Origin of the sequence: Bradyrhizobium sp. SZCCHNS30572 (assembly GCF_032484415.1) — a bacterium.
Taxonomy (GTDB): Bacteria; Pseudomonadota; Alphaproteobacteria; order Rhizobiales; family Xanthobacteraceae; genus Bradyrhizobium.
In genome coordinates, this window is sequence record NZ_JAUESY010000005.1 from 282,614 (window position 1) to 397,956 (window position 115,343).

Sequence of the window (115,343 nt, forward strand, 5' to 3'; positions counted from 1 at the left end):
GCGCGTTCGTCACCTCGCGCGTCATCCGGGCCTGCTCGTCGGCCGAGAGATCGGTGTGCTCGGCCCAGGTGTCGGGAATCGGAAATCCGAGGGAGTGGCACCCCACGTCGACCGATATGTCGTAGGGCCATTCCTTCATCGGGAGCAGCCCAGCGAGCTCGTTCAGGTCATAGCTGCCGGCCTCGATCCGGTAGCCTCCGACCGGCGACCACAAGGTCAGCGGCTCCGGCGTCGTCAGCGAGGTGGATGCGGTCGGCGCATTCGCCGCCGTCCAGATCGCCACCTGCAGATCACGCTGCGGGCTCTTGTCATGCCCCTCATAGGTGATGGAGTTCAAGCAGGGATGGCGAAGCCAGTCCGCTTCACGCGCGTTGGCTTCGATGAGCGACGCCTTGAGCGGCTCGCAGTCGAGGCCGAGGCGATCCTCCGGCTGCCATCTCAGGATCCTGTCGTTGAATTTTTCATGCCAGGCAGATTTCGACGGTCGCCAGGTCCACGCGTCACTCATGATCGAGCATGCCTCCGGAAATACGCCAACGAAGCCGGCCGCAAGCTGTCCCGCCGTCAGGCAGGACCGCAACCGATGCCGGATTCAAGAGCAGCTATCAGGAAAGGTCACGCTGATGACGGCGACCATTGCCCGTCATCCGCACCAGCGAGTCGCGGGCGGGCCCACGACACGTCACGTCGGAAAGATCCGACATCGCAGGCCCGCTTCGCTCCGTCTGAGCCGAACGATCGATCCGTTCACCTGACCGATTTCGGCGCGCCCCCCGCCTGCGGCACGCTAAATTGACCCTTGAGGTCCTTCACCGCCCGTACCTGCGTGAGACGCTCCGCAAGAGCCCCCAACACCGCAGGATCGTTGGCGATTTCACGCTCCATCTCATCCGGACGCTCCATCGCCGCAAGGCGGCTGAAGACGATGCCACGCGAGAATGGATTGGTCTTGCTGAAGATCGCTCCACGCGAGAATGGAACGCCTTCTGCCATGATGTCGATCTTCAGAGACGCGCGTGCGATCTCTGAGTCGACTACGGATTTCAGCGCCAGATCGACCTTCTTGCGCATTTCCGCCGGATCGCGATCAGCCATTCCTATACTCCCAGTCGGTTGAGAACCGCCATCATTCAGAAAGGAAATAGCAACGTCCCGGTTCAAGCTCTGTGATCTCGCGCCCTGAACTCACAGAACCTGAAACAATGTAGCTGTGCTAAGCACCTCGCTCAGGCTGTCACACTCGCCAGTCGCCGAAGCCGGAAAAAACTAACATGAAGCTAGTTCTTTAACAATAGAGTAGTTTGTTAGATACACCTGTTGATTGCTCGAATGAACGACGCACTACAGTCATCCCAGGCCGGTAGTGGCCACGCGTGATGACGTCTTGCGCTCTCGGATGTTACCCGCAAGGCATATTGTCGCACCTCTCTCCGCGGCAGCGCACATTCTCGCGTAGCTCATGAAGCTCGACGTGCATATGGAAAGCAAAAGGCCCGCGCTCATCGCACGGGCCCTGCCAGTCCACTTTCGTGCCTGATCGCGGCGGTGCCGCCGCACGCGGCCGCGAGCCTCACGCCGCCAGCGTATTCTCCACCACCTTGATGAAGAACGAGGTGCCGTAGACGATCGCCTCGTCATTGAAGTTGTAGGCGGGGTGATGCAGGCCGGCGCTGTCGCCATTGCCGACGAAGATGAAGGCGCCGGGGCGCGCCTCGAGCATGTAGGCGAAGTCCTCGCCGCCCATCATCGGCGGCATCTCGTGCACGTTGGCGTCGCCCGCGACCTCCTTTGCGGCGCGGATCGCGATCTCGGTCTGCTCGGCGTGATTGATGACGACAGGATAGCCGCGTGCATAGTTCAGGTCGATCTTGGCGCCGGTCATCTGGGCGACGCCGGTCACGACCTCGCGCACGCGCTTCTCCATCAGCTCACGTACCTTCGGCGTCAGCGTCCGCACGGTGCCGCGCAGCACCGCGCTCTGCGGAATCACATTACGGGCATTGCCGGCGTGGAACTCGCAGATCGACAACACCGCGGCCTCCAGCGGGTCGACGCTGCGCGACACGATCTGCTGCAGCGCGGTGACAAGCTGGGCGCCGACCAGCAGGGAGTCGATGCAATTGTGCGGCTTGGCGGCATGACCGCCATGGCCCTCGATCGCGATGTCGACCGCATCGGTCGATGCCATCAGCGGCCCCTGGCGAATGGCAAACGCGCCGACCGGCAGGCCGGGCCCGTTGTGCATTCCGTAAACCTGGTCGATCTTGAAACGGTCGATCAGCCCGTCCTTGATCATCGCGTCCGCACCGCCACCGCCCTCCTCGGCGGGCTGGAAGATCACCGCGACCTCGCCGGCGAAGTTGCGGGTCTCGGCGAGATAGCGCGCGGCGCCGAGCAGCATCGCGGTGTGACCGTCGTGGCCGCAGGCATGCATCATGCCCGGGGTCTTCGAGGCATAGGGCAGCCCGGTCGCCTCCTCGATCGGCAGCGCGTCCATGTCGGCGCGCAACCCGAGCACCTTCACCTCGCCGTGGCCGGGCTTGCGGCCCTTGATGACGCCGACCACGCCGGTCTTGCCGAGGCCCGTCACGACCTCATCGCAGCCGAACTCGCGCAGCCGCTCGGTGACGAAGGCCGCCGTCCGGTGCACGTCGTAGAGCAGCTCCGGATGCGAATGGATATCCCGCCTCCAGGCCTGGATATCGGGCTGCAGATCGGCGACGCGGTTGACGATGGGCATGGGGAATCTCGTAACTCCGATGGGACTTTGCGCCTGTTTAGCATGCAAAAGCCGCACCGCCCAAGATAAGGGCTGCGCCCGTCTCATGGCTCGGTCAACCAGCCATGAACGTGGCGCTTGTCCGGCCCCGTCTGAGCTGACTAAAAGCTGGCAACGATGGGAAGGGAATACCGATGCCGAGACAGCTCGAGGGGGATTACGACTATATCGTGGTGGGCGCCGGCACCGCCGGCTGCATCCTCGCCAACCGGCTGTCGGCCGATCCGAAGCGCCGCGTCCTGATTCTCGAGGCCGGCGGCAATGACAATTGGATCTGGTTCCATATTCCGGTCGGCTACCTCTTCGCGATCGGCAATCCGCGCTCGGACTGGATGTTTCGCACCGAGGCCGAGCCGGGGCTGAACGGCCGCTCGCTGGCCTACCCCCGCGGCAAGGTGATCGGCGGCTGCTCGGCGATCAACGCCATGATCTCGATGCGCGGCCAGGCCGCTGACTACGACCATTGGCGCCAGCTCGGTCTCGCCGGTTGGAGCTATGCCGACGTGCTCCCGGTGTTCAAAAGGCTGGAGGATCATTTTCTCGGCGAGAGCGAGCATCACGGCACCGGCGGCGGCTGGCGCATCGAGGCCCCCCGGCTGTCCTGGGCGGTGCTTGACGCGGTCGGCGATGCCGCCGAGCAGATGGGCCTCCGCCGCATCCCCGACTTCAATACCGGCGACAATGAAGGCATCAGCTATTTCCACGTCAACCAGAAGCGCGGCCGGCGCTGGTCGTCGGCGCGCGGCTTCCTCAAGCCGGCGCTGAACCGCGCCAATCTGCGGCTGGAAACCAACGTCCTCGTCGACCGCCTGATCGTCAAGAACGGCCGCGCCGTCGGCGTGCGCTTCCAGCAGAATGGCGAGACCATCGAGGCGCGCACCAGGGGCGAGGTGATCCTGAGCGCCGGCTCGATCGGCTCGGTGCAGGTGCTGCAGCGCTCGGGCATCGGCCCTGCGGATTGGCTCGGCGAGCTCGGCATCGATGTCGTCCTCGACAGACCGGGCGTGGGACGCAACCTGCAGGACCATCTGCAGCAGCGCGCGATCTACAAGGTCACGGGCGTGAAGACGCTGAACGAGACGTACTACTCGCTGGCGCGGCGCGGCCTGATGGGGCTCGACTACGCGTTCCGGCGCCGCGGGCCGCTGACCATGGCGCCGTCGCAGCTCGGCATCTTTACGCGCTCGGATGCGACGCGCGACCGCGCCAACATCCAGTTCCACGTGCAGCCGCTGTCGCTCGACAAGTTCGGCGATCCCCTGCATCGCTTTCCCGCGATCACGGTCAGCGCCTGCAACCTGCGTCCGACCTCGCGCGGCACGGTCCGGATCAGGTCGGCGGGGATAGACGAGGCGCCATCGATCGCGCCGAACTACCTGGCGACCGAGGACGACCGCCAGGTGGCGGCCGACGCCATCCGCGTCACCCGCCGGTTGATGAAGCAGAATGCGCTCGCCGCCTACAGGCCGGAGGAATATCTGCCCGGCCCATCCGTCGGCGATGACGACGCGGCGCTGGCCAAGGCCGCCGGTGACATCGGCACGACGATCTTTCATCCGGTCGGCACGGCGAAGATGGGCTCCGCTGATGATCCGATGGCCGTGGTCGACGAGCGGCTGCGCTTTCGCGGCATCGAACGGCTGCGCGTCGCCGATGCCTCGATCATGCCGACCATCACGTCAGGCAACACCAACACGCCGACGGCGATGATCGCAGAGAAGGCGGCGTCGATGATCTTGGAGGATGGGCGCTAGGCGCTCACGTCCAACAACCACCGCTGCCGTCATTGGAAGCGAAGCGGCGAAGCGAAGCAATTCAGAGCCTCCTCCCGACTCTGGATTGCTTCGTCGGCTTCGCGCGCAAGGACGCCGCTCGCAATGACACCATCAATGAACGGTGGCCTTTGACGTCAGAGAGGTTCAGCTTCAAATGATCCGCGCCACCAGCGGAACCCGGCGCAACAGTGCTGCGGCGAGCCAGCTCACCGACAGCGTGCCGATCAGCACGATCGCGAACTTCACTCCCGCCGGCCAAGCCGGGTCGTAGACCAGATATTGCAGCCACAGCAGCGGCAGGAAGTGCAGCAGGTAGATGCCGTAGGCCGACGGCTGCAGGCGATCCATCAGCGCCAGCGGTGCCTTCGCCCAGCGCAGGAAGAAGGTCGGCACGCCGAACGCCATCGCGGCGCAGACGCTCGCCACCGCCATGCCATAGGCCGCGCGCCACCACAGTGGCGGGGAATCGAAATCGGCGATCCAGTTGTGATGCGCGTAGGCCAGCAACAGGATCGCGCCATAGCAGCCGTAGGAAAGACCGAACCAGATCGACCAGCGCCGCACCAGCGCGCCGTCGGCTGCGAACGGCCCCGTCCGCAGCCCGGCTGCGCCGATCGCGACGCCGCCGACGAAGAAGGCCGGATAGAGCAGCACCCGGCTCGCCTGCAGCGGCAGCGGAAAATGTCCGGGCATGAACCAGAATCCGTCACCGAAGCCGAGATGCGGCGGCAGATAGACCAGGTTGGCGATCACGAGGAAGATCAGGAAGCCAGTGAGCGGATAGTGCAGCACCATTCCCGCCCAACGCCCGAGTGCGCCGACCGCCTGCGGTGCCAGGACCCAGACGAGCGCAGCCAGCATATCAAACCCCAGCAGCACGCCGAGAAACCAGGCCGAGCCGGACGGCCACGGCCCCTCGCTGATCATCCGCCACCACACCGCGCTGAACTGATCCTCCGCCACGTAGTAGCGGTAGTAGGCGATCGGCATGATCACGAAGATCGACACGATATAGGGCACGCCGAGCCGCAGCGCACGGCGCCCGACATAGTCCGACGCGCCCCTGCCCGCCAGGCTTGCCGGCACGAACAGGCCGGAGATGAAGAACATGCACGACATGAAGTAGCTGTCGTTGAACAGCGCGACGAGATCGAAGCCGAGCCAGTGCATGCGGTCGCCGCCCTGGCCGAAATCGGTGTAGTTGATGGCGGAGTGATAGAGCACGACCGAGAGCGTGATGAAGGTCCTGGCGCGGTCGAGCGGCACGATCCGATCGCGCGACGTCTCGGTTCGTTGCAGGGTCGGGGTCACGCGCTCATGCATCGACGTCGCATCCAGTCCATCAGCCGCCCCTCGGCGGCGCGCGCCGCTCATGTCATTCGCGCGGCCCTGCGCCACATCCTGCGTGACCAGGTGAGCCGCCGGCCATGGCCGGCATGATCACGAACACGTCATCGCGTTTCGATCGCGAGAAGCCGGGAATAAAACCGGGCCGCGACCGCTCTTCTCACCCGCAAGCCCGATGACGGACAACGGGAGATGACGATGAGCCTTGGTGATCATGACGAGAACGGCGTCAGCCGCCGCAAGGTGCTGGAGTGCATGACATGGGCGGGCACGGGCGTGCTCTGGACGCTGTCGGGCGGCGTGCCACGTTCGCTCGGCCTGGTCGACGCGGCGCGGGCGGCCGAGCAGCCCGCGCCCGGCCTGACCTTCCTGCAGATCAGCGACAGCCATGTCGGCTTCGACAAGCCAGCCAATCCCAACGCGACCGGCACGCTCGAGGAGGCCGTCAACCGCATCAAGGCGATGCCGGTGAAGCCCGCCTTCATGATCCATACCGGCGACATCTCGCATCTGTCGAAGGCAGCTGAGTTCGACGATGCCGACCGCATCATCTCGCAGTCCAGGCTCGACGTGCACTACGTGCCGGGCGAGCACGACTTCCTCGACGAGGACGTCAAGCTCTACAAGGAGCGCTACGGCAAGGGCACGCGCGGTGCCGGCTGGTATTCGTTCGATGCCAATGGCGTGCACTTCGTCGGGCTCGTCAACGTGGTCGATCTCAAGGCCGGCGGGCTCGGCAATCTCGGCGCCGAGCAGCTTGCCTGGCTCGAGCAGGATCTCAAGGGCCGCTCGAAATCGACGCCGATCGTGGTGTTCGCGCACATCCCGCTGTGGACGGTGTATCCACAATGGGGCTGGGGGACCGAGGATGGCGGGCGCGCGCTCGACAGCCTGAAGGGCTTCGGCTCGGTGACGGTGCTGAACGGCCATATCCATCAGGTGATGCAGAAGGTCGAAGGCAACGTCACCTTCCATACCGCGCGCTCGACCGCCTTTCCGCAGCCGGCGCCGGGCACGGCGCCCTCGCCCGGCCCGATGAAGGTCGAGGACGCCAGGCTGCGCAGCCTGCTCGGCATTGCCAGCATCGACTTCAAGGTCGGGGCCGAGCGGCTCGCGATCATCGACACGCCGCTTGCGGGCTGAGGGACGAAAACGCGATGATCCAGCCTGTTCTTCGCGGTGCCGGCTTGGCCGCCGTACTGCTTGTTTGCGCCACGCCGCTGCGCGCCGAGACCATCAAGGTCACGATCGACAATTTCACCTTCACCCCGACCGAAGTGACGGTGAAGGTCGGCGACACCGTCACCTGGACCAACCACGACGACATTCCGCACACGGTGGTGTCGGCCGGGAAATACCGATCGAAAACGCTCGACACCGACGACAGCTTCTCCTTCACGTTCGCAGCCGCCGGCGACTACAAATATTTCTGTTCGCTGCATCCGCACATGACGGGGCTGATCAAGGTTGAGTAGCATCGCGAACCAGGGCATGAGCATCGTCGGATGGGCCGGTCGGCGGCGTACCGCCGGCCGCGCCGTGCGACCGCGAACCGGGCCGGAGACCTCGCCGGTGACGACAGCCAGTGACGATCCCGAGAAGGCGCGACGCTTCCGCGAGGCGGCGCTGCCCTATCTCGACGATGCCTACACGCTGGCGCGCTATCTGCTGCGCAACGCCGCCGACGCCGAGGACGCGGTGCAGGAATGCTACCTGCGCGCGCTGAAGCATTTCGACACCTATCGCGGCCCGGCGATGAAACCGTGGCTGTTCGCGATCCTGCGCAATGTCTGCCACGCCGAATTCGCGCGCCGGGCCGGCGCGCCGGTCAAGGCGCTCGATGACGCGCCGGAAGCGGCCGAGCAGCCCCCGCTGTGGCAGGAGAGCGCCGAGACGCCGGAAGGCGCCGTGTTGCGGGAACGTGATGCCTCGGCGATCCGCCGGCTGATCGACACGCTGGCCGAGCCGTTTCGCGAGACGTTCGTCATGCGCGAGGTCAACAATCTGTCCTATCGCGAGATCGCGGAGGCCGCCGGCGTGCCGGTCGGCACCGTGATGTCGCGTCTTGCCCGCGCCCGCGCGATGCTGCGCGCCGCCTGGCTCGCGCAAGAGGAGCCTTAAGCCATGACCTGCGATGAAGCCGAGATCCTGATCCACGCGCTGGCCGATGGCGAGCTCGATGCCGGCCACGCTCGTGAGGTCGAAGCCCATGTTGCGACCTGCCCGCGCTGCGCCGCGGAGCTTGCTGCGATCAGGCAGATGAAGCAGATGCTCGCCGGCACCGACCTCGGCTACAGGGCGTCCCCTGCCTTGCGCCAGCGCATCGAAGCCGCCCTGCCGCCGGCCGATGCGGCCTCCATCATCCCGCTCGCTGCAGTGCCGCCGAGCCGCCGCACGCTGCTGCGAGGCTTCGCCCTGGGCTCGGCGGTGTCGGCGCTGGCCGCCACCGGCCTCGTCGCCATCGTGCTGCGCAATGACGACCAGCAGCGGATCGAGGCCGAGATCGTCTCGGCGCATCTGCGCTCGCTACAGGCCGGCCACCTCACCGACGTCATCTCGACCGACCAGCACACCGTCAAGCCCTGGTTCAACGGCAAGCTCGACGTCGCGCCGCCGGTGATCGATCTGACCGCGCAGGGCTTCACCCTCATCGGCGGGCGGCTCGATTACGTCGACGCACGCGCGATCGGCGCGGTGGTCTATCGCCGCCGCCAGCACGTGATCAATCTGTTCGTGGCGCAGACCTCGTCCACCGAGCGCCGCGCCGCACGGATGGACACGATCCAGGGCTTCAACATCCGCTCTTGGCGCGACCGCGGTCTGAGCTATTGGGCGGTCAGCGATATCGGTGCCGACGAACTCAACGAGTTCGGCGAGCGGTTCGAGCGCGCGATGGGTGCGAACAAGGAGGGGTGACGCGCTCTTGCGCTTCAGTCGTTGCGAGCGAAGCGTGCCCACGGTCTGTCCGGAGACGAACTGAAACGGTGGGCACGGCGCCACGCGCCTTTGCCCACCCGATGCGAACATCACGCCGACTTGCGGATCGCGTTGTCGACCAGGGTTTTGCCGAGCGACCAGATCGCGCCGGGGACCTTGTGGCTCTGCGCGATGACGTCGTCGAAGGCGCGCTCGATCCAGGCGCAGTCCTCTTCGGTGATGGTCAGCGGCGGCAGCAGCTTGATCGTATGCAAGCCGTGGCCGGCGACCTGGGTCAGGATCTTGTGATCCTTGAACAGCGGCACCGTGATGAGCTGGCAGAACAGGCCCTTGTTGGCGCTCTCCAGCATGGTCCACGACGCCTTGAGGCGCAGCGATTTCGGCGGACCGAACTCGACGCCGATCATCAGTCCCTTGCCGCGCACTTCCTTGAGCAGCTCGTAGCCCGGCACCATCCGCGTCAGCGCCAGCCGAAGCTCGGCGCCGCGCTTGGCTGCGGCCTCCACCAGCTTCTCGGCCTTCATCACCTCGAGCGTGGCAATGCCGGCGGCCATCGCGAGGTCGTTCTTGGCGAAGGTCGAGCCGTGCACCACGGCGCGGTCCATGCGGTTGAAGATCTTGTCGAAGATCTGCTTGCGCGTCAGCAGCGCGCCGACCGGAACATGGCCCCCGGACAGCGCCTTCGACAGCAGCACCATGTCGGGTTCGACGTTCCAATGTTCCACCGCAAGGAACCGCCCGGTGCGGCCCATGCCGGTCTGGATCTCGTCGGCGATGAAGATGGTGCCGTATTTCTTGCAGAGCGCCGCGGCGCCGGGCAGGAACTCGTCGGAGGGCATGTTGACGCCCTTGCCCTGGATCGGCTCGACGATGAACGCTGCGATCTCGCGCGACGACAGCGCCTGCTCGAGCGCGGCGAGATCGTTGAAGGGGATCGCCGTGCAGCCCGGCAGCAGCGGCTCGAAGCCGTTGCGGAAGTTCGAATCATCGGTCAGCGACAGCGCGCCGTAGGTGAGACCGTGATAGGAGTGCCCGCAATAGACGATGCCGGGCCGGCCGGTCGCGCCACGCGCGAATTTGATCGCGGCTTCCACCGTCTCGGCGCCGGAATTGGCGAAGAACACCTTGTCCAGATACGGGACATATTCCAGCAGCCGCTCGGCAAGAACGCCCGCCAAGGTCGAGACGTCGAGCTGAACGAGATTCGGCAGATCGGTGTCGAGGACGCTTTTCAGCGCGGCACGCAGCGTCGGATGATTGCGGCCGATTGCAAAGACGCCAAAACCGCTGAGCAGATCAAGATAACGGGCGCCATCACGATCGTAGAGATATTGCCCTTGTCCCTTCTGGAACCCAACATCATATCCAATCGTCTTTAGAACGCGGACAAGCTGCTCGTTCAGATGCCGAGAGTGCATCGTGCTGCGCTGCGCTTGGCGCTCCACAAACATCTCGGAAACGTCTAGATTGGGTTTTAGCATCGGCTACATACTTCGGTTGATGGACGTGACGTCAACTGAAAACGCGCAATGCGGCGTTTTGCCCTCATTCGCACCATCAAAGCAAGCACGGGTTTCTGCCAATGTTGCATCGCCTTAGATATCTCATGTCGACGACACTAGCATACTCCGCAGTCGTGTTCGCAGCAGGAATTTCTTCCGCGCTCGCGGCCGACCCCACCGGCGACTGGCGGGTCGCCGACGGCGTCGCTAACATCCGAGTCGCACAATGTAATGGCAGCATGTGGGGCGTCGTGGCCTGGGAGAAGACCCCGGGCGGACGCGACAGCAACAACCCCGATCCGGCCCGCCAGAGCCGGCCGACGCTCGGCATGCCGATCCTGATCGACATGAAGAAGAAGCCCGGCGCAGACGCGTGGGAAGGCCAAGTCTACAACGCCAAGGATGGGCAGCTCTACAGCTCCACCATCACGCCGGTCGACCCCGATCACCTGGAGATCAAGGGCTGCGTGCTCGGCTTCCTGTGCGGCGGCGAGACCTGGACGCGGGTTGCTCCGCCGATCCCGTCGAGCCCCGTAAACAGCATGGCCAAAGGTACACAGAAACCAATCGCGCCGGCCCCTGCCCCGGCGGCCAAGACCACGACCGGCGTCGGCAGTGGCGCAACCGCATCGGCCAAGCCGGGACACAAGCCCGCGGACCAGGTCGGCGATATCTGCCTGCTGCCCGATATTGCGCGCGCCCGCTAGTTGGCGTCCGTCACCCGAACAAAAAAGCGGCCGAGAGATCGGCCGCTTTTTCTATTCGGTGATCAAGAGCCCTCTTGCTCCTTGACCTCGCGAGGCTTGCCCATCAGGGCCGGCTGGAACAGCAGCACGGCGGCGAGCGTGGTGACCAGCGACAGCGCCAGCAGCTTGCCCATGCTGGACGTGCCGGGATGGCTCGACAGCCACAGGCTGCCGAATGCGGTCGCCGTCGTCAGCGCGCTGAAGAAGATCGCCCGGGTCAGGCTGGTCTGGAGCAAATTGGTGCGGCCGCCGCGCCACGCCACCACGTAGTAGATCTTGAACGCGACGCCAATGCCAAGCAGGAGCGGCAGAGCGACGATGTTGGCGAAGTTCAGCGGCAGCTTGATCAGCACGCAGATCTCCAACGTCACGGCGCCTGCGACCAGCAGCGGCACGATCGTCATCAGCACGTCGGTGAAGCGCTTCAAGGTCACCCACAGCAGCAGGCTGATCACGACCAGCGAGTAGATGCCGGCGTGGATGAATGCCTTCACGATCGTGTCACCGGACTTCAGGATCGAGACCGGCCCGCCGATCGCGTTGGGCTCGGCCGTCAGGACGGCGTTGGCGAATCGCCTGAGATTGTCGTTGTCGTTCGGATCGCCCTTGGGCTGGGCCTCGACCCGAATCAGTCCGTCCTTGCTCTTCCACTGCGACACCAGTTCCGGCGGCAGGTTCGCGAGGCTGACCGGCTGCGCCTGCAGGGTGGCGCTGAGCTGCGTCAGCGTGATCTTCCACGGCTCGACGAACACCGCCTGTGCCTTGTTGCGAACCGCCTCGCTCGCGCCCGCGAGCCTGGCAAGCGCATCTGCGAGCCGCCGCGACGCGACCGCGCCCGGCCCATTGCTCTCGCCCGCGGTGCGCCGGAGATTGTCGACGGTCGAGTTCAGGGCGTCGACATTCTCCTTGTCGCTCGGCGCCGCATCGACCTGATCCGGACTGAGCGCAGGCCCCAGCACCTTCGCGCCCTGCGCGATCAGCTTCAGCTTGGCCGGCTGGTCCTGGGGGACGAAGCTGTCGAGCGACATCACGCGCGCCACTTCGGGGAGCTTCTCGAGCTTGGCCTCGATCGCCTTGGCCTCGGTCTCGGAGCGCGTCAGCACGTCGATCGCGTTGGCGCCCGTGTTCGGATCCTTTCGCAGGTCGAGATAGGTCGCGATCGACTCGGCGCGCGGATTGCGCAGGTTCATCGGGTTGAAGTCGAACTTCATGTAGTAGAGCAGCGGCAGGCCGGCGACGACCAGGCCGAGCGTGCCGACGATGATCGGCACGCGGTGCTTCTCGAGGAAATGATCGACCGGCGCCAGGAAGGCATAGCCGACCGGCTCCTTCTCGCCGGGCGGATTGAGAATCCTCAGCAGCGCCGGCAGCACCGTGATCGACGACAGGAACGCGATGATCATGCCGGCGCCGGCGATGGCGCCGAGCTCGGAGATGCCCTTGTAGTCGGTCGGCAGGAAGCACAGGAAGCCGGCAGCCGTTGCCATCGCCGCGAGCGACAGCGGCACCGCGGAGCGGCGCGCGGCTTCCGCCAGCGCCTCCGGCAGATTGTCGTTCTTGAATCGCTCGGAGCGGTAGCGCACGCTGAACTGGATGCCGAAATCGACGCCCAGGCCGATGAACAGCACGGCGAACGCAACCGACAGCAGATTGAGCGAGCCGACCATCATCAGGCCGACGGCCGTGGTGAGGGCGAGGCCGATGAACAGGTTGATGAACACGGCCGAGATGATCTTGGCCGAATGCAGCGCCAGCCACAGGATGATCAGCACGACGACCACGGTGCCGATGCCGTTGACGACGGCGCCCTCCTGCACGGTGGCGTATTCCTCGTTGGCGATCGGCACCGGACCGGTCAGCCGCACGCGCGCGTGAAAGCGGTTGGGGAAATCGAGCTCGGCCGCGGCCTGCCGGATCGCATCGGTGGCGGCCTTGCCGGGCTCCAGGGCCTGGTAGTCGAGGATCGGCTTGAAATGGATGAAGGCGCGCTTGTCGCTGTCTTCGAGCGGCTTGTCGGAGATCAGCTGGCGCCAGGAAAAGGTCGCATCGCCCTTGTCGAGCACGGTCTCCACCGTCTGGGAGATGTAGTCGAACGGCCGTGCGGCATTGTCCAGCTTGACCTGGCCGCGCTTGACGCCGGCAAGGCCGGTCTCCAGCGCACCGGTCAGGCCGCGGATCGAGGGGTCCCCGGCCATGATCTCGACGAGCGGCGCTGCCGCCGCGAACTGGTCCGTGAGCTGCTTGACCTCCTCGGTCGGCAGGAACAGCAGGCCGTTCCTGGCGAAGAACTCGCCGCCGCCGAGCAGCTCGACCGATGAGAAGTTCGCGGTGTCGCCCTTGAGCTTCTTGGCGAGCGCATCGGCCGCCACACCTGTCATCTCGGGCGTCGCCGCTTCGACCACCGCCAGGATCATCCGATCGCGATCGAAGGCCTGCTCGTACTGCTGGTCGCGCTTGCGCCAGTCGAGCTCGGGCGAAATCAGCTTGTTGATGTCGGTATTGATGGAGAAATGACGCGCCGTATAGAAGCCCGCGCCTACGGAGAGCAGCAGGGCCGCAATCAATGTCGGCCAGGCAAACCGGGTGCAGGCCTTGACGATCGAGACGACAAACGTGGTCAGCACTTCGTGACTTTCTAATGTTTAGAGAGCTGGGCGGAAACGTCCGCTTCATGGCGGAGTTCCCCGATCAGGGCGAGCCCCGGACGCACACATCCTGAGCGGCGCCCCGACCCGGCCTGGCCCAACCTTGAAGACGAGGGTGGTCCGTCGACGGCGGATCAGGTCGAACGATGCACGGAACCGTCGGGGCGGCTGATATAGCGGCTGTTCTCGGCGGTAAAGTGACGAACGAGTGAGAGCATAACCAACTCAATTAATTGATCTAATTTATAATTACTAAATTACCGGCGACCTGTCGCGAGCTGTGTGCGACGTGTCACATGCGAGCCACTTGCAGACCGGCTTTCTTCTTCGCTCGATTTTTGACACAAAGTCCTGCGTTTCCATCCGTGTGGCGGGCCATTGGGCATTCGCTGGTGCGATTATTGCAACCCTGTCGCACGCACGGAGGTGCCAGGTCGAAAGTGAGGCAACGTGGCTGGACGTCCAATGCAGGTGTATCTCGCGCAGCCGCGCGGTTTTTGTGCTGGAGTCGTGCGTGCGATCGAGATCGTGGAGCGCGCGCTGGAGAAGTATGGCCCGCCGGTCTATGTGCGTCATGAGATCGTCCACAACAAGCACGTGGTCGAGAGCCTGAAGGCCAAGGGCGCCATCTTCGTCGAGGACCTCTCCGAGGTCCCCCCGCGCGCCGTCACCGTGTTCAGCGCCCACGGCGTCGCCCGGACGGTGGAGGAGGAAGCGGCCGCCCGCGGGCTGCCGGTGCTCAATGCCACCTGCCCGCTGGTGACCAAGGTCCACAACCAGGGCAAGCGCTACATGTCCAAAGGCCGTACCCTGGTACTTATCGGCCATGCCGGCCACCCGGAAGTCGAGGGAACCATGGGCCAGGTTCCCGGCCCGGTCCATCTGGTGCAGAACGTGGCCGATGTGGCCACCCTGCCCCTGCCGGTCGATACCCCGCTGGCCTATATTACCCAGACCACGCTCAGCGTGGACGACACCAAGGACATCATTTTAGCCCTTCAAGCCCGCTTTACAGACCTTCAAGGTCCCGATATCCGGGATATCTGCTATGCGACACAGAACCGGCAATCTGCGGTAAGGGACTTAAGCAAGCTGGTGGACGTCATCCTGGTGGTGGGCGCCGCCAACAGCTCCAACTCGAACAGACTGCGCGAGATCGGCACCGAGGCCGGGGTCGCAAGCTATCTGATCGCTGATGGCAGCGAGCTCGATCCGGTTTGGCTGAAGGATGCCAAAGCCGTCGGCATCACCGCCGGCGCCTCGGCTCCCGAAGTTCTCGTCGACGACGTCATCGAAGCCCTGCGGCGCATCGGACCGGTCGAGGTCGCGGTGGTCCCGGGGCGGGAAGAAAACATCGAATTCCGCCTGCCGGCCGAATTGGTCGCGGGCTGATCGGTCCTCGTTTGGTCCAGAAAGAAGAGACGTAATGGCAATCCCCTTCCATAAGGAACTGCGTATCGGGGCCTATCTGATGAAGCAGAAGCTTCTCGGCCGGAAACGCTATCCGCTCGTGCTGATGCTGGAGCCGCTGTTCCGCTGCAACCTGGCGTGCGCCGGCTGCGGCAAGATCGACTATCCCGACGCGATCCTCAACCGCCGCATGAGCGCGCAGGAGTGCTGGGACGCGGCCGACGAGTGCGGCGCGCCGATGGTCGCCATCCCCGGCGGCGAGCCGCTGATCCACAAGGAGATCGGCGAGATCGTGCGCGGCCTGGTCGCCCGCAAGAAGTTCGTCTCGCTCTGCACCAACGCGCTGCTGCTGGAGAAGAAGCTCGACCTGTTCGAGCCGTCGCCGTATTTGTTCTTCTCGGTGCACCTCGACGGCCTGCGCGAGCATCACGACAAGGCGGTGTCGCAGAAGGGCGTGTTCGACCGCGCCGTCTCCGCGATCAAGGCCGCCAAGGCGCGCGGGTTCACGGTGAACGTCAACGCCACGGTGTTCGACGGCCACCCCGCCGAGGAGATCGCCAAGTTCCTGGACTTCACCACCGAGCTCGGCGTCGGCGTCACCATGTCGCCCGGCTACGCCTACGAGCGCGCGCCGGACCAGGAGCACTTCCTCAACCGCACCAAGACCAAGCAGCTGTTCCGCGACGTCTTCAAGCTCGGCAAGGGCAAGAAGTGGAATTTCATGCATTCCGGTCTGTTCCTCGACTTCCTGGCCGGCAACCAGGAGTTCGAGTGCACCCCCTGGGGCATGCCTGCGCGCAACATCTTCGGCTGGCAGAAGCCCTGCTATCTGCTCGGCGAAGGCTACACCAAGACCTTCAAGGAGCTGATGGAGACCACCGACTGGGACTCCTACGGCACCGGCAAGTACGAGAAGTGTGCCGACTGCATGGCGCATTGCGGCTACGAGGCGACCGCCGCCAATGCGGCGCTGACCAACCCGATCAAGGCGATGTTCGTGTCGCTGCGTGGCATCAAGACCGAGGGTCCGATGGCGCCGGAGATCGATCTCTCCAAGCAGCGCCCGGCGCAGTACGTGTTCTCGTCGGAGGTGCAGAAGCGCCTCTCCGAGATCCGTCACGACGAGGCGATCGAGGCGCAGCAGAAGGCCTCGACGGCCGCCTGATCTTCACGGCTCTGATCAATCAAAAGGCCGCCGAGTGATCGGCGGCCTTTTTCATTGAACTGATCTGTGGATCGGGATGGACGCTACGCTCGGCGATGAGCAAACGGCTCACGCCTCGGCAGCGGCCAGCGTCTCGGTCTCGAGGAAATGCTCAGCCGCCAGCATGCCGCTCAGCAGCAGGTCGCGCGCGCCGCGCAGCGAGCGCAGGGCGCGATTGAACTCGATGCCCGTCGACACCAGGCCGCGCAGCACGGCCGGATTGCGGGCGACGCCGCGCAGGATCATCGGAAGGTCGATGTCGCCGTTGGGCTTGATGGCGTCCTTGGCAAGCGACGGGAGGGTGCGATGGGCGGGATCGGAGATCACCCGCAGCGCCGCGAACGGCAGCCCGTACTCGGCGGCATAGGCAGCGGCGATGTGGCTCTCCATGTCGACCGCGGCCGCGCCGGTCTTCATGCGCAGCGCCGCCTTGCGGGCCTGGGCCACCACCACCTCTTCGGCCCCGGCGAGCACGCCGCGCACAACGCGGCGCTTCTTCAGGGCGGCGCGGGCGATGTGCTCCTCGCGCAGCGACAGGCCCGACAGCCAGCGGGCATCGCCGGCGGTCACTTCGGTGGCGACGACGATGTCACCGGCCTTGAGGCTCGGATCGAGACCGCCGGCCACGCCGAAGCTGACGACGCCGCGGATCGAGGTCGGATCGAACACGGTGAGCAGCGAGCGCAACTGCCTGGGGTCGCTCGAGCTGCAGATCACCATCATGCCGGGCCCGGCAGCAATCCGGGCCTCCTGCACCAAGCCCGTCACGACCAAGACCGGCCGCGAATCAATCGGGCGATCCGCGGACGTGTCGTCCCCCATCCCCAACTTCACAATCCGACCCCTGACACCTTCTCGGACGTCGCGTGATCCGACGTCTCCGTCTCTTGTTCCAAAGCCTCAGCCACGGCGGCGCCAGAGCGGAAAGGCCTTAACAAACCGAGGATTACGCAGAAAAAATCCGCGAGGAAACCCCGTTTGCGCCGCACTGCACCGGCACCTGATGCGTTTTTTGCCCGGTGTTGCCATTTGGCCCCGCCGATCCCTGTTCCGTCCTGGAACAGATTGCGCCGGTGCCACCGGGCGTGGAACCTTAAGCAAGAACTACGCCACGAAAATGTGAGACTCACGGCAAGCGGCATGACGGCGCGGGCAGATTCGGCCGCCCCTGCGCCGGTCAGCCGTGCCCGAGCAGGAGATTCGCAGCGCGGTCGCCGGAGCGCACCGAGCCTTCGATGGTTGCCGGCAGGCCGGTATCGGTCCAGTCCCCCGCCAGAGCGAGATTGCCGAACGCCGTCTTCGCTCCCGGTCGGAGCGCGTTCTGCTCGGGCGTCGCCTCGAAGGTGGCGCGACGCTCGCGCACGATCTGCCACGGCGGCAGCTCCGCCGTGATCCCGGCGGCCTTGCAGACGTCGGCCCAGATCGCGGCGGCGAGCTCCTCGCGCGGCACGTCGACGAGGCGATCGCCATTGCTGATGGTGACCGAGAGCCGCTGCGGGAAGGCGAACAGCCACTCGACCAGGCCGCCGACAACCCCGAGAAGAGCTGGTGCATCGCGCGGCGGCGTGATGCGGAAATGGGCATTGACGATGGCACGATATTTCGTCGGCCCCGTGAGCCCCGGCAGCAGGGCCATCGCCGGCCGCGGCGGCACGGCGAGCACCATGACATCGGACGGACCGAGCGCGACGGTTTCATCGCCGCCGAACCTGAGCCCGGTGACGCGACCACCCGCATCGTCGAGGCCGCGCAGCTCGCGGCCGATCCGCACGCTGCCGCCCTTGCCTTCCAGGAATTTCACGGCCGGATCGATCAGCACGCCCGACAGGCCGTCGCGCGCGATCAGCGGCCGGCAGGCCTGGCCGCCGGCGAGCAAGGTCTCGCGGACGATGGCGCCGGCCAGCCCCGCCGACCCTTCCGGCGGATCGCAGTTCAGCGCCGCAAGCAGCAGCGGCTGCACCAGACGGTCATACAGCGTACCCTTGCAGGGAATCGTGCTGCCGATCGTCCTGGACGTACCGGCCCAGATCAGCGGCGACAGCGCGAGGTAGTCGCCGAGCTTGGTATCCGGCACGCGGCGACCCTCGTCGAACACCCACAGCGGCAGGCGGCCGTTGCCGAGATCGAGCAGCCAGCGCTGGCCGCTCCGGATGTCGACGAAGGCGAACTGCGCCTTCTCCGGCCCGACCAGCCCCGCTTCCGAGCCGATCGCGCGGGCATAGGACAGCACGTGATGATTGGCCGACAGCAGCAAATGGTTGCCGTTGTCGATCACCAGGTCGGTCGCGGCGTCGTAATAGGACCGGCAGCGGCCGCCGAGCTGCTGCGTCGCCTCGTGGACATGGACGATGTAGCCCGCATTGGCGAGCCGCACGCCGGCGGAAAGGCCGGACACGCCGGCGCCGATGATGTGAGCTGTCTTCTGCATCAGATGATTGCGTAACGAAGGATGATGCCGATCTTCGTGAGCTTGCTCACGCGGACGGGCTCGCGCGGCAGCGCGAAACCTCGCTCGAGCAAGAGGTCGAACACGGCACGATAGTATTTTGACATGATCCGCGGCGCCCGCACGGCGCGCCGGCGATTTCGCCGCATGATCTCGTCGGCCTTCTCGAAATGCGTCTTGGCCCTGACCGCAACCGAGCTGCAGACCTTGGGCAGCGCGCGCTCCTGCGTGACCTTGACCGGATCGTCGCCGGTGATGCCGGCGAACAGCAGCGCCTCGCGCGGCAGATAGAGCCGGCCGATGCCGGCATCCTCGTCGATGTCGCGCAGGATGTTGGTGAGCTGCAGCGCGCGGCCGAGATGGTGCGCGAGCAGGATGCCGTCCTCCTCGGGCATGCCGAAGATGCGCACCGAGAGGCGGCCGACCGCGCTCGCCACGCGGTCGCAATAAAGGTCGAGCGTCGCGAGATCCGGCGCGCGGATCTCCTGCGGCACGTCCATCTCCATGCCGTCGATGATGGCGAGGAAGTCCTCGCGCTTCAGCCCGAAGGTCTTCACCGAGCTGACATAGTCGCGCAGCCGCGGCGGCGGGTTGCCCTGGTACAGAGCGTCGATGTCGTCGCGCCATTTCTGCAGCGCCGCCAGCCGCTCGGGCCGCGGGCCGTCGGAATCGGCGATGTCGTCGACCTCGCGGCAGAAGCTGTAGACCTGGAACATCGCGTCGCGCTGGGCGCGCGGCAGGATGCGCATGGCGGCATAGAACGAGCTGCCGGAGGCCGCCGTGCCGTGATCGATATTGTCTGCGGTTGCCTCGAGGGTCATGCGCCGGCTGCCGATTTGGTGACGGGATGACGCCCGGCCACGCGGCGGCCGATCTCGCCCATGACCGACGTGAAGGTGAGGCCGAGCATGCCGACGGGCGACAGGTGCACGCGCTCGCTCAGCGGATCGCGCACCTTCAGCAACGCCACGATGCGGTCGGCGAAAGCCTGGATCACGGCGATCTCCAGTCCGAAGCGGAAATCCTTGACGCCGCTGTTGAGGTCCCTGCCCTCATCGAGCAGCGCCGCGTTGCGCACCGCGAGCTTCTGCAGGCAGGCCAGCAGAGGCGGCGGCGACTTGGCCTCGCCGAGCATCTCGACGGTCGCGCCGGCTTCCGCCAGCGCATCGCGCGGCAGATACACGCGGTTGAGCGCCTTGTAGTCCTTGCCGCAGTCCTGCAGGTGGTTGTTGATCTGCAGGCCCGCACAGATCGCGTCCGAGGCCGGCCAGGTCGCGGTGGACTCGCCGTGCACGTCGAGCATGAAGCGGCCGACCGGCATCGCCGAGTAGCGGCAGTAGTGGATGACCTCGTCCCAGTTTTCGTAGCGCAGCTTGGTCACGTCCATCCGGAAGGCGACCAGCAGATCGAGCGCGTGCCGAGGCGGCATGCCGCGCTCGGCGAGCGCCCGGCGCAGGCTGACGGCGACGTCCTGGGTTTCGCCAGTCCCGGTCAGCTCGGCTTCGAGCAGATCGAGCAGCCGCAGCTTCTCGTCGCCCGGCAGGCTCGGATGGTCGGCGATGTCGTCGGCGGTGCGCACGAAATTGTAGAAGGCGAGGATCAGCCCCCGGTGCTCGGGACGGATGATCCACGACGCCACCGGAAAGTTCTCGTCCCGGTGTGTCTTGCCGGATCGCAAATCGCTCGCGGTGGTCATGGACGAAACAGCTATCAGGTTGAAAGGGCGCTACCGAAAACAATGCCCGCCGCTTCGCTCATGCGAACGGATTGCTCGCCCCATATAGGCGAAGATCCCGCCAAAACCAATGCAATCGATGTCGGGCAGCCCATAGGACCGAACCGCCGGCCTCCCCCGAGGGGCGGGCCGGCGGTCGTTAACCAAGGGAGTTCGGAAACAACCGTTCCGAACGGCAACCGCTTACTGGTTGTGGGTCTTCAGCACCTGGTCGCAGGCCGGGCTGATCTTGGGCCGGTTCTCCTTGAGGCACGCCAGAATGGTGAAGTCACCCTGATCGATGACGGCACGGCAGAACTTCTGAACGTCACGCGTGCAGGCCGCCTGCTCTTCGGGCGTGCCGCCGCGGCCTTGCGCAAACGCACCGGTGGAAACGGACACCGACGACAGCAGGGAAAGTGCCAGGAAAATCTTACGCATCGTGTTCCTTCATTTTGACAGCAGAGGAGACCTCCCGGATCGCCGATGCTGCCCGGGAAACACCTGTTTGGTTTGGCAAGGACCGCAAGCCCCCCAGCGCCGGAGGTACGCTGCCAAATGCGGCCAAATTTGCGCCCTATGATCCCGAGCGGATCAAGCTCGGAGATCACAGCTTTGGCACAAACAAGGCGTTGATACTAGGGCGTTATTCTCGGAACACGTTTTTCGCATTTGGCTGTTGCAAGCATGCCGCGCGGACCGTTAGATGCAGCGCCGTCGAGGCGGCTTGCGTGCAGCCGTCTTGCGAGGACGACCATTCGGCGCCGACCGGTCGCACGGCGTCGGCGGGCATCATGGCATCCGGTCGCAGCGCCCGACCGGCCGTCATTTGAACCTAACCTTCGGCGAGAACACCAAGTGTTCGAAGCGGCGGCATACGCCGACACAGCGGTGTCATTTTGGATGGGAAACTCGATATGAAACTGTTCGGCTCATCTTTCTCGGGGCACGTCATCAAGGCCGCCGGTCTCGGAGCGGCACTGTTCGTGGCGGCGACCGCAGTTCAGGCTCAGTCGGGCCCGTTCGCCGGCTTCGACGGCTCGTGGTCGGGCAACGGCACGGTCGCGCTGTCGGACGGCACCACCGAGCGCATCCGCTGCAAGGCCAGCTACAAGGTGGCCGGCGCCAATCTGAAGCAGAGCCTGCAATGCGCCAGCGACAGCTACAAGTTCCTCCTGACCAGTGACGTCACCAGCCAGGGCGATCGCATCTCCGGCAACTGGAGCGAATCCAGCCGCAACGTGAACGGCGAGCTGCAGGGCACCGCCGGCAACGGCCAGATCGACGTGTTCGTGCAGGCCGCCGGCTTCGCCGCCAGCATCACCCTGAGGACCAGCGGCAACAAGCAGGTCGTGCAGATCTCCTCCAAGGGCGAGATCCGCGGCGTCAACATCACGATGTCGAAGACCTGATCCTTGGACCGGAGCGCGTCGCGCGCTCACGGGCAGTCGAATGCGCAAACGGCCCTGACAATGTCAGGGCCGTTTTGTTTTGCGGTGCTTCCGCAGCCGTCGGATACGAATGAGACCCGCCGCTGTCGTCGCCCGGCTTGCCGCCTTCGCTAAAGCTCCGGCGCGCCCTTGAACTCATAGCCGCGTCGAAGCCGAAGGCGCAGACGGGACCGGGCGCTCCAGTATTCCAGAGGCTGTCCTGATTGAACCGATAGGCCGCGGCGTGCTGGATCACACGCTTTCGCCGGTGATGACGGCCCTGGTTTACGCAACAGCCTGGGCTAAAGCGGCTTGCGCTTCAGCTTCTGCGACAGGTTGATCAGGAACATCGCGGTCGGGCGGAGGATGAAGAGGTCGGCAAACAGCGCCGCCACCATCGAGAACGCGCTGAGCCAACCGAACAGCCGCAGCGACGGCAGATCCGAGAACACGGTGACGACCAGGCCGCAGGCCAGCACCACGGTGGTGAGGATCAGCGCCGGTCCGACCAGCACGGTGGCGCGCTCCACTGCGACGGCGGCACTGACGCCGGGCGCGCTTTCCATCCGCAGCCGGTTCAGGAAGTGGATAGTCGCCGACAGGCCAAGGCCGAAAGAGACCGTGAGCGCCACCACGCTGGCAAATTGCAGCCCCTCCCCCATTGCCCACAGCACGGTACCCGACATCACGACAGGGAAAATGCCGGGCAGGATGCAGGCGAGCATGACGACCCAGGACCGGAAGGCCAGCCCGATGAACATCGCCACCAGCGCGAACTCGATCGTCAGCCCATGGTTGAGCTTTTCGATCATGCCGGCGGAGTTGCGCGCGGCGATGGCGGCGAGACCGGTAACGGCAATTTCATAGCCGGGATGCCTCTTTCTCACCGCATCGAGCTCGCGGTCGAGCTTGTCCACCACCGGCAGCAGCTGGCTGGAATCGACATCCGGCACACGGCCGGCGACCACCACGGCATCCTGTTCCTTGTCGATGAAGCGGCGCACGAGGTGCTCGGGGATCAGATTGACGTATTCCTGCAACGTCGCCGTATCCGACGAGCCGGCCTTCTCGGCCAGCCAGCGCCGGAGCGTCTCGACCGACCAGACGTTGCCGACACCAGCGGTCTTTTCGACGGTGGCATGGACGTCGGCGATCGCCTGCAACGTCTCCAGCGCATAGAGCGAGGCGCCCTTCGGAAACTGGATGAGCACGTTGACCGGATTGGCGCCGGTCAGCTTGGCATCGAGCCGGTTGCTCGCTGCAACCGCCTGCTGCTTGTCAGGCACCTGGTCGGCGAGGCGATAGCGCGGCTCCAGGGTCGAATACACCACCGCGAGCGAGCCGACGAACAGCACCGCGATCAGGCTGAACAGGCCGGGACGGCCGACCATGCGCACCGCGATCCAGTAGCAGAAATTGCGCAGCGCCTGGACGCCGGCGTCGGCGCCCTGGAATTTGACCGCGAATGTCTTCTCGTTGCGCACCAGCAGCACGCCGAACACCGGCACCAGCGACAGCACCGCGACCAGCGCGATGATGGTGGCTGCGAGCCCCGCCTCGCCGAACTTGCGGATCAGGTCGCTGTCGGAAAACTGCAGGGCGATGAAGGAAATGCCGGCGGTGGCGTGGGTCAGCACGCAAGCCGGGCCGACGACCAGCACGGCGTTCTTGAACGCCGTCACCTTGTCCTGACCCGCGATCAGGCGGTCGCGGGCGGCGAAGGTAAGCTGCATCGAATCGGAGAAGCTGATGACCATGATGAGCGGCGTCATCACGTTCAGGAACATGTTGAGATTGAAATTGGCCCAGCCGAGCGCGCCGAGCGCGAGCATGATCGCGATCAGCGGCGGAAACGCCGCTGCGATCATGAAGGAGACCTTGCGGAAGAAGATGATGGCGATGATGCAGCCGGCGAGAATGCCGAGAATGTTGTAGGTCAGCCCGTCGCGTTCCACCGCGTTGCGGATCTCGAGCTGCATGACCGGCACGCCGGAAAGCTGGACATTCAGGCCGGTGTCGGCGAGGTCCTCCGCCATCAGCTTCCGGATGTCGCCCACCACCTTCCCGAGATCGTTCGAGGCGACCACCTTGGGCTCGAGCGACAGCACGATCAGGGCGAGCGTGCCGTCCTCCGACAACAGCTTGCCGCGGATGATCTCGTTCGACTTCACCGTTTCGATGAACTTGTCGTAGGCCTCGCCCTCCGGCAGATCCGACGGAAACAGCGCTGCCGGCAGCTTGCCGGGCGCCGGCGCCTGACGGGCCGAGAACAGCGACACCAGGCCACGGGTACCCTCGACCAGTTGCAGGTCGGTCACGAAGTCACGAAGCTTCTCGAGGTTCTGGCGGGCCAGCAAGGTCTGGCCCTCGACCACGACGAGGACGTCGAATTCCTCGGCCGGGAACTTCTTCGTCACCTCCTCGTACTGGTGGAATTCCTTGCTGTCGGAGCGAAACAGCTGGCTGAGCGAATCGTCGATCTGGATGCGCTTGATGCCGAACACCGCCGCCACGATGAGGACGAGCAGGACGACGCAGGAGAAGATCGGCGCCTTGACCGCGAGGAGGCCGAGTCGTTCGATGCCAAAAGCGATGCTGTCGGCCGGCCGGTGCTCGACCTTCTCGACATGGACTTCGTTGTCGTGCCTGACTTCCAGCATGCGGTGTCCAGTGGTTGGGGTGCGGCCCAATTCTGAGGGCCTGAGCGCATAGGGCAGAAATAAGGCCGCTCAGCGAAGCAGAGATGACCGCATTGTGGCCCGCAGCCCAAGCTAATCCTTGAAAACACGTGAAAATTCGTCGAGGCGATCTAGCAGGGTTCACTCCCCGGCCGCAACCATGCGCGGCCACACAATACGGCGAGCCGCCACGGCTTCCGATCACGCCACGATTCTGCCGTGCTTGAAAAGAGCGTGGATGGCCCCGACGGACGCGGGGCCTCGAAACCTGAACGACTCAAGGACCGGTATCCGACCGAGCCGTCCCTTGCTCTGGGCAGGCCGCGAGCCGGTGCTGGCGAGCACCACCCGCCGCCCCCAGTTCCACATAGGACCATCACCCTGCGGGAAGGGCGGCCTCGCGCAGCCGGATCGAGTAGTTCGACGCGTTCTGATGCCCGCGCGAGGCGGCGCGCGCAAACATGATGAGGTGATGCGCGATCAACGCCACGGCGATGAAATTCTCGATCTCGCCTCGCTTGAGCTGGCTCCAGGCAAAGCGCCAGAACGGCCGCTTGTAGTCGCCGAGCACGCCCACCTTCCAGAAGATCTTGCCCATCATGACCAGGCCGCGCCTGATGTTCGGCCAACTCTTCATCTCGTCGCTGACCGGCACCTCGATGCGGTTGGCATAGGTGGTGTCGCATTGGTGCTTGTAGCGCGCGAACAGCCGCTCCGGCTCGTAGGCAACCTCCATGCAGCGCCGCCACGCCGTGACCACCTCGTCATAGGGCATCAGGAATTTCACGTTGGAGTCGCGACTGTCATCGTGGACCAGCCTGCCCTCGCGCTCGAGGCGATCCCACAGGGGCGTCTTCGGCAGCGCCTGCAGCAGATTGATCGTGAGCAGCGGGATCCGGCTCTCCTCGACGAACTGCAGCAGCGCGTCCGCGGTCTGCGGCGTGTCGGTGTCCAGCCCCATGATGATACCGGAGACGACCTCCATGCCGTAGCTGTTGATGGTCCTGATCCCCTCCAGGATCGGCACCATCATGTTGTGATCTTTCTGCATCGCCGTCAGCGCATCCGGATCGGGCGTCTCGATGCCGCAGAAGATGGTGATGAAATAGGCCTCACGCATCTTCTCCAGGATCTCGGGCCGCTTGGCGATGTTGAGCGTGGCCTCGCAGGCGAGCCGCATCACATAGCCGGTGCGCTTCTGCCATTCGATCAGATGCGGCAGCAGCTCCGTCGCGGCTTTGCGGTTGCCGATGAAGTTGTCGTCGACGAAATAGACCGAGCCGGTGACGCCGCATTCCCTGAGCTTGTCGAGCTCGGCGATGATCTGCTGCGGCGACTTGATGCGCGGGTTGCGCCCATAGAGGCCGGGGATGTCGCAGAACTCGCACTGATAGGGGCAGCCGCTGGAATACTGGATACTGCCGAGAAAGTACTTCTTCACCTCGGCGAGCTCGTAGGCCGGCACCGGGAAATCGGTCATCGCCACCCGCTCGTTGGTCCGCAGCACGACCTGCTGCGCAGGCCGTGACGGATCCCGCGCCAGCCGCGCGATCAGCTCGTCGGTCGCATCACCGAGCTCGCCGACATGCAGATAGTCGAAGCTCGGGTAGTAGTCCGGACAGGCGCTGACCGAGGGGCCGCCGAGCGCGACCGGCAGGTCGAACGCGTGCGCCCGCTGGCAGATGTCGTTCATCTGCTGACGCTGGATGTGCATGCCGCTGACGAACACCGCTTCGGCCCATGAGAAATCCTCGTCCTGCGCCGGGCGGATGTTCTCATCGATGAAGCGCACCTGCCAGGAACCTGGAAGATAGGCCGCGATCAGCAGCAGCCCCTGCGGCGGCATGAAGGCCTGGATGCCGTCGGTGAGCGGATAGGCATGCTCGAAGGTTCCGAACGACGAGGTGTAGCGCGGAAACACACAGAGAATGCGACGTACCGTTTCGATGCCCTCGAATCTCATCGACTGCCCCTCGCGACAACCCGCTAACCGGTTACCTTACGGCCGAAGATAAGGCTTCGCTACCCCTTCCGGAAAAGTTGAGTGCGATCGCGCCTTCCGCTCCTGTCGCAAGGCGCGAGGTCCCGCCGCGTGCCAGATGCTCACGCTGCCCGGCATGATCCGACGCGACCTGACGAGGCGACCTGATCCGATGCATCGCAATACGGATGGCGGAATGCGAAGGGCGATCCAAAGTTCCAATCGGATGGATAATTGATCGGTCGAGCGCGACGACTGCTCCCGCCTGTCTCCGACCGGCGAACCAATTGCGGAGCGCGCGTGCGCGCGGCCACTGGTTTGCAATGCATTTGCAGGGGAACGAGGGGCCTCGAAATGGCGCATGCCCTCCGTAGTCGACCGGATGCCCCGACGCCCGCCCCTGCTGCGGAGCACCAACTAATCGATTGAAACGCCAAGCAAAGTGCGCTGTGGTTGCATAATACTGACGGTGTCCACTTAACGCTTTCTCCATGAAGGTTTTGCATAACTATTAACGATCAAGCGCCTCCTCCGTCGTAGCAAAAACTCGCGGTATCTCACCTCATGACCTCAAGCCCGACGTCAACGAAGACGGCCACGCGCCAATCCATCGCAGTCAAGCTCTACGCAATCTTTGCGTTGTTTGCGCTATTGACCGCCGCAATCACCTGGCTGTCCGACTACAACTCGCGGCGAGCCACGGAGCTCATCAAAGCCATCGAGACAGCCAATCTCGCCGCTCACAACGTTCAGCTGGTCAACGGCCTTGTCTATGCCGTCGTCATGGAGTCGCGCGGCGTCTATATGTCGACAGACCCCGCCGTCGTGAAGCAATACGGCAACGGCTTGCTCAAGTTCAATGCCGACATCCTGAAGGTCGTCGACAAGTGGCAGGCGATCGTCCAGGCCGACGACGCCCAGCAATTCGCAACGTTCAAGAAGCGGATCGAGCAATTCGTCGAATTCCGCGCCGAACTGGTCCGCCGCGCCAATGAAATCAGCCCGGCTGCGGGACGCGAGTGGGGCGACAACGATGCCAATCGCTCCGTGCGCAAGGCGCTCAACACGGATCTCGAGGCGCTGTCCAAAGTCTATGTCGAGCGCGCAGGAAAGATCGCCGAGGAAACGGCGCTGAACAACAAGCTCTCGCTCGTGCTGACCGGTCTTGGCGGCCTGATGCTGGTTCTGGTCGCAGCCGGCGTGGTGATCATCGCCCGCTCGATCGCTCGGCCGCTGTCGCAGATCACCGATACGATACGCCAGGTCGCGACCGGCGCCGAGAACGTCGAGGTGCCGCATGCCGGACGGGCCGACGAGATCGGCGAGCTCGCCCGCGCCATCGGCGTGTTCCAGCAGGCGATGGCCCATAACCGCGACCTCAATGTCCAGGTCTCGCAGGACTCGGAAATCCGCGAAGCCCGGGCCCGCCACATCGAGACCGCGGTCGAGCAATTCCGCACCGCGATCGGCAGCGTGATGCGGACCGTCACCGAGAACGCCGCCGCGATGCGCCAAACCGCCGAGATGATCACGCGGCTGACGGCCGATGCCAACGAGCGCGCGGTCACCGCGGCCGGCGCCACGTCGCAGGCCTCGACCAACGTCTCCGCCGTCGCCAGCGCCGCCGAGGAGCTGTCGACGTCGGTCGAGGAGATCGGCCGGCAGATCCGGCAGTCGGCCGGCGCCGTCGAGCAGACCGGCCAGCGCACCGAGAAGTCGGTCACGGAGATCGAGGGCCTTGCCGCCGCCACCCAGCGCATCGACGGCGTACTGACCCTGATCCAGACCATCGCCGAGCAGACCAATCTCCTCGCGCTGAATGCGACCATCGAGGCCGCCCGCGCCGGCGAGGCCGGCCGTGGTTTTGCCGTGGTCGCTCACGAGGTCAAGGCGCTGGCCGGGCAGACGGCCAAGGCGACCGAGGAGATCAGCCAGAACGTCGGCCTGATCCAGGCCTCGACCAAGACCGCGGTCGACGCCGTCCGCGAGATTGGCCAGGCGGTCCGCGGCATCAACGAGATCACCTCGAACATCTCCAATGCCATCCAGCAACAGGACCAGGCGACGCGGGAGATCTCGACCAACGCGCAGTCGACCGCCCAGGGCAACCAGACGCTGGTCATGAACATCGACTCGCTCCGCGACGCCATCAGCGAGACCTCGACAGCCGCCGCCTCCGTCCTGTCGGCGTCCGGCGACCTCAACGCGACCGCGCAGACGCTTGCCAACGAGGTCGAGAAGTTCTTCCAGAACCTCCGCTCGGGTCCGTCTGCGGAGATGCGGCTGCGCAAGGCGAGCTGACGGCGGCGAGCCATCGGTTGCGGAAATCGCCCCCACAAGACGTGATCCGTTCCGACACCGGAACCGTTTCTTGGTTTTTGGAGAGCCATCGTGCGCCAGACAGCCAAGAAACTTCCGTTCGCCTGCGACCCGGTTGCGGTCACCCAGGATGACGTCGAGGACGCCATCCGCACCATCCTGACCTGGATCGGCGAGGACCCGTCACGCGAGGGTCTCTCCGAGACCCCGGCCCGCGTCGCGCGGGCCTACAAGAGCTATTTTTCCGGCTATGAGCAGAACCCCGAGGAGTATCTGCGCAAGACGTTCGAGGAGACCGCCGGCTACGACGAGATGGTGCTGTTGCGGAACATCCCGTTCCAGAGCCATTGCGAGCACCACATGGCGCCCATCATCGGCCGCGCCTGGGTCGGCTACGTGCCGCGCAACCGCGTGGTCGGGATTTCCAAGCTCGCCCGGGTCGTCGAGGCCTATGCCAGCCGGCTGCAGATCCAGGAGCGCATGACCGCCGAGATCGCCAACATCATCGACGAGGTGCTGCAGCCGCAGGGCGTGGCGGTCGTGATCAAGGCAGCCCATCACTGCATCAGCTCGCGCGGCGTCAAGAAGCACGGCGTCGATCTCACCACCAGCCGCATGCTCGGCTGCTTCCGCACCGACCCGATGAGCCGCCAGGAGTTCCTGGCGATGGTCAATTCCGATCTGAAGGATTGAGGGGCACGGAAAATCGTCCGCCCGCTGTGATCCAGCCGTCCATGAGCCACGTTATCCGGGATCAAGCATGCGTGCCGGGGACCATGACCACGCGATGAGAGCGGCTGGATTAGCGCAATGGAACGTGGCATCGTCCCGGCATCGATTTGCACGGGCCTTGGGCGCCCGTACCAAGGTGAATGTGAGCAGAGGGCCGAAGGCGACTGTGGATTGGGCTGAATTGATCGGACGCGTCGCCGCGCGCGGCGACCGCGAGGCGTTCAAGGCCCTGTTCGCGCATTTTGCGCCCCGCATCAAAGGTTTCCTCATCAAGACCGGCTGCAACGCCGACGACGCCGAGGAAATCGCCCAATCCACCATGGTGGCGGTGTGGACGAAGGCGGGGCAATTCGATCCGTCGACGGCCGGCGCGGCCGCCTGGATCTTCACGATCGCGCGCAACCAGCGGATCGACGCCGTGCGCAAGGCCGCCCGCGACAGCCGGCTGAGCAGAGAAGTGGGGCGCGACGAGGAAGCCGATCCGACGCTCGCAGCCGACCAGATCGTCTCGCGTGTCGAAGATGCCACACGGGTAGCGGCCGCGATCGAAAGATTATCGGCGGAGCAATCCACCGTGATCCGCCTGTCGTTCGTTGAGGAACGACCGCATTCGGAAATCGCGGCGGTGCTCGGCCTGCCGCTGGGTACGGTAAAGTCACGAATCAGACTGGCGATGAATCGCCTGAGAGACCTGTTGGACGACGCGACATGACGATCAGCCACCACCCGCCGGAAGACCTGCTGGCCGACTTCGCCACTGGTGCGCTCGACGAGGCCGAGCGGCTGGTCGTCGGTGTCCATGTCGCCGATTGCGGCCGATGCCAGCGCTTCGTCCGCGCCATCGAGCAGCTCGCCGGCGCCTCGCTGGACGCGGCCGAGCCGATCGCGACGGGCGCGGATGCTTTCGATGCCGTGATGGCCCGCATCGATCGACGCCCGCAGGCGGCGCCGCAGGTGAGCGAGGTCGCCGAGCACGATCCCGAGCTCGCGGACCTGCCCGAGATGGTCAAGCGCTGCAAGATCGGCAAGCGCCGGCGCGTGGCACCCGGCATCAGCATGCGCCCGATCCTGCTGCCTGGCACCGGCAAATCGCGCGCCTTCTTGCTGCGCTCGGAGCCAGGGGCGCGGATGCTGGAGCATACGCATTCCGGCAATGAGCTGACCTGCGTGCTGAAGGGCAGCTTCAGCCATCTCGGCGGCTATTACGGACCCGGCGACTTCGACTATGGCGACGACGAGGTCGACCATCGTCCGGTGGTCGGTGACGAGGGCCCCTGCCTCTGCCTCGTCGCCATGACCGGCGACCTGCGCATGCACGGCCTGCTCGGCCGCCTCATCAGCCCCTTCGTCCGGCTCTGATCGCATCGTGGCGTGCCGCCGCGGAGCAATCAAGACGAGCTAGATCGGCTGGACGATTCGCCACTTCCCTCCGCGCGATACCGACAGCACGCTGGCGGTGATCCGCATCTGACTCTGCCCCGTTTCCGTTCAGAGAGAGCGCATGGAGGAGAATGATGCGATCAGCAAGCGCGGATCAGAAGGGTTGCGTCGCGCATCTTGGCAGCCTGCTGGCCCGTGCCGGACGCAACGATGAGCAAGCCTTTGCCGAGCTCCATGCTGCAACGATCTTGAAGATGCGGAAGACCGTGCGCGCCTTGCTGCCGTCCGCGGCTGACCTCGACGACATCCTGCAGGATGGCTACCTGAAGATCTGGCGGCATGCCGCGAGCTTCGACCCGACGCGCGCCTCGCCCATCACCTGGATGTGCAGGATCATGCGCAACACCGCGATCGACGCGCTGCGCGCCACCGGCGTGCCGACCTCGGAGCTCGATGAGGCCCTCGCGATCCCCGATTCCGCCGACAGCGCCGCCGACGAATTCGACTACGCGCTGGCGGAACCGATCGCCCGCGAGGCGCTTGGGCGGCTGCCGGAGGAGCGCCGACGGCTGCTGGCGCTCGCCTATCTCGAGGGCGAAAGCCGGACGCGTCTGTCGGAACGGTTTGGCGTGCCGGTCGGCACCATCAAGACCTGGCTGCATCGCAGCCTGGTCACGGTGCGCAAGGACTGTCTTGGCCAGGCCCACGCGGTTACCGCGGCGGCCGCCTGATCGGCTGCATGGCGTGATGACCAAGGTCCCATGACCAGGACACGTGCCGTAAGACACCTTGTCATCGTGCTGGGCGACCAGCTCGATGCGGACTCGGCGGCCTTCGACGGTTTCGACCCGGAGCAGGACGCCGTGCTGCAGATGGAGGTCAGCGACGAGGCCAGCTACGTTCCGCAGCACAAGATGCGCATCGCGTATTTCTTCGCGGCGATGCGCCACTTCCGCGCCGATCTCGAGAGCCGCGGCCGCACCGTCCATTACGTCCGGCTCGATGATCCCGCCAACACCGGCGCACTCGACAGCGAGATCGCGCGGCATCAGGCGGCGCTGCGGCCTGCGGCGACCATCGTGCTGGAGCCCGGCGATTTTCGCGTGCGCGAGGGCTTGCGCAAGCTGCCGCAGCGGCCCGACATCCGCGCCGACCGCCACTTCCTGTGCACGGCGGAGGAGTTCGACGCCTTCACCGAGCGCCATCCGCGCCCGATCATGGAGACGTTCTACCGCGCGATGCGGCGCAAGACCGGCATCCTGATCGACGAGAGCGGCCGCCCGGTCGGCGGCAGCTGGAATTTCGACGCCGAGAACCGCAAGGGATTCGGCAAGTCGCGCCCGCCGATCCCCGTCGCCAGATCCTATGCGCCCGACGCGATCACGCGCGACGTGCTCAAGCTGGTCGCGGCGCGCTTCTCCAACAGTCCCGGCAAGCTCGACCGCTTCGACCTGCCGGTGTCGCGCGTCGACGCGCTGACCGAGCTTTCCGATTTCGTCGCCTGGCGCCTCTCCTTGTTCGGCACCTATCAGGACGCGATGCTGAGCGACGAGCCGTTCCTGTATCACTCGCGGCTGTCGGGCGCGCTGAACCTGCACATGCTGAATCCGCGCGAAGTGGTCGCGGCCGCGCTTCAGAGCCGCAACGCGCCGCTGAACGCGCTCGAGGGCTTCGTCCGCCAGATCATCGGCTGGCGGGAATTCGTGCGCGGCATCTATTGGCAGCGCATGCCTCACTACGCCGATGAGAACGCGCTCGACGCCGGCCTGCCGATGCCGCGCTTCTACTGGACCGGCGAGACCGACATGCGCTGCCTGGCGCAGGCGATCGGCCACACCATCGACCATGCCTATGCGCATCACATCGAGCGGCTGATGGTGCTCGGCCTGTTCGCGATGCTGCTCGGCGTCCGGCCCTACGATGTGCACCTCTGGCACATGTCGATGTTTCACGACGCCATCGACTGGGTGTCGCTGCCCAACACGCTCGGCATGAGCCAGCATGGCGACGGCGGCGTGGTCGGCACCAAGCCCTATGCGGCGTCGGGCCACTACATCGACCGCATGAGCGACCATTGCCGCAACTGCCGCTACGATCCGAAGCAGGCGACCGGCGACAGGGCCTGCCCGCTCACGACGCTGTATTGGAGCTTCCTTGCCAAGCACCGCCGGCGCTTCGCCAATAATGGCCGCATGCGCAACCAGTACGTCAATCTCGAGCGCCGCAGCGCGGCGGAGATCCGCGCCATCCGGAGCCACGCCGACGCGATCGCGTCGGCCCTGGTGTAATCCGGCGTTCGCCGGTCTGAACAGCGCTCACGGCTTGCTGGCCGGACGCCGATCGGTCATATCTTGGGCAGTTCCATCCGTCTCCCGCCGATCCAGCCCGGAATGCCCTGCCCATGACCGCCGCCATCGTCGCCGTCTTCACACTCGCCTATGCCGTGGTGGCGCTGGAGCATCCATTCCGGATCAACAAGGCAGCCACCGCCCTGGTCGGTGCCGGCCTGATGTGGACCATCTACGCCGTCATGGGCGGGACCGCGCCGGCCGTTGCGGCTGAGCTCAACGAGTCCGTGGCCTCGACCGCGCAGATCATCTTCTTCCTGATCGGGGCGATGACCATCGTCGAGGTCATCGACGCGCACAACGGCTTCGAGGTCGTGACCTCGCTGATCAGCACCAGGAATCAGGTCACGCTGGTCTGGCTGGTCGGCTTCGTGACCTTCTTCCTCAGCGCCATGCTCGACAACCTCACCACCGCGATCGTGATGGTGTCGCTGATGAAGAAGCTGTCGGGGCGTGACGAAGATCGTCTCGTGTTCGCCGCCATCATCGTGATTGCCGCCAATGCCGGCGGCGCGTGGTCGGCGATCGGCGACGTCACCACCACCATGCTGTGGATCGGCGGCCAGATCACGCCGCTCGCGATCATGAAGTCGGTCTTCATCCCCTCGCTCCTGAACCTGCTGGTGCCGCTCGCGGTCGTCAGCGTCACGCTGCGCGGCAAGCAGCTCGCGCCTCCGGCGAGCGCAGGGCTCGCCTCGATCAGCCCGATCCTGCCGTTCGAGCGCAATCTGATGTTCTTCATGGGCCTTGGCATCCTGGTCGCCGTGCCGGTGTTCAAGGCGCTGACGCACCTGCCGCCGTTCATGGGCATCCTGTTCGGCCTCGGCCTGCTCTGGATGGTCGGCGAGATCATCCATCGCGAGAAGGCCTCGGAGCAGAAGCAGCGCCTGACGCTCGTGCATGCGCTGACCCGCATCGACATGCCCTCGATCGTGTTCTTCATCGGCATCCTGCTGGCCGTCGCAGCGCTGGAGCACACCCACATCCTGCAGGCGCTGGCGCAATGGCTCGATCGCACCGTCGGCCGGCTCGACCTGATCGTGATCGTGCTCGGCCTCGCCAGCGCGGTCATCGACAACGTGCCGCTGGTCGCAGCATCCATGGGCATGTACAGCCTGAGCCAGTTTCCGCCCGACAGTTTCCTGTGGGAGTTCGTCGCCTACTGCGCCGGCACCGGCGGCTCGATCCTGATCATCGGCTCGGCGGCCGGCGTCGCCGCGATGGGGCTCGAGAACATCCACTTCTTCTGGTACGTCCGCCGCATCAGCGGCATCGCCCTGCTCGGCTATTTTGCCGGCGCCGCCGCCTACATCATCCAATACAATCTGCTTCACTGAGCGGGACCGACGCATGGAATGGTCGTGGCACAGTCTTGCAGCCGTCGCGACCGCCATGCTCATCGGCATCGGAGCTGGCCACGCCGACGACGCGACGATCCGCAGCGGCTACGCGCTCGGCCCGGCCAGTTGCGGCGACGGCGCCCTCACCTTTCCGCGCCTCCAGATCGACATGAAGCCCGGCTTCTGCGCCGGCCTCGTCGCCAGTCGCGACGACGGCCTGCGATTTCCCCGCAGCATCGTGCAGATTCCCGGCCATCAACTGTTCGTGGTCGCGGACATGGGCGGCTGGGGCCATGACGACGGCCGCCTCCTCATCCTCGATCCCGTAGCGCCCGCGGGCCAGCGCATCCGCGAGGCGGTCACGCGACTGTCCTATCCATTCGGCCTCGCCGCGGGCCTCGACGGCAGGATCTACGCCTCGACCGACACCGCGATCTTCCGCTTCGATCCGCTCGCCGCGAACCCGAGAGCGACCATCGAGACCATCATCCGCGATCTGCCTGGGCGCCGCCTGACCTTGCCGGACGGCACCCGGATCGCGGAGAGTGCGCATCCGCTGAAGGCCTTCGCTTTCGACCGCAACGGGCGGCTGTTCGTCAACATCGGCTCGCACAGCGACAATTGCCTGTCGCCGGCGCCGATCACGCGACCCTGCGCGGCGGGCGACGGCACCTCGCCGCTGGCTTCCATCTGGTTGTTCACGCCGCCCGCCGGCGGCCTCTTTCCAGCGCTGAAACCCGGCGATTCCGCTCCGCCTCATGAGGTGTTCGCGCGCGGCTTGCGCAACTCGATGGCGCTGGCGCTGCATCCGCGCTTTCCCGATCCCGGCACCGCGTTCCTGCAGGGCGAGAACGCGCGCGACCTGCAGGACATCTTCGCGCCCAACGAGGAGATCAACGCGATCGAGCAAGGCCGCCACTATGGCTGGCCCTATTGCTACGACCTGACGACGCCGAGCCCGGAATTCAAGCGTGTGCTGCAGTCCGGCGCGCTCAAGAACCTCTGCAACACCACCACGCTCTACAAGCAGCCCTGGTCGCTGCTGCCGCCGCATGGCGCGCCGCTCGGCATGCTCTACTACACCGGCGATCGCTTCGACGACCTGAAGGGCAAGCTGCTGGTCGGCCTGCATGGCTATCGGCCGACCGGCAGCCGGCTACTCGCCTTCGAGGTCGACGACCACGGCTTCCCCAAGCTGAGCCCGGCGCCGGTGCGCTACCATGTGAGCTGCGCCGCCGAGCCAACCCGCGCTTTCCAGACCGCAGCCGGTCCCGCGCCGGCCGCGGCGTTCGATGAGATCATCACGGGGTGGCATCGCGTCAACGGCATCCGGCCGCAGGGCGCGCCGGTCGGCATGACCATCGCCGACGACGGCGCGATCTGGCTGGTCGAGGACAAGAACCAGACCGTGATCCGCATCGACCGCTCTGGCGAGGCTGCCCCCGAACCCCTGCCCTGCGACATCAGGAGCGAGGCGCTGATCGACCGGCTTGCGGCTTTCGCGATGCAGGACGCGGCGAGTCGCGCGCGGCTCACGACCGTGCGCAGGAGCCTGATCGAAAAACATTGCAGCGGCTGCCATTCGGATTTCGGCCTCAAGGCCGGGCAATCCGATGACGACAAGGACCGCGCCGTGCTGCGCTTCATGCTGGCGCAAGACGGCTGGATCTATCCGGGCGATCCCGAAGCCGGCCGGCTGCGTCAACGATTGCGCGGATTGGGTGCCGAGCGGCAGATGCCGCCGGGCGCCAACCTCATCAAGACGGAACCAGGCTACGCCAGGGTGCTTGATGTGGCGGACGATCTGGTCGCGCGGATGATTCCAGGAACCAGGATGCGGGTGAAACCGGGCGGCCCTCCGCATCGCAAGTTCTTCGCCGGCGACGGCCGCGAATGCGGCGAGATCCCGTTCGGCAAGGTCGTCGTGATGACCGAGAGGTCTGCCGTCAATAAGCCCGGCTTCAGCCGTTTCTTCCGGCCCGCCGATACCTACCTCAACGGCACCTGTACGGACGACAATGGCTATTACATCCAACAGCAGTTTCTGGTGCCGCTCTGACCGGCTTGCAATGGCCCGTAGGGCGGGCAAAGCGACCGCCGCAGGCGGCGCGTGCCCACCGGCCGCGCGCACCGGTGCAGATGCTGGTGGGCACGGCGCGCACGAGCGTGCGTTCGGGCGCAAGCGGCGTCGTCCTGCGCCTTTGTCCACCCTACGCATCTCGGGTTTGGCGACTGTTCTCATGCTCTTGCTTGCGAGCGCGCCCACCCTCGCCGCACCAAAACTGTTCGAGAGCACCCAGCTCACTCCATCCGGCGAATACACCTTCGGCATCGAGGGGCCCGCCGTCGACCGCGACGGCAATCTGTTCGTCGTCAATCTCGGCAAGGCCGGCACGATCGGCAAGCTCGCGCCGGAGGCGACGGCCTCCGAAAAATTCACCGAGCTGCCCGACAACAGCATTGGCAACGCCATCCGCATCGACGCCACAGGCACGATGTTCGTCGCCGACTACAAGCGCCACAACATCTTCGCCATCGCCCCCGGCACGACCGAGCCCCGCCTCGTCTTCCATGCCGATGACATGAGCCAGCCCAACGACATCACGCTGGCGCGCGACGGCACGATCTATGCGAGCGATCCCAACTGGAAGGCGCGCAGCGGCCGCATCTGGCGGATCGCGAAAGGACCCGACGGATCCTTGCAAGGCGCAGCCATGTCGGCGCCGCGTGCCATGGGCACCGCCAACGGCATCGATCTCAGCCCCGACGGCCGCACGCTCTATGTCGGCGAATCCAACAGCGGCGAGCTCTGGTCCTATGCGATCGACGGCGACGCGCTTACACGGCCAAAGCTGATCAAGACCTTCGAGCCGAACACGATCGACGGACTGCGCACCGACGCCAACGGCCGGCTGCTGGTCGCGCACATCCTCAAGGGCAGCATCGCCATGCTGGCGCCGGATGGGCGCATGATCCGGGAGATCGCGCTGAAAGCCAGGGAGCCGACCAACCTCGCCTTCGGCGGCAGCGACGGCAAGACCGTGTATGTGACCCAGCGCCAGGGCGGCTTCATCGAGTCGTTTCGGACTGATGTCGAGGGGCGAGAGCATTGTTTGCAGATGCGGAAGTGCTGAGCTTCTCTGCTGGTGCCGGATTCAGCATGGCGCTCGCTGTCTGAACGACAACTAATAGATCGCGCATATCCGCCATGCCCGAATTGCCCGTCGTGCCAGTTTGTCGCACGCTTGCCCACTTGTGTCGTCGGGCAAATCAGACCGATGTTTCCGGCCATCCCGGGCTCGTGAGAGGGGCGTATCGCGATCGTCACGAACGTGGAGCCTGGGGAGCGGTGGGCGTGTGGTGCTGCAGCGTGATCAGTCGCGCGGACGAACGGCATGATGCGCACGGTGAAGTCGTGATGTCCCGACACCCCGATGCTGGTGTCAACCTGGCGCAATACGATCGCGCTGGGGATGGTGGCCAGAAAGCCCGGCGCACCAGGGAGACCACGTATAAGCCGTAAAGCCATCGCGCAGGGAATGCCGGGTTGATCCGGCTGCACCTGTGGTACCTGCCGCCTGCATTCTTTTCGCAGGCGGGCCATGGGTGAGGCCATCACCCGGCATTCCCTGCGCCCTCTTGTTCTCAGAGGGTTCGAGCTATCCTTCATGACTCGGACAGATCGTGTCGCGAGAACGCCGCCCCGTACCCCGTGTCATGTCCGCGCAGGCGGGCATCCGGTACGCCGCGGCGTCTCGATTCATCACCCCTTCCGGCGAGTACTGGATCGTGAGGCCGGCACCTTTCATCTCACCCGCAAATCAAGGCCCCCGCGTGCGCGAGAGCCTCGATAGCAATGGCGATCGCTTATCGCCCGTACACCACCGGCGCGCGGCGGACGATGAGCGGCGGCGGCAGGTCGCGCTCCCAGACACGGCCGTCGTCGAACTGGATGCGCATGCCGTCGGGCGAATACACTGCACTTTCGTCACGTGCGTCGATCCAAAGCCGGCTATTGGGAGCATTCCAGTCCGGCCAGGCCTGGAGGGACTCGCCGGTTTCGGTGGTCAGGTTCACGGCATCGCCGTTCTGCGTCACGAAGGCCGGCGCGCCGATCATTCCGTCGCGGCACATCTGGATGCAGCGGTAGGTGCCGGTGAGGTTCGCACTCGGCTGGGCCGAGGCGCTGCCGGCGACGCAGGCGCCGACCAGGCCAATGACGATTGCAACACGTTTCATGTCGATCACTCCATCGCTCGAAAGGGTCAGCCAGCCCCCATTCGGGCCCCTCGGGCGGATCAAGTGCGATGCGGGAAAAATGTTCCGACCGTTCCCGGTCAGGGAACCCTACTCGACCATCACGACATCGACGGCGACGCCGAGCTTCTGCTTGCGCGAGCCGACGATGATGCCATCGACCGGCGAGACATCGGAGAAGTCGCGGCCCATGCCGAGGATGATGTGATCATTGCCGACCAGGAGATCATTGGTCGGATCGAAGCCGATCCAGCCCAGTTCCTCGCCGCACCACAGCGACACCCAGGCATGGGTGGCGTCGGCGCCCTGCAGCGGCGGCTGGCCCTCGGGCGGGATGGTGCGCAGATAGCCGCTGACATAGGCTGCGGGCAGGCCGAGGCCGCGCAGGCCGGCGATCATGACGTGAGCAAAGTCCTGGCAGACGCCGTGGCGATTGTCGAACACCTCGCGCAGCGGGGTCGAGATCACGGTCGCCTTCGGATCGTATCTGAACTCCTTGCGGATGCGCCGCATCAGATCGGCGGCGCCGGCTACGATCCCCGTCTCGGCGGAGAAGCTCGCCGCGGCGTAGTCCGTCACCGGCTCCAGCACCGGCGCCAGCGCGCTGGCGAAGACGTAGCCGATCGGCGACGACGGGCCGAGGCTCGTCGCCTCGAAAGCTGCATCGCGCACCTGCTCCCACTCCGCACTCGGCGCATCGCGCTCGGGCGGCGTGCGCGACAGCTTCACCCGCGAGCGCGAGTCGATGCGCAGGTGGCGGTGCTGAGTGTCGATCACGATGCTCTCGGTCAGTGTGCCGAAGAAATCGCGCCGCGCCGTCCGCTCCGAGGGACGCGGGCGGATGTCAACGCTGTGCGAGATCAACTCCTGGCCGTCGCCGCTGAGCGGCTCCAGGCGCAGCGAGCAGCGCGCGAAGCTGACGGCACTCCCGTATTCGTAGGTGGTGACATGGCGGATGTCGTAGATCACGCGAGGCCCGTCAGCTTTTCCGGCCGCGTCGCGTTCGGACCGTGTGGGAAGTAGTGCTGACCGATCGCCTCCGCCAGATTGAGCAGGTCCTGCTCCAGTGCAAACAAGGCGCGGCCATCGAGATGGGCCGCCTCCGCCGCGGTCAGCCGCGCGCCCAGCGAGATCGCGAGGCGTTGCGGCCGCTCGATCAGCCCGTTCTCCTTCAGCACCGGGAGGCTCGCGATGTGCTCGTTGAGCAGCTCGACCTGGAACGCGACCGAGCGCGGATTGTAGAGGTCGAGCACGACGAGATCGCGGATCGGCGCCAGCGACGGGCCGATCAAATAGCGCGAGCGGTAGGTGATCTGGCAGTCGACCAGCGTGAGCAGGACGTCGAGATCCTCGGGCGTCGCCTCGTCATAGCCGAACTGGCGCGCGAACCGCGCGGTGTTGATGGCGCGTTCGGCGCGGCGCCCCATGTCGAGGAAGCGCCAGCCGGCGGCGCGGTTCATGTTCTCCTGGGCAAGGCCGGCGAAGCTCGCAAGCCGGTCGAGCGTGAGCTCGGCGATGCTGACGACGGCGTCCTCATCCTCGGCCTCCTGCGCCAGGCGATTCGGCATCTCGGTGATGACCTGCCAAGCGTCGGGCGAGAGGCGCTCGCGCAGCGAGGTCGCGGTGCGCTGAGCCGATCTGAGCAGCGACAGCGCCGAGCCGAACTGCGCCTCGGCCTGCAGGGCCTCAGCCGCCACCTGAAATCCCTTGCTGCGCGAGGTCTGCTCAACCGCGCCCCACGCCAGCAACAGCCGCTGGATACGCTCGGAGGTGTTGAGCTGCGCCGGCGATCCCTTGCCGGGATCACGATGCTGGGCTGCGAGCGCCCGGATCAGCCGCACGGTGGCCTCGGCGCGCTCCAGATAGCGTCCGAGCCAGAACAGATTGTCGGCGGCGCGGCTCGGCAGCACGCCGGCGATGCGGCGTATCCGCACATTGTCGGAGCCCGGCAGCAAGGTGCGCGCCGCCACCGCCTTGTCGGCGACCACCCAGACGTCGGCGGCGCGCGCGCCATCGCCCATCGACACCGCGCGCGCATCGAGCTTGTCGGCGATGCGACAGAAGCCGCCGGGCATGACGGTCCAGCCGTCGGGCGTGGCGGCCGCGAACACCCGCAGCACGAACGGCCGCGGCGCGATCCGACCGTCCTCCCACACCGGCGTGGTCGACAGCCGCACCACCTCCTGTCCGACATAATCGATGCCGCGCTGGCTGATCGCAGCGCGCAGCCGCTCGCGCTCGGCGGCCGAGAGCTCACCAGCCAGCACCGGACCGCTGCTTGCGAAGCCCGGCACGGCGCGGCCATAGGCGCCTTCGATCGCGAACTCCTCGAGCCGCGACAGCACCTCGTCGCGTGCGGACTTCTGGCCGCACCACCAGGTCGCGATGTGCGGGATCTTGAGATCCTCACCGAGCACGCGCCGCGCAAGGCTCGGCAGGAAGCCGAGCAGCGCGCGCGCCTCGAGCACACCAGAACCCGGCATGTTGGCGATCACCACACCGCCCTTGCGCACGACGTCCATCAGGCCGGCGACGCCGAGTCGCGAGCCGGCATCGAGTTCGAGCGGATCGAGCGAGTTGGAATCGAGCCGCCGCAGCAGCACGTCGACGCGCTTCAGGCCGGCGACGGTGCGGATATGCACGCGGTCGCCGCTGACAGCGAGATCGTCGCCCTCGACCAACAGAAAGCCGAGATAGCGCGCCAGCGTCGCGTGCTCGAAATAGGTCTCGCTGAACATGCCCGGCGTGAGCACGCCGATGCGCGGCTCGTCACGATCGGCGCTGGCGCGCAGAGCATCGCGGAATGCTTCGAAGAACGGCGCGAGCCGCTCCACGTTCATGGACTTGTAGATCGAGGAGAAGGCGCGCGACAGCACGAGCCGATTTTCCAGCGCATAGCCCATGCCGGACGGCGCCTGGGTGCGGTCGTTGAGCACCCACCAGCCGCCGTCGGGCCCGCGGCCGATATCGGCGGCGTAGATGCTGAGGAAGCGGCCGCCGGGCGGTTTGACGCCGCAGACCGGGCGCAGATATTCGCTGGACCCGGCGACGGCGGCTGCCGGCAGCGCGCCGCTCGCCACCAGCCGTCCCTCGCCATAGATGTCCTGCAGCACCCGTTCGAACAGTTCGGCGCGCTGGACGATGCCCTGGGACAGTTGCGCCCATTCGGACTCGTCGATCAGCAGCGGCAGATGGCTCAGCGGCCACGATCGCTCGGCGTTGTCGCCCGGCGAGCGATAGGTGACGCCGGCTTCGCGCAGATGGCGATCGGCGGAGGCGAAGCGGCGCTCGATGTCACTCGGCGCGAGTGCGGCGAAGGTCTCGGCAAAGCGGGTCCAGACCGGTCGCGGACGGCCGTCGGCCCCGATGAACTCATCGGGGATGCCGGGGAGCCGGGCATAGTCGCGGGCCCAATGCTCGGCCCGGCGCAGCGGAGAACGTGCCGCCGGCCGACCGGCGGCGCTCGCTCCCTGGTCCTGGCCGCTCGAGCCGTCCATACCCTGGTCCTCCGTACAAACTCCGTGCCATCAATGCAGGAGCGGCCTGCGCAAGTCGAGGGTCATCGGGAATTCATTTGTGCGTTCCTCCGGCGGCAGCGCGATTCGTCCCGGAGTGTGGCCGTGATCCTGGAAGCGGGCGAGCCGCCGTGCCTCCGCCTCGTAGGAGTTGATCGGCTTGGTATCGTAGTTGCGGCCGCCGGGATGGGCGACGTGATAGACGCAGCCGCCCAGCGAACGGCCGTTCCAGGTGTCGATCAGGTCGAAGGTCAGCGGCGCATGCACCGGGATCGTCGGGTGCAGGCCGGAGGCCGGCTGCCATGCCTTGAAACGAACCGCCGCCACCGCTTCCGCCGACCGTCCGGTCGAGGTCATCGGCATCCTCCTACCATTGCAGGTGATGAGGTGGCGGCCTTCGATGAAACCTTCGGCTTTGACTTGAAGTCGCTCGACCGAGGAATCGACATAGCGCACGGTGCCGCCCGCGGCGCCTTCCTCGCCCAGCACATGCCAGGGCTCCAACGCCTGCCGCAGCTCCAGGGTCACGCCGCCATGCTGCACGCGGCCGAAGGTCGGAAAGCGAAATTCAAGCTGCGCCTGGTACCATTCCGGCGAGAAGTCGTAGCCGGACGACCGCAGCTCATCCAGGACATCAAGAAAGTCTTCCCAGATGAAGTGCGGCAGCATGAAGCGGTCGTGCAGCGCCGTGCCCCAGCGCACGAACCGGCCGTCCTGCGGCTCGCGCCACAATTTGGCGATCAGCGCACGGATGAGAAGCTGCTGCGCCAGCGACATCCGCGGATCCGGCGGCATTTCCAGTGCGCGGAACTCCACGAGTCCGAGCCGGCCCGTCGGTCCCTCCGGCGAGTACAGCTTGTCGATGCAGATCTCCGAGCGGTGGGTATTGCCGGTGATGTCGACGAGCAGATGCCTGAACAGCCGGTCGACCAGCCACAGCGGCACGCTCTGCCCGATCCGAGGCACGTTGGCGAGCGCGATCTCGAGCTCATAAAGGCTGTCGTGGCGCGCCTCATCGATGCGCGGAGCCTGGCTGGTCGGCCCGATGAACATGCCGGAGAACAAATAAGACAGCGACGGGTGCCGCTGCCAATACAGGACGAGACTCTTCAGCAGATCGGGGCGACGCAGGAAGGGCGAATCCTGCGGCGAGCTGCCGCCGACGACGACATGATTGCCGCCGCCGGTGCCGGTGTGGCGGCCATCGATCAGGAAGCGATTGGCGCCGAGCCGCACCTTCGCGGCATCCTCATACAGCCCGAAAGTGATGTCGACCGATTGCCGCCAGCTCGCGGCCGGCTGGATGTTGACCTCGATGACGCCGGGATCGGGCGTCACCTTGATGACCTCGATGCGCGGATCGAACGGCGGTGCATAGCCCTCCACGTGAACCTTGATCTGCATCGACTCGGCCGTCGCTTCGACCGTTGCGACCAGCTCCAGGTAGTCCTCGATGGTTTCGACCGGCGGCATGAACACGCACAGAATGCCATCGCGGATCTCGACCGACATCGCAGTGCGGACGCCGAGCCCTCCCCAGTACTGATACTGAACATCCTGCTGCGGCTTCGGCGCGCGATCGAGCTTCGGCAGCGGCGGTACCTGCGGCACGATCACCGGACGCCCCTGCGTGAACATCGGCAGCGGCCCGCGCTGCTCCATCGGGTCCTGCTCGTGGATGTACGGGAAATCTTCCGGCGGAATGTAGGCCAGCGAGCCGATCGGCAACCGCAGGCCGAGCGGCGAGTCGCCGGGAATCAGGAACAGGCGCTTGCGCCGCAGGCCCCAGCGCTCGCTGCGCCAGCGCCGGGGCTGCGCATTCCAGCGCTGGATCGGCAGCACGAAGCCGCGCGGGATGTGCAGGCCTTCGTCGAACACCCGCGCCATGCGCGCGCGCTCTTCGGGATCGGCGAGCTTGGAGTCGAGCGCGTCGACGTTCTCGGGCAGCGCGGCTTCCTTCTGCAGCCAATGCGCGGGATCCTCGAACGCGGGCAGCACGTAGTCCGGCTCGAGCCCGAGCGTCTCGGCCGCCGTGTCCAGGAAACGCTCTGCATCCTGGATCGTCGCCCTGCGCGGGCCATCGACGCTGGCGATCAGATCCGGATTGCGCCAGATCGGCTCACCGTCCTTGCGCCAATACAGTCCGAACGCCCAGCGCGGCAGGCTTTCGCCGGGATACCACTTGCCCTGTCCGTAATGCAGCAGGCCACCGGGCGCGAAACGCGCGCGCAGACGCCGGATCAGGCTGTCCGCGAGCCCGCGCTTGGCCGGGCCGACGGCAGCCGTATTCCACTCCGCCGATTCCATGTCGTCGATCGACACGAAGGTCGGCTCGCCGCCCATCGTGAGGCGCACGTCGTTTTCGGCGAGATCGGCATCGACGGCTTCGCCGAGGCGGTCGAGCCGGTCCCACGCCTCATCCGAAAATGGCCGGGTAATCCGCGGCGCTTCGCGGATGCGCCTCACATTCATCTCGAAGTTGAAGTTGACCTCGGCAACTCCGGCACTGCCGCTGATCGGCGCGGCCGAGTGATAGTGGGGAGTCGCAGCAACGGGGATGTGTCCTTCGCCCGCCAGCATGCCCGAGGTGACGTCGAAGCCTATCCATCCAGCGCCGGGCAGATAGACCTCGGCCCAGGCATGCAGATCGGTGAAATCATTCTCGACCTCGACCGGCCCCTCGATCGGATCGATGTCGGGACGAAGCTGAATCAAATAGCCGGAGACGAACCGGGCGGCGAGCCCGAGATGCCGCAGCGTCTGGATCAGCAGCCACGCCGAGTCGCGGCAGGAGCCGGCGGCCGACGACAGCGTCTCCTCCGGCGTTTGAACGCCAGGCTCCATCCGGATGATATAACGAATCTTTTTCTGCAACTGCGCATTGAGTTCGACGAGATAGTTGACCGTGTTGTCCGCATCGCGGGGAATCGACTTCAAGTATTCCGCGAACAACGGCCCCGGCTCGATCGTCTCGAGATAGGGCGCCAGTTCCACCTTGAGGCCCTCCGGATAGGCGAAGGGAAAACTGTCGGCATAAGGCTCGACGAAGAAGTCGAACGGATTGATCACGGTCATCTGCGCCGTGAAGTCGACCTCGATTTTGAGTTCGTTCACCTTCTCGGGGAAAACGTAGCGGGCCAGCCAATTGCCTTGCGGATCCTGCTGCCAGTTCACGAAATGGTTGGGCGGCGTGACCTTGAGCGAATAGCTCAGCACGGGGGTCCTGGTATGTGGTGCAGGACGCAGGCGGATGGTCTGCGGGCCCAGTTCGACCGGACGATCGTATTTGTAATGGGTGACGTGATGTAATGCGACGTAGATTGACACGAGGCTTCGGCGCTCCAGCAACTTTTTTAAGCAGAACATTGCTGTGCTTAGGGATCAAGCACTAACAAAGGGCAGAGCTGCCTATTGGACGATCCTAAGCCCGAAAGGCGGCATTTGGACCGCGCCGGCCCAGTTGAGCCGCCCTATCAGGTGTCTCCGCTGCACGCACCGGTCGCTTTTCCGGCCGCTGCGCGCCTCAATCAGGCCCGTCACGAAGAACGAGAGAAGAACAAACAACCTATCCGGCCGCACGCGGAGAGTTGTCCACAGGACGACGCGCAGGCGCTCACGGAAGATTGACCAGTCCCTCAAAGCAGGGATTAACCCCGAATGATGAACTAACAAGAACTAATAGCGTTGCATTTGCCGCAATCGCTTGATAGCTCGACTACACATGCTATTTAGGACCATCATTGCCAAAAGGAGAATCAAGTGGCGAAGACAGCTAAGAAGGCAGCTACCAAGAAGTTGGCGCGGAAACCCTACACGCCCGCCGACATCAAGCTGCTGAAACAGCACTCGAAGTCCAAGACCCCGGTTGCCAAGATCGCCAAGGCGATGAAGCGGACCGAAGGCTCGCTCCGTCAGAAGGCTCTGGCGCTCGGCATCGGCCTGGGCCACCAGCGGTAAATTGCTCGGCGCCGCTGTCGCGCGAGCGTCGGCAGGGCCAGCCCATGACGGACTGCCCACGACAGCCAGCCCATGGCGGCGCGCTCACCTGTCATCTGATCTCAGTTGCGATCCAGTCTCAGTTAACTTGCGATCTCAGCTGCGATCAGATGCCGGGACACCGAACCGCAGCCCCGATAGGGCCGCCGAATAGCTGAGTGATCCAGCTACATCGTCGCGCCGAGCACCCAGGGCGCGAACTCGGCCCCGCCGAAATCGAAGCTCTCGCTCTTGGTCGGCTGCCCCGAGGCGGTCTTCAACATCAATTCGAAGATGCGCTGGCCGCATTCCTGCACCGTCTCCTCGCCGTCGAGGATCGTGCCGCAATTCACGTCCATGTCGTCTTCCATCCGCTTGTACATCGGCGTGTTGGTCGCGAGCTTGATGGACGGCGCCGGTTTGCAGCCGAACACGCTGCCGCGGCCGGTGGTGAAGCAGACGAGATTGGCGCCGCCGGCCACCTGCCCCGTCGCCGCAACCGGGTCGTAACCGGGCGTGTCCATGAACACGAAGCCCTTCTTGGTGACGGCTTCCGCATAATGCAGCACATCGACCAGATTGGTGCTGCCGGCCTTGGCCATCGCGCCGAGCGACTTCTCGAGAATCGTCGTCAGGCCGCCGGCCTTGTTGCCCGGGCTGGGATTGGCGTTCATCTCCGCCCCTTCACGCGCGGTATACTCTTCCCACCAGCGCATCAGGGAGACGAGTTTCTCGCCGACGTCGCGGCTGACTGCGCGGCGCGTCAGCAGATGCTCGGCGCCGTAGGTCTCGGGTGTCTCCGACAGGATCACTGTGCCACCATGTCGCACCAGCAGATCGCTTGCCGCACCGAGCGCCGGATTGGCCGAGATGCCGGAATAGCCGTCGGACCCACCACATTGAAGGGCGACAGTCAGCTCGCTAGCCGGAACCGTCTCGCGCTTGACCCTGTTGGCGTCGGCGAGCGCTTCCCTGACGAAAGCGATGCCGGCCTCGACGGTCTTGCGGGTGCCGCCGACCTCCTGGATGTCCATGGCGCGCAGGCGGCCGGCGAGCTTCTGCTCCTCCATCAATCCGCCGATCTGATTGGCCTCGCAACCAAGGCCGAGCACGATCACCGCAGAGAAGTTCGCGTGCCGCGCGTAGCCGCCGAGGGTTCGCCGCAGCAGCTTCAACGGCTCGTCGAGCGTCATGCCGCAGCCGGTCTTGTGCGTCAGCGCCACGACGCCGTCGACGTTCGGGAAGTCGGCGAGCGGATCGTCACCGGTGAAGGGATTGCGCTTGAACACGTCGGCAACGAGGCCCGCGACATGCGCGCTGCAGTTCACCGAGGTCAGAATGCCGATGTAGTTGCGGGTCGCGACCCGGCCATCGGGCCGGCGAATGCCCTCGAACGTCGCCGGAAGATCGAAATTCGGCGTCGGCTTCACGTCAACGCCATAGGCGTAGTCCTTGGCGAAATCGCCCATGCCGCAGTTCTGCGTATGAACGTGCTGCCCGGGCGCGATCGGCGCGGTCGCGAAGCCGATGATCTGGCCGTAGCGGCGGATGGGCTCGCCCTGTGCGATCGGACGCACCGCGACCTTGTGACCGGCCGGAATCCGGTCGGTCGTGGTGACCCCATCGGCGATCGACAGCCCCGGGGGCAGGCTGGCGCGCGCGATCAGGACGCTGTCCTCGGGATGAAGACGGATGACGGGGGTGGGAGCCATGGCTGTCTCTCTCGTATCAATACGTCGATCGCGAACACATATGCGAATGGCGAGCGGCTCATAGCGAATGGACGGATCCCCGTTCGCTACGCCCTCCTCGCCATTCGCCTTTCTCGTTACGCTTTGCCGCCGGATTCCTTGCGGGTCTGCGCGACCTGCTGGCGGGCATAGACCTGCATCAGGCCGACCTCGTTCGACAAGGTCACGAGCTTGAAGCCCATGTTGATGGCGCGGACCGCACCCTCGGCGCCGCTGCAGTGAATGCCGGGATTGAGCCCACGCTTGCCACACTCCTTCACGATCTTCTCATAGATCTTGAGGATTTCCGGCTCGTCACGATCGAGCTTCGGCACCAGGCCATAGGAAAAGCCGAGATCGGAGGGCCCGATATAGACGCCGTCGATGCCTTCGACATCGAGAATGGCTTCCATGTTCTCGACCGCGGTCCTGGTCTCCATCATCGGCAGCAGCACGATCTCGTCGTTGGCCGTCTTCTGATACTCGCCCGCACCACCATACATGCCCGAGCGGATCGGACCGTTGGAGCGCACACCCTTCGGCGGATATTTGGAATAGGAAACGAGGTTGCGCGCTTCCTGCGCTGTGTTGACCATCGGGCAGATGACACCATAGGCACCGCCATCGAGCACCTTGCCGATGATGCCGGGCTCATTCCACGGCACGCGCACCATCGGCGTGACCGGATGGCCATGCATGGCCTGGAAGCATTGCACCATCGACAGATAGTCCTGCACCCCGTGCTGCATGTCCACGGTGACGCTGTCGAAGCCGCACTGAGCCACGACCTCCGCGGAGAAGCCCGAGGGGATCGCGAGCCAGGCATTCACCACCGTCTTGCCTTCGGCCCAGAGCTGCTTGACCTTATTGTTCGCCACGACTGCGTTTCCTTCCCTTGTTGTTCAACCGATCCGTCTCGTTAGAATTTGTTCTCGCCGATGGCGCAACGCAATGCAATCCCGCTCAATCTGAGCATGGATGCTTCGCACCACCCGCAGTCACACTGATTTCACGATGTCGCCCGCTGAATGCTCGCTTCGCTGACACCCACTTCGCGTGCCGTGTTCACTATTGCCGCCCAGGTGTCATCGGGCAAGGGCACGCCATTGGCCGTACGCTCGGCCTGCATCTTGCGCTCGGGATCGCCCGGCACCAGCACCTGATCAACGCCGGAGACCGGCTTGGTCGCCCGGATGAAATCCGTATAGCGGCTGATCTCACCATCAAAGAAGCTCGCCGGATCGACCACCTTCGGGTCGATGTAGATCGCGAGCATGCCGTTGGCAAAGCGCCGATTTGCCGACGTCGCCCCGGTGCCGGTCAAGGCGCCGCCGAGCAGCTCGCAGATGAAGGCGAGACCAGAGCCCTTGTGCTCGCCGAAGGCGCGGATCGCTCCCGTCCCCTTGGTGTGGTCGCGCGTCCCCTCGGCCTCATAGGGTCCATAGAGCACCGCCGGATCCTCGCTGAGCGTCCCGTCGGCATCGATCAAGGCGCCCTTGGGCAGCTTCTTGCCGCCGCGGCTCGCCACCAAGACCTTTCCCTCGGCCACGATCGAGGTCGCGAAATCGAGCACGATGGGATCCTTCCCCTGGCGCGGAATGCCGACACAATATGGCGCGGTGGAGAACCGCTTCTCGACTCCGCCATAGGGCGCCACCAGCAGTGAACCTGCGGCCGTGACGAAATGAATGGAGACGAGCCCCTCGGCGGCGGCCATTTCCGCCCAGTCGCCGACCCGGCCGAGATGGCCGGAATTGCGCAGCGCCAACGCAGCCAAGCCGCTCTTCTTGCAACGCTCGATGCCGATCCTCACGGCCTGTGGTGTCACGGTCTGACCGTAGCCGAACTTGCCGTCGACGACCACCAGCGACGGGGTGTCGACCACGACCTCTGCGGTCTGGTTGGGCACGATCGAACCCATCTTCTGCCAACGGATATAGACGGGCACGCGGATCACACCGTGGCTGTCATGCCCTGTCAGGTTGGCCGTCGTCAGATAGGTCGCGATCCGGCGGGCCTCCTCCGGCGAGGAATTGGCGTGTTCGAAGACGTCGGCAACGAAATCGATGAGATGCGCAACCTTGATAGTGACCATGACAACTCGCGGGTTCGATCAGCATGCGAAAACAGAGTTAGCATGGTTTGCCATGCCTGCGACGCACGCCCTCTCCGCTCGACTGCATCGCTTCTTATCAAAACGCCGAACGGCCTGCCAAGCATGAGACCGCGTCATTGCGCTTGGTCCGCGGCAGATCAGCCATCGCCGTCTTCGGAGGCGTCGAGATCGCCGCCGATGCTCTGCTCCAGCTCGCCCAGCATCTTGTGCAATGCGGCAAGCTTGCGGGCGCCATACCGACTGGCAATCGATGCATAGATCGCCTCTGAGCTCGGCGCGACCTGTGCGATCAGCTTCATGCCCTTGGCCGAGATCGACAACACGCCCCTGCGCATGTCGCGGCTATCGACTTCGCGCTGAATCAGGCCGCGCGCCTCGAGATCGCGCAGGATGCGGGACAGGCTGGGCCCGAGCAGGAACGCGACCCTCGCCAGCTCCGTCACCTCGATCACATCGACCGCCGCCAGCGCGCGCAAGATACGCCATTGCTGCTCGGTCAGGCCGTGCTGTCGCAGATTGGGGCGAAACTGCCGCATCACGGCCTCACGCGCCCGCAACAAGGCCATCGGCAGCGACTGCGAGAAGTCGCGCATCGGCACCTTGCGCGCTTCCTTCGCAGCCTGCCTGGCGACCTTGGCCCTGGTCTCGCTCACATCAATCTCCTCAATCTCCCGTGGGCCATCCTGAACATTTGCACTGCAGCAAACGTCCTTTCGGTTTGCCGACTGAAACTTAACATGTTAATCATCTGTCGCCATCTCTTTTCTGAGCGATAGACCATGCCTCTTGCGAGCGACCAGATTCATAGCTGCGCCTTACGCCTGGATCAGGCCGAAAAGAGCCGCCGCCAGATCAGGCAGTTGTCGCAGGAGTTTCCCGATATCACCATCGCAGATGCCTATGCGATCCAGGAGGCCTGGATCAGCATCAAGGTGGCCGCGGGCCGCGTCATCAAGGGTCACAAGATCGGGTTGACATCGAAGGCGATGCAGAGCGCGCTGAACATCGATGAACCGGATTCGGGCGTGCTGCTCGACGACATGTTCTTTGCCGATGGCGGGCTGGTGCCGTCCGACCGCTTCATCGCGACGCGTATCGAGGCGGAGCTTGCCTTCGTCATGAAGCACCGTCTGTCTGGACCGGACTGCACCTTGTTCGACGTACTCAACGCGACGGATTTCGTGGTGCCGGCACTCGAGATCCTGGATACGCGGATCGAGCGGGTGGATCCCGCGACCAAGGCGACCCGCAAGATCTTCGATACGATCGCCGACAACGCCGCAAATGCCGGCATCGTGCTCGGCGGCCGGCCGCTGCGGCCGCTCGATGCCGACCTGCGCTGGATCGGCGCACTCTGTTATAAGAACGGTCAACTGGAAGAGACCGGCTTGGCCGCCGGCGTGCTGAACAACCCGGCAACGGCCGTTGCGTGGCTCGCCAACAAGATCGCGGCAAATGGATTCGCGCTGGAGCCGGGACAGGTGGTCCTTGCCGGCTCGTTCATCCGGCCGATCGAGGCGCGCAAGGGCGACACGATCCAGGCCGACTACGGCTCGTATGGGACGGTGAGCTGTTACTTCGCCTGAAGCCTGCCCCGGAGCGACCGCATCATGCCGCATTTCAGCATCGAATACTCCGCCAATCTCGATGCCTTTGTCGTGATGGCCAACGTCTGCGAAGTGGTCCGCAAGGCCGCCAGCGAGACCGGGATCTTTCCGATCGGCGGCATCCGCGTGCGCGCGATCCGCTGCGAGCACTACGCGATCGCCGACGGCAAGCCCGACTCCGCCTTCCTCGCCATGCTGCTGCGGCTCGGCGAAGGCCGCGACCTCGCGGCACGGCAGAAGGCCGGCGAGCACGTCTTCAAGGCACTCTCGGCGTATCTCGATCCGGTCTTCGCAAGCACCAAGTTCGCATTGTCCTTCGACATGCAGATCAACGACGCCGCGACCAGCTGGAAGCGCAACAACATCCACGACGCCCTGAAAGCGGAGGCATCCCATGGATAAGGCCACCCCCAAGACCGACATCTACAAGGCCAATCTCGACCGTGCCGCTCCCCTGCTCGCGAAGCTGAAGGACGAGGGCATCGGCCACTTCATCGACGGCAAGGTGGTGCCGGCGATCTCGGGCGCGACGTTCGAGACGAAGTCCCCGATCGACGGCACTGTTCTGGCCAAGGTCGCTCGCGGCAATGCAGAGGACATCGACCGCGCGGCGACATCGGCCGCACTCGCCTTCAGATCCTGGCGCGACATGGCGCCGGCGATGCGGCGCAAGCTGCTGCATCGCGTGGCCGACGCGATCGAGGATCATGCCGACGACATCGCCGTGCTCGAATGCATCGACACCGGGCAGGCCTATCGCTTCATGGCCAAAGCCGCGGTCCGCGCGGCGGAAAACTTCCGCTTCTTCGCCGACAAATGCACCGAGGCGCGTGACGGCCTGAGTACGCCGAGCGACGAGCATTGGAACATCTCGACGCGGGTGCCGATCGGCCCGGTCGGCGTGATCACGCCATGGAACACGCCGTTCATGCTGTCGACCTGGAAGATCGCCCCGGCGCTCGCGGCGGGCTGCACGGTCGTGCACAAGCCGGCGGAATGGTCGCCGATCACGGCGCAGTGGCTGGCCAAGCTCGCCAAGGACGCCGGCATTCCCGACGGCGTCCTCAACACCGTTCATGGCTTCGGGGAGGAGGCCGGCAAGGCGCTGACCGAGCATCCCGCGATCAAGGCAATCGGCTTCGTCGGCGAGAGCTCGACGGGATCTGCGATCATGGCGCAGGGCGCACCGACCCTGAAGCGGGTGCATTTCGAACTCGGCGGCAAGAACCCGGTGATCGTGTTCGACGATGCCGATCTCGACCGCGCGCTCGATGCCGTCGTGTTCATGATCTACTCGCTCAACGGTGAGCGCTGCACCTCATCCAGCCGCCTGCTGGTGCAGCAGAGTATCGCCGAGACCTTTACGGCCAAGCTTGCGGCGCGCGTGCGTGCGCTGAAAGTGGGTCATCCGCTCGATCCCGCCACCGAGATCGGGCCGCTGATCCACGAGCGGCATCTCGCCAAGGTCTGCTCCTATGTCGACGTTGCACGCGAGGACGGTGCGATCATCGCCGTCGGCGGCAAGCGGTTCGACGGCCCGGGCGGCGGGCATTACGTCGAGCCGACACTGGTGACCGGCGCGCGCCAGACCATGCGCGTGGCGCAAGAAGAGGTGTTCGGGCCGTTCCTCACCGTGATCCCGTTCCGCGACGAGGCTGACGCGATCGCGGTCGCCAATGACGTGCAATACGGCCTCACCGGCTATGTCTGGACCGGCGACATGGGCCGCGCGCTGCGCGTCGCCGACGCGCTGGAAGCCGGCATGATCTGGCTGAACTCGGAGAATGTCCGCCACCTGCCAACCCCGTTCGGCGGCATGAAGGCATCGGGCATCGGCCGCGACGGCGGCGACTATTCGTTCGACTTCTACATGGAGACCAAGCACGTTTCGCTCGCGCGCGGCACCCACAAGATCCAGCGGCTCGGCGTCTAAGGAGAACTGCCCATGACCTCCCCTCGCCTCGCCACCTATGCCGTCGATGGTTCGGTCCGCTACGGGCTCGTGACCGACAAGGGCCTCGTCGATCTCTCCGCGCGCTTTGCCAAGGACTATCCGACCCTGCGCGAAGCGATTGCCGCCGGCGCCCTGCCCCGGCTGATCGATGCTGCAGCCGGCTTGTCGCCGGATCACGGCCTCGACGCGATCACCTGGCAGCCGCCGATCCCCTCGCCGGAGAAGATCATCTGCATCGGCGTCAACTATCCGGACCGCAATGCCGAATACAAGGATGGCCAGGACGCGCCGAAATATCCGTCGATGTTCATGCGGACGCCGCGCTCCTTCGTCGGCCATGAAACGCCCCTGGTGCGTCCCCGCGCCTCGCCGCAGCTCGACTATGAAGGCGAGCTCGTGCTGATCATCGGCAAGGCCGGCCGTCACATCCCGGAGGCCCAGGCGCTGGATCACATCGCCGCACTCACGCTTTGCAACGAGGGCACCATCCGCGACTGGGTGCGGCATGCCAAGTTCAACGTCACACAAGGCAAGAACTTCGATTCGACCGGCAGCCTCGGGCCTTGGATCGTGCCCTACACGAATGAGAGCCAGATTGCCGATATCCGGCTGACGACGCGCGTCAATGGCGAGTTGCGCCAGGACGACCGCACGTCACGGCTGATCTTCGGCTTCCGCTACCTCATCAACTACATCTCGACCTTCACCACGCTCGTCCCCGGTGACGTGATCGTGACGGGCACGCCCACCGGCGCCGGTGCACGGTTCGATCCGCCGCGTTATCTGAAGCCCGGCGACGTCATCGAGATCGAAGCCGAGGGCGTCGGCACCTTGCGCAATGGCGTCGTCGACGAAGCTCTGTAAAGTCAGCAACGGAATGTCAGCATGACCACCATGACCGGCGGCGAAGCCATCGTCAGCGGGCTCGTCGCCCACGGCGTCGACACCGTGTTCGGCCTGCCTGGAGCGCAGGTCTATGGCCTGTTCGATGCCTTCCACCAGGCGCAGCTCAAGGTCGTCGGCGCCCGCCACGAACAGGCCTGCGGCTACATGGCGTTCGGCTATGCCCGCGCCAGCGGCAGGCCCGGCGTGTTCAGCGTCGTGCCGGGTCCCGGCGTGCTCAACGCCGGCGCGGCACTGCTCACCGCCTTCGGCTGCAACGAGCCGGTGCTGTGCCTCACGGGCCAGGTGCCGACCGACTATCTCGGCCGCGGCCGCGGCCATCTGCACGAGATGCCGGACCAGCTCGCGACCCTGCGCACCTTCGTCAAATGGGCCGAGCGCATCGAATATCCCGACTGCGCGCCGACGCAGGTCGCGCGCGCGTTCCAGGAGATGATGTCGGGGCGGCGCGGCCCCGCTGCGCTCGAGATGCCGTGGGACGTGTTCACGCAGAAGGCGGCCACCGCCGCGGCGATGCCGCTGGCACAGTTCGCGCCGCCGCAGCCCGATCCCGACCGCATCGCCAAGGCGGCCGGGCTGATCACGTCCGCGAAGGCGCCGATGATCTTCGTCGGCTCAGGCGCAATCGAGGCGCGCGAGGACATCCTCGAGCTCGCCGAGATGATCGACGCGCCGGTCGTCGCCTTCCGGTCAGGACGCGGCATCGTCTCCAATGCACACGAGCTCGGGCTTACCATGGCCTCAGCCTACAAGCTGTGGCCGACCACCGATCTGATGATCGGCATCGGCACCCGCATGGAGCTGCCGACCACGTTCCGCTGGCCGTTCAAGCCGGATGGATTGAAGTCGATCCGCATCGACATCGACCCGGCCGAGATGCGGCGCCTGATCGTCGACGCCGGCATCGTCGCCGATGCCAAGGCGGGCACGGCCGCGCTCATCGCTGCTGTGAGCAAGACGGGCTACCGCAAGACGTCGGGACGCCGCGCCGCGATCCGGGAGGTCACCGCAGCGACCTTGCAGGAGATCCAGAAGGTCCAGCCGCAGATGGCCTATCTGAACGTGCTCCGCGAGGTGCTGCCGCGCGACGCCATCGTCACCGACGAACTGTCGCAGGTCGGCTTCGCCTCCTGGTACGGCTTTCCCGTCTACGAGCCGCGCACCTTCATCACCTCGGGCTATCAGGGCACGCTCGGCGCGGGTTTTCCCACCGCGCTCGGTGCCAAGGTGGCGCATCCCGACAGACCTGTGGTCGCGATCACCGGCGATGGCGGTTTCATGTTCGCCGTGCAGGAGCTGGCGACTGCCGTGCAATACAACATCGGCGTCGTCACCCTGGTGTTCAACAACAATTCCTATGGCAATGTCCGGCGTGACCAGCGCGAGCGCTTCGACGGCCGCGTCGTCGCCTCCGATCTCGTCAATCCGGATTTTGTCAAGCTGGCTGAATCCTTCGGCGTGGCCGCAACCAAGGTCACGTCACCCGATCAGTTCAAATCCGCCCTGGAGGCGGCGCTGGCGCATGGCGGACCGTATCTGATCGATATCGAGGTGCCCCGCGATTCCGAGGTCTCGCCCTGGGCCTTCATCCATCCGTCGAAGCCTCCAGGGATCTGATCGACCTCACGGCGGGGACGCGCGGCGTCCCTGCAATCCGGCCGCGGCCATCGCCAGCAGGCCGGCGCCGGCCACAAGCCAGCACGCGACCGGCGCCCACTGCACCAGCGGCGCATAGTCTGGCAACTTCTGCAGACCGCCGGCGACGGCAGCGATCCGCGCGAAGGTTGCCAGCGCCAGCGCCGAGAACACGAGCCCGGTCACCTTGCCCTCGGCGCCGGTCGTCCCGATCGCGAGCGCCGCGGAAATGGCGCTCATCATCATGCAGCCCCAGGCCGCCCCGGCGATGAACTGCGCCACGATCAGCACAGTCAGTGCGCCCGCGAGCTCGGCGATCACGATCGCGAGCGCACCGAGCAGACCGGCGAATCCCATCACGATGAGCCCGCCGCGATGCTTGACGACCACGCTGGCCGGGAACAGCACGAGGTTGAAGCCGATCCAGAACACCGGCATCAGCCAGGAAAGGTCCTCCGGCCTGGCGAAGCGGAGATAGAAGGCCGAGCTGTTGATGCTGAAATGCAGCTGGTAGCCGAGCGCGAGGATCACCATGGCGCCGATGAACAGCAGCGGCAGTCCCCGCAGCGGCCTGGGCTCAGGCTTGGCGGCTGCTTGCGCTGCCCGACCGCTATTCTGCGGAATGCGCGAGAGACCGAGCGCCGTCAGCAGCAGCACGGCCGATGAGATGACGAACGGCAGGCGCGGATCGTAGTCGCGCAGGATCACGCCGAGATAGGGCGACACGGCGCCGGCCACGCCATAGCCGAGCATGACCAGCGCTGCCAGGAGCGGAATGGCCGGCCGGGCCGCATGGCGCCCAAGCAGCGTCAAGGGCGGCGCGCGCAAGACCGACGAGGTCAGCGCCCAGATCGCGATCAGTCCGACGAAGACCGCTGGACCTGCGGACGCCGCCACGAAAGGCAGCGCGACAAAGGCGGCGCAGGATACCGCAGTCAGCAGGCCGATGAAGAGACCGAACCGCGCGGCGGCGCGCCCAATGCGATCGGCCGCAAGTCCCATCGCGGTATCGGACAATGTGAAGATCGCCTGGTCCAGCATCAGGATCAGAACGACGGCGGAGGGCGCGATGCCGGCCTGGGCCGCGAGCCTCGGCAGATAGATCACGTAGGTCGTCCACAGCAGCGTGAACACCAGCTGCAGCAGCGCAAGATGAAGTCCTATTCGCGTCGCCGCCGGCGCCCGCTCGTCCGCAAGTTCGACAGTGCTCATGGCCCCTCTCCCGGACGCAGCATAGAGCCAGGGATGCCCGTTGCAAAATGAGGAACGTCACAGAGCGGCCAGGACTATCGGGCGCGGCGGAACGTCAGGTTGATACGCCGGCGGCCGAGCCGAGCATGCTCGCCATCGGCGAGCGGCGCAACGCCGTGAAAGGCGAGCCGCGCCGGGCCGCCCCAGACGACGACGTCGCCATGGGCCAGCCGATAGCGTTGCGTCTTGTCGGAGCGCTTGAGGCCGCCGAACAGGAACGTCGCGGGAAGGCCCAATGACACCGAGACGATCGGCGCGCCGACGTCGCGCTCGTCGCGATCCTGATGCAGCGACATCTTGGCGCCGGGCTCGTAGCGATTGATCAGGCAGGCATCGGGCGCGAAGGCGGCAAAGCCTGCCTCGCTCGCCGCCTGCTCGGCGAGCTGTCGCAACAGCGGCGGCATCACCGGCCACCTCTGTCCGCTGTCTGGATCAACGGGATCGTAGCGATAGCCGCTGCGGTCCGTCACCCAGCCGACCGAGCCGCAATTCGTCATGGCCACCGACATTTGGTGCCCGCCAGGCGTGATCATCCGGCGGAACGGCGCCTGCGCGGTGATCGACTCGATCGCGGCCAGAAGCTCCGTCGCATGTGGCTGCGCAAAACCACGCAGCAGCACCGCGCCGGGCGCGAGCGGCTCGCTCGCCGGTCCGGCGATCTCAAATCCATCGAACAAATCCGTCATATGCTACTTCGCATCGTGAAAGATCACGCCGAGCGTATGCCGCCGGCCGGAACGCAGCCGGCTCACGCCATGACGCATGTTGACGCGGTAGCTGCCGCGCGTGCCCTGGACCGGGCGATTGTGGACCGCGAACACCACGGCGTCGCTCTGCCGGAGCGGCACCACCTCGGCGCGCGACTGCATGCGCGGCCGCTGCTCGGTCAGCACGAACTCGCCTCCCTCGAAATCGCGCCCCGGCTCCGACAGCAGGATCGCGACCTGCAGCGGAAACACGTGCTCGCCATAGAGATCCTGGTGCAGGCAGTTGTAGTCGCCCTCGACATATTGCAGCAAGAGCGGCGTTGGCCGCGTCTGGCCGGCCTCATGACAGCGCGCCAGGAAGTCGTCGTGCTCGGCGGGAAATTGGATGTCGATCCCCATCGTCGCATTCCAGCGGTTGGCGATCGCCACCAGATGCGAATAGAGCCGCGGCCGCAACTGCGCGATCGGATCGGGCAGCGGATAACTGAAATATTTGTACTCGCCGCGGCCGAAACCATGCCGCGCCATGACGACGCGGCTGCGGAAGTGCCGGTCGTCCGGATAGAGCGCCGCCAGGGCGCGGCAATCCTCCGACGACAGTAGCTGCGTCAACACGGCGCAGCCGCGCGCATCGAGATCGCGTTCGACCATCGCCCAATCGAGCTGGTCGATCCCGATCGCGGCGGGAGTATCGATGTCGAGCGCAGCCTGTTTGAGCCTGGTCATTCGGACATTCCAGCTGTCATTCCGGAGCGGCGCGAAGCGACGAGCCCGGAATCCATACGTACGATCGTGGTCATGTATTCCGCGCCTGCGCGCAAGGGCGCGCATCCCGGAATGACGAGGGTGTTACGGAGTGGCCAGCGGGGCACCACCCGATTTCCGGTAGCATCCATGTCGATGATACCGTAACGACGACAGGTTCCCATCCGGCGTCGGAACGCCGGGCTCTTTCCCTACTCAGCCCCGCACCACGCCCTCGACCCCAGCCGCGATCTCCAGCAGTTTGCGGTCCTGGCCGCCGGACTGCGCCAGCATCAGGCCGACCGGGACCTCGCCGTGGCGGTGCGCCGGCAGCGAGATGGCGCAGCCGTCGATCATGTTGATGAAGGTGCAATTGCGCAAAGCGCGGATGTTCTCGCGGGCGAAGGCCTGGTCGTCGGCGAGATCGGCGATGACAGGCGGCGCGTTGGCCGTGGTCGGCATCGCCAGCGCATCGTAGGGCGCGATGCGTGCAGCGGCGCGCTTCACCAGCGAGCGGCGCGCGTTGAGCATCTCGATGTAATCCGGCACGGTGATCGCCTCGCCGCGCATGATGCGGACGGACACGCGCGGATCGTAGACGTCGCCCTTGGCTGTCAGCAGGAAGCGGTGCCAGGCATAGCTCTCGGCGGCGGCGAAGCCGCCCTTCATGCCGATCAGGCCGACGTCGAGGAACTCGGGGAATTCGATACGCTCGATGAGCGCCCCCTGCTTCGCCAGCGTCTGCAGCGCCCGCTCAAAGGTCTCGGCGACCTCGGCATCGAGCTCGTCGAGCACGACCGTGGTGGGCACCGCAAGCCGCAAACCCTTCACCGGGCGCGACGCGAGCGGGCGGACCGGCTCGTCGGCCAGCACGGAATCCAGCACCGCGCAGCAGGCGACCGTGTTGGCGAGCGGCCCAAAGCTGTCGAGCGTGGTCGACAGCGGCACGCCGCCGTCGAGCGGCACGCGAGCCTGCGTCGGCTTGTAGCCCGTGATGCCGTTGAAGGCCGCGGGAATGCGGCAGGAGCCGCCGGTGTCGGTGCCGAGCGCGCCATAGGCCATGCGGTCGACGATCGAGACCGCGGCGCCCGACGACGAGCCGCCGGGCACATGGCCGACGTCGCGCTTCCAGGCGCTCTTCGGCGTGCCGTAGTGCGGGTTGATGCCGATGCCGGAATAGGCGAACTCGGTCATGTTGGTGCGGCCGATCACGACGAAGCCGGCCCGGCGCAGCCGCGCCACCGCCGGCGCATCGGCCTCGGCCGGCGCGGAATCCTCCAGCGCCCTCGAGCCGGCGCGGGTGACCTGGCCCTTGATGTCGAACAGGTCCTTGATCGAGACCGGAATGCCGGCGTAGGGCGACGGCGCCGCATTGGCCTTGCGCAGCGCGTCCATGCCGTCGGCCGCCGCCAGCGCGGCCTCCTTGTCGACATGGATGAAGGCGCGCTGGCCCTCACCGGCGGGATCGGCGATCCGGGCGAGACACTCCTCCACCAGCTTGCGGGACGTGGTGCGACCGGCGGCGAGATCGTCGGCCAGCGCGGCCAGGGTCGGATTCGAAACGGTCATGGCATCCTATCGCGTGTCTGCGGCATCGGCCGCGATGTCCAGATCGAGCAGCGCGGAACTCAGCGACTTGCCGTGCGCATCCAGCGCGAGCGACCGGGTGACCCCGCCGCCGAGCGCCCGGCTCATCACGAAATTCAGCGCCGCAATGTTGGGCAGCTCATAGCGGACCACCTCGCCCTGGACAATGCCGGCGAAGTGCGCCTTCACCCGCTCGGCCGTGACTTGTGCGAGCAGCAGCGGGTAATCCTTGGGGTCGTAGGCGATGACCGAGATGTTCGAGGTGTCACCCTTGTCGCCGGTTCTGGAATGGGCGATGTCACGCAGCTTCATCTCGGCTCCGATCATACTCCCAGCATCAAAGACCAATTTTCATCAGGCGGCAATTGCCGTCCAAACACCTCTGCGCCTCCCGGAGGGCCGCATGCGTGGCGTGATGGACCGTTGACGCGTCTGCGTCAAATGGCGCATCACGGATGCAAAGGAGCGGGCGACGGAGCCCGCCGCAGGGAGGATCAACCGGGATGGCCGAGCCTATGCGTGCACGCCCCAAACCGACACCCGAGACGCAGCATTTCTGGGACGGCACCCGCGCCGGCGAATTGCGGCTGCAGCGCTGCGACGCCTGTGCCCACGTCTACTTCCCGCCGCGCCCATTCTGTCCGGCCTGCGCCAGCCGCAAGGTCAGCGTCTTCAAGGCCACGGGCAAAGGCACGCTCTACAGCTACGTCATCAACCATCGTCCCCCTGCGCCCGGCTTCACGCCGCCCTACGCCATTGCCGTCGTGGCGCTCGAAGAGGGCCCGCGCATGATGAGCAACATCACGGGCTGCCCGCAGACACCGGAGGCATTGGAGCTCGACATGGCCCTCGAAGTCACATTCGAGAAAATGGACGAGCAGATCACCCTGCCCCTGTTCCGGCCGGCGAAAGGATAGCGCCATGCGTCGAAACCAGGTGGCCGTGGTCGGCGCGGCCGAGACCACCGAGCTCGGAATCATCCCGACGATGTCGCAGATCCAGCTGCATGCGGACGCGGCGCTGAATGCCATCGCCGATGCCGGGCTCAAGCTGTCGGACATCGACGGCTTCGCCACCGCGGTCGAGACGCCGCAGCAGATCTGTCATTATCTCGGCATCACGCCGACCTGGGTCGATGGCACCTCGGTCGGCGGCTGCTCCTTCATGCTGCATGTCCGCCACGCCGCGGCTGCGATCGAGGCCGGCCTATGCAAGACCGTGCTGATCACCCACGCCGAGAGCGGCAAATCGATGATCGGCAAGCTGCCGCGCTCGATCCCGCCGGACAGCCTGCAGGGCCAGTTCGAGGCGCCGTTCGGCGTCTACGGGCCGCCCAGCATGTTCCCGATCCCCGTGCTGCGCTACATGAAGACGTACGGCATCACCCATGAGCAGTTGGCGATGGTTGCCGTCGTACAGCGCGAATGGGCGGCAAAGAACCCGCGCGCGATGATGAAGGACCCGATCACCGTCGAGGACGTGCTGAACTCGCGCATGATCGCCTACCCGTTCCGGCTGCTGCAATGCTGCCTCGTCACCGATGGCGGCGGCGCGCTGATCCTGACCTCGGCCGATCGCGCCAAGGATTTTCCGCAGAGGCCAGTCTATGTTCTCGGCACCGGCGAAAGCGTGGAGACGCCGATGGTCAGCCAGATGGAGACGTTCAATTCATCGCGCGCCTTCAAGGTCGCGGGCCCCCTCGCCTTCAAGGAGGCCGGCATCGGCCATGCCGACGTCGACCATCTCATGATCTACGACGCGTTCGCGCATCTGCCGCTGTTCGGTCTCGGTGATCTCGGCTTCATGCCGCATGAGGAGACCGGGCCGTTCATCGCAGCCGGTCACACACGGCCAGGCGGCAAGCTGCCGCTCAACACCAACGGCGGCGGCCTATCCTACATGCATTCGGGCATGTACGGCATGTATGCGTTGCAGGAGAGCGTGCGCCAGATGCGTGGCATCGCCCCGGCGCAGGTACCAGGAGCCAAGATCTCGGTGTGCCACGGCGTCGGCGGCATGTTCGCCGCATCGGGGACGATCATCTTCACCAACGAGAGGTAACGACGCTCGCCGTTCCGGTCGCTCTCTTTCGTTTTGTCGTCATGGCCGGGCTTGTCCCGGCCATCCACGTCGTCCGGTGCCCTCGGAACGACGTGGATGCCCGGGACAAGCCCGGGCATGACGGAGCAACATATTGGCAGGCAGCCCGGCTGATCTGAGCCGTCTCGTCAAATGCAATAGCCCTGACGCAAACGGGGCAGGATGAACAGCACATCACGCTAAGGAGAACCTCTCATGACCAAATCGCTGCAGGACAAAGTCGTCATCGTCACCGGCGCCGGCCGCGGCATCGGGCGCGAGATCGCGCTGCTGTGCGCCGCCGAAGGCGCCAAGGTCGTGGTCAACGATCCCGGCGTCGCCTCCGACGGCTCGGGCACCAGCGCAGCGCCGGCGGAGGAAGTGGTCGAGGAAATCAAGAAGCGCGGCGGCACGGCGGTGGCGAATTTCGAGAGCGTGTCCGAAGCGATCCCGGCCAGCAAGATCGTGAAGGCCGCGACCGACCACTTCGGCAAGCTCGACGGCGTGGTCAACAATGCCGGCATCCTGCGCGACATGATCTTCCACAAGATGAGCATCGAGGCGTTCGAAGCCGTCATCAAGGTGCACCTGATGGGGTCGTTCTATGTCGCTCACTCCGCCGCGCGGCTGTTCCGCGAGCAGGAGAGCGGCTCCTTCGTCCATTTCACCTCGACTTCGGGCCTGATCGGCAATTATGGCCAGGCCAATTACGCCGCGGCGAAGCTCGGCATCGTCGGCCTGTCGAAGTCGATCGCGCTCGACATGGGCCGCTTCAACGTGCGTTCCAATTGCGTCTCGCCGTTTGCCTGGAGCCGAATGATCGGCACCATCCCGGCGGAGACCGAGGCCGAGAAGGAACGCGTCGAACGCATGAAGCGGATGGGGCCCGAGAAGATCGCGCCCGTCGTCGCCTATCTGCTCAGCGATGCCTCGAAAGACGTCACCGGCCAGATCTTCGCCGTTCGCATGAACGAGATCTTCCTGATGAGCCAGTCGCGCCCATTGCGCTCGGTGCACCGCGGCGAAGGCTGGACGCCGCAGACCATTGCGGAGCATGGCATGCCGGCACTGAAGCCGTCGTTCTACAAGCTCGATCGTTCCGCCGACGTGTTCGGCTGGGACCCGATCTGAGATTTGCAGCGCGCAAAGTCCATTCGCAGCGCACACACTCTCAAGTTGTTTTTTATCGAGACGACCCGCACGTCGCCACGATTCTGTCGTATGGTCGCCTCCCAACAAAAAAATGGGAGGACACATATGACGACTCTACGACACGACGTCGCGCAGAACTCGCTGGTCGGAGCAGATGGCTTCGACAGGCGCAGGTTGCTGAAAGGAGCCGCGGCATTCGCCGCTGCCGCGGCAACCGTGACGTCAGCATCGGCTGCAACCGTCACGCCCTTCGGCCAGACCGGGGCACCGACAATCTCGACAGATCCGCTGCCTCTCGGTCCCTTGCCGGGCAGCCGCTATCCGGACTCTCACCTGGAGTCGTCGAAAAAGCCCAAGCTGTCATTCGGGCCGGCGGAGTTTCCGGCCTTCGCGGGCACGATGGCCGTAGAACGCGTCGCGACCGGAATGCGCTGGGCCGAAGGCCCGGTCTATTTTGCCGCCGGTCGCTATCTGCTGTTCAGCGACATCCCGAACAATCGCATCATGCGGTTCTCCGAGGACGATGGTCACCTCAGCGTCTATCGGCAGCCGTCGATGAATTCCAACGGCAACACCATCGATCGAGAAGGACGGCTGATCACGTGTGAACATAGCGGTCGGCGGGTCACTCGCACCGAGCTCGATGGCTCGATCACGATCATCGCCGACAGCTATAATGGAAAGCGATTGAATTCGCCGAACGATGCAGTGGTCGCGGCCGACGGCGCAATATGGTTCACCGATCCGGTCTACGGCATCGGTGGCTTCTATGAGGGCCTCAAGGCGGCGCCCGAGCAGGACAAGCACAATGTCTATCGGGTCGATCCGAAATCGGGAGAGGTCAAGGTCGTTGCCGACGACTTCGTCGAGCCCAATGGGCTCGCCTTCTCACCCGACGAAACGAAGCTTTACGTCATCGACACTGGCTTCACCGACGGGCCCGACAATCCCGCGCATATCCGCGTGTTCGACGTCGATCACGCCGCCGGCAAGCTGGCGAACAGCAAGGTCTTCGCCGAAATGCCTAAGCCCAGCATCTCCGACGGCGTCCGATGTGATCGCGACGGGCGGGTCTGGTGCTCGGTCGGCTGGGGCGATCCGAACGAGGACGGCGTACGCTGCTATGCCCCGGACGGAACCTTGCTGGGCAAGATTCACATTCCGGAAACCGTCGCCAATCTGTGCTTCGGCGGCCAGCAGCGTAATCGGCTCTACATCTGCGGCTCGACGTCGCTCTATGCGGTCTATACGAGTGCGCAGGGTGCGCTGAAGCCCTGAAGATAGCGAATGGCGAATAGGGAGTAGCGAATAGACCCTCTATTCGCTACTCCCCACTCGCCCTCATCCCGTATTTCTCAACCCCGCCGAGATGCCGTTGATCGTTAGTTGAATCCCGCGCAGCACCTGCTCGTCCGGGTTCTGCGCGCGATGCTCCTTGAGCAGCTCGACCTGCACGTGGTTGAGCGGATCGAGATAGGGAAAGCGGTTGCGCACCGAGCGCTCCAGCAGCGGGTTGCCCTGCAGCAGCCGCTCCTGCCCCGTGATGTCGAGCAAAGTCTCGATCACCAGATTCCATTCGCGCCGGATGCGGCCGAAGATCTTTTCGCGCAGGGCCTCGTCCGGGACCAGCTCGGCATAGCGCGAGGCGATGGCGATCGAGCTCTTGGCGAGCACCATGTCCATGTTCGACAGCAGCATGCGGAAGAACGGCCATTCCTGATAAAGTTCGCGCAGGAACGGCATGCCCTGCTCCGGATTTTCCGCGATCCAGGTCTCGACCGCGCTGCCGAAGCCGTACCAGCCCGGCAGCATCAGCCGGCACTGCGCCCAGGAGAACACCCAGGGGATCGCACGCAGGTCCTCGATCGCGCGGGTTTTCTTGCGCGAGGCCGGGCGGCTGCCGATGTTCAAGGTCGCGATCTCGTTGATGACGGTCGAGGCCCAGAAATAGTCGACGAAGCCGTCGGTCTCGTAGACCAGGCCGCGATAGGCCTTGAACGCGAGCTCCGAGAGCCGGTCCATCGCGGTGAGATATTCGCGCTTCGGCGCCGGCTGCCGCGGATGCAGCAGGCTGGCCTCGAGCGTCGCGGCGGCGAGAATTTCCAGATTGTTACGTCCGACCTCGGCGTTGGAATATTTGCTGGAGATGATCTCGCCCTGCTCGGTGATGCGGATCTGGCCGTTCACCGCGCCGCCCGGCTGGGCGATGATGGCGTCGTAGCTCGGTCCGCCGCCGCGGCCGACCGATCCACCGCGGCCGTGGAACAGCCTGAGCCGGATGCCGTGGCGCTCGAAGATGTCGACGAGGCCGATCTCCGCCTTGTAGAGCTCCCAGCCCGAGGTGACGAAACCGCCGTCCTTGTTGCTGTCGGAATAGCCGAGCATGACCTCCTGCACGGCGCCGCGGCTGTCGACCAGGCGGCGGTAATCGTGCAGCGCCAGCATGCGGTCCATGATGCCGCTGGACGCCTGCAGGTCCTCGATCGTCTCGAACAGCGGCACGATGTTGACGGCGCAGCGGCCCGAAGGGTCGATCAGGCCGACCTCCTTGAGCAGCAGTGCCACCTCGAGCATGTCCGACATGCCCTTGCACATCGAGATGATGCACTGGGGAATCACGTCGGCACCGAACGTCGCGTGCGCCTCGGCGGCCGCGCGGAACAGCGCGAGCTCGCCGACGGTCTCGTCGCTGTACTTGACGAATTGCGACACCAGCGGCCGCGCATTGCGCAGCTCGCTGACAAGCAGGCCGACCCTGGCATCCTCGCTCAGCGCCATGTAGGACATGCCCGGCATCGCGGTGTCGATCAGCTCGGCGACGGTGCGCTCGTGCACCGCCGAATTCTGGCGGATGTCGAGCCGGGCCAGATGGAAGCCGAAGCAATCCACTGCACGCCGCAGCAGCCGCAGCCGCCCGCGGGCGATCACCTCGGCATTGTTGGCGATCAGCGAGTGATGCAGCACGTCGAGATCATCCTGCATCTGCTTGACGCTGTCGTAAGGCGCCACCGCCGCCACGGGAAGCCGGCTGATCTGGATACCGAGCTTCTTCGCCGTCGCCGCCAAGCGCGCATAGATGCCGGACACCGCCAGACGATATGGCTCGCCGCGACGATGCGGCGACGTGTCCGGCGAGCGCTCGGCCAGCGCACGCAGCTCCTCGGAGACATCGGCGAGATGCGCGGCGATGGACAGCTCGCTGCCGAGCAGATGCAGTTCCTCGAGATAGTAGTGCAGCGCCAGGCTGGATTGCAGCTTGAGCGTCCCGCGCATCACCTCGGCGGTGACGAACGGATTGCCGTCCCGGTCGCCGCCGATCCAGCTCCCCATTCGCAGGAACGAGGCGAGATCGCCTGCCACCTCCGCTCCGTCATTGAGCCGATCCTCGAGCGAGCACAGCAGACGCGGCACCTCACGCAGAAACGTGTAGTCGTAGAACGACAGGCCGTTGGTGACCTCGTCGAGCACCGTCAGCTTGGTCCGGCGCAGCAGGTTGGTCTGCCACAAGGTCAGCACGGCGCGGCGCAGCGCCTCGTCATTGGCCTCGCGCTCGTCCGGCGTCAACTGCATCCGCTCGCGGCGGTCGAGCAGCATCGCGATCTCCATCTCGCGATCCATCGTGCTCTTGCGCCGCACCTCGGTCGGGTGCGCGGTCAGGACCGGACTGACCAGCGCCGTCGAGAAGAACTTGCGCAGATCGGAAGCCTCGAACCCGGCGGATTTGGCGTGAGCGAGCGTCGCCGCCAGCATGCCGGACCCGCCATTGGAGTCGCTCCTGGCACGCATGCGTCGGATGTTGTTCTGGTCCTCGGCAATGTTGGCGAGGTGCGAGAAATAGCTGAAGGCGCGGACGATGCGGACCGTCTCAGCCGTCGTCATGCCGTCGAGGATCTGCTCCAGCTCGCGCCGCGCCTGGCGGTCCTCGTCGCGGTGGAAGCGCACCGAGGTCTGGCGGATGCGCTCGACGAGGTCGAACAATTCGGCGCCTTCCTGGTCGCGGACGGTATCGCCGAGGATGCGGCCGAGCAGCCGGATATCGTCCCGGAGCCGCGCGTCCTCCTCCATGGCCTGCGCCTCGGCGGCGCGGTTGGGACGGATTTCCTCTGTCATGGCTTGCGGCGACATGGATGCGCTCTCCAGCAGCTGCCCATTTACGGGTCAGTCTGCCGTATCTATACCGCAGCGCAAGATCAAGAAAGAGGCGTTGCCTGCCCTATTCAATGTCGGTCTCGCCTCCTTTCGCCGCCAAGTGCGGGCCCATCATCATATTTTCCGCCCCGCCTGCTCCCAATGGGGATCGCGCAGCCGCCGCTTGAAGATCTTGCCGGAGTCCTCGCGCGGCAGCTTCTCGTGGATCTCGATGTGCTTGGGCACCTTGTAATCGGCCAGCGACGCTCTCAGCCGGGCCCTCATCTCCCCAATGTCAAGCGTCACGCCCGGCTGCGGCTCGACCACGGCCATCAGGGCTTCTCCGAACTCGGCATCTGGGATGCCGAACACGGCGCAATCATGCACGCCGGGCACGGCATGCAGCACGGCCTCGATCTCGGCGGGATAGATGTTTACGCCGCCAGAGATCACCATGTCGCGCTTGCGGTCGCACAGGAAGACGTAGCCCTCGGCATCGATGTAGCCGACATCGCCCGAGGTGATGAAGCCGTCGCGGTCGATCTCGGCACGCTTCTCCGGCTTGTTGTGATAGGTGAAATCCGGATTGCCCGCGATGCGCGAATAGATCTCGCCGATCTCGCCCTGCGGCAGGATGCGACCGTCCTCGCCGAGAAAGCGCAGCTCCGCGCCCGGCGAGACCTTGCCGACGGTGCCGGGCTTGCGCAGCGCGTCCTCGGAGGTCGCGAAGGTCACGGCACCGGATTCGGTCGAGCCGTAGAACTCGTAGATGACCGGCCCCCACCAGTCGATCATCGCGCGCTTGACGTCGGCCGGGCACGGCGCGGCAGCGTGAATGACATGGCGCAACGACGAGACGTCGTAGCGGCGGCGAACCTCCTCCGGCAGCTTCATCAGCCGGATGAACATGGTCGGCACCATGAAGATGGTATCGATCCGCTCTGTCTGGATGACGTCGAGAAACGCCTCCGGCTCGAAGCGCGGCATCAGCACCAGCGCGCCGCCGAGCCGGCCCGCCCGCAGGCCGAAGGCGTTCGGCGCCGAATGATACAGCGGCCCCGGCAGCAGCGCGCGCGCGTTCGGCTTCAGCCCGTAGATCAACGCGCGCATGCGCTCGGCCGAGGCGGCCTGCTCCACCGTCGGCGCACTGCGGCGGACGCCCTTGGGATGACCGGTCGTGCCGGAGGTGTAGATCATGTTCTGCGGCTGCGGCCCCTGCGGCCCTTCGTAAGGGCTCTGCTGTGTCAGCCAGCTTTCCAGGTCGGTCGCGAACTCCGGTGTTGCGAGCAGATCCGCACCGATCTTGTAGTTGGACAGGATCTCCGGCGGCGTGGGCACGCTGAGCGCCGTGACATCGGCCGGTATCGCACCGGCGAGCTGATGCAGCAGATCGGCGTGACCGATCAGCACGCGCGTCGCGGAGTCCTTGAGGATGTAGTCGATCTCCTCCGGCTTGAAGTGCCAGTTCACCGGCACGCCATAGGCGCCCAGCCGCATCGCGCCATAGGCCGCCTCGATGAAGGCGATGTCGTTGCGCATCAGCATGCAGACGCAATCGCCCTGGCGTACGCCGAGCTGCGCGAGGCCGCTGGCGATCCGCGCGGTGCGGTCGGCGATTTCGGCGTGGCTGCGCCGGCGCTCGCCGGAGATGATGCCGCAGAACAGGGAGGACGTTTCCATTTTCTTTGTTATCCGATCTGGCGTCGGTTTGAGTTTCCGCCATCAATCCGGGGCGATGCGCCGCGACAAACGGCGGTGCCGTTTTGCGCGGAGCATCGAACTCAGGTGCGCAGTTGCGCACCGGAGAATCTCGAGATTCCGGGCCTACTCCTTCGGAGCATCCCGGAATGACGGACTCAATCCGCAAACTTCGGCGCGCGCTTCTCGATGTTGGCGCGCACCGATTCGAGCTGGTTCGGGCTGCCGATCAGCTTCTGCTGCTCGACCGATTCGGCGAGCAGCGCCGGCCCCGGATCGACCGAGAGATTGTTCAGCATCCGCTTGGCGGCGCGGATCGCATCCGGGTTCTTGCCGGCGATCTCACGCGCGGTCTCCAGCGCAGCCGCGCGCGGATCGGCGCAGATGCGGGTGACGAGGCCGTAGGACTGGCCTTCCTCCGGCGAGAACACCCGGCCGGTGTAGGTCAGCTCGCGCAGGATGTCGTCGCGCATCAGGGTGGCCAGGATCGGCGTGCCCGCCATGTCGGGCACCAGACCCCACTTGATCTCCATGATCGACATCTTGGTGTCCGGCGCGACGTAGCGCATGTCGGCGCCGAGTGCGAGCTGGAAGCCGCCGCCATAGGCGACGCCATGCACTGCAGCAATCACCGGCACCGGCAACTGCCGCCAGCCCCATACCGCCTGCTGCGCGAAGTTGGCCTTGCCGTGGGTGCGAACGGTGAGGTCGCGCTTCTCGCCGCCGGGTATGCCGTTGCCGCCGGAATCTTTCATCGCCGCGAAGCGGCCCATGTCGAGACCAGCGCAGAACGCGCGGCCCTCGCCGGACAGCACCACCGCCCGCAGGCCCTTCTCCTTCGACAGCCGGTCGGTCGCCGCGACCAGCGCCTCGAACATCTCCATGTCCAACGCATTCATCTTGTCGGCGCGAACCAGGCGAACATCGGCGACGCCGTCCTTGATCTCGATCGCGAGGCGGTTGTCCATCGAACGGTCTCCCTACGGATGTCTTTGTGACTTTACAGAAGGCTGTCGGAGCGATTTAGTCAATCGACCAATTAACTCACAACATGTCAGGCGGAAACTCCCATGTTCAAGGACAATCTCCTCGAAGGTCGACGCATTCTGGTGACCGGCGGCGGCACGGGCCTTGGCAAAGCGATGGCTGCACGCTTCCTGCAACTCGGCGCCGAAGTGCATATTTGCGGCCGGCGGAAAATCGTCTGCGACGAGACCGCGACCGAACTGATGGACCTCTACGGCGGCCGAGTGACCAGCCATGGCGTCGACATCCGCAATGCCATGGCGGTGGAGGACATGATCGAGGCCATCTTCCAGGAAGGCGGTCTCACCGACCTCATCAACAACGCGGCCGGCAACTTCATTTCCCGCACCGAGGAATTGAGCCCGCGCGGCTTCGATGCCGTCGCCAACATCGTGATGCACGGCACGTTCTACGTGACGCACGCCGTCGGCAAGCGCTGGATCGCCGCGAAGCAGCCGGGCAACGTCGTGTCGATCACGGTAACCTGGGTGCGCAACGGCTCGCCTTACGTGGTGCCGTCGGCGATGAGCAAGTCGGCGATCCACGCCATGACGATGTCGCTCGCGACTGAATGGGGCCGCTACGGCATCCGCCTCAACACCATCGCACCCGGCGAAATCCCGACCGAAGGCATGAGCAAGCGCATCAAGCCCGGTGACGAGGCCGGCGCGCGGACCAAGGCGATGAACCCGATGGGTCGCGTCGGCACCATGGAGGAGCTGCAGAACCTCGCGGTGTTCCTGATCTCCGGCGGCTGCAACTGGATCAACGGCGAGACCATCGCGATGGACGGCGCCCAGGCGCTGGCGATGGGCGGCAATTTCTATCAGTTGCGCGACTGGAGCGACGACGACTGGACCAAGGCCAAGGAGTCGATCAAGGCGCAGAACGAAAAGGATCGCGCGACGCGCACGAGCTGATTGGCGCAATCACCCTGTTGATCGGCGACCTGCTCCCTGTAGACTGATCGAGAGATGCTTGCTCCGGCGCAATCCGGGGCGAGGACCACGACAAGACATCGAACAAAGAACAAGACGCAATCGGAGGGGAAACATGTCCGTCACGACGGCAGCGTCGACGCTCGTCGACGTCGTGCGCAGGCAGGCGGAAGCGCTTGGCTCCGCCACCGCCTATGAGTTCGAAGGCCGCCTCACCAGCTTCGCCGCATTCGACCGCAAGACCAACCAGGTTGCCAACGCGCTGAAGGCGATCGGCATCAAGCCGCATGAGCGGATCGCCTATTTCGGCAAGAACAGCGACATCTATTTCGAGCTGCTGGTCGGCGCCATGAAGGCCAACGTCGTGATGGCGCCGGTGAACTGGCGCCTCGCCGGTCCCGAGGTCGCCTTCATCGTCGAGGACTGCAAGGCGCCTGCCCTGTTCGTCGGTCCCGAGTTCATCACGATGATCCGCAACATCCGCGACCAGATTCCGAGCGTGCGGCACATCATCACCACCGAAGGCGGCGCGCCGGAATGGCAGGACTACACGGCTTGGCGCGACGCGCAGAGCGCCGACGCTCCCGGCGAGGCGATCACGCCGAAGGACATCGCGCTGCAGCTCTACACCTCCGGTACCACCGGCAAGCCGAAAGGCGCGATGCTGTCGCACGCCAACTTCCTCAACCTCGTCAACACCGGCAATCCCGAGGAGAAGCCGGACTGGAATAAATGGACGACCGACGACGTCTCGCTGATCGCGATGCCGATCTTCCACATCGGCGGCTCCGGCTGGGGCCTGATGAGCCTCTACCACGGCGCCCGCGGCGTGATCGCGCGCGAGTTCGATCCCACGAAGATCCTCGACTTCTTCGAACAGTCCGGCATCACCAAGCTGTTCATGGTGCCCGCCGCGATGCAGTTCGTGGTCCGGCAGCCGCGAGCGCGGCAGGTCGACTTCTCGCGGCTCAAATACATGCTCTACGGCGCCTCGCCGATCCCGGCGGCGCTGCTGAAGGAATGCATCGAGGTGTTCAAATGCGGCTTCGTGCAGATGTACGGCATGACCGAGACCACGGGCACCATCATCGCGCTGCCGCCCGAGGATCACGTCGAAGGGCTGGAGCGGATGCGCTCGGCCGGCAAGCCGCTGCCGGGCGTCGAAGTCGCGATCATCGATCCCTCGGGCAACCCGCTGCCGCCGCGGCAGGTCGGCGAGATCGCCACCCGCTCCGGCTCCAACATGACCGGCTACTGGAACCTGCCGGAGGCGACCGCACGCACGCTCGGTAAGGACGGCTGGCTGCGCACGGGTGATGCCGGCTACATGGACGAGGACGGCTACGTCTACATCCACGACCGCATCAAGGACATGATCATCTCCGGCGGCGAGAACATCTATCCGGCCGAGGTCGAGAGCGCGATCTGCGACCACCCCGATGTCGCCGAGGCCGCCGTGATCGGCATTCCCGACGAGAAATGGGGCGAGGCCGTCAAGGCGATCGTCGTGATGAAGCCCGGCAAGCGCGCCACCGAGACCGACATCATCAATTTCACCCGCACCCGCATCGCCGGCTTCAAGACGCCGAAGAGCGTGGACTTCCTCGACGCCCTGCCGCGCAATCCCTCCGGCAAGATCCTGCGGCGGAATCTGCGCGACCCGTACTGGGCGGGCAAGGATCGGCAGGTGAATTGATCAAGAACGAGGTGCTCGCTGAGACATTCTGGATCGCTTCGCCACGCTCGCGATGGCGTGGAGAGAGGGTACGCCTTCCACGCCGTCATTGCGAGGCGCCCTTGCGCCGAAGCAATCCAGGGGCCAAACAACAAGGTCTGGATTGCTGGCTGACGCTCACGATGGCCGCCTTCAAACTACAACCGCCTCACCTCTTGTTCACCCCCATATACCCGAACAGGAAGCCCGCCACCTTGCGCATCTGGATCTCCTCGCTGCCTTCGGTGATGCGGTAGCGGCGGTGGTGGCGGTAGATGTGCTCGAACGGCTTGTGGCGCGAATAGCCCATGCCGCCATGAACCTGGATGGCGCGATCGGCCGCCTCGCAGCACAGACGGTTAGCCCAGTAGTTGCACATCGAGACCTTGTCGGAGAGTGTGTGCTCGACCTGCGCCTGGGTGAGCTGGTCCATCTCCCAGGCGGTCTTGCGGATCAGCAGCCGCAGCATCTCGGCCTGCGTCGCCAGCTCGACCAGCGGCCACTGGATCGCCTGGTTCTCGGCCAGCGCCTTCCCGAACGGTTTGCGCTCCCGCGCGTAGTTCACGCTCTCATTGATGCAGAATACGGCCGCACCGAGCGAGCTCGCCGCCTGCCGGATGCGGTTCTCGTGCACGAAGCACTGCGCCAGCGACAGGCCGCGACCGACTTCGCCGAACTGCGCATCCTCCGGCACGAACACGTCGGTGAAGCTGACCCGCGGATGGTCGGTCGGCATGTTGAAGGTCCAGAGATACTCCTCGACCTTGACGCCCTCGCTCTTGGCCGGCACCAGGAAGCAGGTGATGCCGCGCGCATCGCCGTCATTGCCCGAGGTGCGCGCGAACAGCGCGCAATGGGTGGCGACGTGCATTCCCGTCGTCCACATCTTCTCGCCGTTGATCAGCCAGCCCTTGACGTTGTCGCGGGTGGCTGGGACGGCCTTCGTCTCCATGTGGGTTGCGTCCGAGCCGTGATGCGGCTCGGTGAGACCGAAGGTGATGCGGTACTTGCCGGTGATCGAGCCGTCGATCATCGCTTTCTGGTCGTCGCGGCCATAGCGGTCGAGCATGGTGACGATCGGCAGATTGCCGACGATCGAGTGCTCGTTCTGCAGGTCGTTGTGCAGGCCGAGGCCCTTCGAGGCGAAATGCTCGCGGATCACCGCCATCCAGAGGTTCGAGCCGTCCTTGCCGCCGTAGCGTTTTGGGATCGCGAAGCGCAGGTGCCCGGCCGCGTCGGCACGATCCTTGGCCTTGCGCAGCAGCTGCTCCCACTCATGCCGCGGCAGGCCGCCATTCTCGAAATCGGTGCGCGCCCATTCGCGACGATGATCGAAGAAGCGGATGTTGTCGTCGGCCTGCTCCAGCGGCTTGATCTCGGCGGCGATGAAGCGATCGAGCTCGTCGAGGTAGGCGACCAATTCCTTCGGCAAGGAAAAATCCATGGCGTGTCTCCCTGTGCGTTTCGTTGTTGTTCTTGGTCCTGATGGGCGCGACCTCCCGTCGCGCGCTTGTGGCGCGCAGCGCCGTTGCGTATTTGGATGACTGCGACACCTGCGCAGGCGCTAAGTTGATGCGCGACAACCAATCAGAAAACAGGAGGAACGGCCGATGGAGCTGAAGTTTTCGAGAGTGACGCGCAAGGGGCCGATCACGATCGTCACCCTGGCGCGCCCCGAGGTCTACAACGCCCTGCACATCGAGGCGCATTACGAGCTCGAGCGCGTGTTCGACGGCTTCGCCGCCGATCCCGAGCAATGGGTGGCGATCGTCACCGGCGAGGGCGACAAGGCATTCTGCGCCGGCAACGATCTGAAATGGCAGGCGGCCGGCGGCGCGCGTGGCTGGGGCAAAAGCGGCTTCGGTGGACTGACCTCGCGCTTCGATTGCGACAAGCCGCTGATCGCGGCCGTCAACGGCGTTGCGATGGGCGGCGGCTTCGAGATCGCGCTGGCCTGCGACCTGATCATCGCCTCCGAGAACGCGACCTTCGCGTTGCCCGAGCCGCGCGTCGGCCTCGCCGCGCTCGCCGGCGGGCTGCAGCGGCTGCCGCGCCAGATCGGTCTGAAGCGCGCGATGGGCATGATCCTGACCGGCCGCCACGTCGGCGCCCGCGAGGGCCACGAGCTCGGCTTCGTCAACGAGGTCGTACCGCAGGGCGAGGCGCTGGCGGCCGCGGAGCGTTGGGCCGAGACCATCGCCAAGAACTCGCCGATGTCGATCCGCGCCTCCAAACAGGCGATCGAGAAGGGCCTCGCGGTGTCGCTGGAGCAGGCCATCACCGAGCAGCGCGACTACGCGGCGGTGCAGGCGATGATCCACTCGCAGGACTATATTGAGGGGCCGAAGGCGTTTTCCGAGAAGCGACCGCCGAAATGGCTGGGGCGGTAGCGCATCGCCAAGGTGATCATTCCGGGACACGCGGAGCGCGCGCCCGGAATCCGTGACCACGAACGGGAGTCTGGATTCCAGGCTCGCGACTGCGTCGCGCCCCGGGACGACGGCCGAGGTGATCGCAACGCCTGTCCAGCTCCCGCCGCCGTCATTGCGAGCGAAGCGAAGCAATCCAGAGTCCCACCGCCGAAGCAGTCTGGATTGCTTCGGCGCTGGCGCTCCTCGCAATGACGGCGGAGAGCTAAGCATCGCTGGTGCCCCTCCCCGCCTCGCGCCTGTAGGACGCGTAGTTGGGCTGATCGACAGCGAGCTTGTCGAGCGTGGTCTGCCAGAGGTGGTCCTTCAGGCCCGGCGTGCCGAGATCGACGGCACCACTGGCGATCTGCTCGGAAAGCGCACGATTCAGTTCGAGCAAGTCACCGTCTCGTCTCAATAGCTGTTTCAGCCGCGCGTGCTCCGCGGCATCCGCCGGAGCAGCCTGCGTCAACTGCCGCACCACCAGATCGAGCGCGTTGATTCCCACGCGCAGCTTGAACGCCGGGTGCCCGGAGATCAGCGGCGCGATGTCGGTGCGCAGGAAATCCGCGACCGCCTTCGCCAGCTCCGTCGCCGTCGGTTCGTCCTGCATCAGCCCTCTCCTCTCGGCGCCAGCAGCCGCAGCAGATCGATCTCTGTCTCCGACGCGCGGCGGCCGATCATGGCGCGCTCCATCGAGTGGTCGGGACCCAAGCGAAACCGCTGCATCATGCCGCAACACATCACGCCCCAGCGCAACGTGCCCATGACCTCCCAGAACTTCACCCTGCCGGCATCGACCTTGCGGCCAGCGGCATCGTAGCCCGCGTACAGCTCCTCGCGCGAGCCAAAGCCGCCGACGGGCTTGTCGATCTCGCCGAAGCGCCAGGAGTTGACGCAGATCCAGCCGAGATCCTCCATGGGATCGCCGAGATGGGCGAGCTCCCAGTCGAGCACAGCGCGCACCCCGTCGGGGCCGATGATGAGATTGCCGTTGCGGAAATCGCCATGCACCAGCGTCACCTCCGCCGAGGGGCCGGGATCGTTGTGCGACAGCCAGCGCAGCGCGAGATCGAACACCGGGCGCGGCCAGTCGAAGCTTTGATATTCGCGCGCGAGCTCCGCGATCTCCCTGGTCGCGTTCATCTCGCGCAACGCGGGCAGCGTCTCGCGTCGAATCCCGTGGATGCCGGCAGCGATGCCGCCGAGCTGGCGCGCGAGGCGCGGCCGCGCCTCGGCGAATTCAGCATCGCGCAGGATCTTGCGCGCGATGGTCTCGCCCTCGACGCGGCGCATGATGAAACCGGCGCCGAGATCGTCCTCCGGCCGTAGCACGTGCAGTACCTCGGGCGACGGCACGCCGGCCGCACAAGCGAGCCGCATCAGCGCCGCCTCGTTGTCGAGCCCGGCGGCACGCCCGGGCGCGGCGCCGTAGCCCTTCGGCGAGCGGCGCAGGATGGCGCCGACATCACCACCGGGATGGACGATGTCGAAGCGCCACGTCTCCTGGCTGGCGCCGCCGGAGAGTTTCGCGGCGCCGCGCACGCCAGTCGCCCCCGGCATGAACGAGGCGACGCAGCGCGACAGCTTGGCCTCGATCATTGGCCCTTGAACTTGGCCGGGCGCTTTTCGAGGAACGCGGTGACGCCCTCCTTGAAATCCGACGTGCCGCCCGCGATGCGCTGCGACTGGAATTCGGCGTTGAGCTGCTCCTCGAACGAGTTCTCCGGGCTGTCCCAGTAAAGCTTGCGGATCTGCGCCAGCGCCACCGTCGGCCCGTTGGCGAGCTCGCGCGCGAGCTTCATCGTTTCCTCCTTGAGGGCCGCATCGTCATAGACGCGGTTGACGAGGCCCCATTGCAGTGCCGTCTCGGCCGGCAGCTTCTCGCCGAGCAGCGACAGCTCGATCGCGCGCGCCTTGCCGACGAGGCGCGGCAACAGCCAGGTCGAGCCGCAGTCGGGAACGAGACCGATGCGGCGGAAGGCTTGCAGGAAATACGCGGACTTCGCGCACAGGATCATGTCGCCCATCAGCGCGAAGCTCATGCCAGCACCGGCGGCCGGGCCGTTGACCGACGTCACGATCGGGCAATGCAGATTGCGCAAGCGGCGCAGGAACGGATGAAAGGCGGTCTCGAGCGCGGCGCCGGCATTGCTGCGGCCGGGCTTCGCCTGCGCATTGCGGCCCTGCAGATTGGCACCGGTGCAGAACGCCCGCCCCGCGCCGGTTACGACCAGGCAGCGCACCTCGGCCTTCTTCTCCTCGATCTCGTCGAGCGCCTCGGCGAGCCCGCCAAGCATGTCGATCGAGACCGCGTTCATGACCTCCTGATGATCGAGCGTGAGGACGGCGACGGGCCCGTCGAAATCGAGCGTGACGTGCTTGAACTGCATGTTTTCCTCTCAAGAGCTTTTCGGTCAGTGCATTCTTCGCCGCGGAAATTTGAAGCGCGGCATGGTTCTGTCAGCATATTTGATTTTTGCGCTTCGCTTGTCCATGGTTGGATCATCCCAATAACCGAAGCGGCGCGCAGCGCGCTCACATCATCACGGAAACGCCCAAGAGAACCCCATGAGCATGTTCGACCTCACCGGCCGTGTGGCCGTCGTCACCGGCGGCAATGGAGGCATAGGCCTCGGAATCGCCCAGGCACTTGCGTCCAGTGGCTGCAACGTCTCGATCTGGGGCCGCAACGCCGAGAAGAACAAGGCGGCTGCGGCGTCGATGGCCGCGGGGCCCGGCAGGGTCGATACCCATGTCTGCGACGTGACGAGCCCTGCGTCCGTCAACGAGGCGATGAAGGCGACACTCGACACCTTCGGTCGCGTCGACGGCTGCTTTGCCAACGCCGGCATCGGCGGCGGCGGCCGCAAGCCCTTCATCGAGCGCAGCGAGGAGGAATGGCGCACAATGTTCGCGACCAATCTCGACGGCGTCTTCCATGCCTTCCAGGCCGCCGCCAAGCACATGACCGCGCGCGCCGAAGCCGGCGATCCGTTCGGCCGCCTGGTCGCGACCTCGAGCCTCGCCTCGCTGTTCGGCACCGCGCGGAACGAGCACTATGCGGCAACCAAGGCGGCAATCAATGCGCTGTGCCGCGCGCTCGCCGTCGAACTCGCACGCCACGGCGTCACCGCGAATGCGATCCTGCCTGGCTGGATCAAGAGCGACATGACCGCAGGCATCATGGGAAACGAGAAGTTCGTTGCCAACGTCATGCCGCGTATCCCGGTGCGCCGCTTCGGCGAGCCGTCGGATTTCGGCGGCATCGCCGTCTACCTCATGAGCAAGGCGTCGTCCTATCACACCGCAGACTGCCTCGTGATCGACGGCGGCTATACCGCATTCTGACTCCTCGCAGTGGGAGGTGAGCCGGCGCGCCGGTTCACCAACCGCGGATTGTTCCCGTGCTGCACTGCAAGATTTCGGAAATTTAATCCACCCCTGGCTGCCACACCCCCGTGACCCGGGCGTTGTCTTCCATCACATAACGGAGAGACGTCCAAGGAAGGATACCATGAAGCGCGGTGTGACGGTTTTGGCCTGTGTGTCTGCCCTGGCTGTGGCCGGTTACTTTGCAATGGCCAAATGGGGCATTCAGCACGAAAGCCGCGAGTTCTTCGATGCCGCGCGGCAGCGGTCGATCAATGTCGATGTCGCCGTGCGCAAGGACTACGAGATGAAGGCCAATGCCGGGCTGTGGCGGCTGCCGGTCGCCATCATCAGCAACGGCAACACAGTGAAGAACACCGAGTACTCCTTCCTCGCGAACGTGTTCGCCGCGCGCGGCTACCTTGTCGCCAGCGTCCAGCAGGACCTTCCGACTGATCCGCCGCTCGTCACCAAGGTCGGGATGCCTTATGTCGGCCGGCTCGACGTCTACCGGAAAGGCGAGGCCAACATCCTCTGCGTGCTGAACGAGATGAAGAAGCGTCATCCGAATGCCGACTACGATCACCTGACCCTGGTCGGCCACTCCAATGGCGGCGATACCGCGATGTATTTCGCCAAGGAGCATCCGAACATCGTCTCGCAGGTGGTGACGCTCGACAATCTGCGCGTTCCTTTCGTTATCAGGGACAAGCTCAAGATCCTGTCGTTCCGCTCGGATGATCCGCAGTTCAAGACCGACCCCGGCGTTCTGCCAACGCATGTCGACAAGAAGAGCGGCATCGACATCATCAAGACCGAGTTCCAGCACACCTGGATGAGCGACCGCGGCCCCTACACGGCGCGGGAACGGATCCAGGCGACGCTCGACAAATATCTCGGCGGCGATGCGACGAGCGAACTGGCCCCGGCAGACACCGACAATCTGATCGTGACCAACGGCGCAGCGGCCCTGCCCTGATCTGACGACACCTCAGCGCTGGCGTGCGATGGCAGCTGCGCAATCGCGCAGCTGCCATCGCAGGCGTCAGTCCTGCGGTTTCTTGACCGGTGGGCCGTTCTTATTCCCCGGCATGCCCTTGATGTTCGACGGGTCCTGAGCGCTGACGTCCGGATTATGGCGGTTGATCGTGGACGAGCCGACGGTGCCGCCTTTCGTCTCAGTGCCCGGTCCGTTCTTGTTGCCAGGCGCGCCCTGGATGCCTGCTCCGGAATTCTGCGCACTCGGCGGCGGCGTGGTCTGTGGGCTGCCCTGCGCCAGCGCTGACGTGGCCGAGACGACGAATGCGCAAGCAATCAGACCGATCATTGGCTTCATGGGCGACCTCCATTTGTAGTTGCCGTGCTGTCCGAACGTGGCGCCGGCGGAGCCGTTCCCGGAAACATGGAATTTCCCGCGACGACGCCGAGGTGCGCACCCCTGCCCGCTTTATTGGCTTCCTGATCGCGTCGCGGCCCACTACGGTCGGGGAACCGACGCATCAGAGGCCTCTACATGGAATACCTCGCCACCGATCTCAGCCCGCGCGAGCGCTACAAGATCCTGACCTCCTTCGTGCTGCCACGGCCGATCGCCTGGGTTACGACGAGAGGCGAGACCGGGGTGGTCAACGCCGCACCGTTCTCTTTCTTCAACGTGCTCGGCGAGGACCCGCCGCTGTGCGTGTTCGCGATCAACCTGCGGCCGGACGGCCGGATCAAGGACACGCTGGTCAACATCCGCAGCTCAGGCGAGTTCGTGGTCCACATCACCGACGAGCCCCTGGCGCAGGCGATGCACGAGACCGGCGGCGACTTTCCGCCCGAGATCGGCGAGCCGGATCACCTTGGGCTCAAGCTCACACCGTCCCGGATGATCGGCGTTCCGCGGTTGGCGGAGGCGCCGTTCGCGATGGAGTGCAAGACCTGGCAGCTCATCGACGTCAATGGCGATCGCGTGCTGGTGCTCGGCGAAGGCCTCGCCTTCCACATCCGTGACGAATTGTGGGACACCGAGAAGATGCGGGTCGAGATGGAGTTGTTCCATCCTGTCGGGCGCATGTTCGCCGACCGCTATTGCCGCACCGACGACCGGATGGATTTCCCGCCGGCCAAGGGCGCCAGCTGAGCGTTCGATGGCTTCCGCCGGCGCGAAACGTCAGTAGGTCGCGGCGAGATAGTCGACGATCTTGCCGACATCGGATTCATCGATCGGAGCACCATAGACCTTGATCATCTTGGTGACTTCGGCCTGCCAGAACTCCTTCTTGTTCTGCATCGGCGGCTGCGTCTTGATGTAGTCGGCGGAATGGCAGGCCGCGCAATTGCCCTGCACGACGGCGAGATCGGGCCCCGGCTTGAAGGCCGCCGTCTCCTGCGGAACCTTGTAGTTGACCGGTGCTGCGGTGAGGGAGACGGATGTGCCGGCAAGGCAGCCAAGTCCGACAGCCAGCATGACGAGGAGGAAGGACGTCCGTTGCATGGTCATTCTCCTCAGGCGGCCGTGACGCGGACGGTTTCGACGACATTGCGCAGATAGCCGGCCGGGTTCCAGCGTGGCGTCTCTGGCTGAGTCTCGCCCGAATTGCTGGTGGCCCGCACCTTCAGATCGTGGGACCCCGGGGCAAGCTTCACCGCCAGCTTCCACTCCCGGAAGGAATACTTCCCGAGGTCCTTGCCGAGCTTGGCATCGGTCCAGGTCTGGCCGCCATCGGTCGAGACCGCGATCTGCTTGATCCCGCTTCCGCCGTCGAATGCGATGCCGCGCAGCGTCGCCGTGCCCGCCTTCAGCTTCGCGCCATCGCTCACGCTGGTGATGAAGGAACGGACCGTAAAGCGATTGATCGGAATCGTCGCCTTCGGCGCGGTCCCGGGCTCGATCGCATTGTTCGGCGTGTCCGGAATCCGATAGGCCGATTTCATCCAGAAGCCGTCGAACACGCTGTCGATGACGGTGATCTCGTTGAGGTGCTTGACCCAGTAGGTGCCGTAATAGCCGGGCACGATCAGGCGCAGCGGAAAGCCGTTGAGGAACGGCAGATCCTCGCCGTTCATGCCGTAGGCCAGCATCACCTCGCCATTCATGGCGTGATCGAGGTCGAGCGCCTTGACGAAGTCCGGCGTCTTGTCGATCACCGGGCCGTCCATGCCGCCGAAGGTGACCTGTCTGGCGCCGGCCTGGACACCCGCCATGTCGAGCACGGTCTTGAGCGGCACGCCCCGCCAGCGCGCATTGCCCATGGCGCCGTTGCCAAGCTGGCCACCTGCGACGCGCGGCTCGAAGAAGCCGCGGCTGTTGCCGGAGCATTGGTTGACGGCGACGATCTCGGTCGCCTTCATCTTCCGGATGTCCTTGAGCGACAGCTTGAGCGGCTTGTCGACCTTCCCCTTGATCGCGAGCGTGAACCTGTCCGGATCGAGATCGTAAGGCAGGCCCGCCAGATGATAGCGGACGAAGAAGGCATTGTTCGGCGTGATCACGCCGTCATTGAACACCCCGAATGGCGTTTCGAGTTGCGGCGGCCGGCTGGTCAGGCCGATCATCGGCCGCTTCTGCGGATACTTCACCAGCGGGCGCTCGCCGTTGGCGAAGGGCAACGTCACGGTGTCCTCGGCCAGCGCGCGAGTCGCGCCAAACCCGCCCAGCAGCGCCGCCAGCCCTGCTCCCTTGAGCAGATCACGTCTGTCGATCATGCAACTCCCTCCGGAGTGGTCGTTTTGAACCCGCGGTCATCACCGCCGGCTCTCATCGAAATCTGGCGGCATGCACGGCCGCTGCGAATTGATCGTTGCACATTCTCTCACTGCGAGAAAAGCCGCGAACGTCAGCAATCATAGCATCGCAGCGCGGCAACGGCCGAGACTTCGCACGTGCAACAAGAGCAATCGTGCATCGAACCGCAGGGGCGGGCAATCGGGGCCGTCAGGCGGCGCGTGCCCACCGACGGCGCCGGCGAGGACGACGTTGGGCACGGCGCGCTCCACGGTTGTTGCACGCCGCGATGAGCTCGCCGCTCCTTTGTGCACCCCACACGCGCAACTACGTGCCCTGCCCGATCTTGTCCTGCGTCTTGGTCTCGAAGTCGCTGGCGTCGTGGCGCTCGTGGAGCTGGCTCTTGGGATCGCCGGAGACGCGGTTGACCATGCGGCCGCGCTTCACAGCGGTGCGCTGCGCGATCTGGTCGGTCCAGCGCTGGACATTCCTGTAGTCCTGCACCGAGAGGAACTCGCCGCCTTCGTAGAGCAGGCCCTTGGCGAGCGCGCCGTACCACGGCCACACCGCGATGTCGGCGATGGTGTAGTCGGGGCCGGCGAGATACTCGCTTTCGGCCAGGCGGCGGTCGAGCACGTCGAGCTGGCGCTTCACCTCCATCGCGAAGCGGTCGATGGCATACTCGATCTTGGTCGGCGCATAGGCATAGAAATGGCCGAAGCCGCCGCCGAGATAGGGCGCAGCCCCCATCTGCCAGAACAGCCAGGACAGGCATTCGGCGCGCTTGGCCGGCTCGGTCGGCAGGAAGGCGCCGAACTTCTCGGCCAGATGAACCAGGATCGCGCCGGACTCGAACACGCGGATCGGCTCCGGCCCGCTGCGATCCAGCAGCGCCGGGATCTTGGAATTGGGATTGATGGCGACGAAGCCCGAACCGAACTGATCGCCCTCGCCGATCCGGATCAGCCAGGCGTCATATTCGGCGCCGCTGTGGCCGAGCGCCAGCAGCTCCTCGAGCATCACTGTGACCTTTACGCCGTTCGGCGTTCCCAGAGAATAAAGCTGCAAGGGATGACGACCGACAGGCAATTCCTTCTCGTGCGTCGGACCTGCGATCGGCCGGTTGATGTTGGCGAAGCGGCCGCCGCTGGCCTTGTTCCAGGTCCAGACCTTGGGCGGCACATAGCTGTTCTGTTCAGACACGGCAGACTCCGGCGTGAGCGTCAGGAGCGACGTTTTAGGCGCATATGCCGTCGAGCGGAAGCCACGCTGCGCGCGGGCGCCATCAGCATTTTCTGCATTGCGCGGTCGAACCTGCGATGACAGAACGGAGACAAGACAATAATGACGGTCCGTCGCGGGCCGGCTCCTGGAAACGCCGATGACTGCAAGTCCCCTGCCCCCCGACCGCATTCCCGTGATCGTCGGCGTGGGCGAGATCGTCGATCGCCTCAAGGACATCGGCGACGGTCTCGAGCCGCTGGCGCTGCTCGAACAGGCGATCCGCCGCGCGGAAAATGACGCGGGCGCCAAGCTCATCCAGGACACCGGCTCGCTCGACGTCGTCAACTTCCTGAGCTGGCGCTACCGCGATCCCGAGCAGCTTCTCGCGCAGCGGCTCGGCGTGAGCCCGGCGCACTGCCACTACGGTCCCGTCGGCGGCGAGAGCCCGATCCGCTTTCTGCACGAGGCCGCCTTGCGCATCGCGCGCGGCGAATGCGAGGTCGCAGTGGTCTGCGGCGCCGAGGCGCAATCGACGGCGACCAAGGCCGAACGCGCCGGCGTGACCCTGCCGTGGACGCCGTTCGCGCATGACGTCGAGGAGCCGAAGCGCGGCGCTGCATTCCAGAAGCCGCTGGCGGTGAAGCTCGGCGTGTTCCGTCCGGTCACGGTCTATCCGTTCTACGAAGTCGCGAGCGCAGCCAAATGGGGCCAGACGACACGGCAGGCGCTCGCCGAATCCGGCGAGCTGTGGTCGCGCTTTTCCGCGGTTGCCGCCTACAACCCCAACGCCTGGCTGAAGCGGCACTTCGCGCCCGAGGAGATCACGACGCCGTCGGCCGACAACCGCCCGATCGCCTGGCCCTACACCAAGCTGATGGTCGCCAATCCCATGGTCAACATGGGCGCGGCGCTGATCCTGACCAGCCTGGCCAAGGCGCGTGCGGCGGGCATTGCCGACAGCCGCATGATCTATCCGCTCGGCGGCGCATCGGCGGAGGATCCGCGCGACTACCTCACGCGCGATCAGTTCGCCGAGAGTCATCCGCAGAACGCCGTGTTGCGGGCCGCGATGAACATCGTCGGCGGCAACGGGGCGGCGTTCGACGTCATCGAGCTCTACAGCTGCTTTCCCTGCGTGCCGAAGATGGCGCGGCGGATCCTCGGCCTCGGCGCTGACGTGGAGCCGACCGTCACCGGCGGGCTGACCTTCTTCGGCGCGCCGCTCAACACCTACATGACGCATGCCGCCTGCGCGATGGTGCGGCGGCTGCGCGGCGGCGCCAGGCGCGGCCTGCTGTACGGCCAGGGCGGCTTCGTCACCAAGCATCATGCGCTGGTGATCTCGCGCGAGCCGCCGTCATCGCTGTCGCAGGAGGTGAGCGTGCAGGCCGAGGCCGATCGGCATCGCGCCGCAACGCCGGAGTTCGTCAGCGAGGCCGGCGGCGGCGGCAGGGTCGAGAGCTTCACCGCGCTGTTCGATCGCAACGGCGAGGTCGAGCATGGCGTGGTGATGCTGCGCACCGAGCAGGACACGCGCACGCTGGCGCGCGTGCCGGCGCAGGACGCAGCCACGCTGGCGCGGCTGATGGATCAGGACCGGTCGCCGGTCGGCGCGCTCGGCACGATCACGATGGCCGCCGATGGTGTGCCGGAGTGGCGGACGAATTAGTTCGCTTCCGTCGCCTCACACCTCCCGCGCCTCGTGCTGCCAGCGCGCATAGGCCGTCTCCCAATCGGGATCGCGCTCCGCCGCGAAGCCGAGCGTCCTGCCGCCACCGAGGTCGCGGAAGCCGATCATGGCGCGGCGGTGCGCGCCGCTTCTGACATAGGCGCGCATGCTGGCTTCGTCGGTCCAGACCGTCAGCGTGTGATAGATGCCATTCACCGGACGAAGCTCGACGCGCAGATTCCCGGGAGCCGCACGCGCCTGGCGGACGGCGCGCAGCGTGTGCCACCAGAATCGCGCCAGCCGCGTGAGGCCGCGATGCGGGCGGAAGCCGGTGACGGACACGTAGACGCTCATGGCGCGCTCCTGGATCGCAAACCGCCGCGCGATGGAACGGTCGCGCCGACAGGTGTGAGCACAACGCTGCCCACCGCGTCCTGGATGTCGAGTGCGGATCACGGGCCGGCGCTCAGCGCCCACTTCGCCTGGGCTTCACGTTGGCAGGCACCGTGCCCGTGGTCTCCGCAGCCGCCGGAGGCGCGCTGTCGTCGCCCGCCAATTGCTGGTCGCGCTTGCGCGCGAGCGCCTCGTCACGCCGGGCGGCCGCGACCGCCAATTCCGGATCCAGCTTGAGCGCCTGGTTGAAGTCGGCGAGCGCGCGGTCGTAGTGCCCCTTTGCCAGCCACACCGTGCCCCGGTCGCTGTACGTTGCGGCATCGCTGAAGCCCATGCGCACGGCGTGGTCGAGATCGACAAGGGCTTCGTCGAGATCTCCCTTGCGCTGGAACGCAAGTCCACGATCGTGGAACAGCATCGGGTTGTGCGGATCCAGCCGGATCGCCCGCTCATAATCGCCAAGCGCCCGGTCGAAGCGACCCATGCGGACCAGATCCTTGGCGCGGTAGTGATAGAGATCGGCATTGCGGGGCGCGAGCCGGATTGCTTCGTCGAAATCGGCGACGGCGCCCTCAAGATCGCCCTGTCGGCTGCGGTCCATCGCGCGCTTCACCAAGGATGCGGCGGTCATCGGCGCAGGCGGCACGACCGGCTCTGCCGCTTTCGGCTCTGCCGGCGGAGGCGGCGCGGGGGCCTCCGCCGCCGGAGGCGGCACCGGGAGCACGGCTCCGGTCGCGTCCTGGACGGCAGGCGCCGGGACGGTCTCACCTGCGACCTTGCGCTGCGGCCCCGATCGGGCCTGCGGCGACGGTGTCACGATCGAGCGCGTCGCCTGCCTGCTCATCCAGTCACCGGCGGAGGGCAACAGCAGAATCTCGAGGCCGATCAGGACCGCGCTGAGCACGGCGGTCGCCGCGGTAAACTGCAGGATGGCGTCCCAGCGTTCGCGGCGGACGCGGTCGCGCTCGGAGGCGAGATGGGCGTCGTATTCGGCACGCAGGCCCGCGTCGCGCAGCACGTTGTAGGCGACGATGATCAGCTTGAGCTGATGCTCCGACGCCGCATCGGCGCTGCCCCGGAGGTCGGGATGGTGCGCCTTGGCGGCCTGGCGGAACGCCCGCTTGATCGTGTCGAGATCGGCCCGCGGCGATACGCCGAGCACCTCATAATGCGTCGTCATGGCGCGATCCCGAACCTCTCTTCCGAGGCCGGTCCGGGATCACGCGGGGAGCAGGTCGAGCGCATAATGGGCGCCATCGCGGGTGAGCCGACCGAACGCGGCCCACGGAAAATGAGATCCACAAACCAACATCTTTTCTGCAACGATACGATCGAGCAATCTGCGCCGGCTGACCTCGGCAGCCGCGCCGTCCTGGTCATAGGCGCCGTGCCATTCCGGATGGCGCAGGCACAACGCCGGCACATAGGCGGTGTCGCCGGAGATCATCAGTTGCTCCGCTCCGGAGCCGAGATGAAACGCGGTGTGCCCCGGGGTATGACCGGGGACGCTGACGAAGCGGATGCCGGGCACCACCTCGTCCTCGCCCTCGACCGGCAGCACGTTCTTCCAGCCCGGGATCACGCTCTGGATGCGGCGCGCCAGCGCCTGCCGCCACGGCGGCAGCCGGCTGGTCAGAGATGCATCGGTCCAGAATTTGTACTCGGCCGCAGCCACGATGATCTCGGCGGTGGGAAACACCGGCGCGTCGGTGTTCTCGCCGAGCAGGCCGAAGATATGATCGGGATGGAAGTGCGAGATCAGGATGGTGTCGATGTCTTCCGGGCGAATGCCGGCTGCTTTCAGATTGTCCAGCATGCGACCCGAAACGAAGATCGAGTCGGAATTGTAGCCCTGCACCTGACCACCGCCGCCGGCATCGCAGAGCACGGTCTTGCCCTTCAGCCGCACCACGAAGGTGGAGATCGGGACCGGGACGAAGGCTGGGCTCAGACCAGCGGCGCGCAGTGCGTCCTTCACGTCGCTGATGCTGGCATTGCTGATGAAGCCGGCCTCGTGCGGCTTTTCCCACACGCCGTCGTAGAGGGCGATCACCTCCGCCTCGCCGATCGTGATCCGGCGATAGCCGCGTGCGGGATCCTCAGTGCGGCGGTGCGGCTTGGCGGCAACGACGGCTAGTCCCGCATCGAGACCCAAGGCAGCCGCGGCCGTCGCGGCCGATAGCACCAGGGTCCTTCGCGAAAAACCACCCGCAATCACATTGCCTGCCACTCAAATATACCGTCGGTTGAATAAATGCCTAACACAAGTTAATCTCCGCACCTTAGCGGGATTATGGCGCGACAACGGCCTTTCTGGCCGGGGCGTCAGGTGTGGGGAGTCTGCAACGGTGGGGGATGATCCGGTCGAGCGGGGCGCCGCCTGACGAACGGCGCACGCATGAGCGTCGACGTGGTTCGCGGGGGCGTCGTCGGCTCTGTCCGCGGCTATCGTTAGGGCTGTGTCGTTCGACTATCGGATGCGACAGCGGCCAATCTCGGCCGCTGTCCTCCGCTTCGTCAATGTCTTGGGTCAGGCGGCGCGAACCGATTGCAGGAAGCGGCTGACCTCCAGCTTGAGACGCTGGCTATCACCGGAGAGCTGGCGCGCGGCGCTGAGCACCTGCCCCGAGGTGTCGCCGGTCTCGCTGGCGCCGCGCTGGACATTGGAAATGTTGGCGGACACCTGCTGTGTACCTGCGGCGGCGTGCTGGATGTTGCGCGAGATCTCGGCGGTTGCTGCGCCCTGCTCCTCGACCGCGGCCGCCACCGTCGCGGCGATCTCCGACAGCCGCTCGATCGTCGTCGAGATCTCTCTGATGGCGCCGACCGACTCCTGCGTGGCCCCCTGGATGCCAGAAATCTGTTGGCCGATCTCGCCGGTCGCCTTGGCGGTCTGTTCGGCCAGCGCCTTGACCTCGGAGGCGACGACGGCAAAGCCGCGGCCGGCTTCGCCCGCCCGCGCGGCCTCGATCGTGGCATTGAGCGCCAGCAGATTGGTCTGCCCGGCGATCGTGTTGATCAGTTCGACAACGTCGCCAATGCGGGTCGCCGCCTTCGACAGCTCGCCGACACGATCATTGGTGCGGCGTGCCTGCTCGACCGCATCGGAGGCGATGCGCGCGGACTCCTGCACCTGGCGGCTGATCTCACGGACCGACGAAGTGAGTTCCTCGGTCGCCGAGGCGACGGCCTGAACATTGGCCGACGCCTCTTCGGAGGCCGCGGCGACGGTGGTGGAAAGCTCCTGCCCTCGCACGGCGGTGCTCGACAGCGAGTTGGCCGAGCTCTCGAGCTCGCTGGAGGCCGAGGACACCGTATTGACGATGTTGCCGATGGCGCCTTCGAAACTGTTGGCGAGCTCCGACATCTCCCGCTTGCGCGAGGCGGCTGCTCGCCGCTCCTGCTCACCGAGCTCCCTGGCGTTGAACCGCACCATCGTCTGGACGGTCTGCAGGTTACGCAAGGCGCGGCCGATCTCGTCGTCGCGCTCGATGTGCATGCGGGTGTCGAGCTTGCCCTGGGTGATGCTTTCCATCGTCTCGTTCACATGATCCAGCGGCGCCACGATCACGTTCATTGTGCGCAGCCCGACCAGGCCACACAGCACGACACCGGTAGCAGCAATCACCACGGCGGTCATTCCGGCGAGCCCGCCCTCCCCGAACGAGATGACACCAAGCACGAGCAGGAACAGCGTCTGCAATCCGACCAGCGTTCGCAGCCTTGCCGCGATCGTGCCGGTGAACATCGAGAGATGGTCGAACACCGAGCGGCGGCGGACGATGCCGTCGTCGATCTTGTAACCATGTGGCCGCTTTTCGCGGATCGCCGCATAGACCTGCTCGGCCTCTGCGCGCTGGTCGGCGGGCAGCTTGGTGCGCACCGAGGTGTAGCCGACGACTTGGCCGTCTTTGCAGATCGGCGACGCCGTCGCCAGCACCCAGTAATAGTCGCCGTTCTTGCGGCGGTTCTTGACCGCTCCGACCCAGGGACGGCCGGCCTTGAGCGTGGTCCAGAGATTGTCGAAAGCTTCAGGCGGCATGTCCGGATGACGCACGATGTTGTGCGGCTGCCCCATCAGCTCGGCTTCGGTGAAGCCGGCCGCATCGACAAAATCCTGGTTGAAGAAGGTCAACTTGCCCTTCGTGTCGGTCTTGGACACGATCAGCGTGTCATCCGTGATCGGATACTCGACGTTGGTGACGGGCAAATTCTTACGCATGGCGAGTCTTTCAATCGACGATGATGGCCGCGAGTCATGCCGGCATCGGCATGACTAATTTTGCTGCAAACGATGCATCGATTGTCGCAGTCGCCGATTAACCTAAGATAAAATGCCGCAACCGTTGAAATACGGGTCGCTGGACCCCGTTCACGGACGGCCGCAATCTCACAAGACCTGTCGCCGGCGTGTCTCCTCGATACGAGCCAGACAGAACGGCCCAACCATGTTGCCGCCGTTGATGCAGGAAACTGGATCAATCGGTGCGAACCGTTTGCAGGAAGCGCAAGAGCGCCAGCAGGTTGGTTCGGCCGGCGGTGATATTGATCGGCTCGACGATTTTGCCGATGCGGGTCGCGGCCTTCGACAGCCCGCCGAGGCGATCGGTGGTCCCGCGCGCCTGGCCGGCTGCCTCGCCCGCCATCCGCGCCGACCGGCCCACGAAAAAAGGGCGCGGCCTCGCGGCCACGCCCTGGTCTGGTCGGGATCTGCGCGCCGGGATCAGGCTGCGCGCACGGTGTCCAGGAAACGTCCAACCTCGAGCTTCAGTCGGTTGCTGTCGCCGGACAGCATTTGCGCCGCCGAGAGCACCTGGGACGACGCCGAGCCGGTCTCGCCGGAGCCGCGCTGCACCCCGGCGATAGCCGCGTCATTCCAGCTCGATCGGCTGATAGGCGCCGGTCTCGTCGAGCGCCGTGCCCCAGATCTTGTGCGAGGCCTGATGTTCGGCGGGGCCGAAGTTGAGCGAGGCGCCAAGACCGAGATCGATGTTGCGCATCGACTCCAGCGTATCGATCAGCCGCTCGGTATCGAGCTGCGGACCGGCCTGCTTCAGGGCCTGAACCAGGATACTCGCCTCGATGTAGCCCTCGAGCGAGGTGTAGTCCGGCGGTTCGCCGGGGAAGTGTCGAGCCAGCGCGGCCTTGTAGTCGAGCACCACGCTCGAATAGCCGGAGACGGCGGGAACGGTCTGGGTCACGACGACCCCGGCCGCGTAGCGCGAACCGAGCAGCATGAGCTCATTGGCAAGCGCCGATGCGCCGACCGCCGACACATTGACGAAGAGGACGCCGGGAAGCGCATCGCGCGCCTTTTCGATGAACTTCGCCGCCGCGCGCGAGGTCGCGACCATGATGACCGCGCGGACGGGCACCTTCTGGGCCTTGAGCTGGTTGATCGCCGGCTCCACATCCACGGTGTTGCGGGTGTAGTTGACGCGCAGGATCGCGGCGTCGCTGAGGCCGAGGACGCGAAACGCCTTTGCCACGCCGGCAAAGCCTGCATCGCCGAACGAATCGTCCTGCGCGAACAGCGCAATCTGGCGTGGCGGCACGCGGCGCAGCTTCACCAGGTAACGGACCAGCGCATCGGCTTCTTCCGAATAGCTCGGACGATAGTTGAAGACGTAGCGGTCCGGCGGATCGTGGCGCGAGACGTTCGCACCGGTATAGGGGCTGAAGAACAGCATCCGGCGCTCGAGCGAATATGGGATCGCGACGGCCGCCGTCGCGGTCCCGAAACTGCCGACGAAGCCGAACACGCGCTCCTTTTCGTAGAGCTGCTTCATGGCGTCGAGCGTGCGGTTCGGATCATAGCCGTCATCGGCGACGACGAGCTTGAGCATCCGGCCATTGACCCCGCCGGCGTCGTTGGCGCGGTTGAAGGCGGCTTCGATGCCGACCTTGAGCAGCCGACCCGATTCCTTGTTCGCGCCCGACAGTGGCAAGACGCTGCCGAACGTGATGTCGCGCTCCGTGACGCCGCGAACCGATGGAGCAGGCACGGCGCTCGTCGCACCAGCCGCAGCGATGGAGGGCGCAGAGTCCGGCAGCGCGCCGGCCGCCGTTGCGGGCGCGCCGATCGATCGCTCGATGTCTGCGAGCTGAAGCTCGGCCCGCCGGCAGTCCTGACGGCCACTCGCCACGGCCGCGCGACCGTCGGCGATGGAGCGGTCGAACTCGCGCGTCAGCTCGTTGCGATCGCCGTCGTCGCTCGACGCCTCCCGGATGACGGCCTGGAACTTGCCGATGATGGCCTGGATCCGCGGCCGAGGGATCTCGCTGCAGGCAAGGGCCGCTCCGATGGCGGGACCGATCCTGCCGCCGAGGTCGCGCACGACGGCGAGGTTGTCGCCGGGCGCGGCACCGACCGAGGTCGTGAGCATGAGGGTGAGGATGATCACCGAGGAAGTCGCGAGCGATCGGATCCGGTTCACCACCTCGTGGCGGGGCCGGAGGTCAAGGAAGGCCATCATGACGGGATTTGAACTCGTTGAGACACGCTGGTCGGATCGTTGATTGAGCTAGTGAGATTGCCGCGGCCTGTCAGGCCGCGCGGACCGTCTGCAGGAAGCGGCTGACCTCGCGCTTGAGGCGGTTGCTGTCTGTCGACAGCCCCTGGGCCGCCTCCAGCACCTGGGTCGAGGCCGAGCCGGTCTCGGTGGCGCCGCGCTGCACGTCGGTGATGTTGACGGAGACCTGCTGCGTGCCGTGCGCCGCCTGCTGCACGTTGCGCGAGATCTCCTTGGTCGCGGCGTTCTGCTCTTCGACAGCGGCTGCAATCGTCGAGGAAACCTCCGACAGCCGCTCGATGCTGCCGGAGATCAGCCTGATCGCCGCAACCGATTCCTGTGTCGCCGCCTGGATGCCGGCCACCTGCTGGCCGATCTCATCGGTCGCCTTGGCGGTCTGCTCCGCCAGCGCCTTGACCTCGGCGGCGACCACGGCGAAGCCCCGCCCCGCCTCGCCGGCACGCGCCGCCTCGATCGTGGCGTTCAGCGCCAGCAGATTGGTCTGCCCGGCAATGCTGTTGATCAGCTCGACCACGTCGCCGATGCGGCTCGCCGCGCGCGACAGCTCGCTCACCCGCTCGTTGGTCTTCTTCGCCTGCTCGACCGCTTCGTTGGCCATGCGCGCCGATTCATGCACCTGGCGGCCGATCTCGGTGACCGAGGACGTCATCTCCTCGGTGGCCGAGGCGACGGATTGCACGTTGGTCGACGCTTCCTCCGACGCAGCCGCCACCGTGGTTGCGAGCTCGCCGGCGCGGACCGCCGTCTTGCTCAAGGTATCCGCCGAGACTTCCAGTCTGGACGAAGCCGACGAGACCGTCTCGACGATCTCGCCAACGGCGCTTTCGAAGTCGTCGGCCATCTTGTGCATGTCGGCCTTGCGGCGGGCCAGCGCCCGCTGCTCGGCTTCCTTCTGCTCCGCTTCCAGCGCGTGACGTGCGACCGCATTGCTCTTGAACACCTCGACGGCGCCGGCCATCTCGCCGATCTCGTCGCCGCGTCCTACGCCGGGGACCTCGACGTCGAGACGGCCGCCGGCGAGGCTCTTCATCGCGCTGGTCATGCGATGCAGAGGGCTGGTGATGCCGCGCCCGACGAGCGTCGACACGACGAGCAGGATCAGCAGCACGATCCCGGCCGCCATCAACGACTGCCGCGTCGAGGCCCAGGCCTGAGCCGAGAGGTCATCGATATAGACGCCGGTCCCGACCAGCCAATTCCAGGGTGCGAAGCCTGCGACATGGGTGAGCTTGGGCTGCGGCGTCTCGGAGCCGGGCTTCGGCCAATCGTAGTCGACGAAGCCGCGGCCATGCTGGCGAACCACGTCGATCATCTCTTGGAACAGCTTCTTGCCGTTCGGATCCTTCATGTCCGCGACGTCCTGCCCGATCAGCTTGGTCGAGATCGGATGCATCAGCATCTTCGCGGTCATGTCCGTGACGAAGAAATACTCGTTGCCGCCATAGCGGAGCTGGGAGGCGCGCTCCAGAGCGCGCTTCTGCGCGTCGGCGACCGAGATCGTCCCCTTCTGCGCGGCAGCATGCTCCTCGGCGAAGATGGCGAGCGCGAGCTCGGTCAGATGCCGCAGCTCGAGCTGCTTCTGCTGCTTGAGGCCGGCGGCGAGCTCACGGGAATTGAAGGCAGTCAGGCCGATCAGACCGAGGAAGCTCAGACCGATCAAGGCGTAGATCTTGATCCCGATGGTGAGCTTGAGGCGATGAGGCATTGCAAACGACATGTCAGTCTCCACGGGCGCGACTCATGCTTGGGGCGCTCGGGGACAGATCACGTCGACGGTCGGGGGCTCGCCCTCGTCGTCACGCAAACGGGCCCGCAGCCCACGCGTGGAAGCTACGGAACCCAATATTAAGTCTGGTTAAGACGATGTCCGTGCAAATACGGAGCAACGATCGAAAACTGATCGTTGCCCGTCCAGATCGGTAACGCGCTCCGGCTTGCCGTGCGACGCGTCGTCTCGTGCCGTGCGACCGAACGAGAGAAGCGCCGTCTGCCCGTGGGACTCGACTGCGCGTTGGCCGCGAACGTCCAGACCCTACGCGCCGATTCTTAACACAAGTTAAAAACGCAGATTGACTACGCAGGTTAGTTTGCCGGCGTCGATGCAACGCGAGACAACGCAAAAGGCCGGAGCGTTCGATGCTCCGGCCTTCCAATCCCCTGCGCGACCGGGAGTTGGCCGCCTCCGCGGCTCGGCGTTACGCCGCCCGCACCGAACCGAGGAAGCTCGCGACCTCCTGCTTGAGACGATTGCTGTCGCCGGACAGCGCCTGTGCCGCTGAGAGCACCTGGGCCGAGGCCGACCCGGTCTCGGCCGCACCGCGCTCGACGTCGGCAATGTTGGACGAGACCTGCTGCGTGCCATGCGCCGCCTGCTGGACGTTGCGCGAGATCTCCTGCGTCGCCGCGCCCTGCTCTTCGACGGCGGCTGCGATGGTCGAGGAGATTTCCGACAGCTTCTCGATCGTGGAGGAGATCTCCTTGATCGCGCTGACCGACTCCTGCGTTGCGACCTGGATGCTCGAGATCTGCTGGCCGATCTCGCCAGTCGCCCTCGCGGTCTGCTCCGCCAGCGCCTTGACCTCCGAGGCGACGACTGCGAAGCCGCGGCCGGCGTCGCCGGCGCGTGCGGCCTCGATGGTGGCGTTGAGCGCCAGCAGGTTGGTCTGGCCGGCAATCGTGTTGATCAGTTCGACGACGTCGCCGATGCGGGTGGCAGCCTTGGACAGCTCGCTGACGCGCCCGGTCGTGGTGCGGGCCTGGCCGACGGCGTCGTTGGCGATGCGCGCCGATTCCTGCACCTGACGGCTGATCTCGGTGACCGACGAGGCCATCTGCTCGGTCGCAGACGCCACCGACTGGACGTTGGTCGTGGCTTCCTCCGAGGCGGACGCAACCGCCGTCGTCAAGCCTTGCGAGCGCGTCGCGGCCTGGGTCAGCGTGGTGGCGGACTGCTCGAGCTGGCTCGAGGCCGACGAGACGGTGTTCACGATCTCGCCGACCGCGGCTTCGAACTGCTCGGCCAGCCGCTGCATGTCGGCCTTGCGCTGGCGCGCCGTGATCGCGTCCTGCGCGCTCTTTTCCTCGGCCTCGGCGCGCGCCTTCTCCTCCGCATTGCCACGAATCACCGTTACGGTCTTGGCGAGATCGCCGATTTCGTCACCCCGCGATGCGCCGGGAATGGCGATGTCGAGCCGGCCGCGCGCCATCTCGCCGAGCGCCGCGTTCAGCCGCGTCAACGGCCGCGCGATCCCGAGGAACGAGAACACGACCGAACCGATCACCGACAACAGAACCGCCAATCCGACAAACAGCGTGATATAGCTCGCCTGCGCGGCGACCTGGTCTGCCTCGAACCGCGCGCTCGCGTTGCGCGCGCGCGCGTCCTGGATCGCAGAGGACATCAGCTCGCCGGCCTCGCCGAGATAGATGAGCGTGCGGTCGCGCAGCACGGCCTCCTTGATCCCCTCGGTCTTCACCACCTCGTCGTTCGCGGCGACGAAGTCCGAGGCGAGGCCATTGAGCTTGGTGATCGTGGCCTGGATCTCGCGGTCGTCGGCCAGCATGCGGGCATCGGTCAGCGAGCTCTTCAGCCCCGGCACCGTCTGCTTCACCGTCAGGATCGTCGCGGCATCGCCAGTCATACCGAACCGCCAGGCCTGCGACCGCATGTAGTTCAACTTGGCATCGGCGGCGTGAAGCTGGCGCTCGACCCGCTCGCGGAAGGCGAGCTTCGGCAGCGACGGCGAGGCGAGCAGCGCCTTCAGGCTGGTGTTCCAGTCGTTGGAGACGGCACTGCGCTTCTCGATCTGCGTCAGCAACTTCTTCTGCGCCTCGGCGAGATCGACCGCTCCTGCGGCATAGCTCGTCATCAGCTCCTTGATCCGGGTCAGCCGGGCGCGATTGTCGGCGGTCGACACGTTGGCGAGTGCGGCGTCGATGTCCGTCACCATCCCGGTCGAGAACTGCTGAATGTCGGCGGCGGCCTTCTCTGCCTCGGCCGGCGCACGCGCCAGCCGTGCCGAACGGCCACCGAGCTGGGTCTGCTGCATGTTGATGCTGGCCGACAGCACGCTCTCGACGACGCGCCGCGCGCGCTCGGCCTGCTGATTGGCGTGGTTGACCGCTCTTTCCGCCATCAACTGGTTAGCGATCATGCCGACGGCGAGAGATGCGCCGATGGCGCCAGCGAGCCCGAGTTTGTAGCCGATCCGATTCAGTTTCATTGCCCTACCCACAGATGAACGCGTCACGCGACGGTCCGTACTGGAGGTATAGCGGTGAGGTCCCTAGAGACCGTTAATTTACGGGAGTTATCGGGCATTACACGCAAAAAACTTCTGCTTTTTCAGTGTGCGTCCCGATGCTTATGGCGGCACGACGGCGCTGCCGCGCCGAGCGACGGCTCACAAACTAAGCAGATGATGAGATCGGGACCGAGGCCAAGCACGTCGTTCCAAAATCCGGCACGGGCCGACGCAGCCGGGAGTCGGCTGACGCGCAGTTAGCGCATCAGCCCGAGCGCGTCGGCGAAAAACTGCGGCCCACCGAAATTGCCGGACTTCAGCGCCAGCAGCATGTCGCCTGCGTCGGCGCCGATCGTGCGAAGCACGGGCACGCCGGCCGCGATCTCCGGACCGACGAGGAAGCCCGGAATCCCCAGCCGATCAACGACAGCGCCCGAGGTCTCGCCGCCGGCGACGATCAACCGCCGCACGCCGGCCTGGATCAGCCCCTCGGCGAGATCGGCCATCGCCTGCTCGATGGCGTGCCCCGCCGCCTCGCGGCCGTGCCTGGATTGCAGCGCGCTGACCTGATCCGGCGTCGCGCTGGAGGCAATCAGCACAGGCCCCTTGGCGATGCGCTCACGCGCCCAGGCGAGCGCGCGCTGCGTCTCGTCCGGACCGGCGACCAGACCCGCCGCATCGAGATGCAGCACCGGCATGATGGTCTCGGCCTGCGCGATCTGCTGCAACGTCGCCTGCGAGCAGCTGCCGGCGAGGCAGGCGGCCAAGCCGCCGACGGGGGCATCGGCGTGATGCGCCAAGCCGTGGGAATGCACGCGCCCGGCCTCGACCAAAGCGCGCGCCAGACCGAGCCCGATGCCGGACGCGCCGACGGAGACCCGGCTCTTCAAGGCGGCCGCACCGATCGCGGTCAGGTCCGCATCGAACACGGCGTCGACGATCGCGGCACCCATGCCCTGCCCGGCCAGTTCCTGCAGCCGGTGGCTGATCGCCTCCGGCCCATGCACCACGGTGGCGAGATCGACCAGACCGATCTTCCGTCGGCTTTGCCGGCCGAGCACGCGCACCAGATTGGCGTCATGCATCGGGTTGAGCGGATGATCCTTGAGCGGGCTCTCATTGAGCGGCACGCCGCCGACGAACAGGTTGCCCTGATAGACGGTCCGCCTGGTTTCCGGGAACGCCGGCGTCACCAGCACGATCGTTTCACCGGCATCGCCCGCCAGCGCGTCCATGACAGGACCGATATTGCCGGCGTCGGTGGAATCGAACGTCGAGCAGATCTTGAACAGCACGTGGTCGGCGCCTCGTGCGCGCAGCCATGTGTCGGCCTCGCGTGAGCGGGCCACGGCAAGCGACGCCTCAATCGAGCGGCTCTTCAGCGACACCACGACGGCATCGACCTCGGGCAGCGTGAGGTCATCAGCCGGTACGCCGATGGTCTGCACCGTGCGCAGGCCGGCGCGGGTCAGGGTGTTGGCGAGATCGGAGGCGCCGGTGTAGTCATCGGCGATGCAGCCGAGCTTCAGGCTCACGGCTTCACTCCCTTGTAGGGCGCGAACCAGCCGAGCCCGTCCTCGGTGCGGCCGCGCGGATTGTACTCGCAGCCGACGAAGCCGGCATAGCCGAGCCGGTCGAGCTCCCCGAACAGGAACGGATAGTTGAGCTCCTCGCCGTCGGGCTCGTTGCGCGAGGGAACGCTGGCGATCTGGATGTGGCCGATGATGTCCATCATCTCGCGCAGCCGCATCGTGACGTCGCCATGGATGATCTGGCAATGATAGATGTCGAACTGCAGCTTCAGGTTCGGAATCTTCAGCTCACGGATCAGATCGCGGGCGAAGCCGAAATCGTTGAGGAAGTAGCCGGGCACGTTGCGCGGATTGATCGGCTCGATCACGACGTCGAGGCCGTGGGGCGCGAAGAACTCGGCCGCCCATGCGACCGATTTGTAGTACGCCTCCACCGCCCTCGGATCGCTGCGCTCGGCGATCCCCGCCATCATGTGCAGCCGCTTCACGCCGGTCGCCATGGCATAGGGCAGCGCGGTCTCGAGGCTCGCCTTGAGATCGTCGAAGCGCTCCGGCAGCGCCGCAAAGCCCTTCTCGCCGGCATCCCAATTGCCGGGCGGCAGGTTGAACAGCGCCTGGGTCAAGCCGTTGCCATGCAGCCGTTGGCCGACCTCCTCGGCCGGATGGTCATACGGAAACAGGAATTCGACCGCAGTGAAGCCGGCCTTGGCGGCGGCCGTGAAGCGGTCGAGGAACGGATGCTCGGTGAACATCATCGAGAGATTGGCGGCGAAGCGGGGCATGGCGTGAATACTCGTCGTGCTGCTACTTGGAGGGGCCCGGCAGCGTCGTGCCGGTGACCTGCGCATACATCCGCGCCACAGAGGCGTCGTCGTCGCGGCCCATGCCGGCGGCCGACGTCATCAGGAACATCTGCAGCGCGGCGGCCGAGACCGGCACCGGAAAACGATGGCTGCGTGCCATGTCCTGGATGATGCCGAGGTCCTTGACGAAGATCTCGACCGCGCTGCGCGGCGTGTAGTCGCCGTCGAGCACGTGCGGCATGCGGTTCTCGAACATCCAGGAATTGCCGGCCGAGGCGGTGATGACCTCATAGACCTTGCGGATGTCGAGGCCCTGCTTGGCGGCGAAGGCGATGGCCTCGCTCGCCGCTGCGATGTGCACGCCGGCGAGAAGCTGGTTGATCATCTTGAACGCAGCGCCCTGCCCGGCGGCATCGCCGAGCTCATAGAGCTTGGCCGCCATCGCATCGAGCGCCGGCCGCGCCTTGGCAAACGCCGCCGCGCTGCCCGAGGCCAGGATCGTCAGCTCGCCTTGCGCGGCGCGCTGCGCGCCGCCGGAGATCGGCGCGTCGAGGTAGTGCCGGCCGGCGGCTTCGAGCTGCTTCGCCAGCCGCCGCGCAACGTCAGGATCCATGGTCGCGGAGGAGACGAACACGGCGTCCTTCGGCATGGTTTCGGCAGCACCGCCGGGGCCGAACAGGATGGCTTCCGTCTGCGCCGCATTGACGACGACGCTGACCACGATATCGGCGCCATCAGCCGCCTCGGCGGGAGTCGTCGCGCCCTTGCCGCCGTCGGCCACGAAACGCGCCACCGCGTCCGCCGAGACGTCGCATCCGGTCACCTCGAAGCCTGCGCGCTTCAGCGAGGTCGCCATGCCGAATCCCATCGAGCCAAGCCCGATCACGGCGACTTTCAATTGCGATGGCGACGGCATGCGGCAGATCCCTGAAGCGTTTCCCGGAGACGTCCGGTTGCCCCGGACTGCACTCTGGGTATCACGGCTTGGCCGCGTTGCCAAAGCGTGAGACAAAGCGGCAAAACAGCGACATGCGAGGAAAGACCCGTGGCGGAAACTGCGATTCGCGAGGCCATCTGCCGGTTCGGCCGCTCGCTGTTCGAGCGCGGGCTGACGCCGGGCTCGTCCGGCAACATCAGCGTGCGACTCGATGATGGCGGCTGGCTGGTGACGCCGACCAATGCCTCGCTCGGCTTCCTCGATCCGGCCCGTTTGTCGCGGCTCGACGCCGAAGGGCGACTGGTCTCGGGCGATGCACCGACCAAGGAGGTGCCGCTGCACACGGCGCTGTACCAGACGCGCGACGTCGCGCGCGCCGTCGTGCATCTGCACTCGACCCATTCGGTCGCGATCTCGATGCTGCCGGAGATCGATCCGCGCGCCGCGCTGCCGCCGCTGACACCTTATTACTTGATGCGCTGCGGCCAGACCGCGCTGGTGCCCTATCATCGTCCGGGCGATCCCGCGGTAGCCGATGCCATCAAGGGTCTCGCCGGCAAATACGCCTCGGTCCTGCTCGCAAATCACGGGCCCGTCGTGTCCGGTGACACGCTGGAAGCCGCCGTGTTCGCGATGGAGGAGCTCGAGGAGACCGCAAAGCTCTATCTGCTGCTGCGCGGGCTCAACCCGCGTCAGCTGTCGCCGCAGCAGGTCGACGATCTGGTCAAAGTCTTCGGCCTCACCCTGCCCGATCACAACGGTCATCACTGATCCCGCCGGCGGATGGATGGGCATGCAATATTTGGCAACAACGCCGGCCGAGATCGATGCCGCTGTCCGCGTGCTCTACGAGGAGGCCCGCTTCTATCGCTGGTTTCCGATCGCAGCCGACTCCTATGACGCGTTCGCCGCCTCTGATCCGATCGCGGTCAGCGAGCTGCGCGGCATTGCCGAGCGCATGCTGGTGGCCGCCGCGCAGGCGAGATCGCGGGCGCGGCGGATCTAGCGTCCCGCCAGCCTGGCCTGCATGCGAGGTAGCCTGCGCCGCCTTGTCGCTCATCAAGCTGCCTTGCCTCGGGAGGACAACGATGCCTAATATTCAGGCAAAGTGCGACTGCGGCAGCAATCAGGGACGGATCGGTCGAGCAAGGACAACACCGGCAGCTCGTCGCTGCCGCGGCGCGAGGATGCGCCCCGCTCTTCCACCATCGATTGCAGCCTATCGCTGAGCACGCCCGGAGCACGAAAGGACAGGGCAAAATGCCTCCACATCGGCGTGGGCGCGGCTGTTTGGCCGGATCGGCGGCCCATCTGAGCGGACTGACGCCGGGACCGGGGAATGCCCTTTCGAGCGTTGCATGCGCATCTCATCCAACGCGCAATCTTCACGCGCTGCTCCGCGCCCACGGCGACCCTTGGCATATCCGTTGCAGACATCAGACGGGCCGGATCGCGGGCGCCCGACGGAGCGAGCTGCGATCATGACCGACACGGGACAGGACGACGGAGGGCGGATGGCGGCGGGCGCGAGCTTGGAACTGGTGAAGGTGACGAAGATGTACGGTCACGTCACCGCCGTCGACGCAATCGACCTGCGGATTCCCGCCGGCTCCTATTGCTGTCTGCTCGGCCCGTCCGGCTGCGGCAAGACCTCCACCCTGCGCATGATCGCCGGCCACGAATCCGCGACATCGGGCGACATCATCGTCGGCGCCAGGAACGTCACCGAGCTGCCGCCCGCAGGACGCGGCACCGCGATGATGTTCCAGTCCTATGCGCTGTTTCCGCATCTGTCGGTGATCGACAACGTCGCGTTTGCATTGAAGATGAAAGGCGTGTCCAAGCCCGAGCGCCACGCCAAGGCACGCGAGCTGCTCGAGCTGGTGGACATGCAGAGCTATGCTGGCCGCCTGCCGGCGCAGCTTTCCGGCGGCCAGCAGCAGCGCGTGGCGCTGGCCCGTGCGCTGATCACCTCGCCGCAGATCCTGCTGCTCGACGAGCCGCTGTCGGCGCTCGACCCGTTCCTGCGCCTGCGCATGCGCGCCGAGCTGAAGCGACTGCAGCGCGAGCTCGGGCTCACCTTCGTTCACGTCACCCATGGCCAGGACGAGGCCATGGCGCTGTCCGACCTCGTGGTGCTGATGAATGGCGGCCGCATCGAGCAGCAGGGCAGCCCGCGCGACATCTTCAATCATCCGCGCACCGAATTCGCCGCCCGCTTCATCGGCGGCCACAACGTGATCCCGCTGAACGGCGAGACCTTCGCCGTGCGCGTCGACCGCATCCAGCTCAAGGCGCCGAATGCGGCGATCGACGGCCCGGTGGTGCCCGGCACCATCAGCAAGATCGAATATCAGGGCACCTATGTGCTGGTCGCGGTCGCGACCGACGGTGGCCCCGAGATCTCGGCGCAGCTCAGCGACGATCAGTTCGATGCACAGACCCACAGCATCGGCGAGCGCGTCGTCGTCACCTGGAACATGGCCTTCGCTGACGCACTGACGCCCCGCCCTGCCGCAGCCGCTCCGGCTGCGGAGCTGGTCACCTGATTTTCGTTTGCTCGTTCTTTCCCAAGGAGATGATCATGACTGATCGATCGAAGACGACATCCATCAGCCGCCGCTCGCTGCTCAAGGGCGCGGCGGGCGTTGCCGGTCTCGCCGGCTCCGGCACGCTGCTCAGCGCGCCCTACGTCCACGCCGCCGACGCCAAGGTGCTGCGCTATCTCGGCACCGCCGTGAACGAGGGCGACGAGATCTCCAAGAAGTGCCTCGCCGACACCGGCATCAAGATCGAATACATCACGGCGACGACCGACGACGTCACCAAGCGCGTCATCACCCAGCCGAACTCCTTCGACGTGCTCGACACCGAATATTTCTCGCTCAAGAAGCTGGTGCCGTCGGGCAACATCTTCCCGCTCGACGCGCGCAAGATCAAGGAATTCGACAACATCACGCCCGTCTTCACCAAGGGCGAGCTGCCGAACGGCAAGAAGATCGGCGGCCAGGGCACCGCGCCCTGGAAGGTGCTCTATCTCGACGGCGCAAACTCCAAGACCTTCTCGGCAACCCCGACCGAATGGGTCACGCTGATCCCGACCGTCTACAACGCCGACACGCTCGGCATCCGCCCCGACCTGATCAAGCGCCCGATCAACTCCTGGGCCGAGCTGCTCAACCCCGAATTCAAGGGCAAGGCCTCGATCCTCAACATTCCCTCGATTGGCATCATGGATGCCGCCCTCGTCGTCGAGGCGACCGGCCAATACAAATATGCCGACAAGGGCAACATGACCAAGGCCGAGATCGACCTGACGATGAAGGTGCTGACCGAGGCCAAGAAGGCCGGCCAGTTCCGCGCGTTCTGGAAGGACTTCAACGAGTCCGTCAACCTGATGGCCTCGGGTGAGACCGTGATCCAGTCGATGTGGTCGCCGGCCGTCACCAAGGTGCGCTCGATGGGCATCCCCTGCGTGTTCCAGCCGCTCAAGGAAGGCTATCGCTCCTGGGCCTCGGGCTTCTGCGTCTCCAAGGCGGTGGGCGGCAGCCCGAAGCTCGACTGGGCCTATGAGTTCGTCAACTGGTACCTGTCCGGCTGGGCCGGCGCCTATCTCAACCGCCAGGGCTACTACTCGGCCGTGCTCTCCACCGCCAAGGCCAACATGACCGAGGACGAGTGGGGCTACTGGATGGAAGGCAAGCCGGCGAAGAACGACATCAAGGCCCCCGACGGCACCCTGATGGAAAAGGCCGGCGCCGTGCGCGACGGCGGCTCCTACGAGGACCGCATGGGCAACGTCGTCTGCTGGAACGCCGTCATGGACGAGAACGACTACATGGTCCGCAAGTGGAACGAGTTCATCGCCGCCTGATGTGACCGCCATTGCTGCCGCGCCCGCGACGTCGTGGGCGCGGCAGCTCGTCTCAGACGTTTCGAAACATCCGCACCGGACGACAGGTTTCCCACGTGGCCGTGACGATCGACAATTCGCCCGACACCGTAGCGCCCGCGGAGAGCACCTTCCGCAAGCTGACCCAGCGCTCGATCGCGTGGCTGCAGGCCGGCCCGATGATGCTGGTATTCGCGCTGTTCTTCCTGTTGCCGCTGGTGCTCGTCGTCGTCGTCAGCGCCTGGGACTACAACGAATATGAGATGATCCCGGCGTTCAGCTTCCGCGGCTATACCGACACCTTCGAAGGCTGCGTCGCCAACCTGCCCGAACTGTGCACGATCCTGAAGACCTATCTGAAGACGCTGAAGCTGTGCCTGCTGACCTGGGGCCTGACGTTGATGATCGGCTTCTGGGTCGCCTATTTCCTCGCCTTCCACGTTCGCAGCAAGACCTGGCAGATCGTGCTGTCGCTGTTGTGCACGATCCCGTTCTGGACCTCCAACGTGATCCGGATGATCGCCTGGATCCCGCTGCTGGGACGCAACGGCCTCGTCAATCAGGGCCTGCAAGGTGTGGGCATCGTCAACAAGCCGATCGAATGGCTGCTGTTCTCCGAATTTTCGGTGGTGCTGGCGCTGGTGCACCTGTTCACGTTCTTCATGGTGGTGCCGATCTTCAATTCGATGATCCGCATCGACAAGCGCCTGATCGAGGCCGCCTATGATGCCGGCGCATCGGGCTGGCAGACACTGGTCAACATCGTCATTCCGCTGTCGAAGCCCGGCATCGTGATCGGCTCGATCTTCGTCATCACCATCGTGATGGGCGACTTCGTCACCGTCGGCGTGATGGGCGGCCAGCAGATCGCCTCCGCCGGCAAGATCATCGAGTCCCGGCTGTCGGCACTGCAATTCCCGGCCGCCGCGGCCAATGCCGTGATCCTGCTCGGCATCACCATCATCATCATCTCCGCGCTGACGCGGATCGTCGACGTGCGCAAGGAGCTCTGAGATGGGAGACAAGCGCCCCCGCTCCTTCTACATCCTTGCGGCCTTCTTCGCAGCCTATGTGCTGTTCCTGTACGGGCCGATGATCGCGATCTACATCCTGTCGTTCCAAGGACCGGATGGCGGCCTGACGTTTCCGATGAACGGCGTGTCGCTGACCTGGTTCGGCAAGGTGTTTTCCGGCGGCGGCATCGTCGACATCGGCGCCGCGTTCAAGCGCTCGCTGGCGCTCGGCCTCGTGGTGATGGTAATCACGGTGGTGCTGTCGGTCGCGGCCGGCATGGCGTTCCGCAAGCCGTTCCGTGGCGCCTCGATCCTGTTCTACACAGCGATCGCCAGCCTGATCATGCCCTCGATCATCACCTCGCTCGGCATCGCGCTGGAGTTCCGGCTGATCGACGACTTCATCAACAAGCACGGCGCCGATGTCGGGCTCGGCTGGCTCGCAGACGGCTACACCACCGCGATGGGCCTGTTCACCTCGGGCCTCGGCGCGCATCTGACCTGGACCTTGCCGTTCGGACTCCTGATCATGTTCGCGATCTTCAACCGCTTCGACGGCCGGCTGGAGGAAGCCGCACGCGACCTCGGCGCCACGCCCTGGCAGACCTTCCGCCACGTCGTGCTGCCGATCATCCTGCCATCCGTGGTCGGCATCGGCCTGTTCGGCTTCACCCTGTCCTGGGACGAACTCGCCCGCTCCAGCCAGGCGATCGGCTCGGTGAATACGCTTCCGCTGGAATTGCAGGGCCTGACGACGACCGTCACCAAGCCCGACATCTACGCGCTGGGCACGCTGACATCGGCGGTGTCCTTCGTCGTGATCTTCGCCGCGCTGTCGGTGATCCTGATGCTGCAGGCGCGGCAGCGCCGCCAGGGGTCCGACGCCGGCAAGGGGATGGTGTAGCCGCGGCGGCTGACCGAACAGTCGCCGCTGTTGCTCGACATCTTAGCCAAAGAGAACTTTGCCTTGGCCCCTGGATTGCTTCGCTGCGCTCGCAATGACGGTTGTGGCGGACACCGCGCCTTCCACGAACGCTGTCATCGCGAGCGCAGCGACGCGATCCAGGGGCCTCGGACGGGACTCTAGATGGCTTCGCTACGCGCCGCGAACACAACGACGCAGAGCAGGCAATTGAACATATCGCCTCACAGCCCCAAATACGCCTTCCGCACATCCTTGTTGCCGCTGATCTCCGCTGCCGTGCCCTGCATCAGCACGCGGCCGGTCTGGAGGATGTAGGCGCGGTCGGCGATCTCCAGGCATTCGGCCATGCGTTGCTCGACGATCAGCACGGTCATGCCGGCGTCGCGGATGCGCTTGACGGCCTGGAAGATCTCGTCGACCAGCTTCGGCATGATGCCCTGCGACGGCTCGTCGAGCATCAGAAGCCGCGGCCGGGTCATCAGAGCGCGGCCGATCGCCAGCATCTGCTGCTCGCCGCCGGACAAGGTCTCGGCGCGCTGCTCGAGCCGCTCGGACAGCCGCGGAAACAGTGTGAATACGAAGTCGAGCGGCTCCTCGCGGTTGGCCTCGCCGCGATAGAGATAGCTGCCGAGCCGCAGATTGTCGCGCACCGAGAGCCGCGGGAACAGCCGGCGGTTCTCCGGCACATAGGCGATGCCCCTGGCCGTGATCAGGTGCTGCGCCATGCCGTCGATGCGGCTACCGTCGAAGGTGATGCTGCCCGCACGCGGCCGCTCGGCCCCGGCGATCGACTTCAACAAGGTCGACTTGCCCGCGCCATTGGCGCCGGCGACGCAGACGATCTCGCCCTTCTCGACATCGATCGAGATATTCGAGATCGCAACCAGGCCCTGATAGGCGGTGGTGATGTCACGCGCCGACAGCATGGCGGTCTCCGAGATAGGCGGAAATGACTTTGGGATCGCGGACGACGTCCGTGGGCTTGCCTTCGATCAGCACCTTGCCGAGATCGAGCACGATGGCGCGATCGACCAGCGGCATCACGATCTCCATGACATGCTCGACCATCAGCACCGTGATGCCGGTGTCGCGCACGCGGCGCACGAGCTCGACGCCCTTCTGTGACTCGACCGGCGTCAGGCCGGTCAGGACCTCGTCGAGCAGCAGCAGCTTCGGCTCAGTGGCGAGCGCACGCGCCACTTCCAGGCGCCGCTTCTCCGAAGGCACGAGATCGCTGGCGAGCACATCGGCGCGGGCGCCGAGGCCACAGAACTCCAAGACCTCATGCGCCTTCCGCCGCGCCTCGCGCATGTTGGTGGTGCGGACGAGCGCGCCGACGATGACGTTCTCGATCACCGTCATGCTTTCGAAGCTTTTCACCACCTGGAAGGTGCGGCCGATGCCGCGCTGGCAGCGTTCGGCGGCCGGCAGCGCGGTGACGTCCTCGCCGTTGAAGATGATGGCGCCTTCGGTCGGCTTGAACGCACCGGCGATCAGGTTGAACAAGGTCGACTTGCCGGCGCCGTTCGGACCGATCAGGCCAACGATCTCGCCATGCCCCACCTTGATGGAGACGTCGGAGTTCGCGGTCAGGCCCGAGAAGCGCTGGGTGATGTTGCGGGTTTCCAGCAGCGCGGTCATGACGCCACCGCCTCTCTCGCCGGCTGAACGGCCGGCTTCGGCTTGCGGGAGAACAGGCTGACCAGACCCTGCGGCCGCGCCAGCGAGATCGCAACGATCAGGCCGCCATACACGATCAGGTCGACGCCGCGGCCGGAGCCGCCGATGAAGGAGCGGGTCAACTCGGTCAGCGGGATCAGGATGACCGCGCCCAGCATCGGTCCCCACAGCGTGCCGATGCCGCCGAGCACGGCCGGGAGCGCCATCAAGAGCGAGAACTGGAATCCCATCACGCTTTCAGGATCGATGTAGGACACGAACTGCGCATAGAAGCTGCCGCCGATCGCGACCAGGAAGGCCGAGACGGCCGCCGCGCCCATCTTGGAGTTGAACACGTCGACGCCGAGGCTCTCGGCGGCGACCGGGTTGTCCTTCACCGCGCGCCACCAATAGCCCCACTTCGAATCCTCCAGCCACCAGGTCACGAACCAGGCGACGCAGGCGAGCACGAGTGCAAAGTAGAAGTACGGCAGCTTGGAGCGGGTGAACTGGAAGGTCAGCCACGAGTCACGCCGCACCGGAATGTCGATGCCGAGTGCCGCCCCCGCCCAATCCCAGTTCTGGAACAAGAGCAGCGTGATCTCGGCGATGACGATGGTTGCGATGACGAAGTAATGGCCGCCGAGCCGGAAGCAGGGATAGCCGAGCGCCATGGCGATCAGCGCCGAGATCAGACCGCCGGCGAGCATGCCGAACCACGGCAGCACGCCGAACTTGGTGAACAGAATTGCGGTGGTGTAGGCCCCGAGCCCGAAATACAGCGCGTGCCCGAGCGAGATCTGGCCGCAATAGCCGGACAGGATGTTCCAGCTCTGCGACAGCGCCGCGTACATCAGGGTGAGCACCATGATGTTCTGGACGTAGACGTCCTTGACGAAGAACGGCACGACGGCGGCGATGGCCGCAAGGAAGGCGGCGAGGACGAGGTCGCGCCGACGGCGTTGGATGAATGCCTTGTCCATCAGATCGATCCGAACAGGCCGCGCGGGCGGATGAAGACGACGAGGAGATAGACCCCGTAGATTCCGACAGTCTTCAGCGACGGCGGCAGGATCAGCGTGGTGATGGCCTCGACGAGGCCCACCACGATGCCACCGGCGAAGGCGCCGAATACGCTGCCGAAGCCGCCGAGCGCCACCGTCACATAGGCGATGGTCGCGAACGACGCGCCGACGTCGGGAAAGACATAGAAGAAGATCGCCATGACCGCACCGGCAAGGCCGACCAGCGCCGCACCAAGGCCCCAGCCGAGTGCGAACACCTTGTTCTTGTCGATGCCGACCAGCGCCACCGCGCCGGCATCCTCACGCGTCGCCTCCAGCGCGCGGCCGAAATCGGTGCGGTGGATGAAGAAGTACAGGCCGGCGAAGGCGGCGATCGCAATGAGGGCACCGACAAGCTGCGGCTGCGGCAGATAGATGCCGGCGATCGAGATCGTCTTGCCGCCCAGCCAGGAGTGCGGAATGCTGCGATAGTCAGGGGTGAAGAAGTACTGCGCGACACCGCGCATCAGCACGGCGAGACCGAAGGTGGAGAAGATCTGCACCATGCCGGTATTGGCCTTCGCCCTGACCGCAAATCTGACAATCAGAAGATAGACCACCGCGCCGAACACGAAGAGAGCAGCGGCGACGATCGGCGCCGACAGCAGCGGATCGAGCGCGAAATACGCGAACAGGAAGAAGGTCGCGTACATCGCGATCATCAGGAACTCGCCGTGGGCGAAGTTCACGACGTCCATCAGGCCGAAGATGAGCGCCAGGCCGACGGCGATCAGCCCGTAGAGCAGGCCCATCAAGAGGCCGCTGGCGAGACTTTGGATGATTGTTTCTGCTGTCACTTCACTTGCTCCCCGTCATTGCGAGCGAAGCGAAGCAATCCAGACCTTCTTTGCGGCCCCTGGATTGCTTCGTCGCTGCGCTCCTCGCAATGACGGAGCACGACAGATGCTCCGCCATGGTCTCCCCGCCCCTCGGGCCGAAGACGCTTACTTCATCGGCCAAGTGGCTTGGGCCACCGCGGCCTGGGTCGGGAAGATGGTGACGAACTTGCCGCCGACATATTGCAGCAGCACCGGATCGGCGTCGTTGTTCTGGCCGTTCTCGTCGAACTTCACCCGCTTCCACGGCATGATGGTCTGCTCGCCCGGCATGTCGGTCGCGGCCAGCGCGTCGCGGATCTTCTCGCCGTCGGTGGACTTGGCGCGGTTGATGGCGTCGGCCATCACGATCAGGCCCATGAACTGGCGCGACGAGTAGTCGTTGAAGTCCTTGCCCGACTTGGCCTTGAACATGTCGTTGATCTTGCCGACCATCGGCCGCTTGGCGGCGAGATCGAGCGAGAACGAGCCGCGCGAGATCACGCCTTCGAGCTTGTCGCCGACCGCGTCATACAGCGCCTTCTCGGAGAAGCCGGCATCCTGCGCCACGATCGCATTCGGCTTGTAGCCGAGCTCGGCCATGGTCTTGACCAGCAGGATGCCGTCCGTGGTGTAGCTCGACGGCATCAGCACGTCGGCATTGGCGGCCTTGAGCTGCTGCACCTCGGCCGACAGCGACGGCGAGTTGGCGCGGTACTTGATGTCGGCGACGATCTTGTAGCCGCGCTCGTTGGCGAGCTTGAGCTGAGCATTGCTCGAATCGGTGCCGAAGATGGTGTCCTCGTGGAACAGGGCCAGCGTGTCGATCTTGGTGCCCTTCTTCTTCATCGCGTCGAAGAAGTCGAACATCGCCTGCGAGAACATCTCGTCATGCGGGGCGGCGCGGAAATAATACTTCAGGCCGCGGCGATGCAGGCTCGGCGAGGAATTGTCGGCCGACAGATACGGAATCTGGTAACGCTCGCAGATCTGGCTCGCCGTCACCGCGACGGCGCTCTGATAGGAGCCGATGACGGCTGCGACCTTCTCCTGGGTGATCAGGCGCTCGGCCTCCGCGCGGCCCTTCTGCGGGTCGGCCTGGTGGTCGGCGAACACCAGCTTGATCTTGGCGCCGCCGAGGCCCGGCAGACCCTCGGTACGGGCCAGCGGCAGGTCGTAGTCGAACTTGCCGTTGATGATCTCGGCCGCCGTCTCGAACGCCCGCTGCGCGTCGACGCCGATCTGGGCGCTGGCGCCGGAGAACGGATAGATGACGCCGATCTTCACTTCCGACGTCTGGGCGCGGGCGGCGATCGGACCGAGCGCAGCGGCGGCGGTGGCTCCAAGCAGGACGTTTCGGCGCGTGATGGTCATGGCAAGATCCTCTGATGAAAGCGCATCGATGAAGCGGTTGAGGTCGACGGTAAAGGCTCAATGAGCAGCATGGCTGCCTGATTAGAGAACGGCGAGATCCTTGTTCTTGAGATCGGTGATCAGCATCAGGCCCGGTGCGTGGGTGATGGCGAAGGGCAGCCTGGCCGCAGCGATGACCGCCTGCGGCGTCACCCCGCAGGCCCAGAAGACGGGAATTTCGTCGGCGCCAACCGGCACCGGGTCACCGTAGTCCGGCTTGCTGATGTCGGCGATGCCGATCTGGTCGGGATGGCCGAGATGCACCGGCGCGCCGTGCACGGCGGGAAAGCGCGTCGTGATCTGCACCGCGCGGATCGCCTGCGCCGGCTTGAACGGACGCATCGACACCACCATCGGCCCCGCGAACGGCCCCGACGGCGTGCAGGCGATGTTGGTGCGATACATCGGCACGCGGCAGCCCTGCTCGATGTGGCGGATCGGCAGGCCGTCGGCCATCAGCGCCTCCTCGAAGGAAAACGAGCAGCCGAGCACGAAGGCGACGAGGTCGTCGCGCCAATGCGCCATGAGATCGGTCGGCTCCTCGACCATCTCGCCATCGCGCCAGACGCGATAGCGCGGCACGTCGGTGCGGATGTCGAGATCGGCGCCGAGCGCCGGAATGAAAGGATTGCCCGGATCGGACATGCCGATAATCGGGCACGGCTTCGGGTTGAGCTGGCAGAAGCGGTGGAAGGCGCCGGCGTACTGCTCGGGGATAACAGCCAGATTGCCCTGGACGAAGCCGTTGGCGACGCCCGCCGTGCTCCAGCCCCTGCCCGCGCGATAATCCAGGCGGGCCCGATGGCTCGGGAGAAGATCCGTCTCGCCGGCTGATTGCTGCACTGCCGCAGAAACAGTCATTTGTGCCACTTGCCTAATATCTCGACAAACTCACTGAACATCAGCCATGCTATAAAGTCTAATCTTCGTTTTTAATCAGGATCGATAAGACAAATTGATCCGAGCGGGGCGCGATGCTGGATTTCCGTTCCATCGAGACCTTCCTCTGGGTCGTGAAGCTTGGCAGCTTCCGCGGCGCGGCGCAGCGCCTCAATACGACCCAGCCCGCCATCTCCCAGCGCATCGCCCAGCTCGAGCGCGAGCTCGGCGTCAAGCTACTCAACCGCGATCATCGCGTGGCGTCCCCGACCGCGAGCGGCCGGCAGATGCTGGTCTATGCCGAGAAGCTGATCGGCCTGCGCGCGGAGATGCTGGCCGAGGTCGGCGACCGCTCGGCGATGCGCGGCGTGCTCCGGCTCGGCGTCGCCGAGACCATCGTGCACGACTGGCTGCCGCGGCTGATCAAGAGCGTCAACGAGAGCTATCCGAATCTGTCGCTGGAGATCGAGGTCGACGTCACGCCCCATCTGCACGCGCGCCTGCTGGCGCAGGAGATCGAGCTCGCCTTCGCGCTGGGCGCGCCCTCCGAGTCCGGCATCCGCAGCCGCGTGCTGTGCGACTATCCGATCAGCTTCCTCGCCAGCCCTGCCCTCGGCTTCGGCACGGGCGTGGTCACCGCCGAGCAGATGGCGCGGTTTCCGATCATCACCTTTCCGCGCAACACCCAGCCCTATGACAATGTGCGTTCGCTGTTCAACCGCCCGCATCTGCCGCCGATGCGGCTGCACGCCAGCGCCTCGCTGGCGACCGTGATCCACATGGCGGTCGAGGGGCTCGGCGTCGCCGTCATTCCGGCCGCGATCGTCGCCAACGAGATCGAGAGCGGCCGCCTGCAGGAGTTGAAGACGGACCTGCGGATTCCACCGCTGACCTTCACCGCGAGCTGGCTGTCGTCGCCCGAGATGATCGCGATCGAGCGCGTCGCCGAGCTCGCAGTCCGGACGGCGCAGACGGCCAGCCATCCCTCTGCATCGGTTGACGGGCTCGTCGCGGCGCGCGATGGACAGGATGCCGGAGTACAGGGAATTCAAGCATGAGCCGCGCCGTCACCAATCTGCAGATCGATTCCGCCCGCCTCTGGGACAGCATCCACGAGACCGCCAGGTTCGGCGCCACGCCGAAGGGCGGCGTGCGGCGGCTGACCCTGAGCCAGGAGGACAAGCAGGTCCGCGACTGGTTCCGCAAAGCCTGCGAGGATGCCGGGCTCGACGTGCGCGTCGACACGCTCGGCTCGATGTTCGCCCTCCGCCGCGGCCGCGACATGTCGAAGCCCCCGGTCGGGCTCGGCTCGCATCTCGACACCCAGCCGACGGGCGGCAAGTTCGACGGCATTCTGGGCACGCTCGGCGCGCTGGAAGTGATCCGCACCCTCAACGACGCCGGCATCGAGACCGACGCGCCGCTGTGCATCGTCAACTGGACCAATGAGGAAGGCTCGCGCTTCGCGCCGGCCATGATGGCCTCGGCCGCCTATGTCGGCGACTTCACGGTCGAGGACATTTTGTCGCGGACAGATGCGGCAGGCATGACCGTGGGCGCGGCGCTGGACGAGATCGGCTATCGCGGCGCGACGGCCGTCGGCACGCAGAAATTCTCCGGTTTCGTCGAGCTGCACATCGAGCAGGGTCCGATCCTGGAGGCCGAGAACAAGACCATCGGCGTGGTCGACCACGGCCAGGGCGTGTTCTGGTACGACGGCAAGGTCACGGGCTTCGAGAGCCATGCCGGCTCGACGCCGATGCCGCTGCGCCGCGACGCGCTGCTGGCGCTGTCGGAGTTTGCGCTGACCCTGGAGCAGATCGCGATCAAGCTCGGGCCGAACGCGGTCGCGACCATCGGCGAGGCCGTCATCGCCAATCCCTCGCGCAACGTGATCCCCGGCGAGATCGCCTTCACCATCGATTGCCGCAGCGCCAATGCCGATACGCTGGACGCACTCGATGCCAGCCTGCGCGCGGCCGCGGGTGAAATTGCGAAGAAGCGCCGCGTCGAGATCGCGATCGACCAGGTCTGGCGCAAGCCGCCGACGCATTTCGATCCGAAGCTGGTCGATGCCGTCGAGCGCGCCGCCGGCACGCTCGGCTATTCGCACCGGCGCATCACGTCGGGAGCGGGCCACGACGCCTGCAATCTGAACACGATCATGCCGGCCGCCATGGTGTTCGTGCCCTGCAAGGACGGCATCAGCCACAACGAGCTCGAGGACGCGACGCAATCCGACTGCGCCGCCGGCGCGAATGTCCTGCTGCACACCGTCCTGTCGCTGGCGGGCGTGGCGTCGTGATCTACTGCTTCAATCTACTCCAATATCAATGATCAATCACAAGCCTGAATAGCGCGGGCACGCTGGGCTCCCCTCCCCCTTGCGGGGAGGGGTCGGGGGTGGGGGTCCACAACGGCGGTGTCGCCCGGGGCTACCCCCTCCCCAACCCTCCCCCACAAGGGGGGAGGGAGTTCGCCTCTGTTGCCGCACTAGCCAGGCAGGACAACTAGGAGGTATCCGTGCGCGGAGTATTCATCGACGCCAACGACTCGCTGGCCGAGATCTTCGAGCGGCAGCGCAAATCGGGCGATCCCGAGATGCGCGTGCATCTCAACCCCGACATCAAGCCGGAGGACTGGCCGGCGATCCTCGACGGCGCCGAGATCGGCGTGGTCGATCACACCGCCCTGCCCACCGAGGTCGCGAAGCAGTGCAAGGGCCTCAAGCACGTCGTCTTTCTCGGCACCGGCGCGCGCAGCTACATGAACCCCGAGGAGCTTAGCCAGCTCGGCATCACCGTGCATTTGATCAAGGGCTATGGCGACACGGCGGTTGCCGAAGCCGCCATTGCGCTGATGTGGGCCTCGGCGCGCGGCATCGCGCAGATGGACCGCGAGATGCGCGCCGGCAACTGGCTGCGCGACGACGGCATGCAGCTGACCGGCAAGACGCTCGGCCTGATCGGCTTCGGCGGCATCGCCGCCGAGGTCGCGCGCATCGCGTCGGGCAGCGGCATGAAGGTGATCGCCTGGAACCGCTCGCCGAAGAGCCATCCGGGCGTCGACTTCGTCAACCTCGACACGCTGCTGCAGCAGAGCCATGTCGTCTCGCTGCACCTCCTGCTCAACGACGAGACCCGCGGCTTCCTGTCGCGCGAGCGCATCGCGCAGATGCGCAAGGGCGTGATCTTCGTCAACACCGCCCGCGCCGCCATCGTCGACGAGGCCGCGATGATCGATGCCTTGCGCAGCGGCCACATCCGCCACGCCGGCCTCGACGTCTTCACCACCGAGCCGCTGCCCGCCGGTCACGTGCTGACCACGATCCCGAACGTGACGCTGTCCGCGCACTCGGCCTTCCGCACCCCGGAGGCGAGCGAAAACCTGATCCACGCCGCGTGGGAGCACTGCCGGCGGGTGGCGGCAG

The 115,343-nt window shown here is 65.6% G+C and carries 99 protein-coding genes (2 of these 99 running past the window's edge); 44 read left to right on the top strand and 55 right to left on the bottom strand.

The window, feature by feature from the left end:
- The 3 genes from QX048_RS15565 to QX048_RS15575 form a co-directional block, all read right to left on the bottom strand.
- On the bottom strand, positions 1 to 508 hold the start of the coding sequence (locus QX048_RS15565) for an aKG-HExxH-type peptide beta-hydroxylase (protein ID WP_315826333.1). 524 nt of this gene lie to the left of the window's left edge; 508 of the gene's 1,032 nt are visible here — the first part of the coding sequence; its start codon is at positions 506 to 508; its stop codon lies off the left edge, out of view.
- A gap of 239 nt (positions 509 to 747) precedes the next feature.
- Positions 748 to 1,095, bottom strand: coding sequence for a hypothetical protein (locus tag QX048_RS15570; RefSeq protein ID WP_315714878.1), 348 nt, complete (start codon positions 1,093 to 1,095; stop codon positions 748 to 750).
- Positions 1,096 to 1,570: 475 nt separating this feature from the next.
- Positions 1,571 to 2,740 (bottom strand): M20 aminoacylase family protein, encoded by a 1,170-nt coding sequence (locus tag QX048_RS15575; RefSeq protein WP_315826334.1) that lies wholly within the window; start codon positions 2,738 to 2,740, stop codon positions 1,571 to 1,573.
- Positions 2,741 to 2,913: 173 nt separating this feature from the next.
- Here QX048_RS15575 and QX048_RS15580 point away from each other — a divergent pair, with 173 nt between their 5' ends.
- On the top strand, positions 2,914 to 4,533 hold the full coding sequence (locus QX048_RS15580) for a GMC family oxidoreductase (RefSeq protein WP_315826335.1): 1,620 nt from the start codon (positions 2,914 to 2,916) through the stop codon (positions 4,531 to 4,533).
- Between the two features lie 171 nt (positions 4,534 to 4,704).
- Here QX048_RS15580 and QX048_RS15585 read toward each other — a convergent pair whose 3' ends face one another.
- Positions 4,705 to 5,877, bottom strand: a complete 1,173-nt coding sequence (locus QX048_RS15585) for an acyltransferase (protein WP_315826336.1) — start codon at positions 5,875 to 5,877, stop codon at positions 4,705 to 4,707.
- Between the two features lie 222 nt (positions 5,878 to 6,099).
- On the opposite strand from QX048_RS15585, the gene QX048_RS15590 reads away from it, so the two are divergent.
- The 4 genes from QX048_RS15590 to QX048_RS15605 all read left to right on the top strand — a co-directional run bounded on the left by QX048_RS15590 (position 6,100) and on the right by QX048_RS15605 (position 8,817).
- Positions 6,100 to 7,044: a metallophosphoesterase family protein gene (locus tag QX048_RS15590; RefSeq protein WP_315826337.1), complete on the top strand. Its 945-nt coding sequence runs from the start codon at positions 6,100 to 6,102 to the stop codon at positions 7,042 to 7,044.
- 14 nt (positions 7,045 to 7,058) lie between these two features.
- A complete protein-coding gene (locus tag QX048_RS15595) occupies positions 7,059 to 7,376 on the top strand; it encodes a cupredoxin family copper-binding protein (protein ID WP_315749252.1) in 318 nt (105 codons plus the stop codon).
- 97 nt (positions 7,377 to 7,473) lie between these two features.
- Positions 7,474 to 8,022: a sigma-70 family RNA polymerase sigma factor gene (locus tag QX048_RS15600; RefSeq protein WP_315749251.1), complete on the top strand. Its 549-nt coding sequence runs from the start codon at positions 7,474 to 7,476 to the stop codon at positions 8,020 to 8,022.
- A 3-nt stretch (positions 8,023 to 8,025) separates the two neighbouring features.
- Positions 8,026 to 8,817 carry an anti-sigma factor gene (locus QX048_RS15605; RefSeq protein ID WP_315826338.1) on the top strand — a complete coding sequence of 264 codons (792 nt, stop codon included), beginning with the start codon at positions 8,026 to 8,028 and terminating at the stop codon, positions 8,815 to 8,817.
- Positions 8,818 to 8,927: 110 nt separating this feature from the next.
- On the opposite strand, the gene hpnO is transcribed toward QX048_RS15605, so the two are convergent.
- Positions 8,928 to 10,319, bottom strand: coding sequence for an aminobacteriohopanetriol synthase HpnO (gene hpnO / locus QX048_RS15610; RefSeq protein WP_315714885.1), 1,392 nt, complete (start codon positions 10,317 to 10,319; stop codon positions 8,928 to 8,930).
- A 101-nt stretch (positions 10,320 to 10,420) separates the two neighbouring features.
- On the opposite strand from hpnO, the gene QX048_RS15615 reads away from it, so the two are divergent.
- Positions 10,421 to 11,047 (top strand): DUF2147 domain-containing protein, encoded by a 627-nt coding sequence (locus tag QX048_RS15615; RefSeq protein WP_409977889.1) that lies wholly within the window; start codon positions 10,421 to 10,423, stop codon positions 11,045 to 11,047.
- 62 nt (positions 11,048 to 11,109) lie between these two features.
- Here QX048_RS15615 and QX048_RS15620 read toward each other — a convergent pair whose 3' ends face one another.
- Positions 11,110 to 13,710, bottom strand: coding sequence for an MMPL family transporter (locus tag QX048_RS15620; RefSeq protein ID WP_315826339.1), 2,601 nt, complete (start codon positions 13,708 to 13,710; stop codon positions 11,110 to 11,112).
- Positions 13,711 to 14,196: 486 nt separating this feature from the next.
- Between QX048_RS15620 and ispH the strand changes: the two genes are divergently transcribed.
- Together ispH and hpnH are read left to right on the top strand one after the other, a co-directional pair.
- Positions 14,197 to 15,123, top strand: coding sequence for a 4-hydroxy-3-methylbut-2-enyl diphosphate reductase (gene ispH, locus QX048_RS15625; RefSeq protein ID WP_315749245.1), 927 nt, complete (start codon positions 14,197 to 14,199; stop codon positions 15,121 to 15,123).
- Between the two features lie 34 nt (positions 15,124 to 15,157).
- Positions 15,158 to 16,306 carry an adenosyl-hopene transferase HpnH gene (hpnH, locus tag QX048_RS15630; protein WP_315714889.1) on the top strand — a complete coding sequence of 383 codons (1,149 nt, stop codon included), beginning with the start codon at positions 15,158 to 15,160 and terminating at the stop codon, positions 16,304 to 16,306.
- A 108-nt stretch (positions 16,307 to 16,414) separates the two neighbouring features.
- On the opposite strand, the gene QX048_RS15635 is transcribed toward hpnH, so the two are convergent.
- From QX048_RS15635 to QX048_RS15655, 5 genes are all read right to left on the bottom strand, one after another.
- Positions 16,415 to 17,179, bottom strand: a complete 765-nt coding sequence (locus tag QX048_RS15635; protein WP_409977888.1) for a phosphorylase — start codon at positions 17,177 to 17,179, stop codon at positions 16,415 to 16,417.
- Between the two features lie 343 nt (positions 17,180 to 17,522).
- Positions 17,523 to 18,773, bottom strand: a complete 1,251-nt coding sequence (gene hpnE, locus QX048_RS15640; RefSeq protein ID WP_315826341.1) for a hydroxysqualene dehydroxylase HpnE — start codon at positions 18,771 to 18,773, stop codon at positions 17,523 to 17,525.
- Positions 18,773 to 19,612 carry a presqualene diphosphate synthase HpnD gene (hpnD, locus tag QX048_RS15645; protein ID WP_315826342.1) on the bottom strand — a complete coding sequence of 280 codons (840 nt, stop codon included), beginning with the start codon at positions 19,610 to 19,612 and terminating at the stop codon, positions 18,773 to 18,775. Before hpnD ends, hpnE begins: the two co-directional genes overlap by 1 nt.
- Complete coding sequence (gene hpnC, locus QX048_RS15650) at positions 19,609 to 20,487, bottom strand: squalene synthase HpnC (RefSeq protein ID WP_315826343.1); 879 nt, start codon at positions 20,485 to 20,487, stop codon at positions 19,609 to 19,611. The genes hpnD and hpnC overlap by 4 nt, the downstream gene beginning before the upstream one ends.
- Positions 20,488 to 20,709: 222 nt before the next feature.
- On the bottom strand, positions 20,710 to 20,946 hold the full coding sequence (locus tag QX048_RS15655; RefSeq protein WP_315714894.1) for a hypothetical protein: 237 nt from the start codon (positions 20,944 to 20,946) through the stop codon (positions 20,710 to 20,712).
- Positions 20,947 to 21,422: 476 nt separating this feature from the next.
- Here QX048_RS15655 and QX048_RS15660 point away from each other — a divergent pair, with 476 nt between their 5' ends.
- The gene (locus QX048_RS15660) at positions 21,423 to 21,917 is read left to right on the top strand and encodes a hypothetical protein (protein WP_315826344.1); all 495 of its coding nucleotides are present in this window, start codon (positions 21,423 to 21,425) and stop codon (positions 21,915 to 21,917) included.
- A 320-nt stretch (positions 21,918 to 22,237) separates the two neighbouring features.
- Here the strand turns inward: QX048_RS15660 and QX048_RS15665 are convergent, their stop codons facing one another.
- Together QX048_RS15665 and QX048_RS15670 are read right to left on the bottom strand one after the other, a co-directional pair.
- Positions 22,238 to 24,595 carry an efflux RND transporter permease subunit gene (locus tag QX048_RS15665; protein WP_315826345.1) on the bottom strand — a complete coding sequence of 786 codons (2,358 nt, stop codon included), beginning with the start codon at positions 24,593 to 24,595 and terminating at the stop codon, positions 22,238 to 22,240.
- Between the two features lie 394 nt (positions 24,596 to 24,989).
- Entirely contained in the window at positions 24,990 to 26,576 is a 1,587-nt protein-coding gene (locus tag QX048_RS15670) for a B12-binding domain-containing radical SAM protein (RefSeq protein ID WP_315749235.1), read from the bottom strand.
- Positions 26,577 to 27,158: 582 nt separating this feature from the next.
- Here QX048_RS15670 and QX048_RS15675 point away from each other — a divergent pair.
- The 9 genes from QX048_RS15675 (at position 27,159) to QX048_RS15715 (ending at position 37,847) form a co-directional block, all read left to right on the top strand.
- Positions 27,159 to 28,895 (top strand): methyl-accepting chemotaxis protein, encoded by a 1,737-nt coding sequence (locus QX048_RS15675; RefSeq protein WP_315826346.1) that lies wholly within the window; start codon positions 27,159 to 27,161, stop codon positions 28,893 to 28,895.
- A gap of 90 nt (positions 28,896 to 28,985) precedes the next feature.
- On the top strand, positions 28,986 to 29,606 hold the full coding sequence (gene folE / locus QX048_RS15680; RefSeq protein WP_315714899.1) for a GTP cyclohydrolase I FolE: 621 nt from the start codon (positions 28,986 to 28,988) through the stop codon (positions 29,604 to 29,606).
- Positions 29,607 to 29,811: 205 nt separating this feature from the next.
- Positions 29,812 to 30,357, top strand: coding sequence for a sigma-70 family RNA polymerase sigma factor (locus QX048_RS15685; protein ID WP_315826481.1), 546 nt, complete (start codon positions 29,812 to 29,814; stop codon positions 30,355 to 30,357).
- Complete coding sequence (locus QX048_RS15690; protein ID WP_315749232.1) at positions 30,354 to 31,004, top strand: ChrR family anti-sigma-E factor; 651 nt, start codon at positions 30,354 to 30,356, stop codon at positions 31,002 to 31,004. Before QX048_RS15685 ends, QX048_RS15690 begins: the two co-directional genes overlap by 4 nt.
- Before the next feature lie 155 nt (positions 31,005 to 31,159).
- Positions 31,160 to 31,756, top strand: coding sequence for a sigma-70 family RNA polymerase sigma factor (locus QX048_RS15695; protein WP_316200520.1), 597 nt, complete (start codon positions 31,160 to 31,162; stop codon positions 31,754 to 31,756).
- A gap of 30 nt (positions 31,757 to 31,786) precedes the next feature.
- Positions 31,787 to 33,313, top strand: a complete 1,527-nt coding sequence (locus QX048_RS15700) for a cryptochrome/photolyase family protein (protein WP_315826348.1) — start codon at positions 31,787 to 31,789, stop codon at positions 33,311 to 33,313.
- A gap of 113 nt (positions 33,314 to 33,426) precedes the next feature.
- The gene (gene nhaD / locus QX048_RS15705; RefSeq protein WP_315749228.1) at positions 33,427 to 34,710 is read left to right on the top strand and encodes a sodium:proton antiporter NhaD; all 1,284 of its coding nucleotides are present in this window, start codon (positions 33,427 to 33,429) and stop codon (positions 34,708 to 34,710) included.
- 13 nt (positions 34,711 to 34,723) lie between these two features.
- Positions 34,724 to 36,772: a PQQ-dependent sugar dehydrogenase gene (locus QX048_RS15710; RefSeq protein WP_315826349.1), complete on the top strand. Its 2,049-nt coding sequence runs from the start codon at positions 34,724 to 34,726 to the stop codon at positions 36,770 to 36,772.
- Between the two features lie 181 nt (positions 36,773 to 36,953).
- Positions 36,954 to 37,847 (top strand): SMP-30/gluconolactonase/LRE family protein, encoded by an 894-nt coding sequence (locus QX048_RS15715; RefSeq protein WP_315826350.1) that lies wholly within the window; start codon positions 36,954 to 36,956, stop codon positions 37,845 to 37,847.
- Between the two features lie 733 nt (positions 37,848 to 38,580).
- Here the strand turns inward: QX048_RS15715 and QX048_RS15720 are convergent.
- From QX048_RS15720 to QX048_RS15735, 4 genes are all read right to left on the bottom strand, one after another.
- A complete protein-coding gene (locus QX048_RS15720) occupies positions 38,581 to 38,961 on the bottom strand; it encodes a hypothetical protein (protein WP_315714907.1) in 381 nt (126 codons plus the stop codon).
- A 99-nt stretch (positions 38,962 to 39,060) separates the two neighbouring features.
- Positions 39,061 to 39,939: a transglutaminase family protein gene (locus tag QX048_RS15725; RefSeq protein WP_315826351.1), complete on the bottom strand. Its 879-nt coding sequence runs from the start codon at positions 39,937 to 39,939 to the stop codon at positions 39,061 to 39,063.
- Complete coding sequence (locus QX048_RS15730; protein ID WP_315826352.1) at positions 39,936 to 42,467, bottom strand: circularly permuted type 2 ATP-grasp protein; 2,532 nt, start codon at positions 42,465 to 42,467, stop codon at positions 39,936 to 39,938. Before QX048_RS15730 ends, QX048_RS15725 begins: the two co-directional genes overlap by 4 nt.
- 30 nt (positions 42,468 to 42,497) lie before the next feature.
- Positions 42,498 to 45,812: a transglutaminase family protein gene (locus tag QX048_RS15735; protein ID WP_315826353.1), complete on the bottom strand. Its 3,315-nt coding sequence runs from the start codon at positions 45,810 to 45,812 to the stop codon at positions 42,498 to 42,500.
- A gap of 432 nt (positions 45,813 to 46,244) precedes the next feature.
- Here QX048_RS15735 and QX048_RS15740 point away from each other — a divergent pair, with 432 nt between their 5' ends.
- Positions 46,245 to 46,442 carry a hypothetical protein gene (locus QX048_RS15740; protein WP_008964013.1) on the top strand — a complete coding sequence of 66 codons (198 nt, stop codon included), beginning with the start codon at positions 46,245 to 46,247 and terminating at the stop codon, positions 46,440 to 46,442.
- Positions 46,443 to 46,648: 206 nt separating this feature from the next.
- Here QX048_RS15740 and QX048_RS15745 read toward each other — a convergent pair whose 3' ends face one another.
- From QX048_RS15745 to hpaR, 4 genes are all read right to left on the bottom strand, one after another.
- Complete coding sequence (locus tag QX048_RS15745; RefSeq protein ID WP_315826354.1) at positions 46,649 to 48,172, bottom strand: altronate dehydratase family protein; 1,524 nt, start codon at positions 48,170 to 48,172, stop codon at positions 46,649 to 46,651.
- A gap of 116 nt (positions 48,173 to 48,288) precedes the next feature.
- A complete protein-coding gene (locus tag QX048_RS15750; RefSeq protein WP_315749218.1) occupies positions 48,289 to 49,068 on the bottom strand; it encodes an HpcH/HpaI aldolase family protein in 780 nt (259 codons plus the stop codon).
- Positions 49,069 to 49,199: 131 nt separating this feature from the next.
- On the bottom strand, positions 49,200 to 50,285 hold the full coding sequence (locus QX048_RS15755; RefSeq protein WP_315826355.1) for a malate/lactate/ureidoglycolate dehydrogenase: 1,086 nt from the start codon (positions 50,283 to 50,285) through the stop codon (positions 49,200 to 49,202).
- 158 nt (positions 50,286 to 50,443) lie between these two features.
- A complete protein-coding gene (gene hpaR, locus QX048_RS15760) occupies positions 50,444 to 50,899 on the bottom strand; it encodes a homoprotocatechuate degradation operon regulator HpaR (RefSeq protein WP_409999230.1) in 456 nt (151 codons plus the stop codon).
- Positions 50,900 to 51,085: 186 nt separating this feature from the next.
- Here hpaR and hpaH point away from each other — a divergent pair, with 186 nt between their 5' ends.
- The 5 genes from hpaH to QX048_RS15785 are packed head-to-tail and all read left to right on the top strand — an operon-like array spanning position 51,086 to position 56,387.
- Entirely contained in the window at positions 51,086 to 51,892 is an 807-nt protein-coding gene (hpaH, locus tag QX048_RS15765; RefSeq protein ID WP_315826357.1) for a 2-oxo-hept-4-ene-1,7-dioate hydratase, read from the top strand.
- Between the two features lie 24 nt (positions 51,893 to 51,916).
- Positions 51,917 to 52,315, top strand: coding sequence for a 5-carboxymethyl-2-hydroxymuconate Delta-isomerase (locus QX048_RS15770; protein WP_315826358.1), 399 nt, complete (start codon positions 51,917 to 51,919; stop codon positions 52,313 to 52,315).
- Entirely contained in the window at positions 52,308 to 53,846 is a 1,539-nt protein-coding gene (hpaE, locus tag QX048_RS15775; RefSeq protein WP_315749210.1) for a 5-carboxymethyl-2-hydroxymuconate semialdehyde dehydrogenase, read from the top strand. The genes QX048_RS15770 and hpaE overlap by 8 nt, the downstream gene beginning before the upstream one ends.
- Before the next feature lie 12 nt (positions 53,847 to 53,858).
- On the top strand, positions 53,859 to 54,731 hold the full coding sequence (locus tag QX048_RS15780) for a fumarylacetoacetate hydrolase family protein (RefSeq protein ID WP_315826359.1): 873 nt from the start codon (positions 53,859 to 53,861) through the stop codon (positions 54,729 to 54,731).
- A 21-nt stretch (positions 54,732 to 54,752) separates the two neighbouring features.
- Positions 54,753 to 56,387, top strand: a complete 1,635-nt coding sequence (locus QX048_RS15785; RefSeq protein WP_315826360.1) for a thiamine pyrophosphate-dependent enzyme — start codon at positions 54,753 to 54,755, stop codon at positions 56,385 to 56,387.
- Between the two features lie 6 nt (positions 56,388 to 56,393).
- On the opposite strand, the gene QX048_RS15790 is transcribed toward QX048_RS15785, so the two are convergent.
- From QX048_RS15790 to QX048_RS15810, 5 genes are all read right to left on the bottom strand, one after another.
- Positions 56,394 to 57,617 (bottom strand): MFS transporter, encoded by a 1,224-nt coding sequence (locus QX048_RS15790; protein ID WP_315826361.1) that lies wholly within the window; start codon positions 57,615 to 57,617, stop codon positions 56,394 to 56,396.
- A gap of 74 nt (positions 57,618 to 57,691) precedes the next feature.
- A complete protein-coding gene (gene alkB / locus QX048_RS15795; protein WP_315826362.1) occupies positions 57,692 to 58,342 on the bottom strand; it encodes a DNA oxidative demethylase AlkB in 651 nt (216 codons plus the stop codon).
- Positions 58,343 to 58,345: 3 nt separating this feature from the next.
- A complete protein-coding gene (locus QX048_RS15800; RefSeq protein WP_315826363.1) occupies positions 58,346 to 59,089 on the bottom strand; it encodes a 2OG-Fe(II) oxygenase in 744 nt (247 codons plus the stop codon).
- Positions 59,090 to 59,323: 234 nt separating this feature from the next.
- Positions 59,324 to 60,676: an amidase gene (locus QX048_RS15805; RefSeq protein WP_315826364.1), complete on the bottom strand. Its 1,353-nt coding sequence runs from the start codon at positions 60,674 to 60,676 to the stop codon at positions 59,324 to 59,326.
- Between the two features lie 6 nt (positions 60,677 to 60,682).
- Positions 60,683 to 61,006, bottom strand: a complete 324-nt coding sequence (locus QX048_RS15810; RefSeq protein ID WP_315749203.1) for a hypothetical protein — start codon at positions 61,004 to 61,006, stop codon at positions 60,683 to 60,685.
- A 191-nt stretch (positions 61,007 to 61,197) separates the two neighbouring features.
- On the opposite strand from QX048_RS15810, the gene QX048_RS15815 reads away from it, so the two are divergent.
- The 4 genes from QX048_RS15815 to QX048_RS15830 all read left to right on the top strand — a co-directional run bounded on the left by QX048_RS15815 (position 61,198) and on the right by QX048_RS15830 (position 65,203).
- Positions 61,198 to 61,611 carry a Zn-ribbon domain-containing OB-fold protein gene (locus QX048_RS15815; RefSeq protein WP_315749201.1) on the top strand — a complete coding sequence of 138 codons (414 nt, stop codon included), beginning with the start codon at positions 61,198 to 61,200 and terminating at the stop codon, positions 61,609 to 61,611.
- 4 nt (positions 61,612 to 61,615) lie between these two features.
- Positions 61,616 to 62,755 carry a thiolase C-terminal domain-containing protein gene (locus tag QX048_RS15820; RefSeq protein ID WP_315749200.1) on the top strand — a complete coding sequence of 380 codons (1,140 nt, stop codon included), beginning with the start codon at positions 61,616 to 61,618 and terminating at the stop codon, positions 62,753 to 62,755.
- A 234-nt stretch (positions 62,756 to 62,989) separates the two neighbouring features.
- Positions 62,990 to 63,904 carry an SDR family oxidoreductase gene (locus QX048_RS15825; protein WP_315714927.1) on the top strand — a complete coding sequence of 305 codons (915 nt, stop codon included), beginning with the start codon at positions 62,990 to 62,992 and terminating at the stop codon, positions 63,902 to 63,904.
- Positions 63,905 to 64,030: 126 nt separating this feature from the next.
- Entirely contained in the window at positions 64,031 to 65,203 is a 1,173-nt protein-coding gene (locus QX048_RS15830) for an SMP-30/gluconolactonase/LRE family protein (RefSeq protein WP_409999231.1), read from the top strand.
- Between the two features lie 63 nt (positions 65,204 to 65,266).
- Here the strand turns inward: QX048_RS15830 and ppc are convergent, their stop codons facing one another.
- The 3 genes from ppc to QX048_RS15845 form a co-directional block, all read right to left on the bottom strand.
- Positions 65,267 to 68,050 (bottom strand): phosphoenolpyruvate carboxylase, encoded by a 2,784-nt coding sequence (gene ppc / locus QX048_RS15835; RefSeq protein ID WP_315714928.1) that lies wholly within the window; start codon positions 68,048 to 68,050, stop codon positions 65,267 to 65,269.
- A gap of 138 nt (positions 68,051 to 68,188) precedes the next feature.
- Positions 68,189 to 69,733: an acyl-CoA synthetase gene (locus QX048_RS15840; protein WP_315826365.1), complete on the bottom strand. Its 1,545-nt coding sequence runs from the start codon at positions 69,731 to 69,733 to the stop codon at positions 68,189 to 68,191.
- Positions 69,734 to 69,909: 176 nt separating this feature from the next.
- On the bottom strand, positions 69,910 to 70,719 hold the full coding sequence (locus QX048_RS15845; protein ID WP_315826366.1) for a crotonase/enoyl-CoA hydratase family protein: 810 nt from the start codon (positions 70,717 to 70,719) through the stop codon (positions 69,910 to 69,912).
- A 102-nt stretch (positions 70,720 to 70,821) separates the two neighbouring features.
- Here QX048_RS15845 and QX048_RS15850 point away from each other — a divergent pair, with 102 nt between their 5' ends.
- Positions 70,822 to 71,697: an SDR family oxidoreductase gene (locus tag QX048_RS15850; protein WP_315749193.1), complete on the top strand. Its 876-nt coding sequence runs from the start codon at positions 70,822 to 70,824 to the stop codon at positions 71,695 to 71,697.
- A gap of 133 nt (positions 71,698 to 71,830) precedes the next feature.
- Entirely contained in the window at positions 71,831 to 73,411 is a 1,581-nt protein-coding gene (locus QX048_RS15855) for a fatty acid--CoA ligase (RefSeq protein WP_315826367.1), read from the top strand.
- Between the two features lie 187 nt (positions 73,412 to 73,598).
- Here QX048_RS15855 and QX048_RS15860 read toward each other — a convergent pair whose 3' ends face one another.
- Positions 73,599 to 74,873, bottom strand: a complete 1,275-nt coding sequence (locus QX048_RS15860; RefSeq protein WP_315749191.1) for an acyl-CoA dehydrogenase family protein — start codon at positions 74,871 to 74,873, stop codon at positions 73,599 to 73,601.
- A 166-nt stretch (positions 74,874 to 75,039) separates the two neighbouring features.
- Here QX048_RS15860 and QX048_RS15865 point away from each other — a divergent pair, with 166 nt between their 5' ends.
- Positions 75,040 to 75,819 carry an enoyl-CoA hydratase-related protein gene (locus QX048_RS15865; RefSeq protein WP_315749190.1) on the top strand — a complete coding sequence of 260 codons (780 nt, stop codon included), beginning with the start codon at positions 75,040 to 75,042 and terminating at the stop codon, positions 75,817 to 75,819.
- Between the two features lie 244 nt (positions 75,820 to 76,063).
- Here the strand turns inward: QX048_RS15865 and QX048_RS15870 are convergent, their stop codons facing one another.
- From QX048_RS15870 to QX048_RS15880, 3 genes are read right to left on the bottom strand one after another with little or no spacing between them, the layout of a single operon-like run.
- Positions 76,064 to 76,450 carry a DUF6285 domain-containing protein gene (locus QX048_RS15870; RefSeq protein ID WP_315749189.1) on the bottom strand — a complete coding sequence of 129 codons (387 nt, stop codon included), beginning with the start codon at positions 76,448 to 76,450 and terminating at the stop codon, positions 76,064 to 76,066.
- Positions 76,450 to 77,439, bottom strand: coding sequence for a phosphotransferase family protein (locus QX048_RS15875; protein ID WP_315749188.1), 990 nt, complete (start codon positions 77,437 to 77,439; stop codon positions 76,450 to 76,452). The genes QX048_RS15870 and QX048_RS15875 overlap by 1 nt, the downstream gene beginning before the upstream one ends.
- The gene (locus QX048_RS15880) at positions 77,436 to 78,230 is read right to left on the bottom strand and encodes an enoyl-CoA hydratase/isomerase (protein ID WP_315749186.1); all 795 of its coding nucleotides are present in this window, start codon (positions 78,228 to 78,230) and stop codon (positions 77,436 to 77,438) included. The genes QX048_RS15875 and QX048_RS15880 overlap by 4 nt, the downstream gene beginning before the upstream one ends.
- Before the next feature lie 178 nt (positions 78,231 to 78,408).
- Here QX048_RS15880 and QX048_RS15885 point away from each other — a divergent pair, with 178 nt between their 5' ends.
- On the top strand, positions 78,409 to 79,188 hold the full coding sequence (locus QX048_RS15885; RefSeq protein WP_315749184.1) for an SDR family oxidoreductase: 780 nt from the start codon (positions 78,409 to 78,411) through the stop codon (positions 79,186 to 79,188).
- A gap of 166 nt (positions 79,189 to 79,354) precedes the next feature.
- Positions 79,355 to 80,188 (top strand): alpha/beta hydrolase, encoded by an 834-nt coding sequence (locus QX048_RS15890; protein WP_315714939.1) that lies wholly within the window; start codon positions 79,355 to 79,357, stop codon positions 80,186 to 80,188.
- 66 nt (positions 80,189 to 80,254) lie between these two features.
- On the opposite strand, the gene QX048_RS15895 is transcribed toward QX048_RS15890, so the two are convergent.
- Positions 80,255 to 80,545, bottom strand: coding sequence for a hypothetical protein (locus tag QX048_RS15895; RefSeq protein ID WP_315749183.1), 291 nt, complete (start codon positions 80,543 to 80,545; stop codon positions 80,255 to 80,257).
- A gap of 177 nt (positions 80,546 to 80,722) precedes the next feature.
- Here QX048_RS15895 and QX048_RS15900 point away from each other — a divergent pair, with 177 nt between their 5' ends.
- Complete coding sequence (locus tag QX048_RS15900) at positions 80,723 to 81,334, top strand: flavin reductase family protein (RefSeq protein WP_315749182.1); 612 nt, start codon at positions 80,723 to 80,725, stop codon at positions 81,332 to 81,334.
- Between the two features lie 30 nt (positions 81,335 to 81,364).
- On the opposite strand, the gene QX048_RS15905 is transcribed toward QX048_RS15900, so the two are convergent.
- From QX048_RS15905 to yghU, 3 genes are all read right to left on the bottom strand, one after another.
- On the bottom strand, positions 81,365 to 81,694 hold the full coding sequence (locus QX048_RS15905; protein ID WP_315749181.1) for a cytochrome c: 330 nt from the start codon (positions 81,692 to 81,694) through the stop codon (positions 81,365 to 81,367).
- Between the two features lie 5 nt (positions 81,695 to 81,699).
- On the bottom strand, positions 81,700 to 82,899 hold the full coding sequence (locus QX048_RS15910; protein ID WP_315749179.1) for a molybdopterin-dependent oxidoreductase: 1,200 nt from the start codon (positions 82,897 to 82,899) through the stop codon (positions 81,700 to 81,702).
- Positions 82,900 to 83,245: 346 nt separating this feature from the next.
- A complete protein-coding gene (yghU, locus tag QX048_RS15915; RefSeq protein ID WP_315826368.1) occupies positions 83,246 to 84,121 on the bottom strand; it encodes a glutathione-dependent disulfide-bond oxidoreductase in 876 nt (291 codons plus the stop codon).
- Between the two features lie 178 nt (positions 84,122 to 84,299).
- On the opposite strand from yghU, the gene QX048_RS15920 reads away from it, so the two are divergent.
- On the top strand, positions 84,300 to 85,811 hold the full coding sequence (locus tag QX048_RS15920) for an acetyl-CoA acetyltransferase (RefSeq protein WP_315826369.1): 1,512 nt from the start codon (positions 84,300 to 84,302) through the stop codon (positions 85,809 to 85,811).
- 15 nt (positions 85,812 to 85,826) lie between these two features.
- On the opposite strand, the gene QX048_RS15925 is transcribed toward QX048_RS15920, so the two are convergent.
- The 12 genes from QX048_RS15925 to ltnD form a co-directional block, all read right to left on the bottom strand.
- Positions 85,827 to 86,165, bottom strand: a complete 339-nt coding sequence (locus QX048_RS15925) for an antibiotic biosynthesis monooxygenase (protein ID WP_315714946.1) — start codon at positions 86,163 to 86,165, stop codon at positions 85,827 to 85,829.
- Positions 86,166 to 86,277: 112 nt separating this feature from the next.
- Positions 86,278 to 87,384, bottom strand: coding sequence for a tetratricopeptide repeat protein (locus tag QX048_RS15930; protein WP_315714947.1), 1,107 nt, complete (start codon positions 87,382 to 87,384; stop codon positions 86,278 to 86,280).
- Between the two features lie 39 nt (positions 87,385 to 87,423).
- Entirely contained in the window at positions 87,424 to 88,389 is a 966-nt protein-coding gene (locus tag QX048_RS15935; protein WP_315714948.1) for an MBL fold metallo-hydrolase, read from the bottom strand.
- Positions 88,390 to 88,734: 345 nt separating this feature from the next.
- Entirely contained in the window at positions 88,735 to 90,426 is a 1,692-nt protein-coding gene (locus QX048_RS15940; RefSeq protein ID WP_315826370.1) for a methyl-accepting chemotaxis protein, read from the bottom strand.
- Between the two features lie 256 nt (positions 90,427 to 90,682).
- Positions 90,683 to 90,850, bottom strand: a complete 168-nt coding sequence (locus QX048_RS15945) for a hypothetical protein (protein ID WP_409999222.1) — start codon at positions 90,848 to 90,850, stop codon at positions 90,683 to 90,685.
- A gap of 77 nt (positions 90,851 to 90,927) precedes the next feature.
- Positions 90,928 to 91,059: a hypothetical protein gene (locus tag QX048_RS15950; protein ID WP_409999235.1), complete on the bottom strand. Its 132-nt coding sequence runs from the start codon at positions 91,057 to 91,059 to the stop codon at positions 90,928 to 90,930.
- 16 nt (positions 91,060 to 91,075) lie between these two features.
- A complete protein-coding gene (locus QX048_RS15955; RefSeq protein WP_315826483.1) occupies positions 91,076 to 92,590 on the bottom strand; it encodes an ABC transporter substrate-binding protein in 1,515 nt (504 codons plus the stop codon).
- Positions 92,591 to 92,750: 160 nt separating this feature from the next.
- A complete protein-coding gene (locus QX048_RS15960) occupies positions 92,751 to 94,454 on the bottom strand; it encodes a methyl-accepting chemotaxis protein (protein WP_315714951.1) in 1,704 nt (567 codons plus the stop codon).
- A gap of 478 nt (positions 94,455 to 94,932) precedes the next feature.
- Positions 94,933 to 96,960: a methyl-accepting chemotaxis protein gene (locus tag QX048_RS15965; protein ID WP_315749165.1), complete on the bottom strand. Its 2,028-nt coding sequence runs from the start codon at positions 96,958 to 96,960 to the stop codon at positions 94,933 to 94,935.
- A 278-nt stretch (positions 96,961 to 97,238) separates the two neighbouring features.
- Positions 97,239 to 98,516 carry a 3-oxo-tetronate kinase gene (gene otnK, locus QX048_RS15970; protein WP_315826371.1) on the bottom strand — a complete coding sequence of 426 codons (1,278 nt, stop codon included), beginning with the start codon at positions 98,514 to 98,516 and terminating at the stop codon, positions 97,239 to 97,241.
- Positions 98,513 to 99,295, bottom strand: coding sequence for a 2-oxo-tetronate isomerase (otnI, locus tag QX048_RS15975; protein ID WP_315826372.1), 783 nt, complete (start codon positions 99,293 to 99,295; stop codon positions 98,513 to 98,515). Before otnI ends, otnK begins: the two co-directional genes overlap by 4 nt.
- 22 nt (positions 99,296 to 99,317) lie before the next feature.
- Positions 99,318 to 100,241 carry an L-threonate dehydrogenase gene (gene ltnD, locus QX048_RS15980; RefSeq protein WP_409998617.1) on the bottom strand — a complete coding sequence of 308 codons (924 nt, stop codon included), beginning with the start codon at positions 100,239 to 100,241 and terminating at the stop codon, positions 99,318 to 99,320.
- 120 nt (positions 100,242 to 100,361) lie between these two features.
- On the opposite strand from ltnD, the gene QX048_RS15985 reads away from it, so the two are divergent.
- The 6 genes from QX048_RS15985 to QX048_RS16010 all read left to right on the top strand — a co-directional run bounded on the left by QX048_RS15985 (position 100,362) and on the right by QX048_RS16010 (position 106,062).
- The gene (locus QX048_RS15985; protein WP_315826373.1) at positions 100,362 to 101,024 is read left to right on the top strand and encodes an aldolase; all 663 of its coding nucleotides are present in this window, start codon (positions 100,362 to 100,364) and stop codon (positions 101,022 to 101,024) included.
- Positions 101,025 to 101,046: 22 nt separating this feature from the next.
- On the top strand, positions 101,047 to 101,259 hold the full coding sequence (locus QX048_RS15990; RefSeq protein ID WP_315749157.1) for a hypothetical protein: 213 nt from the start codon (positions 101,047 to 101,049) through the stop codon (positions 101,257 to 101,259).
- A gap of 508 nt (positions 101,260 to 101,767) precedes the next feature.
- A complete protein-coding gene (locus QX048_RS15995; RefSeq protein WP_315826484.1) occupies positions 101,768 to 102,802 on the top strand; it encodes an ABC transporter ATP-binding protein in 1,035 nt (344 codons plus the stop codon).
- Between the two features lie 35 nt (positions 102,803 to 102,837).
- Positions 102,838 to 104,127 (top strand): PotD/PotF family extracellular solute-binding protein, encoded by a 1,290-nt coding sequence (locus QX048_RS16000; RefSeq protein WP_315714958.1) that lies wholly within the window; start codon positions 102,838 to 102,840, stop codon positions 104,125 to 104,127.
- A gap of 95 nt (positions 104,128 to 104,222) precedes the next feature.
- Positions 104,223 to 105,158, top strand: a complete 936-nt coding sequence (locus QX048_RS16005; protein ID WP_315749156.1) for an ABC transporter permease — start codon at positions 104,223 to 104,225, stop codon at positions 105,156 to 105,158.
- Position 105,159: 1 nt separating this feature from the next.
- Entirely contained in the window at positions 105,160 to 106,062 is a 903-nt protein-coding gene (locus tag QX048_RS16010) for an ABC transporter permease (protein WP_315749155.1), read from the top strand.
- Between the two features lie 242 nt (positions 106,063 to 106,304).
- Here the strand turns inward: QX048_RS16010 and QX048_RS16015 are convergent, their stop codons facing one another.
- The 6 genes from QX048_RS16015 to QX048_RS16040 all read right to left on the bottom strand — a co-directional run bounded on the left by QX048_RS16015 (position 106,305) and on the right by QX048_RS16040 (position 111,895).
- The gene (locus QX048_RS16015) at positions 106,305 to 107,009 is read right to left on the bottom strand and encodes an ABC transporter ATP-binding protein (RefSeq protein ID WP_315826374.1); all 705 of its coding nucleotides are present in this window, start codon (positions 107,007 to 107,009) and stop codon (positions 106,305 to 106,307) included.
- Positions 106,993 to 107,724, bottom strand: a complete 732-nt coding sequence (locus QX048_RS16020; protein ID WP_315749152.1) for an ABC transporter ATP-binding protein — start codon at positions 107,722 to 107,724, stop codon at positions 106,993 to 106,995. The genes QX048_RS16015 and QX048_RS16020 overlap by 17 nt, the downstream gene beginning before the upstream one ends.
- A complete protein-coding gene (locus tag QX048_RS16025; RefSeq protein WP_315715790.1) occupies positions 107,721 to 108,725 on the bottom strand; it encodes a branched-chain amino acid ABC transporter permease in 1,005 nt (334 codons plus the stop codon). Before QX048_RS16025 ends, QX048_RS16020 begins: the two co-directional genes overlap by 4 nt.
- Positions 108,725 to 109,603 carry a branched-chain amino acid ABC transporter permease gene (locus QX048_RS16030; RefSeq protein ID WP_315715789.1) on the bottom strand — a complete coding sequence of 293 codons (879 nt, stop codon included), beginning with the start codon at positions 109,601 to 109,603 and terminating at the stop codon, positions 108,725 to 108,727. The genes QX048_RS16025 and QX048_RS16030 overlap by 1 nt, the downstream gene beginning before the upstream one ends.
- A gap of 147 nt (positions 109,604 to 109,750) precedes the next feature.
- Positions 109,751 to 110,995: an ABC transporter substrate-binding protein gene (locus QX048_RS16035; RefSeq protein WP_315715787.1), complete on the bottom strand. Its 1,245-nt coding sequence runs from the start codon at positions 110,993 to 110,995 to the stop codon at positions 109,751 to 109,753.
- A gap of 81 nt (positions 110,996 to 111,076) precedes the next feature.
- On the bottom strand, positions 111,077 to 111,895 hold the full coding sequence (locus tag QX048_RS16040) for a putative hydro-lyase (protein ID WP_315826375.1): 819 nt from the start codon (positions 111,893 to 111,895) through the stop codon (positions 111,077 to 111,079).
- A gap of 113 nt (positions 111,896 to 112,008) precedes the next feature.
- Between QX048_RS16040 and QX048_RS16045 the strand changes: the two genes are divergently transcribed.
- The 3 genes from QX048_RS16045 to QX048_RS16055 all read left to right on the top strand — a co-directional run.
- Positions 112,009 to 112,971 carry a LysR family transcriptional regulator gene (locus QX048_RS16045; RefSeq protein WP_315715785.1) on the top strand — a complete coding sequence of 321 codons (963 nt, stop codon included), beginning with the start codon at positions 112,009 to 112,011 and terminating at the stop codon, positions 112,969 to 112,971.
- The gene (locus tag QX048_RS16050) at positions 112,968 to 114,218 is read left to right on the top strand and encodes a Zn-dependent hydrolase (protein WP_315826376.1); all 1,251 of its coding nucleotides are present in this window, start codon (positions 112,968 to 112,970) and stop codon (positions 114,216 to 114,218) included. Before QX048_RS16045 ends, QX048_RS16050 begins: the two co-directional genes overlap by 4 nt.
- A 218-nt stretch (positions 114,219 to 114,436) precedes the next feature.
- Positions 114,437 to 115,343, top strand: the 5' portion of a protein-coding gene (locus QX048_RS16055) for an NAD(P)-dependent oxidoreductase (RefSeq protein ID WP_315715783.1). 5 nt of this gene lie beyond the right edge of the window; only the first 907 of its 912 coding nucleotides appear in the window; it begins with the start codon at positions 114,437 to 114,439; its stop codon lies beyond the right edge, outside the window.

What these genes read in the sequence shown, in the direction of transcription:
- QX048_RS15755 (WP_315826355.1), bottom strand. Translation starts at nt 50,285, where the DNA reads ATGGTCACTATCAAGGTTGCGCATCTCATCGATTTCGTTGCCGACGTC.
- QX048_RS15655 (WP_315714894.1), bottom strand. Translation starts at nt 20,946, where the DNA reads ATGCGTAAGATTTTCCTGGCACTTTCCCTGCTGTCGTCGGTGTCCGTT.
- QX048_RS15800 (WP_315826363.1), bottom strand. Translation starts at nt 59,089, where the DNA reads ATGACCAGGCTCAAACAGGCTGCGCTCGACATCGATACTCCCGCCGCG.
- QX048_RS15870 (WP_315749189.1), bottom strand. Translation starts at nt 76,450, where the DNA reads ATGCAGGACGAACCGACGGCGACGGAGCTGGCGAAGGCGGTCGCGGAT.
- QX048_RS15605 (WP_315826338.1), top strand. Translation starts at nt 8,026, where the DNA reads ATGACCTGCGATGAAGCCGAGATCCTGATCCACGCGCTGGCCGATGGC.
- hpnO (WP_315714885.1), bottom strand. Translation starts at nt 10,319, where the DNA reads ATGCTAAAACCCAATCTAGACGTTTCCGAGATGTTTGTGGAGCGCCAA.
- QX048_RS15745 (WP_315826354.1), bottom strand. Translation starts at nt 48,172, where the DNA reads ATGGCTCCCACCCCCGTCATCCGTCTTCATCCCGAGGACAGCGTCCTG.
- QX048_RS15690 (WP_315749232.1), top strand. Translation starts at nt 30,354, where the DNA reads ATGACGATCAGCCACCACCCGCCGGAAGACCTGCTGGCCGACTTCGCC.
- QX048_RS16040 (WP_315826375.1), bottom strand. Translation starts at nt 111,895, where the DNA reads ATGACTGTTTCTGCGGCAGTGCAGCAATCAGCCGGCGAGACGGATCTT.
- QX048_RS16050 (WP_315826376.1), top strand. Translation starts at nt 112,968, where the DNA reads ATGAGCCGCGCCGTCACCAATCTGCAGATCGATTCCGCCCGCCTCTGG.
- QX048_RS15715 (WP_315826350.1), top strand. Translation starts at nt 36,954, where the DNA reads ATGCTCTTGCTTGCGAGCGCGCCCACCCTCGCCGCACCAAAACTGTTC.
- QX048_RS16000 (WP_315714958.1), top strand. Translation starts at nt 102,838, where the DNA reads ATGACTGATCGATCGAAGACGACATCCATCAGCCGCCGCTCGCTGCTC.
- QX048_RS15900 (WP_315749182.1), top strand. Translation starts at nt 80,723, where the DNA reads ATGGAATACCTCGCCACCGATCTCAGCCCGCGCGAGCGCTACAAGATC.
- QX048_RS15855 (WP_315826367.1), top strand. Translation starts at nt 71,831, where the DNA reads ATGTCCGTCACGACGGCAGCGTCGACGCTCGTCGACGTCGTGCGCAGG.
- QX048_RS15850 (WP_315749193.1), top strand. Translation starts at nt 70,822, where the DNA reads ATGTTCAAGGACAATCTCCTCGAAGGTCGACGCATTCTGGTGACCGGC.
- QX048_RS15670 (WP_315749235.1), bottom strand. Translation starts at nt 26,576, where the DNA reads ATGAGATTCGAGGGCATCGAAACGGTACGTCGCATTCTCTGTGTGTTT.
- hpaE (WP_315749210.1), top strand. Translation starts at nt 52,308, where the DNA reads ATGGATAAGGCCACCCCCAAGACCGACATCTACAAGGCCAATCTCGAC.
- QX048_RS15810 (WP_315749203.1), bottom strand. Translation starts at nt 61,006, where the DNA reads ATGAAGCTGCGTGACATCGCCCATTCCAGAACCGGCGACAAGGGTGAC.
- QX048_RS15580 (WP_315826335.1), top strand. Translation starts at nt 2,914, where the DNA reads ATGCCGAGACAGCTCGAGGGGGATTACGACTATATCGTGGTGGGCGCC.
- QX048_RS15960 (WP_315714951.1), bottom strand. Translation starts at nt 94,454, where the DNA reads ATGTCGTTTGCAATGCCTCATCGCCTCAAGCTCACCATCGGGATCAAG.
- QX048_RS15805 (WP_315826364.1), bottom strand. Translation starts at nt 60,676, where the DNA reads ATGACCGTTTCGAATCCGACCCTGGCCGCGCTGGCCGACGATCTCGCC.
- QX048_RS15815 (WP_315749201.1), top strand. Translation starts at nt 61,198, where the DNA reads ATGGCCGAGCCTATGCGTGCACGCCCCAAACCGACACCCGAGACGCAG.
- QX048_RS15930 (WP_315714947.1), bottom strand. Translation starts at nt 87,384, where the DNA reads ATGACGACGCATTATGAGGTGCTCGGCGTATCGCCGCGGGCCGATCTC.
- hpaH (WP_315826357.1), top strand. Translation starts at nt 51,086, where the DNA reads ATGCCTCTTGCGAGCGACCAGATTCATAGCTGCGCCTTACGCCTGGAT.
- QX048_RS15770 (WP_315826358.1), top strand. Translation starts at nt 51,917, where the DNA reads ATGCCGCATTTCAGCATCGAATACTCCGCCAATCTCGATGCCTTTGTC.
- QX048_RS15710 (WP_315826349.1), top strand. Translation starts at nt 34,724, where the DNA reads ATGGAATGGTCGTGGCACAGTCTTGCAGCCGTCGCGACCGCCATGCTC.
- ispH (WP_315749245.1), top strand. Translation starts at nt 14,197, where the DNA reads ATGCAGGTGTATCTCGCGCAGCCGCGCGGTTTTTGTGCTGGAGTCGTG.
- QX048_RS15615 (WP_409977889.1), top strand. Translation starts at nt 10,421, where the DNA reads ATGTTGCATCGCCTTAGATATCTCATGTCGACGACACTAGCATACTCC.
- QX048_RS15820 (WP_315749200.1), top strand. Translation starts at nt 61,616, where the DNA reads ATGCGTCGAAACCAGGTGGCCGTGGTCGGCGCGGCCGAGACCACCGAG.
- QX048_RS15925 (WP_315714946.1), bottom strand. Translation starts at nt 86,165, where the DNA reads ATGAGCGTCTACGTGTCCGTCACCGGCTTCCGCCCGCATCGCGGCCTC.
- QX048_RS15660 (WP_315826344.1), top strand. Translation starts at nt 21,423, where the DNA reads ATGAAACTGTTCGGCTCATCTTTCTCGGGGCACGTCATCAAGGCCGCC.
- QX048_RS16025 (WP_315715790.1), bottom strand. Translation starts at nt 108,725, where the DNA reads ATGGACAAGGCATTCATCCAACGCCGTCGGCGCGACCTCGTCCTCGCC.
- QX048_RS15955 (WP_315826483.1), bottom strand. Translation starts at nt 92,590, where the DNA reads ATGCTCACGACCTCGGTCGGTGCCGCGCCCGGCGACAACCTCGCCGTC.
- QX048_RS15965 (WP_315749165.1), bottom strand. Translation starts at nt 96,960, where the DNA reads ATGAAACTGAATCGGATCGGCTACAAACTCGGGCTCGCTGGCGCCATC.
- QX048_RS16010 (WP_315749155.1), top strand. Translation starts at nt 105,160, where the DNA reads ATGGGAGACAAGCGCCCCCGCTCCTTCTACATCCTTGCGGCCTTCTTC.
- QX048_RS15780 (WP_315826359.1), top strand. Translation starts at nt 53,859, where the DNA reads ATGACCTCCCCTCGCCTCGCCACCTATGCCGTCGATGGTTCGGTCCGC.
- QX048_RS15910 (WP_315749179.1), bottom strand. Translation starts at nt 82,899, where the DNA reads ATGATCGACAGACGTGATCTGCTCAAGGGAGCAGGGCTGGCGGCGCTG.
- QX048_RS15575 (WP_315826334.1), bottom strand. Translation starts at nt 2,740, where the DNA reads ATGCCCATCGTCAACCGCGTCGCCGATCTGCAGCCCGATATCCAGGCC.
- ppc (WP_315714928.1), bottom strand. Translation starts at nt 68,050, where the DNA reads ATGTCGCCGCAAGCCATGACAGAGGAAATCCGTCCCAACCGCGCCGCC.
- hpnE (WP_315826341.1), bottom strand. Translation starts at nt 18,773, where the DNA reads ATGCAGAAGACAGCTCACATCATCGGCGCCGGCGTGTCCGGCCTTTCC.
- QX048_RS15785 (WP_315826360.1), top strand. Translation starts at nt 54,753, where the DNA reads ATGACCACCATGACCGGCGGCGAAGCCATCGTCAGCGGGCTCGTCGCC.
- QX048_RS15825 (WP_315714927.1), top strand. Translation starts at nt 62,990, where the DNA reads ATGACCAAATCGCTGCAGGACAAAGTCGTCATCGTCACCGGCGCCGGC.
- alkB (WP_315826362.1), bottom strand. Translation starts at nt 58,342, where the DNA reads ATGACGGATTTGTTCGATGGATTTGAGATCGCCGGACCGGCGAGCGAG.
- QX048_RS15880 (WP_315749186.1), bottom strand. Translation starts at nt 78,230, where the DNA reads ATGCAGTTCAAGCACGTCACGCTCGATTTCGACGGGCCCGTCGCCGTC.
- QX048_RS15590 (WP_315826337.1), top strand. Translation starts at nt 6,100, where the DNA reads ATGAGCCTTGGTGATCATGACGAGAACGGCGTCAGCCGCCGCAAGGTG.
- QX048_RS15990 (WP_315749157.1), top strand. Translation starts at nt 101,047, where the DNA reads ATGCAATATTTGGCAACAACGCCGGCCGAGATCGATGCCGCTGTCCGC.
- QX048_RS16015 (WP_315826374.1), bottom strand. Translation starts at nt 107,009, where the DNA reads ATGCTGTCGGCGCGTGACATCACCACCGCCTATCAGGGCCTGGTTGCG.
- QX048_RS15840 (WP_315826365.1), bottom strand. Translation starts at nt 69,733, where the DNA reads ATGGAAACGTCCTCCCTGTTCTGCGGCATCATCTCCGGCGAGCGCCGG.
- QX048_RS15885 (WP_315749184.1), top strand. Translation starts at nt 78,409, where the DNA reads ATGAGCATGTTCGACCTCACCGGCCGTGTGGCCGTCGTCACCGGCGGC.
- QX048_RS15830 (WP_409999231.1), top strand. Translation starts at nt 64,031, where the DNA reads ATGACGACTCTACGACACGACGTCGCGCAGAACTCGCTGGTCGGAGCA.
- QX048_RS15860 (WP_315749191.1), bottom strand. Translation starts at nt 74,873, where the DNA reads ATGGATTTTTCCTTGCCGAAGGAATTGGTCGCCTACCTCGACGAGCTC.
- QX048_RS15845 (WP_315826366.1), bottom strand. Translation starts at nt 70,719, where the DNA reads ATGGACAACCGCCTCGCGATCGAGATCAAGGACGGCGTCGCCGATGTT.
- QX048_RS16035 (WP_315715787.1), bottom strand. Translation starts at nt 110,995, where the DNA reads ATGACCATCACGCGCCGAAACGTCCTGCTTGGAGCCACCGCCGCCGCT.
- QX048_RS15865 (WP_315749190.1), top strand. Translation starts at nt 75,040, where the DNA reads ATGGAGCTGAAGTTTTCGAGAGTGACGCGCAAGGGGCCGATCACGATC.
- otnI (WP_315826372.1), bottom strand. Translation starts at nt 99,295, where the DNA reads ATGCCCCGCTTCGCCGCCAATCTCTCGATGATGTTCACCGAGCATCCG.
- QX048_RS15570 (WP_315714878.1), bottom strand. Translation starts at nt 1,095, where the DNA reads ATGGCTGATCGCGATCCGGCGGAAATGCGCAAGAAGGTCGATCTGGCG.
- QX048_RS15675 (WP_315826346.1), top strand. Translation starts at nt 27,159, where the DNA reads ATGACCTCAAGCCCGACGTCAACGAAGACGGCCACGCGCCAATCCATC.
- QX048_RS15905 (WP_315749181.1), bottom strand. Translation starts at nt 81,694, where the DNA reads ATGACCATGCAACGGACGTCCTTCCTCCTCGTCATGCTGGCTGTCGGA.
- QX048_RS15945 (WP_409999222.1), bottom strand. Translation starts at nt 90,850, where the DNA reads ATGGCGGGCGAGGCAGCCGGCCAGGCGCGCGGGACCACCGATCGCCTC.
- QX048_RS15940 (WP_315826370.1), bottom strand. Translation starts at nt 90,426, where the DNA reads ATGCGTAAGAATTTGCCCGTCACCAACGTCGAGTATCCGATCACGGAT.
- QX048_RS15695 (WP_316200520.1), top strand. Translation starts at nt 31,160, where the DNA reads ATGCGATCAGCAAGCGCGGATCAGAAGGGTTGCGTCGCGCATCTTGGC.
- nhaD (WP_315749228.1), top strand. Translation starts at nt 33,427, where the DNA reads ATGACCGCCGCCATCGTCGCCGTCTTCACACTCGCCTATGCCGTGGTG.
- QX048_RS15730 (WP_315826352.1), bottom strand. Translation starts at nt 42,467, where the DNA reads ATGGACGGCTCGAGCGGCCAGGACCAGGGAGCGAGCGCCGCCGGTCGG.
- QX048_RS15595 (WP_315749252.1), top strand. Translation starts at nt 7,059, where the DNA reads ATGATCCAGCCTGTTCTTCGCGGTGCCGGCTTGGCCGCCGTACTGCTT.
- QX048_RS15665 (WP_315826345.1), bottom strand. Translation starts at nt 24,595, where the DNA reads ATGCTGGAAGTCAGGCACGACAACGAAGTCCATGTCGAGAAGGTCGAG.
- hpnH (WP_315714889.1), top strand. Translation starts at nt 15,158, where the DNA reads ATGGCAATCCCCTTCCATAAGGAACTGCGTATCGGGGCCTATCTGATG.
- QX048_RS16045 (WP_315715785.1), top strand. Translation starts at nt 112,009, where the DNA reads ATGCTGGATTTCCGTTCCATCGAGACCTTCCTCTGGGTCGTGAAGCTT.
- QX048_RS15895 (WP_315749183.1), bottom strand. Translation starts at nt 80,545, where the DNA reads ATGAAGCCAATGATCGGTCTGATTGCTTGCGCATTCGTCGTCTCGGCC.
- QX048_RS15585 (WP_315826336.1), bottom strand. Translation starts at nt 5,877, where the DNA reads ATGCATGAGCGCGTGACCCCGACCCTGCAACGAACCGAGACGTCGCGC.
- QX048_RS15920 (WP_315826369.1), top strand. Translation starts at nt 84,300, where the DNA reads ATGACTGCAAGTCCCCTGCCCCCCGACCGCATTCCCGTGATCGTCGGC.
- QX048_RS15790 (WP_315826361.1), bottom strand. Translation starts at nt 57,617, where the DNA reads ATGAGCACTGTCGAACTTGCGGACGAGCGGGCGCCGGCGGCGACGCGA.
- QX048_RS15875 (WP_315749188.1), bottom strand. Translation starts at nt 77,439, where the DNA reads ATGATCGAGGCCAAGCTGTCGCGCTGCGTCGCCTCGTTCATGCCGGGG.
- hpnC (WP_315826343.1), bottom strand. Translation starts at nt 20,487, where the DNA reads ATGACCACCGCGAGCGATTTGCGATCCGGCAAGACACACCGGGACGAG.
- hpaR (WP_409999230.1), bottom strand. Translation starts at nt 50,899, where the DNA reads ATGCGCGACTTCTCGCAGTCGCTGCCGATGGCCTTGTTGCGGGCGCGT.
- hpnD (WP_315826342.1), bottom strand. Translation starts at nt 19,612, where the DNA reads ATGACCCTCGAGGCAACCGCAGACAATATCGATCACGGCACGGCGGCC.
- QX048_RS15995 (WP_315826484.1), top strand. Translation starts at nt 101,768, where the DNA reads ATGGCGGCGGGCGCGAGCTTGGAACTGGTGAAGGTGACGAAGATGTAC.
- QX048_RS15890 (WP_315714939.1), top strand. Translation starts at nt 79,355, where the DNA reads ATGAAGCGCGGTGTGACGGTTTTGGCCTGTGTGTCTGCCCTGGCTGTG.
- QX048_RS16020 (WP_315749152.1), bottom strand. Translation starts at nt 107,724, where the DNA reads ATGACCGCGCTGCTGGAAACCCGCAACATCACCCAGCGCTTCTCGGGC.
- QX048_RS15700 (WP_315826348.1), top strand. Translation starts at nt 31,787, where the DNA reads ATGACCAGGACACGTGCCGTAAGACACCTTGTCATCGTGCTGGGCGAC.